This is a genomic window from Lentzea sp. CC55 (assembly GCF_021056325.1).
Taxonomy (GTDB): Bacteria; Actinomycetota; Actinomycetes; order Mycobacteriales; family Pseudonocardiaceae; genus Lentzea; species Lentzea jiangxiensis.
The window spans coordinates 112,163-224,059 of sequence record NZ_JAJCXE010000008.1 but is presented as its reverse complement, the minus strand read 5'-3'; the positions used below and the strand labels follow the sequence as shown (position 1 = coordinate 224,059).

Below are 111,897 nucleotides of genomic sequence, written 5' to 3'. Positions count from 1 at the left end.
CGAGGCCGTTCTGCCCGTGAGCCGCGCGTTGGAGGACTGTCTGCGTGCGGCTGTGGCCCAGGCCGGCGACGGTGTGCTGACCACGACCCACCTCGCGCTGGCGCTGCTGTCGCTCGAATACGGACGGGCCGCCGACCTGTTCCTGGTGCGCGGGGTGGACCCCGGGGCGACGGCCGCCGCCGTGCGGGCCGATGCCGAGCGGCGCCACGCCGAGGTCGAGGAAGCACCCGCGGTCTGGTTGCTGCGCAAGGCGGGAGCCCTGGAGGGGGAGTCCGGTGGCGGGTACGTGCGCTGGCTGACGAAGCTCGTCGCACGGGGCCAGGGGCTCGGCGGACCGGTGCTGACGGTGGTGCGCAACGAAGCCGAACGGCTGGCCGTCGCCGGGAGGCGGGACGTCTCGTCGCGCGACCTCGTGGAGGCGGTGCTGACGGTCGACCACCAGCTGGCCGTCTCCGGGCGGCGGCTGAGGCCGGAGTTCGAGTCGGGTGGCGCGGCGGCGTTGCGCGAGGCGGGAGTGGACCCGGCCGCGTTGCCCTCCGGCGGGGGCGCGGTGGAACGCGCCGTGGAGCGGGCGAAGCTCGTCGCCGCGCGGCGCGGGGACGCGGTCGTGGGCACCGCGCACCTGCTCGCCGCGGTGCGCGACGACCCCGCGGACCCCGTCGCGGCGGTGCTCACCGGTCTCGCCGTTGAGACGTAGGTCGCGTCTCTAGCGACTGGGCGGGCTGCCTGCGGGTATTCTTCGCGGGTAGTCGCTGAACTCAGGCGGGAGAGACCGGGCTTCGAACCCGGCGCCGAAGGAGCAAGTCCCTCCCCGGGAACCTCTCAGGCATCCAGGACCGCCGAGCGAGACGCCTCTGGAAAGTGGATCCCCGCAAGGGAATCCCGCCGACGGTGAAAGCCCGGTCCGCACCGGGTGAACCTCTCAGGCGCCCTTGAAGGGTACGGACAGAGCGGGGAGGGCACCAGGACACGTGTGCCCTCAGCCCCCGGAGGCGTTTGATGACGCAGGACCGCATTCCGCTCGCCGCTCTCGAGCACGGCACCCCGTTCGCCGACCGCCACGTCGGTCCGCGTCCCGCCGAGCTCGCGCGCATCCTCGACGTCATCGGTGTCGGGTCGCTGGAGGAGCTGGCGCAGCGCGCGGTGCCGTCGTCCATCCACGAGCGCGACCTCGTGCTGGACCTGCCCGCCCCGGCCACCGAGACCGAGGCGCTCGCGGAGCTGCGGGAGCTCGCGTCGCGGAACCGGCCGATGACGCAGATGATCGGCCTCGGCTACTACGACACCGTGACGCCGGGCGTGATCCTGCGCAACGTCCTGGAGTCGCCCGCCTGGTACACCGCGTACACGCCGTACCAGCCGGAGATCTCCCAGGGCCGCCTGGAGGCCCTGCTGAACTTCCAGACGATGGTCGGCGACCTGACCGGCCTGCCCGTCGCGAACGCGTCCATGCTGGACGAGTCGACCGCCGCCGCCGAGGCGATGACCCTCGTGCGCCGCGCCGGCCGCTCCAAGTCGAACAAGTTCGTCGTCGACGCCGACACGCTGCCGCAGACGCTGGCCGTGATCGAGACGCGCGCCGAGCCGCTCGACATCGAGATCGTCGTCGCCGACCTGTCGCAGGGCATCGAAGGCCTCGGCCTGGGCGGCGACTTCTTCGGCGTCCTGCTGTCCTACCCCGGCGCGTCCGGTGTGGTGCGCGACCAGAAGGCGCTCATCGAGGAGATCCACGCCGCCGGTGCGCAGGCCGTCGTCGTCGCCGACCTGCTGGCCCTGACGCTGCTGCGCGCGCCCGGTGAGATCGGCGCGGACGTCGTCGTCGGCACCACGCAGCGCTTCGGCGTGCCGATCGGTTTCGGCGGCCCGCACGCCGGCTACATGGCCGTCCGGTCCGGTCTGGAACGCCAGCTGCCCGGCCGTCTCGTCGGCGTCTCCGTCGACGCCGACGGCTCGCTGGCCTACCGCCTCGCGCTGCAGACGCGCGAGCAGCACATCCGCCGTGAGAAGGCCACGTCGAACATCTGCACCGCGCAGGTGCTGCTGGCCGTGATCGCCTCGATGTACGCCGTCTACCACGGTCCCGAGGGTCTGCGCGCCATCGCGACCCGCGTGCACCGCCTGGCCACCGTGCTCGCCACGGGCCTGTGCGAGGCCGGGCTGGACGTCGTGCACGGCGAGTTCTTCGACACCGTCGAGGTCCGCGTTCCCGGTGAGGCCGCCGCCGTCGTGGCGAAGGCCCGCGAGGCCGGCATCAACCTGCGTCTCGTCGACGCCGACGTCGTCGCGATCGCCTGCGACGAGAAGACCACGCGGGCGCACGTCGTCGCGGTGTGGGAGGCCTTCGGCGTCACCGGGTCCGATGTGGACGCGATCGACGCCGACACCGCCGACGGCATCCCGGCCGACCTGCGCCGCACGTCGGACTACCTGACCCACCCGGTCTTCCACTCGCACCGCTCCGAGACGGCGCTGCTGCGCTACCTGCGTGCGTTGTCCGACAAGGACGTCGCCCTGGACCGCAGCATGATCCCGCTCGGCTCCTGCACGATGAAGCTCAACGCCACCGCGGAGATGGAGTCCATCACGTGGCCGGAGTTCTCGACGCTGCACCCGTTCGCCCCGGCCGAGGACGCCGCCGGTCTGCTGAAGATCGTGTCGGACCTGGAGGCCTGGCTCGCCGAGGTCACCGGCTACGACGCCGTGTCGCTGCAGCCGAACGCCGGGTCGCAGGGTGAGTTCGCCGGTCTGCTGGCGATCCGCGCGTACCACCGCGCCAACGGCAACGCCGACCGCGACGTCTGCCTGATCCCGTCGTCCGCCCACGGCACGAACGCCGCGTCCGCCGTCATGGCCGGCATGCGCGTCGTCGTCGTCAAGTGCGACGACAAGGGCAACATCGACATGGGCCACCTGCGTCAGACGGTCGCGGAGCACGCGGACGACCTGGCCGCGATCATGATCACCTACCCGTCGACCCACGGCGTGTACGAGGACACGGTCCGCGAGGTCTGCGGCCTGGTCCACGACGCGGGCGGCCAGGTGTACGTCGACGGCGCGAACCTCAACGCCCTGATCGGCCTGGCCCGCTACGGCAAGTTCGGCTCGGACGTCTCGCACCTGAACCTGCACAAGACGTTCTGCATCCCGCACGGCGGCGGTGGCCCCGGCGTCGGCCCGATCGGCGTGAAGTCCCACCTCGCGCCGTTCCTGCCGAACCACCCGCTGCAGCCGGCGGCGGGACCGGCCACCGGTGTCGGCCCGATCTCGGGCGCCCCGTGGGGCTCCGCGTCGATCCTGCCGATCTCGTGGGCGTACGTGCGCATGATGGGCGGCGACGGCCTGCGCCGCGCGACCCTGACCGCCGTGGCCGCCGCGAACTACGTGGCGCGGCGGCTGGACGAGCACTACCCGGTCCTCTACACCGGCGAGGGCGGCTTCGTCGCCCACGAGTGCATCCTCGACCTGCGCCCGATCACCAAGGCCACCGGCGTGACGGTGGACGACGTCGCCAAGCGCCTCGCCGACTACGGCCTGCACGCCCCGACGATGTCGTTCCCGGTCGCCGGCACGCTGATGGTCGAGCCGACCGAGTCCGAGGACCTGGCCGAGATCGACAGGTTCATCGACGCCATGATCGCCATCAAGCGCGAGATCGACCGCGTCGGCGCCGGCGAGTGGCCGGTGGAGGACAACCCGCTGCGCAACGCCCCGCACACCGCGGCCAGCGTGACCGTCGGCGAGTGGAACCACCCGTACACCCGCGAGGAGGCCGTGTACCCGGCCGGCACCGCGGCTCCGAAGATCTGGCCGCCGGTCCGCCGCATCGACGGCGCGAAGGGCGACCGCAACCTGGTCTGCTCCTGCCCGCCGCTCAAGGCGTACAGCAGCTGATCCCGGGTCGGTGGAAGGGGGCGCACCCGCGGGTGCGCCCCCTTCTTCACGCTCCGACGGGGCAGGCCTCGTCGCCGCAGTTCTCCTGCTCGGTGATGCCGGGCCAGTTCAGGTCGTGCTCGAACGCGAAGTGGAAGCAGTCCGGGTGCATCCGTTCGAACAGCTCGAAGTCTTCCTTCTCCAGCTCGACCGCTTCGCCACATCGCTGACACGTCTGCTCATCTGACACGGCCCGATGGTCTCACCCGCGCCGTGCGAAGAGGATGGCGCCATCGGTGCCGAGCAGCCACTGCGCCTCGACGGTGAACCCGGCGTCCCGCAGCCACTCCGCGACCCGCTCCGGCCGTCGCAAGTGGACGTGCACGCGCATCGGGTGCCCGCCGTAGCCGCTCGTCTTGAGGTTCGTCCGGTCGCCGACGTGGAAACCCAGCTGCAGCAGCCCGCCCGGCCGCAAGGCGTCCCGGAAGTGCCCGAACACCACCGGCACGAGCTCGTCCGGCACGTGGATCAGCGACCACCAGGCGAGGATCCCGCCGACCGTCTCGCCGAGCGGCTCGGTCATCGACCCGACCTCGAACCGCAGCCCGGGGTGGTTCCGCCGCGCCAGCGCGACCATCGCGGGGGAGAGGTCGACCCCGAACGCGTCCACGCCGAGCGCGTTCAGCCGCGCCGTGATCTCGCCGGGCCCGCAGCCGACGTCGGCGACCGGTCCGCTCACCTCCTCCGCGAACAACCGCAACGCCGCTCGCAGGTGGGGCAGGCCGTCCAGCAGGTCGCGTGTCTGCTCCGCGTAGCTGACGGCGACGGTGTCGTAGGAGTCGCGGGTGTCCGCGAGCCAGTCGGTCACGCGGGCAAGCTACTCCTCGAACGGCTCCGCGCGGTGGCGTCCGGACAACGCCAGCGACGAGATCCACACGTCCGGATCACCGTCCCAGTCGAGCGCCTTGATCTGGTCGGCCGACCGCCGCCCGCCGATGGCCCGCAGCAGCTCGAACGACGTCGTCCGCAGCGTCCCGGCCGGTTCGCCGTGGCCGAGCACCCGGTCGCCGTGCTCCAGGGAGATCCGCAACGCCGGCACGTCGTTCTCGCGCAGCCGCCGGTCGAGCTGCTGCAACGGCCTCACCAGCGCCGCCCGCACCTCGACGCCGCCCCGGTCACCGGGGACGCCCAGCGCCGAGCGGAGGTCGTGCTCGTGCGCGACCACCTCGGACACCAGGACCGGGCCCATCGGGGTGTCGAACAGCTCCGCCGCGCGCACGAGGTTCTCGTCCCACTCGGCGAAGGCGTCCTGCAGCGTGTTGTCGCGGCGGTCGCGCACCTGCCGTTCGCCCCACTCACCGGACTCCACGCCGTCGAACCGGCCGTCCGCGAAGTCGCGCAGACCGCCCGCGAGGTGCGCCACCACGTCCTTGACCGACCAGCCGGGGGTCGCCGGCACGGGCGTCAGCGGGTCGGCGCCGGAGACGAGTGCGGTGATCCGAGCCTTGGCCGCGTCGTAGATGGGGGCGTTGGTCATCGTCAGACCTCGTACTCCAGGGTGTAGGTGCCGCTGCCATCCTCCGCCCAGTCGACGACGAGCGCACCTCGCGCGTTCAGGTACCTCCCGGTGCCGTCGACGACCTCCGTCGCTCCCTCCACAGAGGACCGGTAGGCGCCGACGTGCCGCAGCACCAGCGTGCCCTCGGCGGTGACGACCTCCTCGATCGCGGTCGTCCACGCCACGTCGTCGCCGTAGTACATGAGGTACCGGCAGCTGCCGGTACCGCTGACGTCACCCGCGTACGAGAACCGGACGTGCGCCTCGGTGAGCTTGCGGCCCTCGACCTCCCGGTACGGCCGCCCGTCCCAGGTCTTCTCGTCCCAGCTCTTCACTTCGATGGTTCCGGTTGCCTTCATGCGGGTCACTCTGCTGGCAGAACCTGACAGATCGTGTCAGGTTTGACGCGTGAAATCCGGCAGGCTCATCCAGGTCCTCCTGCTCCTCCAGTCGAGGGGCCGGATGACGGCCGACGAACTGGCCCGCGAGCTGGAGGTCTCGCCGCGCACGATCTACCGCGACGTCGAGTCGCTGAGCGCCGCGGGCATCCCCGTCTACGCCGACCGCGGTCCCGCCGGCGGGTACCGGCTCGTCGACGGCTACCGCACCCGGCTGACCGGTCTCACCACCGGCGAGGCGCAGTCGCTGTTCCTCACCGGCCTCCCCGGCCCCGCCGAGGCGCTGGGGCTGAAGGAGTTCGCCGCCGCCGCCCAGCTCAAGCTCCTCGCCGCGCTGCCGACCGAACTGCGTTCCCGCGCCGAGCAGATCCGCCAGCGCTTCCACCTCGACACCCCGGCGTGGTTCCGCGGCGACGAACCCACCGAGCACCTCGCCACGATCGCCGACGCCGTCTGGGAGCAACGCCGCGTGCGGATGACCTACCAGCGGTGGGGCAGCCGGACCGTCGAGCGCGAGGTCGACCCGTACGGGCTCGTGCTGAAGGCCGGCACCTGGTACTTCGTCGGCAGCGGCCGCACCTACCGGGTGTCGCGCGTGCTGGCGCTGCGGCCCACACCGGACACGTTCGAACGGCCCCGCGACTTCGACCTCGCGCGCCACTGGGCCGAGTGGTCGGAGCAGTTCGAGGCCCGCATGTACGGCGAGCGCGTCGCGGTCCGCATGACCCGCGCGGGCCTCGACAAGACCCAGTACCTGCTCAGCGGCTTCCAGGCGCGTCTCATCCGCGACCTCGCGCCGCAACCGGGGCAGGAGTTCGGCTTCCCGACCGAGTCGACCCGTCACGTCGTCGCCGACCTGCTCAAATTCGGTGCCGACGTGGAGGTGCTGGCACCGGACGAGGTCCGGCGCGAACTGGTCGGCACCATCAAGGCGATGCAGGACGTTTACAACGGTGCGAAGCTACGCACATGGTTCCGCTGATCTCGTTGAACAACGGAGTACGGATCCCCCAACTCGGCTTCGGCGTCCACCAGGTGCCGGAGGACCAGGTGGCCGGTGCGGTCACGACGGCCGTCGAGGCCGGCTACCGCAGCATCGACACGGCCGCGGCCTACGGCAACGAGTCCGGCGTCGGCGACGCCATCGCCGGCATCCCCGACATCTTCGTCACGACCAAGCTGTGGAACTCGGACCAGGGCTACGACTCGACGCTGCGCGCGTTCGACGAGAGCACGCGCCGGCTGCGCCGCGACGTGCTCGACCTCTACCTCATCCACTGGCCGACCCCCGAACGCGACCTGTACGCGGACTCGTGGCGCGCGTTGGAGCAGCTCTACGCCGACGGCCGTGTCCGCGCGATCGGCGTGTCCAACTTCCACACGCGGCACCTGCAGCGGCTCTTCGACGAGTTCCCGACCACCCCGGCCGTGAACCAGATCGAGCTGCACCCGTTGCTGCAGCAGGAAGAGATGCGCAAGGTGCACGTCACGCACCGCATCGTCACCGAGGCGTGGTCGCCGCTGGCCCGGGGCGCACTGCTCCGCGAACCCGACATCACCGCTCTCGCCGAGAAGTACGGCAAGACCCCGGCCCAGATCGTGCTGCGCTGGCACGTGCAGCTGGCGAACGTCGTGATCCCGAAGTCCGCCACGCCCTACCGGATCAAGGAGAACATCGACATCTTCGACTTCGAGCTGGCCCAGGACGACATGACGGTCATCGGCGAACTGGACAACGGCACCCGCACCGGGCCCGACCCGGACCGCTTCAACGCCGCGTGAGCGCGGCGCTCGGTCAGGCCTTCGTCGAGAGCACCTGACCGAGCGCCGCCTCGACGCCGTCCACGTCCTCCACCACCGACACCGAGCCGCCGGTCGTCTGCGCGATGTCCGTCAGGGCCGCCTTGTCGACGTCGCCGCCGATCGCGATGAAGCTGATGGCCAGGTCCGTCCCGTGCAGCTGCGACTTGAGGCCTTCCAGGTCGAGCCCGCCGTCCGAGGTGCTGTCGGTGATCACCACGACGCGGTTGACGCGTCCGGCGACGAACCCGTCGTGCGCCGCCTCGTAGCAGGCGGCCAGCGCGGTGTAGAGCTGGGAGCCGTCCGCGGTCTTCATCCCGTCGATCGACCGGCGCAGCGCGTCGCGCTTCTCGCCGACCGGGCCGGTGCCGACCAGTTGCCGGTAGGGCTTCGAGCCGTCGAGGTCGCGCGCGAACGTCCACAGCCCGAACGACCCCGACACCGACCGGTCGACCTGGCCGCGCAGTGCCGCCTTCACCTTGTCCAGGCGGGGTTTCATCGACGTGGAGACGTCCGCGAGGACCGTGACGACCTGCCCGCCGCGGTCCGCCGACGCCCAGGCCGAGGAGATCTGCTGCGTGGTCGTGGCGTCGGCGGGGACGAGGTTCTCCGTGACGGGCGACCAGGCCACGCCGGGAGACGGTGCCGGACGGTCCTGGGTGGACTCGACGCGCAGGCCGCCGCGCGCGAGGATCGCCTGCTGCGCGGGTTCGGTCGTGAAGTCGCGGAACGCCTGCGCCGCACGCTCTTCCGCCTCGCCGACCTCCGTGCCGCCGAGGGCGACGTACGGGAAGTCCGCCACGGGCGCGGGGCCCGCGGGCAGCACGCCGACGAGCGGCTTCGACGGGGCGTCCTTGCCCGTGTTGTGCCGGAACAGGTCCACTTCGGACACCGGCGTGGCGGAGAAGCCCGCCGCGTTGACCGTGGCGCTGTCCCCCAGGCGCGCCAGCGCGTCGCGCGTGGTCGCGGGAACCTCCGGCGGCACGGTGGCCGCGAGCTTCGTGAGAGCGGACTTCGTGGCGTCCGACCCGAGCGACTCCGCCGTCACCGGGCCCTTGCCGCCGGCCAGTGCCGACTGGATCGCGAGGGCGGACGCGGTGTTCGCCGACGGGTCGGGCATCGCGACGCTGAACCGGCCCCAGGGCTGGCCGAACCTCTCCCAGTCGGTCACCTCGGGCAGGTCGGACCACCGGAAGTCCTCGAGCACCGGCGCGGCGGCCTCGGGGGTGGCGAGCAGCACCGGCGACGTCCCGACGGACTTCGGCGCCGAGCCGACGAGCTTCGCGTTCAGCGCCGTCAGCCGGTTCGCCCAGAGCGTCGAGTCGGGCAGCCACGCGTGCGGCCGCTTGCCGAGCTTCGTCTCGTCCCAGGTCGTCGTGAGGCCCTCCAGCACCGCGGAGGAGTCGGCCGAGATCACCTCGATGGCGATGCAGTGGTCGTACACGACGGGCCGCGTCCTGCTGTACTCCTGGGCGACGTCCCGGACGACGCCGGCGACGCTGGGCGTCACGGCGACGCGCAGGACGGAGTCGCCCTCGCTGCAGTTCTGGGCCAGCGCCTGGGAGCGCCGGTCGAGCACCCCGCCCGCCCACGACAGGGCGAGCCAGCTCAGGCCGAGGAGCACCACGAGCACGACGACGAGCACGGGCCACTTGGCGATTCCGCGCTTCACCTTCGCCCGCAGAGCGCGGTGTCGAGACATCGATCCCTCACAACTACTCAGCGGCCCCCGACGACCGCCAATGACGCTAACAGGTGAACTTGGTCAGCGAGGTGAAGTCACTGCAAGTAGCGACTGGCACACGGAGACGAGCCGTTCTCGCAACGGTTTCGCCCGTTCGGCGAACTCCGCCTGCCGCCGCACGTACTCCGCACGGCCGTCCGGTGTCTCGATCCGCACCGGTTCGTACCCCAGCCCGGCCAGGTCGTAGGGCGAGGCCCGCATGTCGAGTTCGCGCACGTCGGCGGCCAGTTCGAAGCAGTCGGCGACCAGGTCCGACGGTGTCGCCGGCTCCAGCTTGTACGCCCACTTGAACAGGTCCATGTTCGCGTGCAGGCAACCGGGCTGCTCGTTGGCGACCTGGTCCTCCCGCGTGGGCTGCAGGGTGTTGCGCGGACGTGCGGGCTCGGTGAAGAACCGGAACGCGTCGAAGTGCCCGCACTGGATCCGGCTGGCCTCGACCACCTGGTCCGTCCCGCCGCTGCCCAGGCGCAACGGCCACGCGTTGTGCCGGACCTCCTCGGGCCGCTGCCGGTAGACCATCGCCCACTCGTGCAGCCCGAAGCACCCGAGCCGCGCGGGCCTGCCGAGCGTCGCCGTGAGCAGCGCCCGCACGAACTCCAGCGTCTTCTCGCGCTGTCCGAGGAAGCTGCCGACGTCGAGCGTCACACCCTCGGCGACCCGCTGGTAGTGCGGGAACTCCAGGTACTCGGCCGCGTCCTCGAGGACGACACCCGGCCCCGGATGCCACCGTTCGAGCCGCACGGGCCTATGGCTGTAATACGTGAAGAGGAAGTCAATGACGGGGTGCTTCTCCTTGCGAAGCTTCCGCTCCTGATGCGGCCCCGTGAACCGGCGCATGCGCGCGACGTGCGAATCGCGCAGTCGGTGCCATTCGGCTCGGGTCAAGACCTCCACGGGCGATTACCGTACGCGCATGGTGCGGAGCAAGGCTTCGACGGTCACCGAGTACCTCGACGAACTGCCCGGCGAGCAGCGTGCCGAGGTCGGTGCTGTGCGCGACGTCGTCCTCGCCCACCTGCCCGACGGCCACGCCGAGGGGATGATCACCTGGTTCGTGCCGCTGGAGGCGAGCGGGCCGACGTTCGACAAGCAGCCGCTGGGCTACGTGGCGCTCGCCGCCCAGAAGCGCCACTTCTCGCTCTACCTGACCGCCGTGGACGGCGAGGGCGAGGAGTCGTTCCGCTCCCGGTACGCGGCCACCGGCAAGGAGCTCGACATGGGCAAGTCGTGGGTGCGCTTCAAGCGCGCCTCGGACCTCGCCCTCGACGTCATCGGCGAGGAGATCGCGAGCCTGCCGGTGGAGGCGTTCCTGGGCCGGTACCGCCGGCACCAGCCGCTCTAGAGCGGCGGCACCAGCCCGGTGAACGTCCGCGCGCCGTTGCAGTGCGGGCACTCCCTGCCGTTGTCCACGGTCCGCGAGGCGCCGCTGATGATCGCCAGCGTCGGGGCCGCGATGTAGCTCGCGCCGCCGCACAGGTGGCAGACCGTGCGCGGTTCGGGGGTGACGGCGAAGAGGTCGTCCGGGTCTTCCTCTTCCTCGAAGTCGTCGTCCTCGGCGAACTCGTCCTCGTCGTCCTCGCTCATGAGCACAACCTAGTGGGTCGGCCCGCGCGTTCCGCCCGGCCCGGGCCCCGTCACGACGCGGCCGGGGCGTTCGCGCGCGTCAGGGACTCGGCCGTCGCCTCTTCGCCGCACGCCGAGCACACCACGCGGGGTTCCAGAACGGCGCCGCACGAGTGCTCCCACACGAGGGGGAGAGGCCCCTCGGTCACGTAGGTGTCGCCCCACTCCTTGAGCATCAGCATCACGTTGTGCAGCGCGCGCCCCGAGTCCGTGAGCAGGTACTCGTGCCGTGGTGGGTGTTCGGAGTACTGGCGCTTCTCCAGCACACCGGCGGCGACCAGCTTCTTCAACCGGACGGTCAGGACGTCGCGGGACGCGCCGGTGTTCGCGGCGATCTGGTCGAACCGGGTGTTGCCGAAGAAGACCTCGCGCAACGCCAGCAGCGACCAGCGCTCGCCCACGACCTCCAGCGCGTTCGCCATCGAGCAGCTCCGTGGTGGCATGTGACCATCGTATCAGTGAGTTGGTAAATCCAACCTACCTGGTTAACGTGAGTTGGAGAAACCAACTCAGGAGGTAGTGATGGATTTCAACGGTACGGCGGTGCTGGTGACCGGCGCGGGTCGAGGGCTCGGCAGGACGTTCGCGCGGGAGTTCGTGAAGCGCGGCGCGAAGGTGTACGCCGGCGTGCGCAGCCCTGCATCCGTCGTGGACGAGGGCGTCGTCCCCGTCCAGCTCGACGTGACCGACGCGGCCCAGGTCGCCGCCGCGGCCGAGGAGCTCGGCGACGTCTCGATCGTGATCAACAACGCCGGCGTGCTGGTCGAGGGGCAGGGCATCGGCGGCATCCAGGCGGAGTTCGACGTCAACGTCCTCGGCATCGTGCGCGTGACCGACGCGTTCGCGCCGGTCCTCAAGGCCAACGGCGGCGGCACGCTGGTCAACGTGCTGAGCATCCTGTCCTTCGTCGGCCGCCCCGACTGGCGCGGCTACGCGGCGTCGAAGGCGGCGGCGTGGTCGCTGACCAAGTCGGCCAGGGAGGCGCTGCGCGAGCAGGGCACCCACGTCGTCGCGGTGCACTCGGCGTTCATCGACACCGACATGGCGGCGGCGCAGACCGGCCCGAAGATCAGCACCGAGGACCTCGTCGCCCAGGTGCTGCGGGCGATCGAGAACGGCGACGACGAGGTGCTCGCCGACGAGCGCACCCGTGCCGTCAAGGCCTCGCTGGCCTCCTGAGCTCCCACACGACGTCCACCCCGACGCGGTTGCCGACCGGCGCCTGGCGCGGCGGTGTGCGGCGGTCGACCTCGGTGAACCCGAGACGCCGCGGCACACCGCCGCTCGCCACGTTGGCCTCGTCGTGCCAGATCTGGACCCTGCGCACGCCGTCCAGCGCGAACGCGAACTCCACCAGTTCCGCGGAGGCGGCGGTGGCGTGACCGTACCCGGTGTGCGCGGGGTGCAGCCAGTAGCCGATCTCGGCGAGATCGGCGGGTTCGCGGCGCATCACCGTCGCCACGCCGACGATCGCGCCGTCGACCGTGATGGCGTGGGGGAACGCCGTTCCGCGTTCCCACTCGACCGCGGCCTCGCGGAGGAACGCGGCGGCGGTCTGCGCGTCGTAGCCGTTGGCCGCCCACGGTGCCCACGGCCGCAGGTGCGCGAGCGACTCCGTGACGGCCCGGACCAGCTCGTCCGCGTCGGCGTCGGTCAACCTCCGGAGCTTCATACCCACTTCGTAGCGCAGGTGGATGACAGCGGTGGACTCGTTCACCGACACCGCGCCCTACACCCAGCGCACGTGAGTCCCGTCCCGCACGGTCCCGACGTACTCCTCCAGCAGGTCCTCCAGAGCCACCACCCCGAGCACGGTCCCGTCAGCGCCCACGGCACGGGCGAGGTGCGACTGCGCCCGGCGAAGGGCCGTCAGGGCCTCGTCCAGCCGGGCGTCGACCGGCACCTCGGGCAACCCGCGCACCCGCGACCGCGGCACCGGCGTGGAAGCCCCCTCCAGGTCCAGCACGTCCTTGACGTGCAGGTAGCCGACCAGGCCGGAGTCGGCGAGCACCGGGAACCGCGAGAACCCGGTGGTCGCCACGGCGGCCTCGATCTCGCCCACGGTGGGGGAGGCGGAGATGGTGGTCAGCCGGTCCAGGGGCACCAGCACGTCCGCCACCGTGCGCTCGGCGGAGGACAGGGTCTGGGTCAGGCGCCGGTGCTCGGAGTCCTCCAGGAGCCCCTCCGACCGGGACTGGCCGATCAGCAACGCCAGCTCGTCCGGCGTGTAGGCAGACTCCAGCTCGTCGACGGGCTCGACACCGAAGCGGCGCAGCACCCAGCGGCCCACGGCGGTGAACAGCGCGAGAGCCGGAGCGATCATCCGCGAGAACCCGTAGTGCACCGGCACGAGCCACACCGCGGCTCGCTCCGGGCCCGCGATCGCGAGGTTCTTCGGCACCATCTCGCCGAGGATCGTGTGCAGCGCGACGACGATGACCAGCGCCACCGCGAACGCCACGCCGTGCACCACGGCCAGAGGCAGGCCTATGGCTCTGAGAGGCGCTTCCAAGACCGAAGCCAGAGCCGGTTCGGCGATCGCGCCCAGCCCCAGCGAGCACAGCGTGATGCCCAGCTGCGCGCCGGCGATGAGCAGCGGAAGCTGCTGCGACGCCTTGATCGCGGTGCGGGCCCGTGCGGAGCCCTTGTCGGCCAAGGCCTCCAGGCGGTCGCGGCGCGCGGTGATCACCGCGAACTCGGCGCCGACGAAGAAGGCGTTGCCCGCCAACAGGAAGATGATGATGAGGAAGTTCACGAGGACGCCACCACCCGCAGGTCCGCCACGCGGTGCTTGTCCATCCGCATGACCGTCACCCTCCAGCCGTCGACGCGGATCTCGTCCCCGACGTCGGGGATCCGCCCCAGCCTCGCCAGCACGAGGCCGGCCAGCGTCTCGTAGTCGCCCTCGGGCATGTGGAAGCCGGTCGCCTCGGCCACCTCGTCGTCGCGCAGGAGGCCGGAGACGAGCCAGCTGTCCTTGCCGAGCGGGCGGACCGGCAGGGCTTCGCCCCGGTCGTGCTCGTCGCGCACGTCGCCGACGATCTCCTCGACCACGTCCTCCAGCGTCACCATGCCGGCCGTGCCGCCGTACTCGTCGACGACGAGCGCCGTCTGCAGGCCGGACGCGCGCAGGCGGTCGAGCAGGGCGTCGCCCTCGAGGGTTTCGGGCACCGAGTAGACGGGGCGGGTCAACGCCGACAGAGGGGTGGACACGCGCAGAGCGGCCGGCACGGCGAACGCCTGCTTCACGTGCACGATGCCGCTGACCTCGTCCAACGAGCCGTTGTGCACCGGGAACCGTGAGAAGCCCGTTTCGCGCGCTTTCATCACGAGGTCGGCCACGGTCGCGTCGGCGCGTAGGGCCTCCACGCGCACACGCGGTGTCATCAGTTCGCCTGCCGTGCGGTCGCCGAAGCGCAGTGAGCGGTCCAGCAGCGCCGCGGTGCTCTCGTCGAGGGTGCCGTGTTCGGCCGACGTGCGGACCAGCGCGCCCAGCTCCTCGGGTGACCTCGCGGACGCCAGCTCCTCGACCGGCTCGACGCCGAAGCGCCTGACCAGCCAGTTCGCCGAGTTGTTCATCCAGTGGATCAGCCAGCGGAAGACCGTGGAGAACCCCGCCTGCAGGCTCACCACGCCGCGGGCGGTCTCGAGCGGCTTCGCGATCGCCAGGTTCTTGGGGACCAGTTCGCCGAACACCATCGACAGCGCCGTGGCGATCGCCAGCGCGAGGGCCAGCGACAGGCCGTCGGCCACCGCGTCGGGCACGCCGACCGCGGTCAGGCCGGGCTCGATCAGGTTCGCGATCGCGGGCTCCGCGATGTAACCGGTGATCAGCGTGGTGAGCGTGATGGCGAGCTGCGCGCCGGAGAGCTGGAACGACAGCGTGCGGTGCGCACGGTCGATGGTGCGCGCCTTGGCGTCACCGACCTCGGCGACGTGGCGTTCGACGGTGCTGCGTTCCAGCGCGGTCAGCGAGAACTCCGCCGCCACCGCGATGAAGGTGCCCGCGGTCAGCGCCACGACGGCGAGCAGACCGAGCACGCTCAGAAGGACTCCGGTCACCTGGACGCTCCGAAGCGACTAGGGACCGGGTTGGTATGCCAGCCGGGGCCAGACCCCATGGGGACGGCTCAACTCCTCAGGACTCAAGTACGTGTACAGCCCGACGAGTCTAATTGTGGGCAGTCGACGCCCGGAGCACCACCTCACCCGCCACGCGCACGGTGCGGGCCTCGTCACCCCCGCCGTCCAGCACGAGACCTGCGGCGATCTCGCCCATCTCCTCCAGGGGCAGGCGCACGGTGGACAAAGCGGGCACGGTGTCGCGCAGGGTCGGGATGTCGTCGAACCCGGCGATCGACATGTCCTCCGGCACGCGCACGCCCCGTTCGCGCAACGCCGCCATCGCTCCCATCGCCATCACGTCGGTGACCGCGAACACGCAGGTCGCGCGCGACTTCGACGCCAGCAGCTCCAGCGCGGCCTCGTAGCCGCCGTCACGGGTGAAGGCGCCGTTGACGACCACCGGCGGCGCGACCCCGGCGTCCGCTAGACCCGCCTTGAAACCCGCCAGGCGGTCGCGGGCCACCACGAGTTCGGAAGGACCACCCAATACGGCGAACTTCTTGTGCCCGAGTCCCGCGAGCGCACGGGCGAGCGCGCGCCCTCCGGCGCGGTTGCCGGGCACGACCGTGTCGGTGCCGAGCTTCGCCTGCGACACGCACGCGACGCGTCCGCCCTGCTCGGTGAACGCGTCGATCTCCGCGGCGAGCCGCGCTTGCGCCGCACGGTCCGTGGTCCGCGATCCGGCCAGGACGACCGCGCGCGCACGGTGCGCCCGCAGCGTCGACAACAGCTCGGCCTCACGCTCCGGACGGCGCCCGGTCGTGCCGAGGACGACGACGAGCCCGGCCTCCTCGGCCACCCTCGTCACCCCCGCCGCGATGCAGGAGAAGTACGGGTCGGTGATGTCGTGGACCACGAGACCGACGAGCGAGCTCGAGTTGCGGGCCAGCGCCTGCGCGGACGCGTTCGGCACGTAGCCGAGCTCCTCCGCGGTGCGCAGGACGCGCTCGCTCAGGTCCCCGCTCACCTGCCTCGTGCTGCCGTTGAGCACGCGAGAAGCGGTCGCCAACGACACACCCGCCTGCCTCGCCACCTCGGCGAGCGTCACCTGTCGGGCGGACACGACCACCTCCGTCAACGCGCATGTGAGCGCTGAGACTAACTCGCGAGGAGGTTGACGACCGCGAAGTACCGCCGTTAGCGTGGCCGGAAAGCGCTTTCCATTGCTGCTGCCAGGAGGTGTGATGGCGGTTCGGACCATCGGAGTGGCGGTCAACGGCGTCACCGGGAGGATGGGGTACCGCCAGCACCTGGTCCGGTCCCTGCTGCCGTTGCGCGAGGAGGGCGTGCGGCTGGCGGACGGGACCGTGCTGAAGGTGGAACCGGTCCTCGTGGGCCGCAACGCCGGCAAGCTCGAGGAGATCTCCCGGCGCCACGACGTCGCGCGGTGGACGACGGACCTCGACAGCGCCCTCGCGGACCCGTCGGTGGAGGTCTACTTCGACTCGCAGATCACGTCGCGGCACGTCGAGTCGATCACCAGGGCGATCGCGGCCGGCAAGCACGTCTACACCGAGAAGCCCGTCTCCGGGACGGTCGGGGAAGCGCTGGAGCTCGCGCGCCTGGCCGACGAGAAGGGCGTCAAGCACGGTGTCGTGGCGGACAAGCTGTACCTGCCGGGCATCCGCAAGCTCAAGCGGCTGGTCGACGGCGGCTTCTTCGGCCGGATCCTGAGCGTGCGCGGCGAGTTCGGCTACTGGGTCTTCGAGGGCGACTGGCAGTCCGCGCAGCGCCCGAGCTGGAACTACCGCGCGGAGGACGGCGGCGGCATCGTCTCGGACATGTTCTGCCACTGGAGCTACCTGCTCCACGACCTGTTCGGCCGGGTCGAGGCCGTCACGGCCAAGGCGGTCACGCACATCCCCGCCCGCTGGGACGAGCGGGGCAACGCCTACGAGGCGACGGCGGACGACTCCGCGTACGGGATCTTCGAGATCGAGAACGGCGTCATCGCGCAGATCAACTCGTCCTGGTGCGTGCGGGTGCGCCGCGACGAGCTCGTCGAGTTCCAAGTGGACGGCACCGAGGGCAGCGCGGTCGCGGGGCTGCGCGAGTGCTTCGTGCAGCCCCGCGCCGTCACGCCGAAGCCGGTGTGGAACCCGGACCTGCCGGTCGCGCACCCGTTCCGCGAGCAGTGGCTGCGGGTGCCGGACAACGAGGACTTCGACAACGGCTTCAAGGTGCAGTGGGCCGAGTTCCTGCGGCACGTGGCCGAGGACGGGCCGTTCCCGCACGACTTCCGCGCCGGGGCGAGAGGTGTCGCGCTCGCGGCCGCGGGACTTCTGTCCTCTTCGGAGGGTCGGCGGGTGGAGGTCGCGCGTGTCTAGCGCGAAGCCGTTCAACCGCACCGTGTTCGCGGCGGCGCACGTCGTCGCGCGGGACGAGCGCACCGTCGACTGGGACGCCACCCTGGCGTTCCGGCACCACCTGTGGTCGCACGGTCTCGGCGTCGCGGAGGCGATGGACACCGCGCAGCGCGGCGCCGGCCTCGACTGGACCGCGGCCGCCGAGCTCATCCGCCGCAGCGCCGCCGAGAAGGCAGGGCGGATCTGCGCGGGTGTGGGCACCGACCACCTGACCGGCGAGGCGGGCCTCGGCGAGGTCCTGGACGCCTACCTGGAACAGCTCGACGTCGTGCAGGAGGCCGGCGCGCAGCCCGTGCTGATGTGCTCGCGCCGGCTCGCGGCGGCCGCGCGGGGACCGGAGGACTACGAGAAGGTCGTCGGCACGGTGCTCGACCGCGTCGGCGAACCCGTGATCCTGCACTGGCTCGGCACCGCGTTCGACCCGGCGCTGCGGGGCTACTGGGGTGCGGCGGACGTCCCGCGGGCGACCCGGAACCTCCTGGAGATCATCCGATCGCGGCCGGACAAGGTCGACGGCGTGAAGGTCTCGCTGCTCGACGCCGGCCACGAGATCGGGCTGCGGCGAGCGCTGCCTCCCGGTGTCCGCTGCTACACCGGCGACGACTTCCACTACCCGGACCTGATCGCGGGTGACGAGCAGGGCCACAGCGACGCGCTGCTCGGCATCTTCGACCCGATCGCGCCGGTCGCCGCCCGCGCCCTGGCGAAGCTGGCCGAGGGCGACACCGGGGGGTTCCACGGCGTCCTGGCACCCACGGTCGCTTTGTCGCGCCACCTCTTCAGCGCGCCGACGTACCACTACAAGACCGGCGTCGTGTTCCTGGCGTGGCTCGCGGGACACCAGGAGCACTTCCGGCTGCTCGGCGGCCTGGAGTCCGCCAGGAGCGCCGAGCACCTCGCCGAGGCGAAACGCCTCGCGGAGATCGCCGGCGTGGTCGAGCCGGACCTCGCGGAGCGGAGGTGGCGGCAGTGGCTCGCCTCTCGCTGAACCAGGCGACGGTCAAACGCGCGACCGTCGCCGAGGCCGTCGAAGGGTGCGCCCGGCACGGCATCGAGTCGATCGGGCTGTGGCGCGAACCGGTGGCGGAGCACGGGCTCGGACGCACCGCGAAACTCGTCGCGGACGCCGGGTTGCGGGTGTCGTCGTTGTGCCGCGGAGGGTTCCTCACGGCCGTCGACAACCGGGCCGCGCTGGACGACAACCGCCGTGCGATCGACGAGGCGGCGGCGCTGCGCACCGGCACCCTCGTCATGGTCGTCGGGGGAGTGGCGGGCGACAAGGACCTCGTCGGCGCACGTCAGCGCGTCGCCGACGCCATCGCGGAGCTCTCGGTGCACGCGGCGCAGGCGGGCGTGGTCCTCGCACTGGAGCCGATGCACCCGGTGTTCTGCGCCGATCGAGGCGTGCTCTCGACGTTGTCGCAAGCGCTCGACATCGCCGAACGGCACCCGTCGGTCGGTGTCGTCGTCGACGCGCTGCACGTCTGGTGGGATCCCGACCTGGACGCGCAGATCGCGCGCGCGGGGCCGCGCATCGCGTCGTACCAGGTGTGCGACTGGCTCACACCCGTGCCCGCCGACGTATTGCTGGGCCGCGGTTATCCGGGTGACGGCGACATCGACCTGCACCGCCTGACCAGTCACGTCGCCGCGACCGGGTACGCGGGCGACGTCGAGGTGGAGATCTTCAACGCCGACATCTGGGCGGCGGACCTCGACGAGGTCGTCGGGGAGGTGGCGCGCCGGTACCACGACGTCGTGGAACCGGCGCTGTAGAACGCCCGCGCGGGGAAGCCGGTCGTCGACGGCGGCGACGACCGACCCCGGCGTGGTGCCCTGTATAGCCGAAATCCGGTGCCCGGTGGTCCGGAACCCGGAGAATTCCGAGAAAGATCAGCCGCCGTTGAAGAACCGGTAGACCTTCTCGCGGTGGCGCGGACGCGTCGTCGTGATCTTGATGACCGCGTCGAACATGGACCGGCCGAGCTCCGCGCGGGCCGCGACGGCCGGGTGCGTGGTGCTGAAGTCCTGGTCGTTGGTGGCCTTGTCGCCCGCGAAGTCACCGGAGGCGAACATCGAGTAGACCAGGATCGCGCGGTTGTCCTCGCTGAACATGATCCCGGCCTCGTTGCGGCCGTCCTCGAACCAGCCGGCCTTCGTCGCGACGCGCAGGCGCTCGTTCGTCGTGAGGTTGAGCCGCACGCCGTCGGTGAAGCTCGCCGTCGCGCGCAGGATGTTGAGCAGGTAGGCCGTCGACGCGGCGGACAGCAGCTGCCCGTCGACCAGCTTCTGCAGCAACGTGTGCGTCTCGCGCGCCGTCGTGGTGCCGAGGAAGAAGCGGTTGGGGTTGGCCACCGGGACGACCTGGGTGTGCACGAAGCCCTTGGACCGCAGGATCTCGTTGAGCTCCAGCGCGGGCACGACCAGGCCGCACAGGCGGACGGCGGTGTTGTCGGAGACGGTGAGCAGGTTCGCGAGGGCGTGGCCGACGGTGACCTCGCTCGGGTACGCGCCGTCGAGCGCGAAGATGCCGTCGGTGTCCTGGATGACGATCGCCGCGGACACCGTGACCGTCTGGTCGAGCCTGATCAGCCCGCGGTCCACCTTGTCCAGCACGGCGACCGCGACCGCGATCTTGTTCACGCTGTAGGCCTCGACGACCTGGTCGGCGTTCTCGTCGACGGCGGCCCTCGTCGTCCCGTCGAGATCGGCGACGGTGATCAGCGACGACCACGTACCCCGCGCCCTGCGGGTCTGCCGCCGGTAGATCTGGGCGATGCGCTTGCGCGACCTGTCGGCGGTCGTCGGGAAGCGTTCGATCTCGGGCTCCGAGTCTTCCTGCGCCTGCGCTGCACCGTGGGAGCCGAGCACGGCCGTCGCGGCCGCGACGGTTCCCAGCCCGAACACGGACCTGCGGTTCAATGTCATGCGAGGTATCAAAACAGGCGGCACTGACGTTTCCCTGACTAGGGTTGCCGATCATGGAACACGTCTTCGTGGTGACCGGCGCCTCCCGGGGCATCGGCGCGGCAACCGCCTCCCTCGCGGCCCAGGCGGGCTACCGCGTGGTCAGGGCGTCGCGCTCGGCCGAAGAATCTGTCGGCGATCGCGGCTGGGACGCGCGATGCGACGTCTCTTCGTGGGATTCCGTGCAGGATCTGATGTCCCGAGTGGAGTCGCGTTGGGGACGAATAGATGTCGTGCACGCCAACGCGGGCGTTTCGGTCGACACGTCGTTCGTCTCTTCGTCGGGTGCCGAGCCTTCCGAATGGACGGACATGGTGGTGACGAACGTCTGCGGACCGGCCTTCACGGCGCGCGCGGCGATGCCCGCCCTGCTGCGTTCGGGCGGTCATCTGGTGCTGACCGGCTCGGCCGCCGGGCGCGGGGTGCGGCCGGGGAACCTGTACTCGGCGACGAAGTGGGCGATCACCGGCCTGGCGCAGGCGATCCGGGCGGAGGCCGTCGGCACCGGCGTGCGCGTGACGGTCGTCCAGCCCGGACTGGTCGACACGGACGCCATCCCGGCGTCGCGTGTGGATGATCCGAAGCTGGAGCCGGAGGACGTGGGCCGGGCGGTGCTGTACGCGGTGTCGCAACCGTCCACTGTGGACGTGAACGAGATCCTGATCAGGCCCACCGGTCAGGCGGCGCACCGCTGAGGGTGCGCGCCCCTCACGCCTCGCCGAGGAACTCGACCAGCAGCCGGTTCACCTCGTCCGGCCGCTCCAGGTACCCGACGTGCCCCGCGTCCGCGACCTCGGCGTACCGGGCGCCCGGGATCGCGGCCGCCACCTCGCGCGACAGCCGCGGCGGCAGCACGACGTCGTCGGCGAACCCGATGACCAGGGAGCGCACGGTGATCGCGCGGTACGCGTCCAGCCTCGTGTCGTATTCGCCGAGGGAGAGCTGGACGCGTTCGCCCGCGGTCAGCGAGGAGCCGGCGAACTCGTACATCTGCAGCCAGTCGCGGGCGATGACCGGGTCGGCCAGCGTCGCCTGCGAGACGTTGCGGACCAGCGACGCCACCGCGTAGAACGCCTGCGGGATCTCGACGCCCTTGTCGTGCAGGTCGCACAGGGTCGACGACCACGCCTGCTGCACCGGTTCGGGACGGCCCGCCGTCGCCATCATCACCGCGCTGCGCACCAGCGACGGGCGGGTCAGCGCCAGCTCCTGGGTGATGCGGGCACCCATCGAGGTGCCGATCACGTGCGCCGGGCCGCCCAGGTGCTCGATCAGGGCGGCGGTGTCGGCGACCATGTCGTCGAGCGTGAAGCCGTCGCCGCACTCCGAGGACGGCCTGATGCCGCGGTTGTCGAAGTACGCGACGCGGTAGCCCGCCTTGACCAGCGCGGGCACCTGGTAGGTGCGCCAGACCCTGCCGGGGCTGCCGGTGCCCATCACGAGCACGACGAGGTCGCCGGAACCCTCGGTCTGGACGTTCAGGTCGATGCCGTTGAGCTGGACGAGCGCCATTCCGGAGATCCTAGTGACGTCAGAACCGGCACAGGGGCCGAATGACGGCGGCGTGTGAGGGATAACGCGCGCACAGGTCGTCCGCGTGGCCGAAGGTCACGATGTCGTCGGTGTACGGCGGCACGACGACGGTGCCCACCAACGACCAGTCGCCGGCCGGGGTGCTGCCCTGCCACACGCCGGCGGGCACCACGACCTGCGGGTTCGACGCGCTCAGCACCGGCTCGGCCACCGACCCGTCCGGGTGCAGCAGCAGCATCCGCAACGGCGAGCCGGCGTGGAAGTGGTAGATCTCCAGGTGCTCCAGCACGTGCATGCCGGAGAAGTCCGGGCGGCGCAGCAGGTACGCGATCGCGGACACCTCGTCGGACCGGTGCGTCTGCGCGAAGTGGCCGCCCTCGACGGGCAGTTCCTGCATGCCGAGGTCGCTGATCAGCTGTTCAGGGGTCACGTCATCTCCGGGAGCGGGGAACCGTGCACGACGACCATGCCCTTGCCGAGCCGCTTCGCCGTGTACATCGCGGTGTCCGCGGCCCCGAGCACGTCGTCGGCGGTGATCGAGGGGTCGTACGAGAACCGTTGCGCCACACCGATGCTGGCGTGCACCCGGTGCACCCGGCCGTGCACCTCGTGCGGGTGTCCCAGCACCGCGAGCAGCCGGTCGCCGATCTCCTCCGCGTCGCCGCCGTCCACCAGCACGCCGAACTCGTCGCCGCCCAGGCGCGCCACGGTGTCTTCGGGCCGTACGTTGTTCTGCAGCCGTGCGGCGACATTGCGCAGGACGACGTCGCCCTCGGCGTGGCCGTTGTTGTCGTTCACGGCCTTGAAGCCGTCCACGTCGATGAACAGCAGGATCAACGGCTTCTCGCGGTCGCGCACCGCGAGAGCGCGCTCCAGCCGTTCGCGGAACAGACTGCGGTTCGCGACGCCGGTCAACGGGTCGTGCGTCGCCTCGTGCCGCAGCTGCTCGCGGGAGACGCGGAGCTGGTCCATCAGGCGGACGTTGTCCATCATCGTGAGCAACTGACGCACGATGACCAGGCATACGACCATGAGCCCGACGTAGATCTCGACGGGGTTGAGGCGCCCGCCCGTGGCCGTGTTCCAGATGACGAACAGGCCGGTGATCGCGAGCGGCAGGTACGGCACGAGCAGGTGCAGCAGGTCGGCCATCCGCACGCGGCCGGGCGTGGGGTCGAGGTCGCGCACCGGTGCCAGCGCGCTCAGCAGGAAGAACGCCGGGCACAGCATGAAGCCGATGTCCACCGACGCCGGGATCGCCGTGATGCCCTTCGAGATGTGGAACGCGAACAGCCACCCCGACGACGACTGCGCGATGCCGGCCAACGCCACGAAGAACATCGGCCACTGGCGCACGGCCTGATGCGTCCACGACATCACCACGATCGCCACGAGCAGCACGAGGTACGCGGCGGGATGCGCGATGACCGTGGCGAACCCGGGGCCCTCGGTCGCCCACGCGCGGGTCAGCGACTCCAGCGCCGACACCCACGTGAGCACGAACAGCGACCCGATGACGATCAGCCCGTCGAGCACGATCACCGTGCGGCTGCGGTAGCTCGGCAGCAGGTCGTCGGCACGGCGCTGCTGGGCCTTGGCGATCACCGCGGCCAGGCACAGGACCGGCACCATCGTGAACCCGAGCGGCGCGATCGTCGAGGACGGCAGCTGCACGCCCAAGATCTGCTGGCCCCAGATCCAGGCGGACAACCCGATGCTCAGGCTGGTCATCGCCGCGGTCATCCACCGGTCGCGCCGGCGCGCGTAGACGACGAGGGCCGCGACGGCGAAGACGAGCTGGACCACCTTGTCTATTGCGATACCGATATCGCGCGGCACGGTGAGGGCGGTGAGGATGGCGACGGCCATGAAGGCGCCGACACATCCCGCGACAACCCAGAACCTCTGCACCCGCTGCTCCTGGTGATCGAAACCCGACCACCGTAGTGACGCCGACGCGGACTTGTCGAACCGTGTCGGTGCAAGTCACCCGCAGGCGCACCGGATATGGTTCGAACTGTTGTTCGTTCCTGCTTCGGGGAGTTGGCTGGCGTGCGGGTGTTCGGGGTCGACCCCGGTCTGACGAGGTGCGGCTTCGGCGTGGTCGACGGCGGCCCGGGCCGAGTCGTGCGCGCGGTGGCCGTCGATGTCCTGCGCACGCCCGTTGACGCTCCTCTGTCCGTGCGCCTGCACGAGCTGTACATCGGCGTCTGCGAATGGCTCGACCGCTACGAACCGCAGGTCGTGGCCATCGAACGGGTCTTCGCGCAGCACAACGTCCGCACCGCGATGGGCGTCGCGCAGGCGTCGGGCGTCGTCGCCCTGGCCGCCGCGCAGCGGGGCCTGCCGGTCGAGTTCCACACGCCGTCCGAGGTGAAGGCGGCGGTCACGGGGTCCGGCCGCGCGGACAAGGCGCAGGTGACGGCGATGGTGACCAAGCTGCTCGGGCTGAAGGTCGCGCCGAAGCCCGCCGACGCGGCGGACGCGCTGGCGCTGGCCATCTGCCACCACTGGCGCGCGCCGATGCGGTCGCGGCTGGAGGAGGCGCAGGCACGGGCGGCGGAGCTGGCACGGGTGCACAAGGCGAAGCTCGCCGAAGCAGCCAAGCGCGCCAACTAGTCTCGAAGCACGTCATGACCGGAGGAACCAGGTGATCTCGTCACTGCGCGGCCAGGTGCAGCACGTCGGCCTCGACCACGCCGTCGTCGAGGTGGGCGGCGTCGGGTTCGCCGTCCAGGCCACCCCCACCACCCTCGCCGGCCTGCGCCGCGGTGAAGAGGCCGCGCTCGCCACCACACTGGTCGTGCGCGAGGACAGCCTGACGCTGTTCGGGTTCGCCGACGCCGAGGCGCGCGAGCTCTTCGGCCTGCTGCAGACGGTGAGCGGCATCGGGCCCCGCATCGCGCTGGCCACCCTCGCGGTCCTGGAGCCGGACAAGCTGCGGCACGCGCTCGCCGAGGGCAACATCACCGTGCTGACGCAGGTGCCGGGCATCGGCAAGAAGGGTGCGGAGCGGCTCATCATCGAGCTGCGCGACAAGGTCGGTCAGCTGCCCACGCCGACGACGCCGGCGCACAGCCAGACGCGTGACCACGTCGTGGAGGCGCTTCTCGGGCTTGGGTTCCCGGCCAAGGCCGCCGAGCAGACGGTCGACAGCGTGCTCGCGGACAACCCCGACCAGTCGACGTCCGCCGTGCTGCGCCGTTCGCTCGCCACGCTGGGGCGCAAGTGATGGAGGACGAGCTCAGCCCGTACGTCGCGCCGGCCGAGCGGGACGTCGAGACCAGCCTGCGGCCCGCCGACCTGCACGAGTTCGTCGGCCAGCAGCGGGTGCGGGAGCAGCTCGAGCTCGTCCTGCACGGGGCCATGCGGCGGGGGACCGCGCCGGACCACGTGCTGCTCAGCGGGCCGCCCGGACTCGGCAAGACCAGCCTCGCGATGATCATCGCGAAGGAGCTCGGCAGCGCCATCCGGATCACCAGCGGGCCCGCGCTCGAACGGGCGGGGGACCTCGCGGCGATGCTGTCGAACCTCATCGAGGGCGACGTGCTGTTCATCGACGAGATCCACCGCATGGCTCGGCCGGCCGAGGAGATGCTGTACCTCGCGATGGAGGACTTCCGGGTCGACGTCGTCGTCGGCAAGGGCCCCGGCGCGACCAGCATCCCGCTCGACATCGCGCCGTTCACGCTGGTCGGGGCCACGACGAGGTCCGGTGCGCTCACGGGACCGCTGCGCGACCGGTTCGGCTTCACCGGGCACATGGAGTTCTACAGCCCCGACGAGCTCGACCTCATCGTGAAGCGCAGCGCCAAGATCCTCGGGGTCGACCTCGACGCCGACGGCGCGCTCGAGATCGCCGGGCGCAGCAGGGGCACCCCCCGCATCGCCAACAGGCTGCTGCGGCGCGTGCGGGACTTCGCCGAGGTCAGGGCCGACGGCAGGGTCACGGAGGAGATCGCGCGGCAGGCCCTCGAGGTCTACGACGTCGACCAGCTCGGCCTCGACCGCCTCGACCGCGCGGTGCTCACCGCCCTGGTCAAGAGCTTCAACGGGGGACCGGTCGGCGTGTCCACGCTCGCGGTCGCCGTCGGTGAGGAGCCGACCACGGTCGAAGAGGTGTGCGAACCGTATTTGGTGCGGGCTGGCATGCTGGCCAGGACACCGCGCGGTCGAGTGGCGACGCCCGCCGCGTGGCACCACCTGGGGCTGGAACCGCCCGCCGGTGATCAACTGTGGTGACCTGGCACAATCGGTGAAAGCACCTGGACATATCGGACGTGCGTCGAGGCATGTCCACTTGATCGGAGAATGATGGGCAACCTTTCGTCTTTGATGTTCCCGTTGCTCCTGGTTCTGCTCGCGGTGCCGCTGTTCCTCAGCGCGCGCAAGCAGAAGAGGGCGATGGCCGAGCAGCAGCAGCTGCAGAGCTCGCTCCAGCCGGGGGACAAGGTCATGACGACTTCGGGTCTCTACGGCACCGTCGCCGACGCGAGCCACGACACCACCATCGACATCGAGATCTCCGAGGGTGTCGTCACGCGGTGGCTGCGCGCCGCCATCCGCGAGAAGGTGGCCGAGACCGACGAGGCCGTGGTCGAGGACAAGGCCGACGAGCCCGAGGCCGAGGTGACCACCGCCCCCGCCGCACAGGTCGCGGAGCCCCTGGACCACAACGTCAAGAAGTAACCGGCGGACTCGTGACACCTGGAGTTGGCAACTGTGAAGACCGCCAACTCCAGGTAGTGACGCGCAGCTCACGCGGCGCGCGTTACGCTGCGCGCTCGGAAACCATCGCTACTAGGAGACGGACGGATCGTGGCACCTCCGGCCGGGCAAATTCGCCCTGCGAAATATCTGGCGAGTTTTGTCCTCATCGTGGTCGCGCTCTACGCCCTGGTGTTCTTCACCGGGAACGGTTCGGCCAAACCCAAGCTCGGAATCGACCTCCAGGGCGGCACGCTCGTCACGCTGACCGCGCGTCAGGAAGACGGGGCCCAGCCCAGCGAGGAAGCGCTCAACCGCGCACGTGACCTCATCGAGGTCCGCGTCAACGGTCTCGGCGTTTCCGGTGCCGAGGTCGTGCGGGACGGCAACAACCTGGTGATCACGGTCCCGGGTGCGGACAGCGAAGGCGCGAAGGGCCTCGGCCAGACCGCTCGCCTCGCGTTCCGCAAGGTCATCGGCCAGCCGGTCCCCGCGGGCGCCGCCCCGAACCCCTCGCAGCCGTCGTCGAGCACCGCGCCGTCCAGCGGTGCGAGCACGCCTCCCGCGACCCCGCCGAGCCAGAGCGCCGGTCAGGCTCCGCCGTCGAGCGGCGCCCCGCAGGGCCGCCCCGCGCCGAACCTGGCCGCGCAGCCGTCCAGCACCCCGCCGAGCAGCGGCGCCGCGCCGTCCAGCAGCGCGAGCACGCCGCCCGCCCCCTCCAACGTCGACCCGAAGGTCGCGAAGGAGATCCAGGAGGCGAAGGCGCTGCGCCAGAGCACGGACCCGCAGGTCCTGCAGCAGGCCGCGCTCCTGCTCGACTGCACGCAGCCCGACCCGCTGCGCGGCAACGACGACCTGGACAAGCCGCTCGTCACCTGTGACGAGAAGGGCGAGTTCAAGTACACCCTGGCCCCGGTCAACCCTCCCAAGGAGGACACCGAGACCAAGGCCGACGACTACTCGAACTACTCCCGCCTCACCGGTGAGGACATCAACAACGCCGCGGCGAACAACAACCCGAACGGCACCGGCTACGTCGTCAACCTCGACTTCAAGTCCGAGGGCGGCAGCAAGTGGGCCAAGTTCACCTCCGCCAACGTGCAGCAGGCCGTCGCGGTCGTGCTCGACGGCGAGGTCATGTCCGCCCCGACCATCCAGTCGGCCATCGAGGGCGGCTCGACCGAGATCAGCGGCAAGTTCACGCTGAAGGAAGCCCAGAACCTCGCGAACACGCTGAAGTACGGCGCGCTGCCGCTGTCCTTCGACTCGTCCGAGGCGCAGACGGTCTCCCCGACGCTCGGCCTGCAGTCGCTCAAGGCGGGCCTGATCGCCGGCGGCATCGGCCTCGCGCTGGTCTTCGTCTACTGCATGTTCTACTACCGCCTCCTGGGCATCCTGACGATCCTGTCGCTCGCCCTGTCCGCCGTGATCATCTACGCGGTGCTGGTCCTGCTCGGCCGCCTCATCGGGTTCACGCTCGACCTCGCCGGCATCGCCGGGTTCATCGTCGCGATCGGTATCACCGCGGACTCGTTCATCGTCTTCTTCGAACGACTGAAAGACGAAGTGCGTGAAGGCCGCACGTTCCGTTCGGCCGTCCCGCGCGCATGGGTTCGTTCCCGCCGCACGATCCTCTCGGCCGACGCGGTCAGCTTCATCGCCGCCGCCGTGCTGTACGTGATCGCGGTCGGCCAGGTGAAGGGCTTCGCGTTCACCCTCGGCATGTCGACGGTCCTCGACCTCGTGGTCGTGTTCCTCGTGACGCACCCGCTGGTCGCGATGGCGTCGAAGTCCAAGTTCCTGTCCAACCCGAGCCTGTCCGGCCTGGGCGGTGCCGCCCGCGAGGGCGCCGCGCACCGCGCCGCCACGACCGGCAAGACCACCGCCGTGAAGGGGGCCTGACATGGGCAGCGTGCTCTCGCGCCTCTACGTCGGCAACGGCGCCTTCGACATCGTCGGCAAGCGCCTCCGCTGGTACATCACGTCCAGCATCATCCTGCTGGTCTGCATCGGCTCGATGGTGTTCAACGGCTTCAACCTGGGCATCGACTTCAAGGGCGGCACGAAGATCTCGATGCCGTCGGTCTCGGCCAGCGGCCAGTCCATCTCGACGGGCGCCGTCGAGGACGCGTTCGCCAAGGCGATCCCGGACAAGAAGCCGACCGCCGTGCAGGCCGTCGGTTCCGGTGCCAGCGCGACGATCCAGATCAAGTCGCCCGCGCTGAACATCCAGGAGGTCGCGGCCCTCAAGACGGGCCTCGCCCAGGACACCCAGCCGCAGGGCGGCCAGTCGGCGATCTCCGACAGCGCCGTCTCCGCGTCCTGGGGCGGTGAGATCAGCGGCAAGGCCCTCTGGGCCCTGTTCTGGTTCTTCGTCGCGGTGACGCTGTTCCTCGCGTTCTACTTCGAGTGGCGCATGGCCGTCGGCGCGCTCGTCGCCGTCTTCCACGACGTCATCATCACCGCGGGCGTGTACTCGCTCATCGGCTTCGAGGTGACGCCCGCGACGGTGATCGGTCTGCTCACGATCCTCGGCTTCTCCCTGTACGACACGGTCGTCGTGTTCGACAAGGTCAAGGAGAACACCCGCGGCCTGCTGGGCCTGACCCGCCGCACCTACGCCGAGGCCGCGAACCTGGCGCTGAACCAGACCCTGATGCGCTCGATCAACACCTCGCTGATCGCGCTCCTCCCGGTCATCGGCCTGCTGGTCGTCGGCGTCGGCATCCTGGGCGTCGGCACGCTGCAGGACCTCGCGCTCGTGCAGCTCGTCGGCATGTTCATCGGCGCCCTGTCCTCGATCTTCATCGCCACCCCGGTGCTGGTGGACCTGAAGATGCGCGACCCGAAGTACATCGCGCAGGCCAAGCGCGTGGCCGCCCGCCGCGCCAAAGCCTCGGGCCCGCAGCCGGCCGAGGGCATCGAGTCGGCCGACGAGGACGCCCTCGCCGCCGACCTGCGCAAGGAAGAGGCGTACGCCGCCGCCGCGTCGGTGCCCCACCGCACCGCCAAGGCGGGCGACGCCCGCCGCCGTCCGACCGGGAAGCGCCAGCGTTGAAATTGGATCGTGCTCTGGGACTGATGCGCGAGGTCCCGGACTTCCCCCGGGCGGGGGTCGTCTTCCGGGACCTCACGCCGGTCCTCGCCGACCCGGACGCCCTGCGCGCCGTGGTCGACGCCCTGCAGGACAAGATCGACGACAGCACCCAGGTGATCGCCGCCATCGAGTCGCGCGGCTTCCTCCTGGGCGCCGCCCTGGGCTACGGCTGGCGCTACGGCGTCGTGCCGCTGCGCAAGCCGGGCAAGCTGCCGGTCGTCGCCGACTCGGTCTCCTACGACCTGGAGTACGGCTCCACGTCGCTGGAACTGCCCGGCGGGGCGATCCAGCCCGGCCAGCGCGTGGTCGTGGTCGACGACGTCCTGGCCACCGGGGGCACCGCGGAGGCCGCCTGCACGCTCGTGGAGCGCGCGGGAGGCATCGTCACGGGTGTCTCGGTGGTGCTGGAGATCGCGGCGCTGGAGGGCCGCTCACGGCTCGCGGGCCGCGACGTCCAGACGCTTGTGACCGTGTAGAGGTTGTGCTTCGGAAGGGCCGGTGACGAGTCGTCGCCGGCCCTTCCGCGTGTCAGCCGCTGACCGGCGTGACGACGAACCGGTGGGCGACCACGACGGTGATCGCCCACAGGAAGTAGAAGATCGGCAAGGCCAGCACGACCAGCCGCCACGCCTTCATGCCACCGTGCCCCACCCTCGTCAGCGCGGCGGACGCGCCCAGCCACGGCACCACGCCTAGGAGCAGCGCGCGCAACGCCTCACCACCGCCGTTGACGACCAGGTTGAGCAGGACGATCGCGGCGTACCAGATGCCCGCGAACGCCAGGCAGTGCCAGAGCGGCCGGTGCGAGTGCATGGCGTCAGCCTTCCAGGCGTGCTCGAGCACGCTGCTCACCCGTCCATCGCCTGGCTCGCGAGCAATCCTTCATCACGCCACCGGCGGAGGGGCCACGAGTGCGGCGCCGATGCTCACGAACACCAGCGTCACGAGCGACGCCGGCGCCGTCACGACCGCGATCTCCCACAGCCTCGGTGCCTTCGCGCGGCGCAGCACCAGCCAGCTCAGGGTGGTCGCCACCACCCAGCCCACCGACGAGCCGATGATCGACCTCGGATCGATGTAGCCCGGGTCGTCGAGGGCGAGGTACGCCATCGTGCCGAGCCACACGAACGTCATGGCGGCGCACCAGAGCAGGGTCCTCACGGGTTCGAGTCTGTCAGGTGCCCCGGCGGTACCGGTCCGGTACGTGACCTTCTTCGCCGGACGTGTGCCGAACGGATTTATTTGGTCCATTCTCTTGCGTGTTCGCTTACTGCTGATTATGTCGCGTATAGAGAGATGTGCACTAACGGCGCCTATAGCGTTTGTCCAGGTTGTTCACTCGAACGTGTGTGCTCTGACGTGCTTTTACGATGCGATCTTGCGGTACGGTCGAACGCATGAGCGAACCGGACTTCCGCCTCCTGGCCACCGACGAACTGCTGAATGCGGTCGTCGGTGATGTGGTGGGAATTCGCGTTCTCGAGAATGCGATGATGCAGAAGATCGCTGAACTGGACCGGCGTGGCGCCGCGTCCGAATTGGGCTGTCGGACTGTGGCGCAGGTGCTGCGCCATGCCGTGCGGTGGGACCTGAGGACCGCGCGGCAGTGGGTGGCCCGCGCCGCCAAGCTGGCTCGGGAGGTCACGCCGTCGGGCTCGGCGCTGGAGCCGGAGTTGCCGGCCACCGCCGCGGCGGTGGCGGAGGGGATGCTCTCCGGTGAGCACATCCCGGCGGTCGCCGAGGTGATGGAGGAGTTGCCGCCCGAGGCCGAGCGGCCCGTGGTCGAGTTCGCGTCGCGGCACGAGCCCGCCGCGGTGCGCGCGTTCGGCAAGGAGCTCGCGTACCGGCTCCACCGGCAGGACGAGGATCCGGGCTCCGCCGAGCAGGTGGCGCCGGTCAACCGGCTGCGCACGCAGTGGAAGGGCGACTGGCTGGAGGTGTCGGCCAAGCTCGACAAGGTCACCGGCGCGAAGTTCGAGGCGATGATCGACCCGCTGGCCAAGCCCCGCCCGGCCACTCCGGAGGAGGGCGTGGACCCGCGTTCGCGCGGCGAGCGGGAAGGCGACGCGTTCGCCGACCTGATCGACCTGGTGCTGCGCGCCGATCTCCTGCCCGAGCACGGCGGCGAGCCGGTCACCCTCACCATGACGATGTCGTACGAGGCCTTGGCGGCGGGGACGGGCTTCGCGACGCTCCACAACCGCGTCCCCGTCCCGGCCACCCTGGTCCGCCGCCTCGCCTGCAACGCGGGCGTGATCCCGGTGGTGCTGGGCGGCCGCTCCGAACCGGTGGACATAGGCCGCAAGGCCAGAACGTTCCCCGCCGCCGTCCGCCGCCTGCTGGTGGCGAGAGACCAGGGCTGCACCTTCCCGGGGTGCGACCGCCCGCCGAAGCACTGCGACGCCCACCCCGTCAGGTTCTGGTCGGAGGGGCGGCGAGACGTCCGTGCACAACGCGGCCCTGCTGTGCCGCCACCACCACACCTTGATCCACCGGAGCGAGGGGGAGGTGGAGTTCCACCGGGGAGTCCCGACCTTCGTCCCGCCGGCCCGGCTCGACCCGGACCGCGGCCCGCGGACGAACACCGCCCACCACGTCGCGGCTCAGCCCGTGCCACCAGGGCTTTCGAGCACCCGTTTTCACCCGAAGGAGCTGGTTCGTGGAGGAGGGCCAATGCCTACCGTCGGACGAATGACTGCGATCACCTCCACCGCCTACAGCCGGGACCTGGGCGACGAGCTGCGCCGCCTGCGCGAGAAGTTCACGTCGCTGACCGGCCACGCCTTCGCCGAACAGCTCGGGTGGGACCCGAGCAAGGTCTCGAACATCGAGAAGGGCAAGGCGCGGGCGAGCGAGATCGACCTCGTGCAGTACCTGATGATGTGCGGCCGGGACAGCGCCCATTTCGAGGCCTTCCGCGAGAGGTACCGCTACGCCTTCGACCCGTACGTGCTGGTCGTGCCGGACAACCTGCGCACGCTCGCGATGGCGGAGGCCCAGGCGCAGAAGATCACCTCTTACGACGTGCTGTCTGTGCCGGGTCTCGTCCAAATCCCCGGCTATGCGCGCGCACTGCTCGAAACGGGCCGCAAGACGCCGATGGACGTGGAGAAGAGCTTTCGGTGGCGGATGGACCGACAGGCGGTCCTGAGGCGACCGAACCCTCCGGAGTGCCGCTTCTACGTGCACGAACTAGCCCTGCAGCTCCAGGTCGGCGATGAACGGATCATGGAGGAGCAGTACCTCCGCATGCTGTTCAACACGCACATCGTCCGAATCGTGCCGATGTCCGCTGGTCCGGGTCCGATCCGGATGTCGCCGAGGATGTTGCTCAGCTTCGAGAAGCTGGTGCCGCTGGCGTACAGCGAGACCGACCTGGCGAGGGTGTTCGCGCATGACGGCGCCGCCATCGCGGACAGCCGGGAGTTCTTCAAGTGGTTGGATTCCCGCGCTTTGGATGAGGGACAATCGAAGAGCTTGCTGACGAGCTACATCAGCAGACTTCGGAGGGACCCGCATGAGCCACCGGCGGATCTGGCGCAAGAGCACCTACAGCGGTCCTGAGGGTGATACCGCGTGCGTCGAGGTGTCGCTTTTGCGCGACGCCTTGGTGCGTGACTCGAAGGCGACCGGGAGTGACGTCCTGGTGTTCTCGGCCCGCGCCTGGAGGGCGTTCGTGAAGGCCGTCGCCTGATCGGCTCAACGGAAGTTCGGCTCGCGTTCACCGTGTGAGCTGCGCCGCTCAGCGAGCCATCGGACGTCTCGTCCGCGTTAACGCGTTATCCTCGGTACTCGCGAGACCCGAGGAGCGTGGGGTTGAGTCAAGACACCGAACCCGCTGCGACGGTTGTTCAACCGTCGGCTACCCGGCGTGTGCGCGCCCGCCTGGCGCGGCGCATCACCGCCCAACGTGCGGCCCCGGTGAAGCAGGTCCTCGAACCTCTCGCCGCCGTGCACCGTGACCTCCATCCCAAGGCCGATCTGGCGCTTCTGCAGCACGCGTACGACGTTGCCGAGGAGAAGCACCGCCCGCAGCGCCGCAAGTCCGGCGACCCGTACATCACCCACCCGCTCGCCGTGGCGACGATCCTCGCCGAGCTGGGCATGGACACCACGACGCTGGTGGCCGCGCTGCTGCACGACACCGTGGAAGACACCGACTACTCACTGGGGCAGCTGAAGGACGACTTCGGCGAGGAGGTCGCCCGCCTCGTCGACGGCGTCACGAAGCTCGACAAGGTCAAGCTGGGGGCGGCGGCCGAGGCCGAGACCATCCGCAAGATGGTCATCGCGATGGCGAAGGACCCGCGCGTCCTCGTCATCAAGCTGGCCGACCGGCTGCACAACATGCGCACCATGCGGTTCCTGCCGCCGGAGAAGCAGGCCCGCAAGGCCCGCGAAACGCTCGAAGTGCTCGCACCGCTCGCCCACAGGCTGGGGATGGCGACGGTCAAGTGGGAGCTGGAGGACCTCGCGTTCGCGATCCTGCAGCCCAAGAAGTACGACGAGATCGTCCGCCTGGTCGCGAAGCGCGCGCCGAGTCGCGACACGTACCTGCGTTCGGTCGTCGACGAGCTGAACGGCCAGCTCGAGAGCGCGCGGATCGTGGCGAAGGTCGAGGGCCGGCCGAAGCACTACTACTCGATCAACCAGAAGATGATCGTCCGCGGACGGGAGTTCGACGACATCCACGACCTCGTGGGCGTCCGGATCCTCGTGGACGAGGTGCGCGACTGCTACGCCGCGATGGGCGTCGTGCACGCCGCCTGGCAGCCGATGCCGGGCCGGTTCAAGGACTACATCGCGCAGCCGCGGTTCGGCGTGTACCAGTCGCTGCACACGACCGTCATCGGTCCCGACGGCAAGCCTCTCGAGGTGCAGATCCGCACCCACGAGATGCACCAGCGGGCCGAGTACGGCATCGCGGCGCACTGGCGCTACAAGGAGACCAAGGGCACGCACAACGGCAAGTCCGTCGAGATCGACGAGATGGCGTGGATGCGCCAGCTCCTCGACTGGCAGCGGGAAGCCGCGGACCCCGGCGAGTTCCTCGAGGGGCTGCGCTGGGACCTCGCCGCGCGCGAGATCTTCGTGTTCACCCCCAAGGGTGACGTCGAGACGCTGCCGACGGGCTCCACGCCGGTCGACTTCGCCTACGCCGTGCACACCGAGGTCGGTCACCGCTGCATCGGCGCCCGCGTCAACGGGCGTCTCGTCGCCCTGGAGCGCAAGCTCGAGAACGGCGAGGTCGTCGAGATCTTCACCTCCAAGGCGGAGGGCGCGGGCCCGTCCCGCGACTGGCTGAGCTTCGTCGCGTCCCCGCGCGCCAAGGCGAAGATCAAGCAGTGGTTCGCCAAGGAGCGCAAGGAAGAGGCGATCGAGCAGGGCAAGGACGCGATCACCAAGGAGGTCCGGCGCGTCGGGCTCCCGATCCAGCGCCTGGTCTCGGTCGACTCGATGCAGGCCCTCGCGAAGGAACTGCACTACCCGGACATGAGCGCGCTGTACGCGGCGGTCGGCGAGGGGCACACCTCGGCCCGCCACGTCGTGCAACGGCTCGTCGCGCAGCTCGGCGGTGTCGACCACGCCGAGGAGGAACTGGCCGATCGCGCCACCCCGTCCACGGTCACCCGGCGCCGCCCCACCGGCGACGCGGGCGTGATCGTCAAGGACGCGGGGGACGTGTGGGTGAAGCTCGCCCGCTGCTGCACCCCGGTGCCGGGCGACGACATCCTCGGCTTCGTGACGCGCGGCGGCGGCGTGTCCGTGCACCGCACCGACTGCACGAACGCGGACGAGCTGCTGAAGTCGCCGGAACGCCTGCTCGACGTCGAATGGGCGCCGTCGGCGTCCAGCGTCTTCCTGGTCGCCATCCAGGTGGAGGCGCTCGACCGGCACCGGCTGCTCTCGGACGTCACGAAGGTGCTGGCCGACGAGCGCGTGAACATCCTGTCGGCGTCGGTGACGACGTCGCGCGACAGGGTGGCCGTCAGCCGGTTCTCGTTCGAGATGGGCGACCCGAAACACCTCGGGCACGTCCTGAAGGCCGTGCGGAGCGTTGAGGGCGTGTACGACGTGTACCGCGTGACGTCGGCGTCGTAGAGCTTCACGGGGAAGGCACAGGAGCCTCCTGCCGGATTCCGGCAGGAGGCTCCTGTGTCGTGTGCCAGGGTTTGCGGATGCTCGACATCACGGTCAGGACGGAAAACTCGGAGCGGCACGTCCGCGTGTCCGCCGAGGAGCTCGCCGGGCTGGTCCGGCGCATCGGCGGGGAGGGCGACCACTTCCTGGTCCTGCAGCGCGTGCCGGACCTGCCCGACGTCTTCGCGCAGGTCTGGCACGAGACCGGCGGCGACTGGGCGGTGGAGCACCGCGACGGCCGCGGGTACTTCGAGGCGACCGCCGACGGGCCGGACGCGGTGGCCTCGGTGCTCATCGGCTGGGCACGGCAGGAGCCCGGCTGGGACGGCAGGCTGACCTGGTCGCCGCTCGACGCCGGTCCCGCGCGGGTGGTGCCGCCGCTCGACCTCGGCGACCACGAGCGCGAGGCGCTGGAGGACCACGTGCGCGGGGTCCTGGCCGCCGGCTACGCGACCCGCGCCGGCCTGGCGGAGGTCGCCGAGGAGTACCTGGCGACCGGGGACCGGCGGCCGGTGTCGCGCCACCAGGCGCGGGAGCTGGCCGACCGGCTGTGGCTCGAGCGGGTGGCGGAGCAGGCGTCGTGGCGGGGGGAGACCGACCCGGAGCGGCTCGCGCGCGCGTTCGAGGCGCTGGACGCCGCCGGGATCACCGCCCGCGAGAACTTCACCTGCTGCCGCACGTGCGGCCAGGCGGAGATCGGTGACGAGGCAGGGCCCGGTGCGCGCGGGTTCGTGTACTTCCACGGCCAGAGCACGCAGGCGGCCGTGGCCGGGCGCGGGCTGACGCTGCACTACGGCGGCTTCGACGACTCGGCCGCGACGACCACGGCCGTGGGGCTCGAGGTCGTGGCCGCGCTCCGGGCGGCGGGGCTCGCGGTCGAGTGGAACCGCGACCCCGGCCGGGCCATCACCGTGACGCCGCTCGACTGGCGCCGCCGCCTGGTCGGGTAGGGAGAAGCGAAAGGGCCCCCGGGAACCGCTCCCGGGGGCCCTTCACTGTGAAGAACTAGTTCGCGACCAGAGCCGACTTGATGTCGACCGGGGTCTTCGGCTTGCCGTCGCCCTGACCCGGCTGCTGCGAGATCGTGCCGGTCTTCGCGACCTCGTCGACCTTCTTCAGCGACTCCTCGTCGACCGTGCCGAAGACCGTGTAGTCCGGCTTCAGGCTGGCCGCGTCGCCGTAGACGATGAAGAACTGCGAACCGTTGGTGTTCGGGCCCGAGTTGGCCATGGCGAGCACGCCGCGGCCGTAGGTGAGCTCGGGGTAGGTCTCGTCCTTGAACGAGTAGCCGGGGCCGCCCATGCCGTTGCCGCCGGGGTCGCCGCACTGCAGGACCTGGATGCCGGTCACCGTGAGGCGGTGGCACGTCGTGTTGTCGAAGTACTTCTGCTTCGCCAGCTCGACGAAGTTGTTCACGGTGCACGGCGCGAGCGAGCGGTCCAGCGTGAGCTTCAGGTCGCCGATCGAGGTGCCGAGCGTGACGCCGACCGTGCCGGTGGCGGGCTGCTCGCCGTTCGCGGGCGGCGTGTTCTCCTTGGCCGCCGGCTCCTGGCCCTTCGTGTACTCGCAGCTCACCTTCTCGGGCAGCGGCGTGGGGCGCTTGGCGACCTGGTGCAGCGCGGTGGGGATGTTCTCCGCCTTGTCCACCGACTCCTGGGTCGGAGTCTCCGACGCGGAGGCGTCACCGTTGCCGAAGACGTCGTTGGTCGCGAGGAACCACACGCCACCTCCAACGAGCGCAACAACGACGACCGTCGACACGACGGCGATGATGCGACGCTTCTTGGCCCGCTCCTGGCGGTAGACCATCTGACGCTCAAGCTTGCGCTTGGCTGCCGCGCGTCGCTGCTCGTTGGTGGGCACGTGCTCCCTCCCCAGGGACTCATGCGAATAGGGCGGTCGGCTCGGCAGTCTAGGGCCTGGGCATATGAGCTTTGTGTGGTGGCTAGGCTGTGGTTGAACAGGGAGGTCATTTTCGTGCTCGTGATCGGGTTCCCCACCGGGGCGCTCCAGGCGAACTGCTTCGTCCTGGCGGCCGGTGAGGGCGAGCCCTGCGTGATCGTCGACCCCGGTCAGGACGCGGTCGAGCCGATCGAGCAGGCCTTGCGCAAGCACCGCCTCGCGCCGGTGGCCGTGCTGCTCACACACGGGCACTTCGACCACGCCTTCTCCGTCGCACCCGTCTGCGACGGCAACGACATCCCCGCGTACATCCACCCGGACGACGTCGAGATGCTCGCCGACCCGCTGAAGGGCATCAGCCGCGAGTCCGCCGCGTTCTTCGGGGGCAACCTCGAGATGCGGGAGCCGTCCGAGGTCCGCACGCTCGACGACGGCGCCGACCTCGACCTCGCCGGGCTGCGCATCACCGTCGACCACACGCCGGGCCATACCGGCGGGTCGGTGATGTTCCGCTCCGGCGCGCAGGAAGGCGGTCGCCTGGTGATCTCGGGTGACACGCTCTTCGCCGGTTCGATCGGACGCACCGACCTGCCGGGTGGCGACCACGCCGCGATGCTGTCGTCTCTGCAGAACAAGGTCATGACCTTGCCCGACGACACTGTGGTGCTGCCCGGCCACGGCCCGACGACGACCATAGGCCGTGAGCGCGTGACGAACCCATACCTGCTGCAACTGCAGGACGCTCCGGCCGCCCCGCACCGAGGACTTTGAGACACGTGTTTTCCGCACCCAAAGGCGTTCCCGACTACATCCCGCCGACGTCCGCTGCCTTCCTGCACGTCCGGTCGACGCTGACCCGCGCCGCCGAGCTCGCGGGCTACGGCTACGTCGAGCTGCCGGTCTTCGAGGACACAGCGCTGTTCTCGCGCGGTGTCGGCGAGTCCACCGACGTCGTGACGAAGGAGATGTACACCTTCCTCGACCGCGGTGAGCGCTCCATCACCCTGCGCCCCGAGGGCACCGCGGGCGTGATGCGGGCCGTCATCGAGCACAGCCTCGACCGCGGCTCGCTGCCGGCGAAGCTCTACTACGCGGGCCAGTTCTTCCGCGCCGAGGCTCCGCAGGCCGGCCGGTACCGGCAGTTCCACCAGGTCGGCATCGAGGCGATCGGCGTCGACGACCCGGCCCTCGACGCCGAGGTCATCGCCGTCGGCGACGCGGGCTTCCGCGCCCTGGGGCTCACCGGCTACCGGCTGGAGCTCACGTCGCTGGGCGACGCGAACTGCCGTCCGGCGTACCGCGAGAAGCTGCAGGCGTTCCTCGCGGAGCTGCCGCTCGACGACGCGACCCGGCAGCGCGCGGAGCTGAACCCGTTGCGCGTGCTCGACGACAAGCGCCCCGAGGTGCGCGAGATGGTCGCCGAGGCGCCGCTGATGGTCGACAACCTGTGCGACGCGTGCCGCGAGCACTACGAGCTCGTCAAGGGCTACTTGACCGAGCTGGGCGTGAAGTTCGTCGAGAACCCGCGCATGGTCCGCGGCCTCGACTACTACACGAAGACGACGTTCGAGTTCGTCCACGACGGCCTCGGCGCCCAGTCGGGCATCGGCGGCGGCGGGCGCTACGACGGCCTGATGGAGCAGCTCGGCGGCCAGTCGCTGTCCGGCGTCGGCTTCGGCCTCGGCGTCGACCGCGCGCTGCTGGCCGCGCAGGCCGAGGGCGTGCTGCCGGAGTTCTCCCGCGTGGACGTGATCGGCGTGCCGCTCGGCGAGGCCGCCCGTGCCCGCCTGGTCGCGGTGGCCGGCTCGTTGCGCGCGGCGGGGATCCGCACGGACCTCGTCTACGGCGGCCGGTCGATGAAGGCGGGCTTCAAGGCGGCGGACAAGTCGGGCGCGAAGCTCGCGCTCGTGCTCGGCGAGCGCGACCTGGAGGCCGGCGTGGTCGGCCTGAAGACCCTGGCGACCGGTGACCAGATCTCCGTGCCGCTGGCGGACGTGGTCTCCGCGGTGCGCGACGGCCTGCGGGCCTCGGCCCTCGTCGCCGCCGTGCCGGGCGGGGCGGAAGGGCTGGCGTCCGACGCGGGTGCCGACGTGGCCGAGGCGGTGCGGGCGAACCCGTGAGCGACGACAAGCTCGTTCTCGACCTGCTCGACAAGACGACGGTCCGCAAGCGTGCGCGCATGGTGGCGATCGGCGGCATCATGGTCGCCCTCGCCTTCGGCGCCGTCGTAGGCCTGATCGGTGGCCGCCTGCCGGGCGTGATCGCCGCGCTGGTCGTGTCGGTGCCCGTGGTCCTGCTGGCGCTGTCCGAGGCCCGCCGCACGGTGTGGTTGCAGGGCACGACCGTCTACGTGCGGGCGTTCGGCACCCGGCAGGTCGACCTGGCCACGGCCGACGGTCTCGACCTCCTGGTGACCGACCTGCGCGGCGCGCGGACCGTCGGGCTGTTCGTGCGCGGCGGCAAGAAGGCGATCAACGTCGCCCTGTCGATGTACGCGGGAACGGGTGGGCGCGAGCTCGGCGTGTACCAGTTGCGCCGGCTGGCCGACGCCGTGGCGGCGCGGGGCGACACTCCCGGGCTGGTGTTCTCGGAGCTGCTCGTGGCCCAGCTGCGGGCGGAGGCTCGGGGGCTCTCCGCTGCCGAGCGGCCGCTGTACCGGCTGGGGTCGCTGGCTCCCGCCGGGCGGATGGCGCAGAAGCTGCACCCGGACGCGGTGTCGAAGTTCGTCACCTCGCTGGACTGAGGTCGTCCTCGGGAACGCCCGTCGCGCAGGTCGCGGCGGGCGTTTCGCCGTCTAGGTGCCCCAGAGGCCCGAGGGCGGGGCGGGGGAGAGGGTCGCCGTCGCGTCCGTGGTGACCGGCGCGCCCCCGATGAACTTCGTCAGTCCCGTCCCGTGCTCCACCCTGCCCGGGAACGGGTCGCCCGCCGTCGCGCGGGTCAGTTGCTGCATCGGCAGGCCGGTGTGCGAGGCCATGATCACGAAGTTGCCGAAGCGGCGGCCGCGGAAGACGCCGGGCTCGGCGAGCACGCAGACATGTTCGAAGACCGCGCGCACGGTCGCGCATTGGGCCCGTGCGAACTGCAGGCCGTTGCCGTCGCCGATGTTCGCGGCGTAGATGCCGTCCGGGGCCAAGGCGTCGGAGGCCTGGCGCACGAACTCCACCGACGTCAGGTGCGCGGGGGTGCGGGCGCCCGCGAAGCAGTCGGTGACGATCAGGTCGAACGAGCCGGGGCGGGCCTTGACCAGCACCGCGCGGGCGTCGCCCGTCGTGATCCTCACCCGCGGCGGTGGCGGGAGCTCGCGGCGGATGAACGCGATGAGACCGGCGTCGATCTCGGCCACCTGCTGAGACGCACGAGGCAGTAGATCGGCCACGTAGCGCGCTAGCGTGAGAGCGCCACCACCGAGGTGGAGCACGCGGGAGGGTGCGGTGAGGTCGACGAGGTGACCCAGCCGGCGGACGTACTCGAACTCCAGGTACGTCGGGTCGTCGAGGTCCACATGCGACTGTGGCGTTCCGTTGACCCGCAACGTCCACGAGTTGCGTCCACCTAGGTCGGGGACCAGTTCGGCGACGCCGGAGTCGATCGACTCGGTGATCGCCTCTGTGCCGGGCCGCTGTCTTCCCACTGCTCTATTGTCCCATCGCGTGTGTCAGCTCTGAGGAGGAACCCAAGTGCAGGTCATCGCAGGCGTTTTGCTCGCTCTCGTGGCGTTGATCCACATCTACATCGTGGTGCTGGAGATGTTCCTCTGGACGACGCCGCGCGGGCGCAAGGCGTTCGGCCTGACGCCGGAGTTCGCCCAGGAGTCGAAGGCCCTCGCGGCGAACCAGGGCCTCTACAACGGCTTCCTCGCCGCCGGCCTCATCTACGCGCTCGTCCGGCAGGACTTCGGCGCGTCGGTGCTCTTCACGGTTTTCGTGATCGTCGCCGGCGTCTACGGCACGTTCACCGCTAGTCGGAAGATCTTCTTCGTGCAGGTGGTGCCGGGCGTGCTGGCGCTGCTCTTCGTGCTCTTGGCGCGCTAGGGCGCTCCCACGGCCCCTTGTCGGCGTCGTAGCCGAAGAGGTCGCCCTCGATGCGGTCCGGCCGTGGCTTCGCGGGCTGCGGGGCAGGCTTCCTGGCCTTGACCGTGGGCTTCTCCGGCTCCGGCTCCGGCTCCGGTTCCGGTTCGGGCGCCGGGGCGACCTCCTGGCGCACGGCGACGAGGGCCGCCAGCGCCGTCGTCACCGGGATCGCCGCCACGAGGCCGATGCTGCCCACGAGCGTGCGGACGATCTCCTGCGCGATCTGCTGCGCGGTCAGGATCTCGCCCATCGACCGCCCGGCCAGCGAGATCGCGAGCAGCAACGGCAGCGCGGCACCCGCGTAGGCCATCACGAGCGTGTTCACGACGGACGACATGTGGTCGCGCCCGATCCGCGAGCCCGCCGCGAAGAGCTCGCGCCACGTCAGCTTGTCGTTGGCGCGCCGCAGCTCCCAGACGGCACTGGTCTGCGTGACCGTCACGTCGTCGAGCACTCCCAGCGCGCCGATCAGCGTTCCGGCGAGCAGCAGGCCGCGGGTGTCGATGCCGGTGCCGAGGATCGTGACGAGGTTCGTGGTGTCCTCGTCGAGACCGGTCAGCTTCGCGGCGGCCGAGAACAGCGCGCCCAGCACGCCGATCAGCGCGAGGCTGACCAGCGTTCCGAGCACGGCGGTGGACGTGCGCGCGGAGATCCCGTGCGTCAGGTACAGCACCATGAACATGATCAGCCCGGCGCCGACCACCGCCACCATCAACGGGTTCTCGCCCGCGAGGATCGACGGCATGATGAACAGCACGAGCACCACGAAGCTGAGCAGCAACGCGCCCAGCGCCGCGAGGCCCTGCCACCTCCCGAGCAGCAGCACGGCCGCGGCGAACAGCAGCGCCAGCACCCAGAGCGACCAGCCGCGCTGGAAGTCGACGATCTGGTACGACTCGGCGGCCTGCGGCTGACTGCCCGCATAGGACAGCACCACCTCGTCGCCGATCCGGAAGCTCGGCGCGCCGGGGCCGTTCACGCTCGGGATCGTGATGCTCTGCCCGTTCGCGGCGCCGTCGGTCATCCGCACGGTGATGGCGACGCACTTCTCGCCGCAGTTCTCGGCGAGGCCCGTGACGACGGCCGCGACCGGCGTCTGGTGCAGCCCGACCTGCGCACCGGTCTTCTGCTCGTGCCCGAACGGGTAGAGCAGCGCCGCGCCGATGACCGTGGCCAGTGCCAGCGGCACCAGCAGCCACATCAGCAACGTGCGCACCCGCTGCGACGCCGGTTCCGCGCTCAGCGCGTGGCTATGCCCGTGACCGTGACCCACGCGTGACATCCTGCCCCATGAGGTGTTCGACCGCAGTGATGGCCGCCGCCAGCCGGTCTTCGGTGAGCTTGAGCCACGGCACGCCGCGCCGCGCCAGCTCCTGTTCGAACAGGCCGGTCATCCACTCCCGCAGGTGTTCGCCGTCACGCCAGCCGTCCTGTTCGAACGGAACGCCGACGTGGTCGGTCAGCAGGTAGAGGTCCGGTTCGGTGCCGGTGGGGATCTCCGGCCGGAACCCGAGGTAGCGCTCGCCCCACACCGTCGCGGCGAACGCGTCGTTGTCCGCGACGACGAGCGGCGCGGTCTCGGCGCGGATGCGGCGTTCCTGTTCGCGCGCAACGTCCTCGAAGTCACCGAGCGTCCACACCAGACCGTCCGGGGTGGCCGCCGGGTCGAACGCCCGCGCGGCGGCCAGCTTGTGCTCGGTGTGCTCGCGGCCGTACTCGGCGATCCACGGAGCCCCGAAGTGCCGGGCGAGCTGCTTCGACAGGGTCGTCGTGCCGGTGCTCTCCGCACCGAGGACCACGACCTTCCAGCCGAGCCCGCGCCGGGTGGCGGGGGCGAGGTGGTGCCAGTTCGCGACCGGGTCGGCGCGCACCGCCGTGCCGGACACGGGGTGCGTGAGGCGGTCGAGGTCGACGAGCACGTGCTGCGCGCCGAGCCGCCGCGCCAGTTCGTCGCCGTACTTCTCGCTGGAGAACACGACGTCGACCGGCGCGGCGGACGGGTCGCCGTCCGCGATCGCGCGCCTGGCCAGCACCGCGCGCGTCAAGGCGACGTGCAGCTCCCAGATCTCGTCGGAGTCGTAGTCCACCGGGTGGTCGTCGAGGTCGCCGACGATCCGCACGCCCGGAGTCGCCGCGTGCGTCTCGGCGAGCCAGCGCACGCGGTGGTCGAGTGGAATCTTCTCGGACGTCGCCGCCAGCACCGTCACGGTCGTCCGACGGCTCCGGGAAGCCGCCGTCTCGATGAGGTGATGGTGCCCGTTGTGCGGTGGGTAGAACTTTCCGAGCACCAGCGCGTGGTCGAATTCCTTCACGCCGGCACCTCATTGCTCTTGAGGTCCTTTGTCCAATTGCGCAACCCGAGCACGCACAGCACCATGAACCCCACGTACAACACCGCTGTCAAATACAGTTCCTTGTACGCGTAGAGCGGCACGTAAATCACGTCCGCGGCGATCCACAGCCACCAGCACTCGACCTTCTTGCGCGCCTGCCCCCAGGTCGCGAGCAGTGACAGCACGGTCGTGATCGCGTCCCAGAACGGCACCGTGGACTCGGTGAACGTGACGAGAACCCAGTGCAGCAGACCGGTTCCGAGGACGCCGGCGACCGCGAGCCAGAGCCACTGGGGCGTCGTGGTGCGGCTGACGTGCAGCGTCGAGTGCTGCTCGCCGCCGCGCACCCACGCCCACCAGCCGTAGACCGCGAGTGCCATGTAGACGATCTGCAGGCCCGAGTCGGCGTACAGACCGCTGCCCCAGAACAGCACGAGGAACGCGACGTTGTTGGCAATGCCGATGGGCCAGTTCCAGGGGTTTTGCCGGGCGACGAGCCATACGCACAGCGCGCCGGTGACAAAGCCTGCTACCTCAACGGGTGACACGTGCACTCCTTGACCGCTGTTCGAACATGTGTTCGAATCGATGCTGTGCGATGGGACGGACAGAAACTCGAGGCAGAGCCGCAGCAGGCACTACCGGGGCTACCGGGACTGGTGCGCAGCGTACGAACTCCTGAGTTCGCGGACGTGGTGTTCCACGAGGTCCGCGCCAAATCCGTGCTCAACGGGGTACCGGGGTCGTCGCTGCCCTTCTCGTGGACGGTCAACCCGTACCGCGGCTGCTCGCACGCCTGCACGTACTGCCTGGCGGGCGACACACCGGTCCTCATGGGCAACGGTCGCACGAAACCGTTGTCCGAGCTGAGGGAGGGCGATGAGATCTACGGCACCGAACTCGTCGGCAACTACCGGCGCTACAAGCTCACGACCGTTCTCGCGCACTGGGAGACGCGCAAGCAGGCGTACCGGCTGACGCTGGAGGACGGCACGACCGTCGTCGCGTCCGGTGACCACCGCTTCCTCACCGACCGCGGCTGGAAGCACGTCACGGGCGACACCGCCGGCACCGGCCGCCGCCCGCACCTCACGACCGGCAACAAGCTGATGGGCACGGGGGCTTTCGTCGAGCAGCCCACCGTGACCGACGACTACCGCCGCGGCTACCTGCGCGGCATGGTGGACGACGAGACCGAGTTCCACATCCCCCTGGCCGACATCGAGGCCATGGAGCGCACGCAGGAGTACCTCGACTACTTCGGCGTGCGGGAAGGGAGGGGATTTCTGCACCAGGTGCGCGAGCTAGCGCACTGGCAGATAGCCCCGAACCCCGACTGGCTCAAGGGATTCCTGGCCGGCGCGTTCGACTACCTCGGGACCTGCTCGCGCAGCATCCTGCGGCTGTCCACGCGCAACGCCACCGTTCTGGAAGCGATCTGCCTGGCTCTCAAGCACTTCGACTTCGACTTCGCGATCGAGGAGCTGCGCCGCCGTCGTGGCGTGCGGGTCGTGCGGCTGCGTGGCGGGCTGAGGGAGAACCTGCGCTTCTTCCACACCGTCGACCCGGCGATCACCCGCAAGCGCGACATCGACGGCGTGGCGATCAAGTCGCAGCAGCCGCTCGGCGTCGTGTCCGTGGAACCGCTGGGGAAGATGACCCTCTACGACATCTCGACCGGCACGGCGGACTTCATCGCGAACGGCGTCGTGTCGCACAACTGCTTCGCCCGCAAGACGCACTCCTACCTCGACCTCGGCACCGGCGAGGACTTCGACAACCAGCTGATCGTCAAGGTCAACGCGGGCGAGGTGCTGTCGCGCCAGCTGCGGTCGCCGAAGTGGAAGCAGGAGCACGTCGCGCTCGGCACCAACACCGATCCGTACCAGCGGGCGGAGGGGCGGTACGCCTTGATGCCAGGGATCATCGAGGCGTTGACCGCCTCCCGCACGCCCTTCTCGATCCTCACGAAGGGCACGCTGCTGGCACGGGACCTGCCGCTGCTGTCCGCCGCGGCCGAGGTCGTGCCGGTCGGGATCGCGGTGTCGCTCGCGCTGATGGACAGGGACCTGCACAAGTCGCTGGAGCCCGGCACACCCACGCCGGCCGCGCGGCTGGAGCTGGTGCGGAAGGTGCGCGACGCGGGCCTGCCGTGCGGTGTCTTCGTGGCACCGGTGCTGCCCGAGCTGACGGATTCCGTGGAGCAGCTGGACTTCCTGCTGGAGCAGATCGCGGCCGCCGGTGCGACGGGCGTGACGGTGCTGCCGCTGCACCTGCGTCCCGGCGCGAAGGAGTGGTTCGCCGCGTGGCTGCGGCGCGAGCACCCGGACCTCGTGGAGACCTACCGGTACCTGTACGGCGTCCGGTCCTATGTGGACAGGCGCTACCGCGACCGCCTCGCGGCGCGGGTGGCCCCGTTGCTCCAGAAGCACGACCTGGCGCCGCGCGGACGGTCCGCCGACGCCGTCACCGGGGTTCCCGGTGACGACGAGGGCGTGTGGCCCGACGGCAGCCTGCCCGTGGGCGTTCCGGCGCCGCGCGTGGACCAGGAGCAGCTCAGCCTGCTGTGATGTCGGCGAGCTCCGGCTCGCTCAGGTGGAGGACCTCGAAGACACCCTCTTCCCCGGGGTGTTCCTCCCACAGTTCGAAGCGCACGACCTCCCACGTGCGCGGGTCGACGCCCACGGCCGCCGAGTGCAGGCCGGGCGACTCGCGGAGCTCGATCCCCGCCACCACGTCGATCGGGTTCGCCTCCGGTGCGAGCCTCGTGATCTTCCGCGTCGCGTACCTCGCCGTGGCCGCGCCACCCCGCAGGAACGCCACCCCCGGCCAGTGCCGCACCTCCGGCCGGCCGAAGTCCGCGAGGATCGCCTGGAAACCACCTCCGCGGTAGAGGAAGTTCGCCATCCCCGCCGAGGTGTTCCAGACGTAGAACGGCGCGTACGTCGTGTCGCGGACCAGGTAAGCCTTGAACCCCAGGCCTTCGAACCGGTCGAGCGCGTGACCGCGGGTGCGGACGCGTTCCCGGACGACGTCCATGTCGTAGTTCGACGGCAACCGGATCTCGTACTGCATTGCGATCATGCTTCTGTTGTACCTACGCCCAGCCGCCCTGGGCCATCGTCTGGAACTTCCACTCGCCGCCCACGCGCGTGAGCAGGTCGCCGTAGCGCACCGTGATCCCGTTGATCGTGCCGTCGGTGATCACGAAGACCAGGTTGTCGTTGATGAAGTGCGGCGTCCTGGTGGACTCCATCTGCACCTCGCCTCCCAGTTGCGCCCCCATCTGCTCGATGAACGTCGCGCGGTCCCACGACGTCGCCGATCCGTCGGTGACCGTGTTGATCGGGAACAGGGCCATGTCGGCCATCGCCTCGACGTCGCCCGCGACCGCGAGCGCGTCCCACTTCTCGAACCACTGCATGACCTCGTCGTACGACATACCGTACATTGTACGGAACTCAGCGCGATCCGACCACCGCATTCGCGTCTTCGCTGGTCACGAGCTTGGCGGTGAGGCCGGCGGCGGTGAAGGCAGCCAGTGCGGCCGGTGCCTGGCGCTCACTGGTCTCGCTCAGCAGGTGCCCGCCGGGGCGCAGCCAGTGCGCCGCCTGGGCGGCGACGCGGTGCAGGACCTCCAGGCCGTCCGCGCCGCCGTCGAGTGCCACGCGCGCCTCGTGGTCGCGTGCCTCGACCGGCATGAACGCGATGTCGTCGGTCGGCACGTACGGGACGTTGGCGACGACGACGTCGATGCGTCCGCGCAGGTGTGTGGGCAGTGCGTCGAACAAATCCCCTTCGAACACGTTCGTGAGGTTCTTGCGCGCGCATGCCACCGCCACGGGGTCGATGTCGGCGGCGTAGACCGTGGCGGTGGGGAGTCGGTGCCGGAGCACCGCGCCGACCGCGCCGGAGCCGCAGCACAGGTCGACCACCACGTCCGGCTCCAGGTCGGTGGCGAGGTCCACGAGCAGTTCGGTGCGGTGGCGGGGCACGAACACGCCCTTGGTGACGACGATCCGCTGCCCGCAGAACACCGCCCAGCCGACGACGTGTTCCAGCGGCAGGCCGGCGACTCGCTGGGCGACCAGCTCTTCCAGGTGGTGCGGGCCGGTGGCGGCTTCTTCGAGGAGGGCGGCCTCGTCCTCGGCGAACACGCAGCCGGCGGCCCTCAGTCGTTCCACGATGCTCATCGGGGCGGACGGTACTCGCGACATTTACAAGCAGTCTTGACTGTTTGTTTGTTCGGCGGAACACTCGGCGGCGTGGAGACGAGGCAGCGCCAGGCCGACCGCAGCCGCGGGACCAAGCGGAAGCTGATGGAGGCGACCGTCGAGTGCCTGGTGGAACGCGGCTGGTCCGGCACGACGACGACCGAGGTGGCCGAGCGGGCCGGGGTGTCGCGCGGCGCGCAGCTGCACCACTTCCGCACGCGCGGGGAGCTGGTGGCCGCGGCGGTGGAGCACGTGGGCGCGGAGAGCGTCGAGGTGCTCAAGCGGCGTGCCGAGATCGCCGAGAAGAGCACGCACGCCGTGGTCGAGCTGATCGCGGACTTCCACGCCAGCGACCTGTTCACCGCCGCCCTGGAGCTGTGGGTGGCCGCGCGGACCGATCCCGAGCTGCGCGAGCAGGTGCTCGAGCTGCAGGCACGGCTGGGGCGCGAGGTGTACGGGCTGGCGCTGGAGCTGCTCGACGTGGACGACAGCCGGCCCGGTGTGAAGGACGCGGTGCAGGCAACCCTTGATCTCGTGCGCGGGCTGGCGCTCGCCAACCAGCTCGCCGACGACGCCAAGCGCCGGGCGCACGTGGTGCGCTACTGGGCGCGGATGCTGGAGGAGCAGCTGTGATCACGGAACTGCTGGCCGACCTCGACGCGGAGTCGCGGGACCTCGACGCGCTCGTCGACGGGGCCGACCGGACCCTGCCGACCCCGGCGGAGGGCTGGACGATCGGCCACCAGATCGGCCATCTCATGTGGACGGACAAGGCGGCCGTGCTCGCGATCACCGATCCCGAGGCGTTCCAGGCGCAGCCGCTGACCGCCGACATCGTGGACCGCACGGCGGCGGAGGCGGCGGCGCTGCCGGACCTGCTGGAGCTGTGGCGCGACAGCAGGAGGTCGTTGCGCGAGCACCTCGCGCGGGCCACGGGGAAGATCGTCTGGTTCGGGCCGCCGATGAGCCCGGCGTCGATGGCCACCGCGCGGATCATGGAGACCTGGGCGCACGGGCAGGACGTCGCCGACGCGCTCGGGGTCGTGCGGGAACCGACGTCGCGGATCAGGCACGTCTGCCACCTCGGTGTGCGGACCATGGGGTTCGCCTTCCTGCTCAACGGGCTGGCGGCGCCGGACGCCGAGGTGCGGGTCGAGCTGACCGGACCCGGCGGCGAGTCGTGGACGTGGGGTCCCGAGGACGCGGAGAACCGGGTCTCGGGGCCGGCGCTCGACTTCGCGTGGCTCGTGACGCAGCGGCGCAACCGCGCGCAGCTCGCGGTCGAGGCCACCGGGCCGGTGGCGCGGGAGTGGCTGCCGATCGCGCAGGCCTTCGCCGGGCCGCCCGGAGGTGGCCGGTGATCCGGATCGGCAACGCCTCCGGTTTCTACGGCGACCGGCTGTCGGCGGTGCGCGAGCAGCTGGAGGGCGGTGACCTCGACGTCCTGACCGGCGACTACCTCGCCGAGCTGACCATGCTGATCCTCGGCCGCGACCGTGTGAAGGACCCCTCGCTCGGCTACGCGAAGACGTTCCTGCGGCAGATGGAGGACTGCCTCGCGCTCGCGCTCGACCGGGGCGTCAAGATCGTGGTCAACGCCGGCGGGCTCAACCCGGAAGGCCTCGCGCGCAAGCTGGACGCCAAGGTCGGGTACGTCACCGGTGACGACCTGAAGGAGCGGTTCCCGGGGGCGCTGACCGCCAACGCCTACCTCGGCGCGTGGGAGATCGCGGAGTGCCTGCGGCAGGGGGCTCAGGTCGTGGTCACCGGGCGGGTCACCGACGCGAGCCTCGTCGTGGGACCCGCGGCGGCGCACTTCGGCTGGGCCCGTGACGACTGGGACCGGCTGGCCGGGGCGACGGTGGCGGGCCACGTGCTGGAGTGCGGCACGCAGGCCACCGGCGGCAACTACTCGTTCTTCACCGAGATCGACGTGACGCGGCCGGGGTTCCCGATCGCGGAGGTCGACGAGGACGGGTCGTCGCTGATCACCAAGCACGACGGCACGGGCGGCGCGGTCACCGTCGACACCGTGACGGCGCAGCTGCTGTACGAGATCGGGGCGCCGGAGTACCTGGGACCGGACGTCACCACGCACTTCGACACGATCCGGCTGGACGCGCACGAGCGCGGGGTCAGGATCAGCGGGGTGCGGGGGTCTGCGCCGCCGGACACGCTGAAGGTCTGCCTGAACACGCTGGGCGGCTTCCGGAACTCGACGACGTTCGTCCTCACCGGGCTGGACGTGGAGGAGAAGGCCTCGCTGGTGAGGCGCCAGCTCACCGACGCCATCGGCGAGGAGGGCGTGACCTGGACGCTGGCGCGCACCGACCGGCGGGACGCGGCGACGGAGGAGCAGGCGAGCGCGTTGCTGCACGTGACGATCAAGACCACGGATCCCCGGCGGGCCAAGGGGTTCAGCCGGGCCGCGATCGAGCTGGCGCTGGCGAGCTATCCCGGGTTCCACGTCACGGCACCGCCCGGCGACGGCACGCCGTTCGGGGTGTACCAGGCCGCGTACGTGCACCGTGACGAGGTCAGCCCGAAGGCGGTGCTGCTGTGAAGCGGCCGCTGGGAACGATCGCCGGTGCGCGCAGCGGGGACAAGGGCGGCGACGCGAACCTCGGTGTGTGGGTGCGGTCGGACGCCGCCTACGACTGGCTGCACGGGTTCCTGACGGTCGGGAGGCTGAAGGAGCTGCTGCCGGAGGCCGGTGAGGTCAGCCGGTACGAGCTGCCGAACCTGCGGGCGCTCAACTTCGTGCTGCACGGCCTGCTCGGCGACGGGGTGGCGAGCAGCACGCGGTTCGACCCGCAGGCCAAGGCGCTGGGCGAGTGGCTGCGCAGCAGGGAAGTGGAGATCCCGGAGGAGCTCCTGTGATCACGAAAGACCTGTACGAGCGCAAAGAGCTCAGGGAGCTCGTCCGCGACTTCACCCGCAGGGAGATCGCGCCGCACCTCGACCGGTGGGAACGCGACGGCGAGGTCCCGCGCGAGCTGCACCGCAAGGCTGCGGAGCTCGACCTGCTCGGCATCGGGTTCGAGCACGGTGACCTCCTCGACACCGTTGCGCTGACCGAGGAAATCATCCAGAACGGCGGTTCGTCCGGCGTGATGGCCGCGCTGTTCACCCTCGGCATCGCGATCCCGCACATCTGGCAGACGAAGAACGACGACCTGGTCGAGCGGTTCGCGAAGCCCGCCATCCGGGGCGAGAAGATCGGCAGCCTCGCCGTCACCGAGCCCGGTGCCGGGTCCGACGTCGCGGCCCTGCGGACGACGGCGGTCCGGGACGGCGACCACTACGTCGTCAACGGCGAGAAGACGTTCATCACCTCGGGCTGCCGCGCGGACTTCGTCACGGTCGCCGTGCGGACCGGCGAGAAGGGCTACCAGGGCATCTCGCTGCTGGTGGTCGAGGACGGGTTCACCCGCCGCAAGCTCGACAAGATGGGCTGGCACTGCAGCGACACCGCCGAGCTGCACTTCGACGACGTGCGCGTGCCGGCGGGGAACCTGGTGGGCGAGGAGAACCAGGGCTTCGTCCTCATCATGCGGCAGTTCCAGGTCGAGCGGATCACGATGGCGGTCCAGGCCTACGCGACGGCGCAGCGGGCGCTGGACCTGACCGTCGCGTGGGTGCGCGGCCGCGAGACGTTCGGCCGGCCGCTGATCACCCGGCAGGTGGTCAGGCACAAGCTCGCCACCATGGCGCAGAAGATCGACCTGGCGCGGACGTACACGCGGGAGGTCGCCGCGCGGATCAACCGCGGGGACGACTGCGTCACCGAGGTGTGCTTCGCGAAGAACGCCGCCGTGCAGGCCTGTTCCGAGGTCGTCGACGAGGCGGTGCAGCTGCACGGCGGCATGGGCTACATGCGGGAGTCCGAAGTGGAGCGCCACTACCGCGACGCCCGCATCCTCGGCATCGGGGGCGGGGCGAGTGAAGTGATGACCGAGCTCGCGGCACGACGATTGGGGTTCGCCTGATGGGCAACAGGGAGGCGCTGCTCGCGAAGATCGCGCAGCTGGACGCCGAGCACGCCAAAGCGCTCGCCGGAGGTGGGCCGAAGTACGTCGAACGGCACCACGGGCGCGGCAAGCTGCTCGCCCGCGAACGGGTCGAGCTGCTGATCGACGAGGACAGCCCGTTCCTGGAACTGTCGTCCCTGGCGGCCTGGGGCACCGACTTCCCCGTGGGCGCCTCGGTCGTCACCGGGATCGGGCGGATCGAGGGCGTCGAGTGCGTGATCGTCGCGAACGACCCGACGGTGCGCGGCGGGTCGTCGAACCCGTACACGCTGCGCAAGTCGTTGCGGGCCAACGACATCGCGTTGCAGAACCGGCTGCCGCTGGTCAGCCTCGTCGAGTCCGGCGGCGCCGACCTGCCGACGCAGAGCGAGATCTTCATCCCGGGCGGCCGGGCGTTCCGCGACCTGACCAGGCTCTCCGCCGCGGGCATCCCGACGATCACCGCCGTGTTCGGCAACGCGACGGCCGGTGGCGCGTACGTGCCGGGCATGTCCGACTACGTGATCATGGTCAAGGACCGCTCGAAGGTGTTCCTGGGCGGTCCACCGCTGGTCAAGATGGCGACCGGTGAGGACGCCGACGACGAGTCGCTGGGCGGCGCGCTGATGCACGGCGCCACCTCCGGCCTCGCGGACTTCGTGGCCGAGGACGAGACCGACGCCATCCGGCTGGCCCGCCGGGTCGTCGCCCGGCTGAACTGGCGCAAGCAGGGGCCTCGGCCGGCGCCCGTCGAGGAGCCGCTGTTCGACGCCGAGAGCATCCTCGACCTCGTCTCCGAGGACCAGCGGGTGCCCTTCGACCCGCGCGACGTCATCGCGCGGCTGGTCGACGGGTCGCGGTTCGACGAGTTCAAACCGTTGTACGGCACCAGCCTCGTCACCGGCTGGGCCCGCGTCCACGGCTACCCCGTCGGCATCCTCGCCAACGCGCGCGGTGTGCTCTTCAGCGAGGAGTCGCAGAAGGCCACGCAGTTCATCCAGCTCGCGAACTCCAGCGACACGCCGCTGATCTTCCTGCAGAACACCACGGGCTACATGGTCGGCGCGCAGTACGAGCAGGGCGGCATCGTCAAGCACGGCTCGATGATGATCAACGCCGTCTCGAACAGCCGGGTGCCGCACCTGACGATCACGATGGGCGCCTCCTACGGCGCCGGCAACTACGGCATGTGCGGCCGCGCGTACGACCCGCGGTTCCTCTTCACCTGGCCCAACGCCAAATCCGCCGTGATGGGGCCCGCGCAGCTCGCGGGCGTGCTGTCGATCGTGGGACGGCAGGCCGCCGCCGCGAAGGGGCAGGAGTACGACGAGGAGCACGACGCCGCCATGCGCAAGATGGTGGAGGCGCAGATCGAGGAGCAGTCGCTCGCGCCGTTCCTGTCCGGCAAGCTCTACGACGACGGCGTGATCGACCCGCGCGACACCAGGACCGTGCTCGCCCTCTGCCTCTCCGCTGTCCACAGCGGACCGATCAAGGGCGCCGACGGCTTCGGCGTCTTCCGGATGTGATCGACGTGATCAAGACCCTCCTGATCGCCAACCGGGGCGAGATCGCCCGCCGGATCATCCGCACCTGCCGGGACGGCGGGATCCGCGCGGTCGCCGTGTTCTCCGATCCCGACGCGGACTCCCCGCACGTCCGGGAGGCCGACCTCGCGGTCCGGCTGCCGGGTGCGTCGCCCGCGGAGACCTACCTGCGCGCCGGCCTGCTCGTCGAGGCGGCCCTGCGAGCGGGCGCGGACGCCGTCCACCCCGGCTACGGCTTCCTGTCCGAGAACGCGGACTTCGCGCGGGAGGTGCAGGCGGCGGGACTGACGTGGGTCGGCCCCGAGCCGGACTCGATCGAGGCGATGGGCTCCAAGGTCGCCGCGAAGAAGCGGATGGCCGCCGCGGGCGTGCCCACGCTGCCCGAGCTGGACCCCGAGACCGTCACCGAGTTCCCGGTGCTGATCAAGGCGTCGGCCGGTGGCGGTGGCCGCGGCATGCGGATCGTCCGCGAGGAGGCCGGGTTCGCCGACGCTCTCGCGAGTGCGCGGCGCGAGGCCGAATCCGCGTTCGGCGACCCGACGGTGTTCTGCGAGCCCTTGCTGGAGCACGCGCGGCACGTCGAGGTGCAGGTCCTCGCGGACAGGCACGGCACGGTGTGGGTGCTCGGGGAACGCGAGTGCTCGATCCAGCGGCGCCACCAGAAGATCGTCGAGGAGTCGCCCAGCCCCGCGGTGACCGCCGAGGTGCGCGAGCGCCTGTTCGCCGCGGCGACGGCGGCGGCCGAGTCGATCGGGTACGTCGGCGCGGGCACCGTCGAGTTCCTGCTGAAGGGCGAGGACTTCCACTTCCTGGAGGTCAACACGCGCCTGCAGGTCGAGCACCCGGTGACGGAACTGGTCCACGGCGTCGACCTCGTCGACTGGCAGCTGCGGATCGCCGAGGGGGCCGCGCTTCCCCCGCAGGCACCGCCACCGCGCGGCCACGCGATCGAGGTCCGCCTGTACGCCGAGGACCCCGCGCACGACTGGCGTCCCGCGAGCGGCACGCTGCACCGGTTCCACGTGCCCGGCGACGTCCGGGTGGACAGCGGCGTCGAGGACGGTTCGGTCGTCTCCGTGCACTACGACCCGATGCTGGCCAAGGTGATCGCGTACGCACCGACGCGCCTTGCCGCCGCACGCAAGCTCGCGGCGGCGCTGGAGAGCGCGCGGATCCACGGCCTGGTCACGAACCGCCGGCTGCTCGTGGACGTCCTGCGCCACGACGCCTTCCTCAGCGGCGACACGCACACCGGATTCCTGACCGAGCACGACTTCACCCCGACCGTGGACCCGCAACCGTTTGCGCTCGCCGCGGCGCTCGCCCAGGCGGCCACGCGCCGGATCGGGACGTTGCCGCTCGGCTGGCGCAACGTGCGGTCGCAGTGGCCGAAGGCGCGGTTCCTGCACGGCGAGGAGCTGGTCGAGGTCGAGTACGACCCGGCGCAGGCCACCGCGGACACCGTGGTGCTCGACCTGGACGGCGTGCGGGTCCCGTTCCACGTGGCCCGCTACGGGGACGTGGTGGAGGTCGACTCGCCGCGCGGGTCGGTGAGCCTCGCGGTCGTGCCGCGCTTCCCCGAGCCGGAGGCGAGGCTCGCGCCGGGCGCGACCGTCGCGCCGATGCCCGGAACCGTGGTCCGGGTGGGCGTCGCGCGGGGCGACGTGGTCGAGGCGGGCGCCGAGTTGCTGGTGCTGGAAGCGATGAAGATGGAACACCGCGTGCTCGCGACCAGCGCGGGCACTGTCACCGAACTGCTCGTGGAGAACGCCCAGCAGGTCAACGCCGGAGACGTCCTGGTCGTAGTGGAGGAACAGTGAGCTTCGTCGAGTCCGAAGAGCGGATCGCGCTGCGCAAGGCGGTCGCCCAGTTCGGTGCGAAGTACGGCCACGAGTACTTCACGGCCAAGGCCAGGGCGGGGGAGAAGACCACCGAGCTGTGGGAGGAGGCCGGCGAGCTCGGCTACCTCGGCGTCGCGGTGCCGGAGGAGTACGGCGGCGGTGGTGGCGGCATCGGCGACCTCGCGGCGGTGTGCGAGGAGCTGGCGGCGGCGGGATGCCCGTTGCTGCTCATGGTGGTCTCGCCGGCGATCTGCGCGACGGTGATCGCGCGGTTCGGCACGGACGAGCAGAAGACCAAGTGGCTGCCCGGTTTCGCGGACGGCACGCTGAAGATGGCGTTCGCGATCACCGAGCCGGACGCCGGGTCCAACGCGCACAAGCTGAAGACGACCGTCCGCCGCGACGGCGACGACTGGGTGCTCAAGGGCACCAAGACCTACATCTCCGGCGTCGACGAGGTCGACGCCGTGCTCGTCGTCGCGATCCAGAAGACCGGACCGGTGCTCGTCGTCGTCCCGACCGACGCCGAGGGCTTCACCCGGCAAGAGATCGACATGGACCTGTTCCTGCCGGAGAAGCAGTTCACGCTGTTCTTCGACGACGTCCGGCTGCCGTCCGACGCCGTCGTCGGCTCGCCCGGCCAGGGACTGCTGCAGGTCTTCGCCGGGCTCAACCCCGAGCGGATCGTGGGCGCGAGCATGGGAACCGGGTCGGCACGGCTCGCCATCGCCAAGGCGGTCGAGTACGCCCGGCAGCGCACCGTCTGGGACACCCCGATCGGCGCGCACCAGGGGCTCGCGCACCCGCTGGCGAAGATCCACGTCGAGGTCGAGCTCGCCCGGCTGATGACGCAGAAGGCCGCCGCGCTCTACGACTCCGGTCACGACAGGGAGGCGGGAGAGGCCGCGAACATGGCCAAGTACGCGGCGGGCGAGGCCGTCGCGGCGGCCGTCGACCAGGCGATCCAGGTCCACGGCGGCAACGGCCTGAGCCGGGAGTTCGGCCTCGCGTCGATGCTCGCGTCGTCCCGCCTTTCCCGCATCGCGCCCGTGTCGCGCGAGATGGTGCTCAACTTCGTCGCGCAAAACTCGCTGAAGCTGCCCCGCTCGTACTGACACACTGCGGGCCATGGGGACTTTCAGGAACGCGGACGGCGCCGTCCTCGCCTACCACGGCGAGGCAGGCGACCCGGTGATCTGCCTGCCGGGCGGGCCGATGCAGGCGTCGTCCTACCTGGGCGGGCTGCCGCTGCGGGACGTGGTCCGGCTCGACCTGCGCGGCACCGGGGAATCGGAGAAGACGGGCCACTACCGCGTCGACCACCAGGTGCACGACGTCGACGCGCTGCGCGGGCACCTCGGCCTCGACCGGATCAGGCTGCTCGGCCACTCGGCGGGCGCCACGCTCGCCGTCCTCTACGCCGTGCGTTTTCCCGAGAGGGTCGAGGAACTGGTGCTCGTCGCGCCCAGCCCGCGCGTCGCCGGCGTCGACGTCACCGACGCCGACCGCAGGGAGGTGGCCCAGGCGCGCAGCGGTGAGCCCTGGTACGCCGAGGCGGTCGAGGGGTTCGAGGAGATCTGGGCGGGCAGGGTGACGCCCGAGGCGTTCGCGAAGATCAGCCCGTTCCTCCACGGGCGCTGGGACGACGCGGCCCGCGCGCTGGACGACCACCCGCGCAACCCCGGAGCCGCGGCGGAGTACTACGCCGACGGCGCGTTCGACACCGCCCGCGTCCGCGAGGAGCTCGCCGGGCTCGACGTGCCGGTGCTCCTGGTCGCCGGTGAGGTCGACGTCTCGCTCCCGCCCCGGCGCGCGCGGGAGTTCGCGGACCTCTTCCCGCGCGCGACGCTCGTCGTGCAGCCCGGGGCCGGTCACTTCCCCTGGGTGGACGACCCCGCGGCGTTCGCGGCGGCGGTCCAGCGCATCCCGTAGAGACCGGGACCGAAGTCGAGAGCGGCGGCGTGCGCGCAACCCCCCTCGTCCACCGGGGCGGGGCGCGTGCCGCCGGACAATTCCGCACCGGCCGGGCCGGAGGCGAATTGTTCGCACGACTCGGGTGGCGACCCGGCCGGGAATTTGATCTCCAGAACGTAGTCGTGGACGCGTTCGGCGAACCGCCGGAAATGCGTGTGCTCCGCGGTCGGGCGCGGATAGATCAATTCGTACTCGATCGCGACGGAGTCACCCGTGGAGATCGGTTCGTCGAACACGAGCTCCGCGACGAGCACGCCGTTCGTGCGTTCCCGCGCGACCCTCCCGACCTGGCAGGAACGCACGGCGGTGAGCGCGGGCTGCGCCGAACCCGTTTCCTGGCACAGGATCCAGCGGTCCACATCGGCCGCCCTCGCCTGCATGACCTGGCGTGAGCGGACGCCCAGCACGCCGCCGCACGGCGCGACCTCGACCCTGTCGTGCTGGGCGGTCAGCACCAGCCCGGACCCGTCCCACGGCGTCCGCGCCGAGGTCTGCCGCCTGCGCGAACGGCCCCGCGGCCGCGGCGGGCCGAGCAGGCGGCTCAACGCGGTCTCCGGCAGTCCCAGCACGTCCTCCAGCTGCGCCAGCGCCCTCAGCGACTCCGGCCGCTCGGGTCTGCGCCTGCCCGACTGCCAGTAGCTCAGCGCCGTCACGCTGATCGGCGCGCCGCGCAGCTTCAGGCGGTGCTGCAGCCGTTCCAGGCTGAGTCCCCGCACCTGGATCGCGACCCTCAGCGCGTCCGCGAACGGACCCGTCACCAACAGGTCGGCGAGCTCCTCGTGCGGTGGGTGAATCGTGAGCATCGGTCCTCCGTTTCACGGAGTCAAGATCGGAAGGCTATCGGCGGCAAAGGGAAGTCGGTACAGCCGATCGGCGGTTTTGCCCGGGTTCGGAACTCGGCAGGTTCAGATCTCGGGACTATTACGCCGCCAATGTCCTCGACCGGGTTCCTGGGCATCCCTGCGACGAACAGGACTTGTGCAATGCGCAAGACAGCGACCCCCCTGGGTTCGGCGGTCGTGATCGCCGCCTTCGCCGCGCCCGCCACCGCCACCGCCGGCGAGATCCGCGTCTCGCCCGGTGAGAACATCGCCGGCAGCTTCATCGTCAAGCTGCGGGACGACGCGGTCACGGCGAGCGCGCAGACCCTCGGATCCCGGTTCGGCGGCCAGGTCGGGCACGTCTACGACGCCGCGTTCCGAGGCTTCTCGATCAGGACGAGCGACGCTCGGGCCCGCAGACTCGCCGCCCACCCGTCGGTCGAGCACGTCGAACGCGACCAGGTCGTGAGCACCCAGGCGACGCGGACGAACCCGCCGTCGTGGGGCCTCGACCGCATCGACCAGCGCACCCTGCCGCTGGACCAGCGCTACACCTGCAACACCACCGGCTCCGGCGTGAACGCCTACATCATCGACACCGGTGTCCGCGTCACCCACCGCGACTTCGGCGGCCGTGCCCGCAACGGCTACGACTTCGTGGACAACGACGCCGTCGCGCAGGACGGCAACGGGCACGGCACGCACGTCGCCGGCACCGTCGCGGGCACGGCGCACGGCGTCGCGAAGGCCGCGACCGTGTACGGCGTCCGCGTGCTGGACAACTCGGGCTCCGGCACCATCGCCGGTGTGGTCGCGGGCGTGAACTGGGTGGCGGCCGCGATCACCTCCAACGCCACCGACGGCGAGGTGACCAACCCCGGCCCGAGCACGACCACGAGGCTCCTGCACCGGGCCCCGACCGGCTGAGCCCCGTGCCGCGCGCGGCCCCGGTTCCCCGCGGACCGGGGCCGTCGTTTCCCCGCACAACCCCGCACCGAAAGGAAGTCCGCCCGTGAGAGCCCTGCTGGCAGTCGCCGCCGTCGCGGCAGCGGTCGTGGTCGCCCCGGCGTCCGCGGCCACGTCGTCCTACGTCGTGGTCCTGCGTGACGGGACCGTGTCGTCGTTCGGCGGGAAGGTCGACCACACGTACTCCCACGTCTTCAACGGGTTCAGCGCTCACCTCACCGCACGCCAGGTGCGTGAGCTCAAAGCGGACCCGAACGTGTCCTCTGTGGAGCGCGACGGGGTCGTGCACGCCAACGGCGTCCAGCTCGACCCGCCCTGGGGCCTGGACCGCGTCGACCAGCGGGCGTTGCCGCTGGACCGGCGCTACGAGTACACGACCACCGGCCGCGGCGTGAACATCTACGTGATCGACACCGGGCTTCGCGTGACACACGCGGACTTCGGCGGCCGTGCGCGCAACGGCTGGGACACCGTCGACAACGACGCGATCGCGCAGGACGACAACGGTCACGGCACGCACGTCGCGGGCATCGCCGCGGGAACCACCCACGGCGTCGCGAAGCAGGCGACGGTGTGGGGCGTGCGCGTGCTCAACGGGTCGGGCTCCGGCACGATCTCCGGTGTCATCGCCGGAGTGGACTGGGTGACGCGCAACGCGGTCAAGCCCGCCGTGGCCAACATGTCGCTGGGAGGCAGCGCTTCCGCCGCGCTGGACACCGCGGTGAAGAAGGCGATCGACTCGGGCATCTCGTTCACGGTCGCCGCGGGCGGCGGCAACACCGATCCTTCCGGCTCGTCGCCGCAACGGGTTTCGCAGGCGATCTGCGTGGGTGCGTTGACGCAGAACGACACCAAGTCGTCCTCGTCGAACTACGGGCCGCTGGTGGACATCTGGGCACCGGGCGTCAGCATCCCGTCGGCGTGGAACACCTCGGACACCGCGACCGCGACGCTGAGCGGCTCGTCCATGGCCGCACCCCACGCGGCCGGTGTCGCGGCGCGTTTCCTGGAACGCGACCGCACCGCCACGCCCGCGCAGGTCGAGCACGCGCTGGTTACCACGGGCACGCCGGGAACGCCACCCGTCACTCGTATCCTCCACTGGCCGCCATCGCTGTGAAAGTGAATTGTTCGGCAATGCAAGGGCGTCTTGATCTCTGGGACACCCTTGGCAGGAACCGGATCTCTCCATAACGTCGAAAGCGCTTCGTTCCCCTGCAAAGAACGGAAAGCGACACCATGACGCGAAAGATCCGGTTCCTGGCCGGTGCCGGCGTGGCGAGCCTCGCCCTGTCGGTTCTGATGGTTCCCAGCGCTTCCGCCGCCGAAGGCGAGGTGTTGTCCCTCGACGCCCCCGAGAAGATCGCCGGCAGCTTCATCGTGAAGCTGAAGGAGGGCAAGGGCAACTCGCACGCCCTCGCCTCCCGCTTCGGCGCGAAGGTGGAGCGCGACTACACGAGCTTCGGCGGCTTCAACGTGAAGCTCACGGAGAAGCAGGCCAAGCGCCTCGCCGCCGACCCGTCCGTCGAGTTCGTCGAGGCCGACCAGGTCGTGCGCACGCAGGCGACGCAGACGAACCCGCCGTCGTGGGGTCTCGACCGCATCGACCAGCGCAACCTGCCGCTCAACAGCTCCTACAGCTACACCTCGACCGGCAGCGGCGTGACGGCGTACGTCATCGACACCGGTGTCCGCGTCAGCCACTCCACGTTCGGCGGCCGCGCCACCAACGGCCGTGACTTCGTGGACAACGACGCCGTCGCGCAGGACGGCAACGGCCACGGCACGCACGTCGCCGGCACCATCGCGGGCTCGCAGTACGGCGTCGCCAAGAACGCGCGCATCGTCGCCGTCCGCGTGCTCGACAACAACGGCTCCGGCACCCTCGCCGGTGTCGCCGCGGGCATCGACTGGGTGGGCAACAACGCCGTCAAGCCGGCCGTCGCCAACCTGTCGCTCGGCGGCGGTGCCAACGCCACCCTCGACACGGCCGTCCGCAACGCCGTCGCCAAGGGCGTGACCTTCGCCGTCGCCGCCGGCAACTCGAACGCCAACGCCTCCGGCTTCTCCCCGGCCCGCGTGACCGAGGCGATCACCGTCGGCTCCACCGACCGCACCGACGCCCGCTCGTCGTTCTCGAACTACGGCTCGGTGCTCGACATCTTCGCCCCCGGCCGGGACATCACCTCGTCGTGGCACACCTCCGACTCGGCCACCAGCACCATCTCCGGCACGTCGATGGCCACCCCGCACGTCGCGGGTGCGGCCGCCCGCTACCTCTCGACGAACCCGTCGGCCTCCCCGGCCGCGGTGGCCTCGTACCTGGTCGCGCAGTCGACGCCGTCGAAGGTGACGAACCCGGGCACCGGTTCGCCGAACCGCCTGCTGTACCTCGCGCCCACCGCGTGAGACCGCTCTGAGTGAAAGGGCCGCGACCCCGGTCGCGGCCCTTTTCCTATCCTGGGTCCATGGTGGAGGGTCTGAAGAGGATCGACTGGTACCGGTTGCGCAGCCACGACGGGTACGGCGACGACCTCCCCCGGCTGCTCAGGCAGGCCCGGACCTCGGTCGAGCCGCACGAGGAACTGGTGCGGCACCTGTGCGGCGACGAGTTCGAGGTGAGCGAGGCGACCGCGGCGGCGTGGCCGTTCCTGCTGGACCTCGTCGCCCACGACAACACCCCCGGCCGCGAGTGGCTGCTGGAGAACGTGTGCGGCGCGATCGCGGTCGCCGGCGGCAGCGGCTCCCACGGCGTCCACCCGAGCTGGCCGCCCGCCTGGGAGGCCTCGAAACCGGCGCTGCTGGCCCTGCTCGACCACAGCACCGTGGCGGTGCGGCGGGGTGCGCTGTTCGTGCTGGGGCAGGGGCGCGGGGACAGCGCGCCGGTGCTGCCCGCCCTGGCGCGGCGGTGGGGCGAGGAGACCGATCCCGCCACGCGGTTGTGCCTGGTGCTCGTCGCGACGGAGTTCGCGGGCCGGGGCGACGAGGCCGCGCTCTCGTGGCTGCGCGAGCGGGAGGTGCCGGACGACGAGCCGCGCGCGCGGATGCTCGTGTCGGCGGCGACCCGGCCGGACGCCGGGGTGGTCCTGCGCGGCCTGACCGGGGACCTCGGGCTGTTCCTCGAGACCGGGCAGTTCGAGATGGGCTACGACGAGGTGCTGGAGCACGTGCTCTGGCTGGTGCGGCCCCACGACTTCGAGGGCATGGACCTCGTGCTGGCGCTGGTGGACGTGCTGCCGTGGCGCACGGAGGCGCTCGACTACCTGAGGAGGCTCTTCGAGCGCGACACCGCGGACGTGGGCCTGGTCGTGCCGTACGTGCCGGTGTGGGCGGCTGATCCGGACGTGCGGCTGCGGGCCTTCGCGGTGTGGCTGGTCGGTGTGGCGCGGGCTCGCCAGTACCGGCGCCTCGTCGAGGAGGCGGTGCACGACCACGCCGTGACCTCGCTGGGCCAGCGCGTCTCGTCCCTGGCCACGTCGGTGCTGATGGACCTGCGGTGAGGCCTGTGCTGCAAGGGCTCGACGACGTCGCGTGGCACTCGGTCGACCACGCCTGGGGCCCCGCGCTCGACACGCCGGGCCACCTGCGGGCGCTGCTGTCCGACGACCCGGAGGTGGTCGCCGGGGCCATCGGCGACCTCGACCGGACGATCCACGAGGAGGGCGGGTTCGTGTGCCCGGCGGCCACGGCGGTGCTGCCGTTCCTCGCCGAGGTCGTGCCGCTGCTGCGGGAGGACCACCGGGCGGCGGTGCTCGACCTGGTCGCGCGGATCGCGGACGACGGCGAGAACGCCGAGCAGGTCCACGACGGGTGGCACGCCGCGTGGGCGGAGGCGGAGCCGGTGCTGGGGAGATCATCCGGGCAGCCGGAAAGCCCTGCGTGACAATCTGCCGGTGGCTCCGGCTAGCCTTGACGGCAAAGCTGACTTCGTCTACAAGGAGCCACCACCGTGTTGCGCACGCACGAGGCCGGGTCACTCCGGGCCGAGCACGCCGGGCAGTCCGTCACCCTCACCGGGTGGGTCGCCCGCCGGCGGGATCACGGCGGTGTCATCTTCATCGACCTTCGCGACGCGTCCGGTGTCGCCCAGGTCGTGTTCCGCGAGGGCGAGATGGCCGAGCGCGCGCACCGGCTGCGCAGCGAGTACGTCATCAAGGTCACCGGCGAGGTGAGCAAGCGCCCCGAGGGCAGCGAGAACCCCGAGCTGCCGACCGGTGCCATCGAGGTCTACGTGAGCGACCTCGAGGTCCTCAACGAGGCCGCGCCGCTGCCGTTCCAGGTGGAGAGCGACGTCGAGCCGGGCGAGGAGGCCCGCCTCAAGCACCGCTACCTCGACCTGCGCCGCTCGACCCCGGCCAGGGCCATCCGCCTGCGCAGCGAGGTCAGCCGCATCGCCCGCGAGGTGCTGCACGCCGAGAAGTTCGTCGAGGTCGAGACGCCGACCCTGACCCGTTCCACGCCCGAGGGCGCGCGCGACTTCCTGGTGCCCGCCCGCCTGCGCCCGGGTTCCTGGTACGCGCTGCCGCAGTCGCCGCAGCTGTTCAAGCAGCTGCTCATGGTCGGCGGCCTGGAGCGCTACTACCAGATCGCGCGCTGCTACCGCGACGAGGACTTCCGCGCCGACCGCCAGCCTGAGTTCACCCAGCTCGACATCGAGATGAGCTTCGTCGAGCAGGACGACGTGATCGGCCTGACCGAGAAGCTCCTCGCCGCGATCTGGAAGGAGACCAAGGGCGTCGAGCTGCCGCTGCCGTTCCGCCGCATCTCCTACGCCGACGCGATGGCGAAGTACGGCTCGGACAAGCCGGACCTGCGCTTCGACCTCGAGCTCACCGACCTGACCGAGTACTTCAAGGACACGACGTTCCGCGTGTTCCAGGCGCCGTACGTCGGTGCCGTCGTCATGCCCGGTGGTGCCTCGCAGCCGCGCCGCACGCTCGACGCGTGGCAGGAGTTCGCCAAGCAGCGCGGCCACAAGGGCCTCGCGTACGTGCTGGTCCAGGAGGACGGCACGCTCGGCGGCCCGGTCGCGAAGAACCTCACCGACGCCGAGCGCGACGGTCTCGCCAAGGCCGTGAACGCCAACCCCGGCGACTGCATCTTCTTCGGCGCGGGCGACCCGAGGGACGCGCGCGCCCTGCTCGGCGCCGCCCGCGTCGAGATCGCGCACCGCGTCGGCCTGGTCGACGAGAACGCGTGGGCCTTCGCGTGGGTCGTCGACTTCCCGATGTTCGAGTCGGTCGACAAGCTCGAGGCCGGTGACGTCGCGGTCGGCGGCAGCAACTGGACGGCGCTGCACCACGCGTTCACCTCGCCGACCCCGGAGTGGATCGACAACTTCGAGTCCGACCCGGGCAACGCGCTGGCCTACGCCTACGACGTCATCCTCAACGGCAACGAGCTCGGCGGTGGCTCCATCCGTATCCACCGCGCGGACGTGCAGCAGCGCGCGTTCAACGTCATGGGCATCGGTGCCGAGGAGGCGCAGGAGAAGTTCGGCTTCCTGCTCGACGCGTTCAAGTACGGCGCCCCGCCCCACGGCGGCATCGCGCTCGGCTGGGACCGCCTCTGCATGCTGCTCGCGGGGGTCGACTCGATCCGCGAGGTCATCGCGTTCCCGAAGTCCGGCGGCGGCTACGACCCGCTGACCGCGGCCCCGGCGCCGATCACCGCGCTGCAGCGCAAGGAAGCCGGCGTCGACGCCAAGCCCGACCAGAAGGCGTAATGCTGCGGCTGAGGGTGGTCTGCCCGGCAGACCAGACCGAGGCCGCCCTGGAGGTCCTCCGCGGCCACGCGGGAGCCACCCACCTGGTGCTCCTGCGTGGCGCGGCGGTCGACCCCGAAGGCGACCTCATCACCGCCGACGTGGCCCGCGAAGCCGTCGACGAGGTCGTCGGCGCGCTGTGCGAGCTGCGGATCGACCGCCACGGCGGTATCACGATCGAGACGATCGACACCTCGCTGTCCGACGCCGCCGACCGCGCGCAGGAGAACGCGCCGGGCGACGGGTCGGACGCGATCGTGTGGGACGAGCTGATCGGGAAGACCGGCGAGGAGTCCAAGCCGAGCGTCACGTTCCAGGCGTTCCTCACCATCTCGTGCCTGCTCGCGGCGGTCGGCATCGCCACGAACTCGACGGTGACGCTGGTCGGCGCGATGGTCGTGGGGCCGGAGTTCGGCCCGCTCGCCGCAATCGCCGTCGGCCTGGTCGCGAAGCGCTGGGACCTGGTGCGCAGGGCTGTCGCGGCCCTCGCGATCGGCTTCCCGGTGGCGATCGTGATCACCTCGGCGCTGACGTGGCTCGGTGCCCGGTTCGACCTGCTGGACCGCGAGACGCTGCTGCACGGGACCGAGTCCGAGTTCATCTACCAGTTCGGGCCGTTCTCGCTGATCGTGGCGCTGCTGGCGGGTGCGGCGGGCATGCTGTCGATGACGTCGGCGAAGTCCGCGGCGCTCGTCGGCGTGTTCATCTCGGTCACCACCGTGCCCGCCGCCGGCTACGCCGCGCTGGCCGCGGTTCTCGGAGTGTGGGACAGGGTCGGGCCCGCCGTCGCCCAGCTGGGCATCAACTTGATCGGTATTGTCGTCGCCGCCGCGCTCGTGCTGTTGATCCGCAAGCGCGGGGCGGCGGAAGGTGTTTCCACACGTCCGCTGTCCAGGGGATGATCACCGAGCAACCTCCGGACGGTCCGAGCCGTTATCAACGAGTGGTGGCAGTCGCGGCCCGGCCCGATTAGCGTCGGTCGGGCTCAGGGGCTGGGGGAGTAGGGTCGGAGGGGATGAGCGTGGAGATCACCGCGGGCTCTCCCGAGACGACCTCACCTGAGATCGCCGAAGCCGTCGGGGCTGCCGAGCGGGTACTGACCAGGCGACTGGGCGCACAGGTGCGCCTCGCGGACCCCGAGGCTCTCGGGGGTACCGGTCGTTCCGTCGTGATCCGCGTGAGAGTCGCCTCCTCGCCGTTCTCCATGCCGCGGACGCTGGTCGTGAAGCAGTACCCGCCCGCGAGCGGCGACCGCGACCCGTGGGCGCACGAGGCCGTCAGCCACCAGCTGCTCACCGCGCTGCCCGCCGAGGAACGGGCGACGCCGGAGCTGTTCGCGCACGACGCCAAGTTCCGTCTCGTCGTGCTGGAAGACCTGGGCCGTGCGCCGCGTCTGTCCGAGAAGCTGCACGCGAAGGACGCGCGCGCTGCCGAACGAGGCCTGCTGTCGTGGGCACACGCCATGGGCCGCCTGCACGCCACCACGGCCGGCCGTGACGCCGACTTCGACGCGTTGATGCGCCGGGCGGGCGCGCAGTGCTGCCAGGACCCGATCGCGGTCGACGTGCACGCGGCGATCGCGGGCTTACCGGCCCTGCTCGAGACCACCCTGGGCGTGGCGACGTCCTCGCAGGCCACCGAGTTCGCCGCCCGGGCCGCGCGGGCGTTCAGCACCTCGCGGCGGCGCGCGTTCAGCCCGTCGACGTCCTGCCCGGACAACCACCTGGTCACCTCGCGCGGCGTCCGGTTCGTCGACTTCGAGGGCGGCTGCGTCCGCGACATCGTGTTCGACGCGGCGGCGCTGCGCGTGCCGTTCCCGTCGTGCTGGTGCGGCTGGGGCCTGCCGCCGGGCATGTCCGAGGCCATGGTCGCCGCCTGGCGGGCCGAGGTCGGGTCGGTGTGGCCCGAGATGGACGACGACGCGGTGCTCTTACCGCGCCTGCTGGAGGCCCAGCTGCTCTGGGTGTGGCTCGCGACGTGGCGGGCACTGTCCAAGCCGATGCCGGTGGCCGACCCGGTCGACAACGCCCCGCCGCGCACCGTCGTGCTGGCCGGCCGGTGGGTCCGCCTGCGGTCCGACGCGTTGGTGCTGGGCGAGAAGACGGTCGCGTCGCACGCCGACGCGGTGATCGGCGCCCTGGCCGACCGCTACGGCCCCGAGGTGCTCGAACTCCCGCTTTACCCAGCATTTCGCTGACCGGTTCCCGCACGGTCATTCCGGCATCACCGGGCGAGCCGATGCTGGTCCGCGTGCTGGTGTTGCTCGGTGACTCCACAGCGGTCGGGATCGGCGACCTCGTCCCCGGCGGCTGGCGCGGCTTCGGCCCCCTGCTCTCCGCGGCGTTCGAGGACGACGGCTACCGCAACCTCGCCGTCTCCGGTGCGCGCGTGGCCGACGTCCGGTACTCCCAACTGCCGGAGGCGTTGCGCTGCGGCCCCACCGCCGCCGTGGTCATCGCGGGCGTCAACGACACGCTGCGGTCCGACTTCTCGGTCCGGCGGATGCACGAGGACCTCGACCACATCTGCGGCTCGCTGACCGCCGCGGGCGCTTCCGTGGTCACCGTGCGGTTCCACGACCAGGGCCGCGTGTTCACGCTGCCGGGCAAGCTGAGGCGGGTGCTCAAGGACCGCATCGACGAGTACAACCGCGTGGTCGACGTCGTCGTGGCGCGGCACGGCGTGCGCTGCGTCGACCTGCACGCGCTGCCCGGCGCCTACGAGCTCGAGACGTGGGCGGTCGACCGCCTGCACCCGTCCGAGCGCGGCCACCGGATGCTGGCGCGGGCGTTCGCGGCCGAGCTGCGGGCGGCAGGGCACCGGGTCGGGGACGTGAGCCCGGAGTGCTCGGGCGGGCGCGAGCTGACGGTGTGGCACCACGCGGCGTGGTTGGTGGTGAAGGGGATCCCGTGGTTGTGGCGCAGGGGCGCCGACCTGGTGCCGTTGCTGTGGGGTGACGGGGAGGGGGCGGAGCCGCCCGTGGCGGTGCCGGTGCCGGGGGACGTGCTGCCTGCCGACACCGGCCTGGCGTAGGGGGCCTCCCGCGGCTCAGCCGGCCGTGCCCAGGTCGTAGAGCGTCTGGCTGCCGACCGTCGTCACCTCGAAGTGGGCCGCGACCCACGAGGCGATCTCGTTGTCGCCGCCACGTCCACCTCCACCTCCGCCCGGGACGAAGTACCGCACCTGCCCCTCGGCGACGAGGACCTTGAACTCGTCGAGCGACGGCGCGGGGTCGCTGCCGTTCCAGCCGCCGATCGCGATCACCGGGCGGCCCGACGCCAGCTGCAGCGCCGCCGCGCTCTGGGCGCCGACCGTGGCCGCCGCCCACCGGGTGCCGGTGGCCTTGAGCAGTTGCACGACCTCCGTGGACGAACCGCCCTCCCGCGGGCCCGGACCGCCGCCCTGCTGCGAGCGCGGGCCGGACAGGGGGATCGAGCCGCTGTGCGTGGTCGCGGCGGTCGCGGCGGCGTAGCCGGAGGTGCCGAGCAGCGCCGCCGCGACCAGCGCACCGGCGAGCCACGTGCGGCTCGCGCCGAACACCAGCGCGAAGACGGCTGCCGCGGACACGGCCAGCAGGACCCAGCGCAGCCACGGCGTCCAGGCCGGTGTGCGGTCCAGCAGGATGAAGCCCCACACGCCGGTCGACGCGACCATCGCGGTCAGGGCCGCGCGCACCGGGAGGTGCGCCCTGCCGCGCCACAGCTCGGTGCCGGCGATCCCGGTGACGGCGGCGATCGCGGGGGCCAGCGCCACGGTGTAGTAGGGGTGCGTGATGCCGCTCATGAACGAGAACACCGCGCCGCTCACGAGCAGCCAGCCGCCCCAGACGACCAGCGCCGCGCGGGTGCGGTCGGTGCGGGGGGCGTGTCGCAGGAACCACAGACCGGCGCCGAGGCCGATCAGCGCCGCGGGCAGCAGCCAGGAGATCTCCGGCCCCATGCTGGCGCCGAACAACCGGCCGATGCCGGTCTCACCGCCGAAGCCGATGTTGCCGCCCGTACCGCCACCACCGGGACCGCCGCCGGCACCGCCGAAGATGCGGCCGAGACCGTTGTAGCCGATCGCCAGCTCCCACAACGAGTCGTTGGTCGAGCCGCCGATGTACGGGCGGCTGTCCGCGGGCCACAGCTCGACCAGCGCGATGAACCACCCGGCCGAGACGACCACCGCGAGACCGGCGCCGAGCAGGTGCAGCAGCCTGCGCGGGAACGACGCCGGTGCCGCGACCAGGTACGCCAGCGCGAGGGCGGGCAGGACCAGGAACGCCTGCAGCATCTTGGTGAGGAACGCGAACCCGATCGCCGACCCGGCTAGCACCAGCCACAGCGGGCTCGCGTTCTCCAGCGCCCGCACCGTGCAGTACGCGGCCGCGACCATCAGCAGCACCAGCAGCGCGTCCGGCAGGTTGAACCGGAACATCAGCGCGGCCACCGGCGTCAGGGCGAACGCCGTCCCGGCGAACAACGCCGCGGCCGGGCCCGAGGTGCGCTTCACCGTCGCGTACAGCAGTCCCACGGCCGCGACGCCTTCGAGCGCCTGCGGGGCGAGCACCGTCCAGCTGGAGAAGCCGAACGCCTTCGCGAAGAGCCCGCTCACCCACAGGAACGCGGGCGGCTTGTCGACGGTGATCGTGCCGCCGGGGTCGAGCGAGCCGAACAGCAACGCCTTCCAGCTCTGCGCGGCGGCCTGCGTCGCCGCGGCGTAGAACTCGTTGCCGTAGCCGGAAGCCGTGAGGTTCCACAGGTACAGCACGGCGGTACCGGCCAGCAGGACCGCCGGCGCCAGGCGTTCTCGTCTCATGCGACGAGGGTCGCGCCCTGTGCTGGGCCGGTCGTGTGCTCCGCCTGTGAACGAGCTGTGCGCAGCGAGACCGTGAACGTGGTGCGGCCCGGCACGCTCTCGACCGCCACGTCCCCGTGGTGCGCGCCGACGACGGCGGCCACGATCGACAGGCCCAGCCCGGTGCTGCCCGCCGCGCGCGACCGCGAGGAGTCCCCGCGTGCGAAGCGTTCGAAGACCTCCAAGCCCTCGGGGACGCCGGGACCGTCGTCGGTCACAGTGAGGTCGATGCGTCCGTTGTGGACGGACAGGCCGGTGGTGACGGTGGTGCCCGGTGGGGTGTGCGTGCGCGCGTTGGACAGCAGGTTGCCGAGAACCTGGTGCAACCGTTGCACGTCGCCGGGGACGACCACGGGTTCCTCCGGCAGCGCGAGCCGCCAGTGGTGGTCCCGGCCCGCGATCCTGGCGTCGCCGACGACGTCCAGCACGAGCCTCGACAGGTCGACGTCCTCGCTCTCCAGCGGCCTGCCCGCGTCGAGCCGCGCGAGCAGCAGCAGGTCCTCGACCAGCGACGTCATCCGCAGCGCCTCGGACTCCACCCGCCCCATCGCGTGGGTCACCGCGGGCGGCAGGTCCTCGCCGGAGCGCCTCGTCAGCTCGGCGTACCCCCGGATCGCGGCGAGCGGCGTGCGCAGCTCGTGCGAGGCGTCGGCGACGAACTGCCGGACCCTGGTCTCGCTGTCGTGCCTGGCTTTCAGCGCCTGGTCCACGTGGCCGAGCATCTTGTTGAGCGCGAGGCCGACCTTGCCGACCTCGGTCGCCGGGTCGGTGTCCTCCTCGGGCACGCGTTCGGCGAGCGCGACCTCCCCCTCGTGCAGCGGCAGCTCGGAGACGCGCGTGGCCGTCTCGGCGACGCGGTCCAGCGGCACCAGAGCGCGTCGGACGACCACCCGGCCCGCCAGCGCCACCACCGCGGCGCCCGCGACGATGAGCCCGGCGAGGATCCAGACCATCTGCCACACGATGTCCGTGACGGCCGACAGCGGCAGGCCCTTGATGCCCATGCGGTCGGTGGTCACGCGGAACTCGCCGGCCTCGCCGAGGTCGACCGTCCGCAGGCCGGACGGAGTGGCCGCCAGCACCGCGATCTCGTCCTCGGTGAGCGCGCGCGGCTCCTCCCACCCCGGCAGCTCGACCGTGCCGCCGATGGAGCCGTCGGGGAAGATCCGCGCGTTGATGCCGGGGGGACCGTACGGCGACCCGGGCGGTGCCGGTCGCAGCGTCGTGACCTCGCGGTCGAGGTTGTTCATCAGGAACGCGTGCAGTGCGAGCACGGCGACGCCGCCGATCACGAGGCTCAGCGCCGTCAGCAGGACGATCTGCCCCGAGACGAGCTGGGCCCGCAGGGTCCTAGGTCGCAGGCTTGAGGACATACCCGGCGCCTCGCATCGTGTGGATCATCGGAGTGCGCCCGGCGTCGATCTTCTTGCGCAGGTACGAGATGTAGAGCTCGACGATGTTGGCCTGACCGCCGAAGTCGTAGCTCCACACGCGGTCGAGGATCTGGGCCTTGCTCAGCACGCGCCTCGGGTTGCGCATCAGGTAGCGCAGCAGGTCGAACTCCGTCGCCGTCAGGTCGATCGCCCTGCCGCCGCGCTCGACCTCGCGCGTCTCCTCGTCGAGCGACAGGTCGCCGACGACCAGCCGGGTACCGGCGTCCGCGGCCGTCACGCCCGTGCGCCGCAGGAGTGCGCGCAACCGCAACACGACCTCCTCCAACGAGAACGGCTTCGTGACGTAGTCGTCGCCTCCTGCCGTGAGACCCGCGATGCGGTCCTCCACCGCGTCCTTCGCCGTCAGGAACAGCACCGGCAGCACGGGGGACTCGGCCCGCATCCGGCGCAGCACCTCGAACCCGTCGAAGTCCGGCAGCATCACGTCGAGCACCACCACGTCCGGGCGGAACTCCCGCGCGGTCCGCACCGCCGACGTGCCGTCGAGAGCCGTGCGCACGTCCCACTTCTCCATCCGCAGGGCCATGGACATCAGTTCGGCCAGAGTGGACTCGTCGTCGACGACGAGCACCCGCACCGGCTGTCCGTCCGGCCTGCGGAGTTCGGTCTTCATCGCGCGCATGGCTCCCATCGTGAACGCCGACCCTGTGTACCAGCTGTGAGCGATCCGCACAGCTCAGCCCTACGGCGCACACAGGTCCGGCACAGGCGACGCGGCCACGGTTGCCGTCATGACCGAACAACAGTCCCCGGAGTGGGGAGCGCCCCGGGAAGGGGCTCGCCCGGCGTGGACCGTGAAGAGGGTGGTGGCGGCAGCGGCCGTCGCGGTGGGCATCGCCGCGGCCGGTGGGGTGGCGATCCACGCGGCCGCCGGCACGAGCCGGCAAAGCGCCGACACGGGGCCCGGCGGCACGGGCGCGGCGCCGCCGGACGGCCTGCGCGGCGGCTTCGGCATCGGGCCGGGCGCGGCGGCGCACGGCGAGTTCCAGATAGGGGTGGTCACCGCGATCAGCGACTCGTCCGTCGAGGTGAAGTCCGGCGACGGCTACACGAGGACGTACGTGGTCGACGCCGACACCGTGGTGGAGGGCGTCGAGAAGGGTGACACCGTCACCGTGATCGCCACCGCGGAGGACGGCCGGTCCGTGGCGTCCAGCGTGGTCGAACCCGGTCAACGGGTCCGGCAGGACGGGCAGCCGCCGCCAACGAGGTGATTTGGGGTCAAGTGTGAGCGGTTATGGTCGGGTGATCAGCCCGACCACAACCGGAGGGAGCGTCGTGCGCACGTTCACCCTGACGGTGATGGGCTCGACGGACCTGCACGGCAACCTGTTCAACTGGGACTACTACCTCGACCGCGAGTTCGACGACTTCGCGCACAACGACGTCGGGCTCGCGAAGATCTCGACGCTGGTGAACGACGTGCGTTCGTCCGTGGGGCGGCATCGGACGTTGCTGCTCGACGCCGGTGACACCATCCAGGGCACTCCGCTCGCGTACTACTACGCGAAGGTCGAGCCCATCACGCGCGGTGCCCACGTCCACCCGATGGCCGCCGCGATGAACGCCATCGGCTACACCGCCGCGGCTTTGGGCAACCACGAGTTCAACTACGGCCTGTCCGTGCTGCGGACCTTCGAGCGCCAGCTGGAGTTCCCGCTGCTGGCGGCCAACGCCGTCGACGTCACCACCGGCCTGCCCGCCTTCCAGCCGTACGTGGTGAAGACCGTGTGGCGCACGGGCGGACCGCCGTTGCGGGTGGGCATCCTCGGTCTGACCAACCCCGGCATCGCCGTCTGGGACCGGGCGCACGTCGACGGCGTGCTGACGTTCCCCGGTCTGGTGGAGCAGGCGCTGCACTGGGTGCCGGAGATCCGGCGCAAGTCCGACCTCGTGGTCGTGGTGGCGCACTCCGGGGCCGACCTGTCGTCGTCGCTCGGCGACCAGGTGCCGTTCCCGGAGAACTGCGCCGAGCTCGTGGCGGAGACCGTGCCGGGCATCGACGCGATCCTCGTCGGCCATGCGCACGTGGAGATCCCGTCGCGGTTCGTGACGAACAAGGTCACCGGACGGCCGGTCCTGCTGACGGAGCCGCTGTTCTCGGGCAAGCGGCTGTCGCTGATGGAGTTCGACCTGCGCCACGACGGGCGCTGGGAACTCCAGGCGTCGCGGTCGTCGGTGCTGTCGTCGGCGACGGTGCAGGAGGACCCGCGGATCGTGCGACTTCTACGGCACGACCACGAGAAGGTCGTGTCGTACGTCAACGCGCGCGTCGGCACGTGTTCGGCGGCGATGTCGGCTTCGCGGGCCCGTTTCGAGGACACGCCCGCGTTGCGGTTCATCAACCACGTGCAGGCGCTGGAGGTCGCGAAGTCCACGTCGCTGCCGGTGATCTCGCTGTGCGCGCCCTTCAACCGCGCGGCGGCCATCCCGGCCGGGGACGTGTCCATCCGGGACGTCGCCGGGCTCTACATCTTCGACAACACGCTGGTCGGCGTGCGGCTGACCGGCGGGCAGCTGCGCGACTTCCTGGAGGAGTCGGCGCGGTACTTCCGGCAGGTGCCTCCCGGCGGCCCGTTCACCGCCGCCTCCGTCTCGGCCGACGTGCCGGACTACAACTTCGACATCGCCTACGGCCTGACCGCACCGCTGACCTACGACATCGACATCGCCCGGCCCGCCGGCTCGCGGATCACCGGCCTCCGCTTCGGTGGCGAGCCCGTCGCGGACTCGGCGGAGTTCGCGGTCGCCGTCAACAACTACCGGCAGGCAGGGGGTGGCGACTTCCCGCACGTCGCCTCGGCCCCCGTGCTGCACAACCAGCAGCAGGAGATCCGCCAGCTGCTGATCGACTGGGTGAAGGCGGTGGGCGTGCTCGACCCGGCCGGCTTCACCGGCACCGACTGGCGCCTGGTGGCGGACGGCCGGCCCGTGGTGGTTTCCACGAACGAGTGAATTCAGTGCCGATGACCTGGGCGTTCTGGTTCAGGTGGTGGCACGTGGTCGTCCGAATGGGATAGTTCAGGCGCGTGCAGTTACCGCAACGCGTCGTCGTCGGCGCCGTCGTCGTGCCGGCGTTGCTCGCGGCGGTGGCGCTCGCGGCGCACCCCGGTGAGGCGTCCGGCCACCTGGTGCTCGCGGTGCGGTCGTCGGAGATCGTGCTCGCCGGCACCGCCGGTTCGCAACGCCAGGAGGTGGTGGACGCCGTGCGCGCGCTGACCGCCGCCCACCGCATCACCGACGTGATGACCCCCGGTGCCCCCGGCCTCCCGGTGGCACCCTCCGAGGCGGCCTCGCTGCTCGGCGTGGTGCTGGACCGGGGCGTCACCGACTTCACCGGCGTCGTCCGCCGGGGCCACCTGACCGCGTCGGCACGCGTCGCGGACCCGGAGCGCGCGGGGGCGCTGAGCGACGCCCTGCGCGCGGCCGCCCCGGACCTGCGCGTCGACGAGGACTTCACGACTACGGGCTAGGAGCAGTGCGTTGTTCGGGTTCTTCTTCCAGATGTTCGGCCTGTGCGCGGGCGCCTTCCTCGCCGGCGTGCTGCTGACCTGGCTGACCATGCGCTCGCGGTCGTCGCCCGCCGCCGTGGTCGACGCGGGCACCCTGTCGATCATGGAGGAGCCGGTCGCCGCGGCACCCGCGATCAAGGCGAACTCGCGCACGATGATGTTCCACACGCCCGAGTCGCCGTACTACAAGCGCATGAAGGGCGACGCGTTCTTCCACTCGCCGGAGGACGCGCGGCGGGCCGGGTACACGATGTGGACGCCGCGGCCTCGGGTGCCGGCCGGGGCCTAGGCGGTGCGGAGCCAGGCGTCGAGGGCGAGGTAGTCGGCGTCGGTCAGGCCGCGCCTCGGGTCCACCCCGTGCGGGAGCGCCTTGCCGTGGTGTGCGGCGATCCAGTCGCGATCCCTGCCGGTGATCTCGTCGTCGGCCCAGGCGAACGGCTTGGTGCCCGCCAGGGCGACCAGGCCGCGGGTCTTCCAGTGCAGGCCCCGGCGCGCGTCCGCCTCCTCGGTGTCCGGGTCGTCGGGCCAGGTCGCCACCGGGAGCGGTGGCAGGCCGAGCAGGGGCGCGATGTGGGTGTTCGCGTCGTCCATCCACGTCGTCGCCCAGATGAGCTCGCACGGGAGGGCTTGCAGCCACGGGCCGTGCAGCGGGTCGAGGCGGGGGAGGCCCGGGGTGCCGGGGACGCCGTCTCCGAAGGGGAGCAGGGGGCCGTCGACGTCGAGGAAGAGGATCGGGCGGGTCATCCGGCGACCGCCCTGCCCGGGAACCGCGTGAACGCGAACCCGGCGCGCACGTCCCGGGTGATCGACAGGTCGGCCATCCCCGAGAGATTAGGGCTCCACCTCGTAGGCTGGGCCACGTGATTGCCGATGTGATCAAGCCCGGCCTGGACGTCCTCTTCTGCGGCATCAACCCGGGCCTCGTGTCGGAGGCGACCGGGCACCACTTCGCCCGGCCGGGAAACCGGTTCTGGCCCGCCCTCCATTTGTCCGGGTTCACGCCGCGGCAGTTCGCGCCCTCCGAGCAGGAGAAGCTGCTCGAACTGGGGCTCGGCATCACGAACGTCGTCGCGCGGCCCAGCGCCAAAGCCGACGAGTTGACAATTGACGAAATGCGCGAGGGCGGGGCTCTGCTCGCCGAAAAGGTCCGGAGGTATTCGCCGAAGGTTCTCGCGGTGCTGGGGGTGACGGTGTACCGGGCGGCCTTCGAGCGGAAGAAGGCGCAGGTGGGCCCGCAGGAGGACACCGTAGGCGGGGTGCGGGTGTGGGTGTTGCCGAATCCGAGCGGTTTGAACGCGCACTACCAGCTGCCCGCGTTGGCGGAGGAGTTCGGGCGTCTCAAGTCGAGCGTCTAGAAGCGGGACAAAAGTTCACATTCATGCCCACTGAAAGTGCGCTGGACGGAGTGGGGCCCGGTCTGGTTGCATCGTGATCTGCGTCCGTTCGAGTGCTTTTCACCCGTAAGTGGAACCCGGTCAGCCGGATTGCGTCAGAGTTTGGCGATGCCGTGCAGAGCTTGGTGAATCTTCAACACCGGTGGGGGCACAGTGGAGGTCAGGATTCTCGGGCCGGTCGAGCCGACGGTGCCGCCGAAACCCGCGCAGATCCTAGCCGTCCTGGCGGTCGAGTGCGGGAAGGTCGTGCCGGTCGAGCGGCTCATCGACCTCATCTGGGGTGAGGAGCCGCCGCCGCAGGCGCGCAAGTCGCTGCAGGTGCACATCTCGAGCCTGCGCCGGGCCGGGCTGCCGGTCGAGCACCGCGCGGCGGGGTACGTGCTCAACGCAGACCCCGGCACCGTCGACCTGCACGCGTTCCGCAGGCTCGTGGCCAGCGCCGGGGACGAGGCGGACCTCAGGGTCAGGGCCGGGCTGCTGGACCAGGCCCTGCAGCTGTGGCGCGGCACGCCGGTGGTGTTCGCGCAGACGCTCGACGTGCAACGGCTCGCGGCCGCCGAGGCGTGGGTCGACGCCGAGCTGGCGCTGGGGCGGCACGCCGGGCTCGTGGACCGGCTCGGGGCGTTCGTCGCCGAGTACCCGCTCGCGGAACGGCTGCGCGGGCAGCTCATGACGGCGCTGGCGCGGGCCGGGCGGCGCGCGGACGCCATGCGGGTGTTCCGGGAGACGCGCAAGGTGCTCGTCGACGAGCTCGGGGTCGAGCCGGGCGAGCAGCTGCAGCAGCTCTACCGCGACGTGCTGGAGGGGGCGCGGGACAGCAGGCGCAACTACCTGCCGCGCGACGCCGGCGACTTCACGGGGCGCGACAGGGAGCTGAGCAGGCTCCTCGACAGCGACGGCGGCGTCTGGTGGATCGAGGGGCCGGCGGGCGTCGGCAAAACCGCACTGGCCGTGCACGCGGCGCACCGGATGGCCGACCGGTACCCGGACGGGCAGCTGTTCGTCGACCTGCACTCGCCGTCCGGGGCGCTGGACGCGTTGCTGCGCGCGATGGACGTGCCGAGCGAGCGCGTCCCCGAGTCCGCGGAGGAACGCGCGGCGCTGTGGCGGGCGACGGTCGGCGGGCGGCGCGTCGTGATCGTGCTGGACGGCGTCACGAGCGTGTCGGAGGTCAGGCCGCTGCTGCCCGGCAGTCCCGGCTGCCTGACGCTGATCACGAGCCGCAGCCGGCTGTGCGGGCTGGAGGGCGTGCGCCGCATCCCGCTCGACGTGCTGGGCGAGGACGAGGCCGTCACGCTGCTGCAGCGGATCCTGGGCGACGACCGCGTCGCCGCCGAACCCGGCCAGGCCAAGGAGGTCGCGCGGCTGTGCGGCTACCTGCCGCTCGCCGTGCGGATCACCGGCGCGCGGCTGGCCGGGCGGGCGCACTGGCCCGTCTCGAAGCTCGTCCGGCGGCTCTCCGACGAGCGCAGCAGGCTCGACGAGCTCGTCGCGGACGACCTCGCCGTGCGGGCCGGGCTGGAGCTCACCTACCGGGCGCTCGACGAGGACGCCCGCCGCGCGTACCGCGTCTTCGGCTTCCTCGGCCTGCCCGAGGTGCCGAGCTTCCTGTGGGCGCACCTGCTCGACGAGGACGTGCTCGACCAGCTCGTCGACGCGCGGCTGCTCGACGTCATCGGCAGCGCCCGGTACCGGATGCACGAGCTGGTGCGGCTGCACGCCCGCGAGCTCGCCGAGGCCGAGGACCCCCGCTCCGAGCGCGAGGACCTCGTCAGGAGAGCGGTGATCGCCGCGCTCTCCACTGTGGACGGACTGACCGAGCAGCTCTTCCTCGCCGTGCCGCGGATGCAGGACTCGCTGGGCGTGCTGACGACGGCGGCGCGCCCGATGGACAAGGACGCCTGGTTCGCGCGTGAGGAACCGCTGCTCACCAGGCTCGTGGAACGCGCGGCGGAGCTCGGGCTCGCGGAGATCGCCTCGCAGCTCGCGGAAGTGCTGGTGTTCGCCTGGTTCGGGCTCAGGAACCGGTACGAGGCCTGGGAGAGGTCGCACACGGCGGCGCTGGAGGCCGTGTGGAGGACCGGGGACCTGAGACTGGAGGCGGTGCTGCGCTGCAGCCTGGGGCAGATGCACTACAAGCGGGACAACCTGGTCGAGGCGCGGTCGTGGTTCGAGACCGCGCAGACGCTGTTCGTGAACCTGGGCGACCGGCACGGCGAGGCCGTCGCGATGAACGGCATCGGCATGGTGTGCCGTGATCTCGGCCAGTACCCGTGCGCCCTCGAAGCACTCGGCAGGGCGCGGGACCTGCTGGAGGCGACGGACCTCGAAGGCGTCGCCCACGCGCACTACGGGATCGGCTCCGTCAAACGGGAACTCGGCGACGACCAGGGGGCGTTCGAGACCCTGCGCCTCGCGGAGGCGGTCTACCGCCGGGCGCGCAGCCGCAGGGGTGAGGCGCTGGCCGCCCGCGGGATAGGGCTCGTGCACCGCGCCCGCGGCGAGCTCGACCTGGCCGAGGACCACGTCCGCCGCGCGCACGAGATGGTCGCGGGCACCGGCGACGAGCTGCTCGCCTGCTACACCGCCCAGGCTTGGGCGAAGGTGTTGCTGCGCAAGGGTCTGCTCGAACCCGCGGAGCGGCTGCTGCGGCAGGCCCTGGACGGCTGCCGCGACGTCGGCGACCGGTTCGGCGAGGCGCTCGTGCGCCGCACGGTGGGGGAGTGGCGGCTCGCGGCCGGTGACCACGCCGGTGCGCGGACCGTGCTGACCGAGCTGCTGCCGGTGTGGAACGACCTCACCCTGCCGCTGTGGCGCGCCCGCACGCTCCGCGACCTCGGAGCGGTCCACGCCCGTCTGGGGGACGTCGCCGGCGCGGACCGCTCCTGGGACGAGGCCGCGAGCCTGTTCACGCGACTGGGCACCAGGGAGAGGGGAGAGGTGCGCCAGTGGCCGGCTCAGTTCGGTCTCGCCGCGCCCCGGCTCAGCCGGTGATCTTCTTGTACTTCCACGGCGCGTAACCGCCGCTCTTCAGCGACGAGATCGACACGGTCTCGTGGTCCATGTCCGTCGCCGTGCTGCCCTCCTCGTAGATCCACGCGGACGTCTTCGCCGAGTTGGCCCACTTCTCGAACAGCTTCACGTGGCCGTTGCGCAGGATCATGTCGCCCGGCTTGAGGTTCGCCCAGGAGATCTTGGTGGCGATCTCGTCCAGGTTGCGCGTGTTGCGGCTCGTCGTGAGCTTCCAGGTCATGGAGACGAAGCCGGAGCAGTCCGTGCGGTACTTCTTGCCCTTGTTGACGTCCCAGGCGTAGGCGGACTGGCTGTACGGGACCTTGCGGTCCCACCAGTCCTTGGCCCGCTTGACGACCTCGGTGCGGCTGATGGAACCGCCGTACCCGGCCGCTGCCTGGACCTGGGAGACGGAGGTCTCCTGCTCGGCAGGACCCTCCGGTGCGGCCTGGGCGACGCCGCTCAGGCCACCGAGCAGTCCGAGCGAGATCGCGGTCGCCGCGACGGCGTGGCGAATGCGCATTGTTGTTGCTCCGATCGACTTGCGCCTGGTGATGACCGGAACTGTCCACTCCGGCGCCAAAGATCGGCCTAAGGCCGCTTTAGGGCTTCCTTTACCGGCTCTGCCTAGCTTTCGCGATGTCTTGCCCAGGGCTTGAGGAGAGAGCACATGTTCGTTCGCACGATCGCAGCGGTGATCGCGATGTTCGCGGCTCTGCTGATGGGCGCGTCCGTCGCGTCCGCGGCTCCGGCCAAGTACACGCACTCCCAGGCGACCGCGCAGCTGCGCGCGGCCGGCATCGCCTGGACGTCGAGCGGCGGGTGCAGCGACCGCAACCGTCCGAACTGCACGTCGTTCGAGCAGATCAACCAGACGACGATCGCGGGCGCCAAGACGTTCAAGAGCGCTTCGGGCTGCGCGCTGACCATCACCGGCGGCACGGAGACCGGCCACGCGTCGGGCACGTACTCGCACTGGAACGGCTACAAGGTGGACTACCGGCTGTCCAGCTGCGTCACGAACTACATCAAGAGCAAGTTCTCGTCCATCGGCGGGAACAAGTGGAAGTCGAACGCGGGCAACATCTACTACCTCGAGTCGAACCACTGGGACGTGACGTACCACAACTGCGGGTGCTGAGAACCTGTTGCCGAGCCGGGGGTGGGGCCGGTAGTAGTTGTCGGGTGACCACACTCGGCGTCGTCTACCGGCCCCAGCTCCCGCCCGAGAACCTGCGTTCCGTCGTCCTCGCGGCCGAGGAGTCCGGTGTGGACTCGTTGTGGCTGTGGGAGGACTGCTTCCTGGAGAGCGGCATCGCCTGCGCCTCCGCCGCGCTGGCCTGGACCTCGAGGCTGAAGGTCGGCGTCGGCCTGCTGCCCGTGCCGCTGCGCAACGTCGCGATCACCGCGATGGAGGCGGCGACGCTCGACCGGTTGTTCCCCGGCCGCGTCACGATCGGCGTCGGCCACGGCGTGCAGGACTGGATGGGGCAGATCGGCGCGCGGGTGGCGTCGCCGCTGACGTTGCTGCGCGAGTACACGGACGCGTTGAAGGCGTTGCTGGCGGGCGAACGGGTCACCGCGGACGGCCGGTACGTGAAGCTGACCGGTGTGGCGCTCGACTGGCCGCCCGCCGCGCCGATGCCCGTCCACGTCGGCGGTCACGGCATGAAGACCCTCGTCCTCGCCGGTGAGATCGGTGACGGCACCATCCTCGACGCCTCGGCCGACCTGGAGCAGGTCCGCGCGATCCGGGCGACGAGGGACCACCCGGTCGTCGTCTACGTGGAGACGGACTCGCGCGACGCCGCGTTCGTCACCGACCTCGTCTCCCAGGTCGCCGCGGCGGGCGCCACCAGCGTGATCTTGCAGCAGTCCGCCACGAGCGAGGACCCCGAAGGGTTCGTCCGTTTCGTGGGATCACTCGATGGTGTGAGGGCATAACGCCTCGGCGGGACGTTCGCGCTCCGCGTCTCGCCGCACGCGCCGGATTGCTTTGTGATCGGCGGGGTATGCCTGAGGGCGTGGCAGAGGTCTCCCTGAACGTCGAAGCTCCTGTTGACGCCGTGTGGTCCGTGCTGGCCGACGGCTGGTCCTACGCGGGCTGGGTCGTGGGCGCGTCGCACATCCGCGACGTCGACGCCGGCTGGCCCCGGCAGGGCACGCGCATCCACCACAGCGTCGGTCCGTGGCCGTTCACCATCGAGGACACCACCGAGGTGGTCCGCTGCGAGCCGAACCAGCTGCTCGAGCTGGACGCGCGGCTGTGGCCGGTGGGCGCGGCGCGGATCACCTTCACGCTGCGGGCGCGCTCCGAGTCGCTCACCGAGGTGCACATGACCGAACGGGCGGTGCGCGGCCCCACCGCGCTCATGCCGAACGCCGTGCAGGACGTGCTGCTCGTCCCCCGGAACAAGGAGACCCTCCAGCGCTTGAACGCGCTGTCCAAGGGACGTCCAGCACCCTTTCACTAGATAACTAGTGAAAGGGTGTACGGTTGCTCCCATGCGAGTGAGGGAGCACCCGCCGGTCGTGGCGGAAAACCTGGGGAAGAGGTACGCGCGGGGCTGGGCGTTGCGCGACTGCGCGCTCGAGATCCCCGCGGGCAGGACGGTGGCGCTCGTCGGGCCGAACGGGGCCGGCAAGAGCACGCTGATGGGCATGATCACCGGACTGCTCCGCCCGACGACGGGCCGGATCTCGGTGTTCGGCGACGCGCCGACCGGGCGCGGGATGCACCCGGCGGTGGCGTTCCTGACGCAGGCCAAGCCGCTGTACCCGCAGTTCACGGTGGCCGAGACGCTGCGGTTCGGCCGCCACGCCAACCCGGGCTGGGACCAGGCGTACGCCGAGGGGCTGGTCGAACGCGCGCAGGTGCCGTTCGCGGCGAAGGCCGGCACGCTCTCGGGCGGCCAGCGCACGCGCGTCGCCCTGGCCCTCGCGCTGGGCAAGCGGCCGCGGTTGCTGGTGCTCGACGAGCCGCTCGCGGACCTCGACCCGCTGGCACGCGAGGCCGTGCTGCGGACGCTGGTCGACGAGTGCCGCGCGCAGGGCATCACCGTGCTGCTGTCGTCGCACGTGCTGGCGGAGCTGGAAGACGTGTGCGACCACCTCGTGCTGCTCGCCGACGGCCGCGTGCGGCTGGCCGGTGACGTCTCGTCGTTGCTGCGCGCGCACGCCGGACAGCCCGGCCTGGACCGGCTGAGCCGGCTCGCGCTCGCCTACATGCGCGCGGAGGTGGCGGCATGACGTGGATCGTGTGGCGCCAGCAGCGCCCGGTGTTCATCACGCTCGTGGCGGGGCTGGCCGTGGCGGTGGCGGCCGTCTTGCTGCTGCGGGCGGCGATGACCGCGGACCTGACCGCGCGCAACCTGCTCGCCTGCACGGTCGAGGGCTTGGAGTCGTGCCGCGGCCGGGCGGCGAGCGAGTTCCAGAGCGCCTGGTTCGACCGGCTGCACCTCGCCCAGGGCACGGTGCTCGCGGCGCCCGCGCTGATCGGCGTGTTCGTCGGGGCGCCGTTGTTCGCGCGGGAGTTCGAGCAGGGCACGCACGCCTTGGCGTTCACCCAGTCCGTCAGCAGGACGCGCTGGATGGCGGCCAAGTTCGTCGTCTCGGCACTGCCCCCGCTGGTCGTGGTGCTCGTCTACCAGCTCGTCGTGCACAGCTGGCTGGACGTGGCCGGGCAACTCGGTCCGTTGGCGACGGGGCCGTTCTACTTCACGACCTTCGACGCCCAGGGCGTCTCGCCGATCGCCTACACGCTCTTCGCCTGCACGCTGGGGATGTTCGCGGGCGCGGCGTCCAAGCGGACGCTCGTGGCGATGACGCTGACGCTCGGCGTGTTCGTCGTGGCGCGGTTCGTGCTCAGCGGCGTTCGCGAGTTCCTGATCACCCCCACCAGGACCGTCTCCGACGACGTGGTGAGCCCCGTGCTCGTTGATCGCGGCCCGCTGGTCGTGCGGAGCGGCTACCTCGACGCCCGGGGCGCGGTGATCGCCGATCCGGCACCGCTGATGAACTGCGCCGGCAAGGCCGACGCGCAGGGCGCCGTCGACACGGCCGCCTGCTACAAGGCCAACGGGCTCGCCCGGGCGTACGTCGACTTCGTCCCCGTCAACCAGGCGACGACGCTGCACCTGCTGGAGGCGGCGGTCTTCGCGGGGTTCGCGGTGCTGTTCGTGCTGGGCTCGGCGTGGGCAGTGCGCAGGCAGGTGTGACCGCTGGTGGACGGGTGGACACCTATGCTGGGCGGCGTGATCGAGTTTCGCATCGATCGGCACTCCGGGGTGTCCACCTATCTCCAGATCGCCGCACAGGTCAAGCAGGCCATGCGGATGGGGCTGCTCGGACCCGGAGACAAGCTGCCGACGGCACGGGAGGTGGTGGAGGCCACCAGGGTCAACCCCAACACCGTGCTGAAGGCGTACCGCGAGCTCGAACACGAGGGCCTCGTCGAAGGCCGCCGCGGCATGGGCACGTTCATCACGGCCTCCCTCGCCACCGACGCCGCCCGCGCCGACGCGCCGCTGCGCCAGGACCTGGAGCGGTGGATGGACCGCGCGGTGGACGAGGGCCTCACGGGCGACGAGGTCGACGCGATCTACACCGACGTTCGGGGCACGCACTACTAGTGTCCTTTGTGGATTAGGAGCCGCGCATGAACGCTCCCGTGCGGGTGGAGGGCGTCGCGAAGCGCTTCGGGCGCACCCGAGCCCTGGACGACTGCTCGTTCACGTTGCCCGAGGGCAGCGTCACCGCCCTGGTCGGCCCGAACGGCGCGGGCAAGAGCACGCTGCTGTCGCTGATCGCGGGCCTGCTGCGGCCTTCCCGCGGCCAGGTGACCGTCTGCGGGACGCCGGTGCGCGGGCGGACGCACCCCGACGTCTCCCTGCTGACGCAGAAACGGCCGTTGTACGAGCAGTTCACCGTGCGCGAGATGATGCGGGCCGGGGCCGCCATGAACGACCGCTGGTCCGCGGAGCGCGCCTTCGAGGTGCTCGACCTGCTGGCCGGTGTGGACGAGGACGCCAGGGTGCGGACCCTGTCGGCCGGGGCGCGCACCCAGGTGGCCCTCGCGCTGGCACTGGGGCGGTTGCCGAAGGTGCTGCTGCTCGACGAGCCGCTGTCCGACCTGGACCCGCTGGCGCGCGACGAGACCCTGCGGATCGTCATGACCGACGTGGCGGAGCGGGGGACGACGGTGCTGCTGTCGTCGCACCTGCTCACCGATCTCGGCGACGTGTGCGACCACCTGCTGTTGCTGGACGAGGGGCGGGTGCAGGTGGCCGGGGAGATCGAGGAGGTCCTGGCGGGGCACCGGGTCCTGGTGGGTCCTGCGGAGCTCGTGCCGGAGACCGGCGGGGTGGTGGTCGACTCCTCCCGGACGGCTCGGCAGACCACGGCCCTGGTCCGGGGTGGGGACGCGGCTTCCGGTTGGGAGGCAACGCATCCGGACCTGGAGGGGTTGGTGATGGGGTACCTGCGGGCGTCCCGGGCCCGCAGGCTCGCCCGTCAGCAGTTACCCCGTTCGGGTGGGTTCGTCCGGATCTTCTAACAGCCGGACGCCGCGGTGCGATGACGCCGGTACCAGTCATCGTGCCAGGGAGTCGCCACGTGTTCGGCAGCAAGCAGAAGAAGATCGTCTCCCTGGAGCAGACCACGGACGGGCTGCGGGCGCAGGTCGACCAGCTCAACGGGTATCTGAGGCAGATCGGCGGCCTCGACCACGTCCAGGTGCGCGGGCAGGTCGACCGGATGCGCGCCGAGCTGGCCGGTCTGCAACAGGCGCACGCTGCGGAGAAGCAGGCGCAGCAGCAGGTCTTGGCGGCCGAACGCCGTGCTCAGGAGGAAGCCCTCGCACTGCGGAAGAAAGGCTTCGAGCAGGGCTTGGCCCGGCTGGAGGAGGAGCTGGCGCAGGCGCAACGAACCCTGGTGCCCTTCACCGACGAGTTGCTGTTCCAGGACGCGGGTGTGTTCCGCTACCACCACCCGCTGGAGAACTCCGAGCAGTACAAGGCGCAGCTCGACCGCGTTCAGGCCTCGATGAAGGAGATGATCCGCAACAAGACCGCGGTCGTGGGCAGCGGCAACTTCACCTTCAACGGGTCGTCGCGCGAGGGCGGCAAGATGGTGGCCGACTGGTGCAAGCTCATGCTGCGTTCCTACAACGCCGAGGCGGAGAACAGCCTCCGGGTGATGAAGGCGGGATCCGTCGACGCGGCCAAGAAGCGCCTGGTTCGTGCGGCGGAGGCGATCGAGAAGCTCGGCAAGATGCTCAGCATCGAGATCGATGACCGCTACGAGGAGCTGCGCATGCTCGAGCTCGAGCTCATGGCCGACTACCTGCAGAAAAAGCAGGAGGAGAAGGAGAACGAACGCGCCGAGCGCGAGCGTTTGCGCGAAGAGGCCAAGGCGCAGGCCGAGTTCCGCCGCGAGCTGGAGAAGCTCGAGAAGGAGCGCAAGCACCTGGAGAACGTCCGCCAGGCGTTGCTGGCCAAGGGGGACCACGCCGCCGCCGAAAAGCTCCAGTCCGAACTGGACGAGGTCGTCGCCGGTATCGACGGCGTGCACCAGCGCGAGGCCAACATCAGGGCCGGCTACGTGTACGTGATCAGCAACCTGGGCGCGTTCGGGCCGAAGATGGTGAAGATCGGCATGACCCGGCGGCTGCACCCCGAAGACCGCGTGCTGGAGCTCGGCGACGCGTCGGTGCCGTTCCGCTACGACACGCACATCCTGCACTACTCGGCCGACGCCGTCTCACTGGAGACGGCGCTGCACCAGGCGTTGTCCGATCGGCGGGTCAACCGCGTGAACATGCGCCGCGAGTTCTTCTACGCCACGCCCGAGGAAGTGCGGGAGCTGCTGAAGAAGCACTCGGGTCAGATGCTCGAGTACGTCCTCGAACCGGAGGCCGCCGAGTACCGGCAGAGCCTGGCTCAGGTGTAGATCGCCCTGTGGGCGCCCTGGACCAAGGCCTTGTACAGCCCGCCCGCCACGCCCCACCGCGCCAGCGCCGCCCGGGCCGCGTTGGCCCCCGCGGCACCGTGCACGCCGCCGCCCGGCCAGGCCGACGACCCGGTCAGGTACAGCCGGTCGAACGGCGTGTCCGCGCGGCCGAGCCCCGGCACCGGCCGGAACACCAGCTGCTGGTGGATGGCCGCGGTGCCGCCGTTGACCGAGCCGATCTCGGCCGGGCCGAGCACCGAGCGGCCGACGATGCGCGAGCGGAAGCCCGGGGCGCGTTCCTCGATCATCAGCTCCAGGCGGTCGGCGCGGCGCTTCAGCCTGTCCTGCGACCAGTTGCCGCCCAGCGGCACGTGCGTGTAGGCCCAGGCGGCCTCGGTGCCGGCGGGGGAGCGGGTCGGGTCGCTCGTCGTCATCTGGCCCACGATCATGAACGGGTTGCGCGGCACCTTGCCGCACGCCAGTTCGTGGGCGGTGGTCGCGAGGCCGTTGACGTCGCCGCCGAGGTGCACGGTGCCCGCCTGCGAGGCTTCCGCGTTGCGCCACGGGATCGGGCCCGACAGCGCCCAGTCCACCTTGATCGTGTCGCCGTCCCACTGGAACCGCGTGAGGTCCTCGGCGAGCTTCGGCGGCAGCGCGTCGGCGCCGATCAGGTCGAGGTAGAGCCGGGGCGCGGGCACGTCGGCCAGGACGGCTCGGCGTGCGCGCACAACGGAACCGTCTTCCAGACGCACACCAACGGCGACACCGCGGGCGTGCAGCACCGAGGTGACGCGGGCGCCCGTTTCGATGCGGCCGCCGAAACGGCGCACGAGGGACGCGGTCAGCTCGCCGGCGCCACCGCGGGGGACCGGGTTGCCGACGTCCTGGGCGAGCATGGCGAGCAGCCACCCGAAGCCCGCGCCGCCGGCCTGGTCCGGGCCCAGGTCGGAGTGCATCGTGTTGCCCGCGAACAACACCCGCGCGCCCTCGCCGGAGAAGAGCTCCTCGCCCAGACGGCGCACGGGCAGCGTCAGCAGCCGTGTCAGGCGCAGCGTGTCGCCCAGGCCCAGCTTGCGCAGCAACGACATCCCGCCGCGCGCGGGCGGGAAGGGGCGCAGCAGGCTGTCCAGCACGCTGTCGCGGATCCGCTGCCACTGCGCGAACGTCGCCTGCCAGGCTTCGGCGTCCGAGTCGGCGAACGAGCCGACGGACTTGGCGGTGACCTCGACGTCGCGGGAGAGGAGCGCGACACGGTCGTCCGGCAGCACGTGGGCGAGCACGGCGGGTGCGTGCTCCCACTGCACGTCGAGGTTCAGCGCGCCGAGGACGGGCGATCCGAGGCCGAGCGGGTAGAACGCGCTGTAGACGTCGTTCGTGAAGCCCGGTGCGGTGATCTCCGCGGACGTCACGGCACCACCGACCGTGTCGCGCTGCTCCAGCACGAGCACGTCCCAGCCCGCGTCCGCCAGCAGGGCCGCGGCGACCAGGCCGTTGGGGCCGGAGCCGATGACGACCGCATCCACCTCGTTCACGCACGCCCTCCCATTGCGTCGACGACCTCGCGCAACACGTCACGCGCGTCGTGCTCAGGCCACCATTCCAGATCTTCGTGTGCCCGTGTGGTCCGCACGAGCGGAGCCTGATCGGCCATCCGGACCCATTCCGGCGTCAACGGTTGCAGCCCGAGACGGGCTGTCGCGCCCGCGAGCTTCTCGACCACGGGGTACGGCACCGGCAACCGGGCGGCGCCGACGCGCTCGGCGATCATCGGCGCGGTCAGCACCGGCTCGGCGGCGAGGTTGAAAGGGCCCAAAGCCTTGCGGCGCACGATCTCCACGATCGCGCGCGCCACGTCGTCGGCGTGCACGAGCTGCAGGCGCAGGTCGTTCCACAGCGGGATCGGCAGGTAGGGCAGCAGCTTCGGCGGGAGCAGCGGGCTGAACAGCCAGCGGCGGATCTGCCGGGCCGCGGACGCCTGCCCGATGCCGCACGGCCGGATCACGCTGCACGGCAGCGGGTAGCGGCTGATCATCTCCTCCAGCCGTACCTTGTGCGCGCTGTAGGTGTTGCCGGCGATGCCCGTCAGCCGCCACGACTCGTCGACCCTCGACCAGCGCCGCGCCGGGCCGTACGCCGCGACCGAGGAGGCGATGACCAGGTGGCCGACGTCCTCCTGCACGCACGCGGCCAGCACGTGTTCGCTGCCGTCGACGTTGGTCTCGCGATTCGTGGGCTTGATCGCCCACGCCAGGTGCACCACGACGTCGGCGCCGCGGAACGCGTCGCGCAACGACGAGAGGGTGCGCACGTCGACACCGGCGTCCTCGAACTCCAGATGGCGGCGAAGCGCCGTGCCGACGTTGCCCGAGCCACCGGTGACGACGATTTTCACCCTGCCGGGATACCCGCGATGTGCCCGATCACGCGTATCTCATTTCGTTCGGCACCGAAGGGCTAGCACACTCCGTAGTCGAACGGTAGACACATGAACCTTACGAGGCTGTGTTCCGTAGCACATAAGGGGCCATTGCGTGAGGCCCCGCTCGATACTGAGCTACCGCTTAGTACGCCCCGATCATCCGACAAGGACCTCTGCATGCCCCTCCGCCGCGTACTGCCCACCGCCGCCCTGGCGCTCGCTGTCCTCGTGGCCGGCTGCGGCGCGAAGGACGAGGCGAAGACCCGGGTCAGGACCGGGCCGGGCGTTACCGACGACACGATCTCGCTCGGCATCCTCACGGACATGACCGGGCCGTTCAAAGCCTCCGCGCTGACCCGCATGAAGGGCTACGACCTCTACCTGAAGCAGGTCAACGACCGCGGTGGCATCTGCGGCCGCAAGATCGAGCTCAAGCAGAAGGACCACGCGTACGACGTGCAGAAGGCGCTCGACGCCTACTTCGACCTCGAACCCCAGGTCCTGGGGCTGCTGGAGCTCGCGGGCACGCCGATGACCGCCGCGATCGAGCCCGACCTCATGCAGACCCGCACGCTGACCGCCCCCGCCTCGTGGGCCGCGTCGCTGCTCGGCAACCCGCACATGATGATCGTCGGCACGACCTACGACCTCGACGTCATCAACGGGCTCGACCACTACAAGCGCCGCGGTGTCATCAAGGAGGGCGACACCGTCGGCCACATCTACGCCCAGGGCAGCTACGGCGACAACGCCGTGGAAGGCAGCCGGTTCGTCGGCACGCAGTGGAACATGAGGATCGCCGAGCAGCCGATCGGCGAGACCACGGCCGACCTCAGCCAGCAGATCGCCGCCCTGAAGGCCGCGGGCGCCAAGGCCGTCATGCTGAGCACCACCCCCGCGCAGACCGCGGCCGCCGTCGGCGTCGCCGCCGCGCTGAAGTGGGAGGTGCCGTTCATGGTGAACGTGGTCGGCTTCGACACCGCGATCCTCGAGTCGCCCGTCGGCCCCGCCGTGGAGAAGCAGGTGTCCGTGGTGACGTCGGTGGCGCCGTTCACCGGCAGCCAGCCCGGCCCGCGCGAGGTGGCGGCGGCGTTCAACCAGTACTACCCCAACGACAAGCCCGCGATCTACGTCGACCACGGCTACACGGTCGCGAAGGTGTTCCTCTCCGTCGTGGAGAAGGCTTGCGAGGAAGGCGACCTCACGCGCGACGGCGTGCTGAAGGCCTTCCAGGACACCAACGGCCTGGAGACCCAGGGCCTGACCGGGCCGCTGCGGTACTCGCTGGTGGGCAGGCCCTCCGCCACGCAGTCCTACATCACCAAGGTCGACTCCAAGGCGCCCGGCGGTCTCACGACCGTGGAGGAGCTGTTCGAGTCGGAGCTCGTGAAGCTCAAGGGCACCCGCGCCAAGTAGACGCCGAACGGGGAACGGCTCCTCCCGCACGCCGGGAGGAGCCGTTCCCCGTTGTCCTACTTGCCGAACCCGGCCTTGCGGAGCGCGTCCGCCATCGACCCGGTCGCCGGCGCCGGCGAGGTGCGCTGACCACCGCCGCGCTGCTGGCCGCCGCGCTGCTGCGGACGGCCACCGCGGTCACGGCCACCGCCGCCACCGCCCTGCTTCGGGGCGGGCTTGCCCGGCTCGTCGGTCAGCCGCAGCGTCAGGCCGATCCGCTTGCGGGCCTCGTCGACCTCCAGCACCTTCACCCGCACCACGTCACCGGACTTCACGACGTCGCGCGGGTCCTTCACGTAGTTGTCGGACAGGGCGGAGATGTGCACGAGACCGTCCTGGTGCACGCCGATGTCGACGAACGCGCCGAACGCGGCCACGTTCGTCACGACGCCCTCCAGCACCATGCCGGGCTTGAGGTCGGCGATCTTCTCGACGCCGTCCGCGAAGGTCGCCGTCTTGAACGCCGGGCGCGGGTCGCGGCCCGGCTTCTCCAGCTCGCGCAGGATGTCCGTGACGGTCGGCAGACCGAACTTCTCGTCCACGAACTGCTCCGGGCGCAGCTTCGTCAGCACCGCGGTGTTGCCGATGAGCTCGGCGCCCGCGGCGCTCTGCATCTTCCGCACGACCGGGTACGCCTCGGGGTGCACCGAGGAGGCGTCGAGGGGCTCGTCGCCGCCGCGGATCTTGAGGAAGCCCGCGCACTGCTCGAACGCCTTCGGGCCGAGCCGCGCCACGTTCTTCAGCGCCGCCCGCGTGCGGAACGGGCCGTTCTGGTCCCGGTGCAGCACGATGTTCTCCGCCAGACCGGCGGTGATGCCGGAGACGCGGGTCAGCAGCGGCACGGACGCGGTGTTGAGGTCGACGCCGACCGCGTTCACGCAGTCCTCGACCACCGCGTCGAGGGACCGCGACAGCTTCGACTCGGCCAGGTCGTGCTGGTACTGGCCGACGCCGATCGACTTCGGGTCGATCTTCACGAGCTCGGCGAGCGGGTCCTGCAGGCGGCGCGCGATCGAGACGGCGCCGCGGATCGACACGTCGAGGTCCGGCAGCTCCGAGGAGGCGTAGGCCGACGCCGAGTAGACCGACGCGCCCGCCTCGGACACCACGATCTTGGTGAGGCCGAGCTCGGGGTGGCGCTTGATCAGGTCGGCGGCGAGCTTGTCGGTCTCGCGGGAGGCCGTGCCGTTGCCGATCGCGATCAGGTCGACGTTGTGCTGCTTGGCCCAGGCCGCGAGCTTCGCGATCGACTCGTCCCAGCGGTTCGCGGGCACGTGCGGCTGGATCACGCCGTGCGCGACGACCTTGCCGGTGGCGTCGACGACGGCGACCTTCACGCCGGTGCGGTAGCCGGGGTCGAGGCCCATCGTGGCGCGCGTGCCGGCCGGGGCGGCCAGCAGCAGGTCGCGCAGGTTCGAGGCGAACACCTTGACGGCCTCGTCCTCGGCGAAGCTCCGCAGACGGCCGCGCAGGTCGATGCCGAGGTGCACGAGGATGCGGGTCCGCCACGCCCAGCGAACGGTGTCGGTGAGCCACTTGTCCGCCGGGCGGCCGCGGTCGTCGATGCCGAAGCGGGCGGCGATGCGCACCTCGAACGACGACGGACCCTCCTGCACGGGCTCCTCCGGCTCCAGGACGAGGTCGAGGACCTCCTCCTTCTCGCCGCGGAACAGCGCGAGGATGCGGTGCGACGGGAGCTTCGCGAACGGCTCGTCGAACTCGAAGTAGTCGGCGAACTTGGCGCCCTCGGTCTCCTTGCCCTCGCGGACCTTGGAGACGACGCGGCCGCGCGTCCACATCTGCTCGCGCAGCTCGCCGATCAGGTCGCCGTCCTCGCCGAACCGCTCGACCAGGATGGCCCGCGCGCCCTGCAGGGCGGCCGTCGCGTCGGCGACCTCCTTGGCGGGGTCGACGAACTTGGCGGCTTGTTCCTGCGGGTGCAGGGTGGGATCACCCAGGAGGGCGTCGGCCAGCGGCTCCAGGCCCGCTTCCTTCGCGATCTGGGCCTTCGTGCGGCGCTTTTGCTTGTACGGCAGGTAGAGGTCCTCGAGCCGCGCCTTCGAGTCGGCGGCGAGGATCTGCGCTTCCAGGGCGTCGTCCAGCTTGCCCTGCTCGCGGATCGAGTTGAGGACGGCCGCCCGGCGCTCCTCCAGTTCGCGCAGGTAGCCGAGGCGTTCCTCGAGCGTGCGCAGCTGGGCGTCGTCGAGACCGCCGGTCGCCTCCTTGCGGTAGCGGGCGACGAACGGGACGGTCGCGCCACCGTCGAGCAGTTCGACAGCAGAGCCGACCTGGCCTGCGGCCACGCCGAGCTCGTCAGCGATCTTCTGGTGGATGAGCGTTGTCACAGCGCGCCATTCTGCCCGCTGCCCGATTCGACGTGGCACGGTGTCCTTCATGACCATCGCCGCGGTCGTCCCATCACTGCTGTCGGGCCTGGAGGTTCCTGGTGCCGACAACACGCTCGGCCTGCCACCGGCCCGGCGTGTCGTCCTGCTGCTCGTCGACGGTCTCGGCCACGAGCTGTTGCGCACGCACGCGGCGCACGCGCCGTTCCTCTCCTCGCTGACCGACCGGTCGATCGACGCCGGGTTCCCGTCGTCCACCGCCACCAGCCTCGCCTCGGTCGGCACCGGGCTGCTCTCGGGCGAGCACGGCATCGTCGGCTACACGTTCTCGGTCGGCGAGGAGGTGCTCAACTCGCTGACCTGGTCCCGCGCCGGGGACCACCGCCACGACCTGCGCAAGGCGCTCGTGCCCGAGGTCGTCCAGCCGCACCCGACCGTGTTCGAGCGCGCCGCGGCGGCCGGGGTGGCGGTGAGCACGGTCGCGCCGCTCGCCCACCGCGGCAGCGGCCTGACGCGGGCCGTGCTGCGCGGGTCGTGGTTCCGCGGCGTGGCCGGGTTCGGCGACCTCGCGCTGGGGGCGGTCGCGGCGGTCGGGCAGGACCGCTCGTTCTGCTACGCCTACCACCCAGACCTGGACACGATCGGGCACTTCTACGGGCCGGGGTCGCCGGAGTGGGTGATGCAGCTGGAGTTCGTCGACGCGCTGGCGTCGCGGATCGCGTCGCGCCTGCCCGCCGGCTCGCTGTTCGTCGTCACGGCGGACCACGGCATGATCACCGCGGGGGAGCGGATCGACTTCGACACGGAACCGCTGCTGTGGCAAGGAGTGCGCGTGATCGCGGGAGAGCCGCGGGTGCGCTACCTGCACACCGAGACCGCCGAGGTGCTGCCGGTGTGGCGGGAGTTCCTCGGTGACAGGGCGGACGTGCTGACGCGCGAGGACGCGGTGCAGGCGGGGTGGTTCGGCCCGGTCGGCCCGCTCGCGGCCGACCGCATCGGGGACGTCGTCGTGGCGATGAAGGGCACCGCGGTGCTGCTGCGGGGCCAGGCGGAGCCGAGCTGGAACGGCCTGAGGGGGTTCCACGGGGCGCGGACCAGGGAGGAGATGGCGATCCCGCTCCTGGTCCACTCAGTACCTTCAGTGTAGACCGAAATAAGCCCTTCGCGCTGGTCAGCTCTAGGATCACCGGACGTGACGATCGAACTTCCAGGACCGGTCGCCTTCGTGCTCGGCGGTGGGGGAAGCCTCGGCGCGGGCCAGGTCGGCATGCTGCGCGCGTTGCGCGAGCACGGGGTGACGCCCGACCTGGTCGTCGGCACGTCGGTCGGGTCGGTCAACGGCTCGTTGCTCGCCCTCGACCCGGACAAGGCCGCGGAACGGCTGGCCGTGCTGTGGGAGGGCATGACGCGGCAGCGGGTGTTCCCCGGCGGGCCGCTCGCGCAGCTGAGGTCGTTGCGCACCAACAAGACCTACCTCTTCCCGAACACCGGCCTGGCGCACGTGCTGGCCGAGGGGCTCGACGGGGTGACGTCGTTCGGCGACCTGGTGCTGCCCTTCGGCGCGGTGTCGGTGGACTGCGTGACCGGTGAGGCCGTGAACATCACCGAGGGCGAACTGGCCCCCGCGATCCTCGCCAGCGCGGCCATTCCGGGCGTCTACCCGCCCGTGCGCATCGGGGAGCGCGTGCTCTACGACGGCGGCGTGCTGGCGAACGTGCCGATCCGGCAGGCCCTCGCGATGGGCGCGAAGTCGTTGGTGGTGCTGGACTGCGCGTTCCCCGGCCACCTGCCGGCCGTGCCGGCGACGCTCGCCGAGACGCTGCTCTTCTGGGCGACGCTGGGGATGCGCAACCAGGCCGTGCTGGAGGTCGAGCTGGCCTCGCGGCAGGCGCCGGTGCTGTACCTGCCGGGCCCGCCCGTGCAGGCCGTGACACCGCTGGACTTCTCGCACACGGCGGAGCTGGTCGAGGCCTCCTACGAGGCCTCGGCCGCGTTCCTCACGTCGCTGGAGATCGCCGGCGCCGGGTTGTACGGCCACCCGTCCCACGGGTAGCGCGCTGCCGCACGGAACCCGGTGGTGGGCGCGGGAAACCGAACCGCCCTCCCCGCCGTCCAAACCGCATGCGCACCACGATGGCCGTCGTCCTGCTCCTGCTGGCCGCGTGCACCGGGCCCGCCGAGCCCGCGATCAGCGGCTTCGTGAAGCTGGGCGCGCTGCGCGGGACACCACCCGAGGCGGCGGAACTGACCGGCGACATCGGCGACGCGACCTACCGGGCGCTGGGGCAGGTCTCCGCCGGGGACGACGAGCGGGCCCGCGAACTGCTGACCCGCCCGCGGGCCGCCGGCACCAGGACCTTCGCGTTCGTCGAGCCCGGCTGCGCGGAGACCGGCGCGGTGCCGGTGCTGACGGGCGACGTGCTCGACGTCCGGCTCACCGGCGGCGCGAACACGGCCTGCGCGCAGGCCGCCTACTTCCTGGTGACCGTCACCGCCGAGGACCCGGACAACCGGCTGCGGTTGCGCGCGTAGCGCGACGAGCGCCGGCTTGAGCCCGGTGCCAACACGAGCCGGGCGGGCGGACACGAACAGGTATGACGAGCGAAGACCCGGACGACCGCGAGTTGTGGTCGCGGGCCGCCGGGGGCGGTGCGCACGCCTTCGGGGTGCTGTTCGACCGGCACGCCCGGGCGGTCTACAACCACTGCTTCCGGTTGACCGCGTCCTGGGCCGAGGCCGAGGACCACCTGCAGGCGACGTTCCTGCTGCCTGGCGCAAGCGGGCGGACGTGCGGCTGGAGCGCGACTCGGCCCTGCCGTGGCTGCTCGCGGTGGCGACGAACGTGGTGCGCAACGGCCAGCGGTCGCTCGGCAGGCGGCTCCGCACCCTGCGGCGCGTCGGCGAGGAGCCGCCGGTGCCCGACCACGCGGACCTGGTGGCGGAGCGGCTGGACGACCAGCGGCGGATGAGGGAGGTGCTCGCCGCCGTGGCGGAGCTGCCGCGCAACGAACGCGAGGCGCTCGCGCTGTGCGTGTGGTCCGGGGTGTCGTACGCGGACGCGGCGGCTGTCCTCGGCATCACCGAGAGCAGCGTGCGGGCGCGGGTCAGCAAGGCCAAGTCGAAGCTCCAGCAGCACCGCGAGCTCGTGCACACCGGGGAGGACCGATGACCAGCATGCTCCCGCCCACCCGCGACCTGCCGCCCGGACGTCAGGCGCGCATCCGGGCCGACCTCGAGCGGGCGGTCCGCGGCCGCCGGTCCCGCAGGCTGCTCGTCCCCGTCCTCGCCGGCACCGCCGCGGTGGCCGCCGTCGTCGCCAGCGTGGCGAGCCTGCGGCCGGGGCCGGAGCCGGTCCCCGCCGTCCAGGTCACCACCTCGCCACCGGTCGAGACCACGCCCGCGGAGGCGGAGCCGGGGGTGCCACCGGACGTGGTCGCGGCGATCGAGGAGGGCTGCGCGCGGGCCGCGGGCGTCGTCGGCAGGGCGAAGCTCTACCAGTTGCGGCGCGAGGAGACCGCGTGGGCGCTGCTCTACGCCGACAACGAGTCGCTGACCTGCGACCTCGGCCAGGCGGGCGTGGAGTACCGCTCGGGGATCAGGCGGGTGAACCCGCGGTGGCTGCCCGGCCACTTCTCCGTCGAGGACGTCGGCGCGAAGGCCGGGGGCGACCGGACCCGGCTGCCGGGCGACGCGGGACGGCCCGGCTACCGCACCGCCGCGGGACGGGTCGGCAGCGGTGTCGCGAAGGTGACGATCTCCGCCGACGACCGCACGATCGAGGCCAGGATCGTCAACGGCACCTACGCCGCCCGCCTGTACTACCCGCCGGACTGGGGTGTCCCGCAGAACGACGCGGGGCCGGTCATCAGGGCGTACGACTCCGGCGGCAAGCTCCTCGGCACCAGTTCGCAGATGGGGGAGTCGTGCTACTTCGAACCCGACAGCGGCACGATCATCCAGGGCGACCTGCGCGGGGGGAGGGACCGGTGCCAGGTGGCGACGCCCTGGAGGTGATTCGTCCGCTGGCCGCTACCAGCCGGTCGGTTCAACCGACATACTGGTTGGTATGACGACTGTGGCGAACTTCGGCGGCACCAGCCACCACGCAGACCTCGGCGGACCCGTGCACTGGGTCGACTTCGGCGGGCCGGCCGACGGCCCGCGGATCGTCCTCGTGCACGGGCTGGGCGGGTCTCACCTCAACTGGGTGCTGCTGGCGCCGTTGCTCGCGCGCAGGGCTCGCGTCATGGCCGTGGACCTGGCCGGGCACGGGCTGACCCACCCCGAGGGCCGCGAGACCACGGTCCAGGCGAACACGGAGCTGCTCGGCCGCTTCCTCGACGAGGTCGCCGGTGAGCCGGTCGTCCTGGTCGGCAACTCGATGGGCGGGATGATCTCGCTCTTCCAGACCGCCGCGCACCCGGAGCGGGTCCGGGGACTGGTGCTGGTCGACCCCGCGCTGCCGATGGTGTTCGGGACGCGGCCGGACCCGACGATGCTCGGCACGTTCTTCCTGTACTCGGTGCCGGGCCTGGGCGAGCGGTTCCTCGCGAGGTCGCGGACCGCCTCCGCGCGCCGCCAGGTGGAGCGCGTCCTCGAACTGTGCTGCGCCGACCCGTCGGCCATCCCCGAGGAGCTCAAGCAGGCGTCGGAGCACCTGATCGGCGAGCGCGCCAAGGTCGACGGCCTCGACAAGGCGTTCCTCGCCGCCGCGCGCAGCACCGTTTTCACGACGTCCAAGCGCGCCGCCTACTTCGCGGCGATGGCGAAGATCCGCGTGCCCGTGTTCCTGATGAGCGGCGACCGCGACCGGCTCGTCAACGTCGTCGCCGCCCGGCACGTGGCGCGCAAGCATCCGCACTGGCGCTACGACGAGTACGAGGGCATCGGTCACGTGCCCCAGATGGAGATCCCCGAGGTCGTGTCCGAACGCGTCCTCGACTGGATGGAGGCCAACCGCCTGACCACCGGCGCCGGCTGACCGGGCTCACGCCTCAGGCCGTCGTCCCCGGCTTCACGCCGTTGTCCACCGCCTCCGCGGCCAGCGCGACCATCTCGTCGAAGCCCGCGCGGATGCCGTCCGCGAGCAGCTGCACGTCCGGCACGCCGTCGAAGTCGGCGTTGATGCCGAACGTGAACCGGTCGAGGTAGGAGAAGATGCCGACGGTGATCCGGATCGTCGAGGCGACCGGCACGTACGGGAACATCTCCACCAGCGGCCGGCCGAGCATGTAGAGCGGGATGCGCGGACCGGGGACGTTCGTGGTGACGGTCTGCAGGATCTGCTGCGGGAACCGCATCGCGGTCCGCGACCCCAGGGCCATCAGCGTCGGCGCGGCGAAGTTCGACAGGTTCGTGATGACGTCGGCGCCGGCGGCCTGGCGCGAGCTCTTCAGGTCGTCCATCTGCGAGCGGATCGACGCGAGGCGTTTTACCGGGTCCGCCTCGCCCACGGGCAGGTTCACCAGCACGGCGCTGACGCGGTTGTTCAGCTCGTTGTGCTGATTGGCCTTGCGCATCGACACGGGCACCATGGTCCGCACGACCATGCCCTCGGTCAGCTCGCCGCGCTTCTCCAGCAGGTCGCGGAAACCGCGCGTGACCGCCGCCAGGACGACGTCGTTGACGGTGCCGCCCGCGACCGCGCGGATCTGCCTGATCTCCGCCAGGTTCGCCCGCGCCCACACCCAGCGGCGGTGTGGCCCGATAGGACCGTTCAGCGACGTCGCCGCGCGCGTCACCAAGCGACGTGCCGTACCGGGAAGAGAACCGAGAACGGACTTGCCGAAGTCCACGATCTCGCTGAGGGACCGGACGTTGCGCGCGATCGCCGGCAACGCCGACAGGTGCTGCACCGGCGTCACCACGGCGTCGCGCACGCCGTCGACGACCAGGTCGAGCGTCGAGGGCTGCGGCCGCGGCGTCCACTCCGCGGGCTCCGGCAGCTCGCCGTCCCGCCGGAAGTCGAGCACGAGCTGCAGCATGTCCGAACCGGACACGCCGTCGATCATGCAGTGGTGGACCTTGGAGATGATCGCCCAGCGGCCGCCCTCGAGACCCTCGACGAGCCACGCCTCCCACAACGGCTTCGAGCCGTCGAGCCTCTGCGCGAAGATCCGGCCCGCGAGGTTGCGCAGCTGGTCCTCGCCGCCCGGCGCCGGCACGGCGGTGTGGCGCACGTGGTAGAGGATGTTGAAGTGGTCGTCGTCGACCCAGACCGGACGCCCGACGTGGAACGGCAGCGCCTTCACCTTCTGCCGGTAGCGCGGCACCTGGTCCATGCGCGCCAGGAAGAGGCGGATCACGTCACCGTAGGACGGCACCGGGCCGTCGAAGACCAGGACGGAACCGACGTGCATCGGCACGTTCTCGTCCTCGATGAAGTAGAAGCCGGCGTCCAGGGAGCTCATGCGATCCACTCGGGGAACAGTAGAGGAGCTTGTGCGTCCCGATCGACGTCCATGCAGGTGAGAGGCACTGCACAGCTGTGAGGTTGCCGACGCGTTACATCCGGGTGGCGAATCGAGACTCGAAAGTGCTGGCTAAAAGATCGATCACGAAACATCATGGACCCACTGGGCGAAGCCGCCCGGGGCGCCGGCTCGGGGTTGTCGACGTGTGGGGAGGCTCCTATGTCCGCTGCTGTTCCGGACGAGGTCTTCGAAGATCCTGCTGCCTCTCGCCTGCACCTCGTCAGAGGCTCGGCGCCCGGTCTCTTCTGGTACCTCACCGAGCCCACCCGCTGCGCCCTGGACGTCAGCGGGTTCGTGGCCACGCGGTCGATGCTCAAGGGCGCTCCCGCGGGGGACGGGCACCCGGTGCTCGTGTTCCCGGGCCTCGGCGCGGCCGACTCGTCCACGGTGATGCTGCGCCGTTTCCTGTCCGGTCTGGGCTACCGGGTGAACCCGTGGGGCCTCGGCCGCAACATCGGGCCGACGCGCAAGGCCGTCGACGGCATGCACGCCCTGGTGAAGAAGGTGTCCGACGAGTTCGGCGGGCCCGTGTCGATCGTGGGCTGGTCGCTGGGCGGGATCTTCGCGCGTGAGATGGCGCGCGACCACCCGCACCGCGTCCGCCAGGTGATCACGCTCGGGTCGCCGTACAACATGAGCGATCCCGTGCAGTCGCGGGCGATGCCCGCGTTCGCGTTGTTCTCACGTCTGCACATCCCGAAGGACGAGTTCCCGCCGCCGGAGGCGACGAGGCCGCCGATCCCGGTGCCCGCCACGTCGATCTACTCGAAGACCGACGGCATCGTGTCGTGGGAGTCGTGCGTCGAGGAACCGGGACCGGGCAGGGAGAACGTGCAGGTGTCGTCCTCGCACCTGGGCTACGGCTTCAACTCGAGCGTGCTGTGGGTCGTCGCGGACCGGCTGGCGCAGGCGGAGGGCACGTGGGCGCCGTTCGCCGCGCCTCCGGGAATGGCGCGGCTCTACCCGCGCGCGGCCTAGAACCCCTGTCGCGCGGGGAAAGCGGGTGGGACTCGGTCCCACCCGCTTCGCGCATGATCGCTTCAGGGGGTCGTGGTCAGTCGTTCACCGCCTCGAGCAGGTTCGTGGCCGCTGCGTGGGCGTTGCCGCCGTGGCCGCCGTGACCGGTGTTGCCGCCGTGGGTGTTGCTGGCGTTGATCGCGTCGCCGGTGTTCCCCGTGGAGGTGTCACCGGAGTGACCGGAGTGCGTGCCGGTGAGGCAGATGGAGTGCACGCACATCACGGTCGCCGAGTTGTGGCCGGTGTCGCCGGAGTCGCCCGAGTCGTCGCTCTCGCCGGAAGTGGCGTTGTTGGTGCTGTTGGCGTCGCCGCCCTCACCGGAAGGCGCGCCGTTGCCGCCCGTCGCGGTGGCCGTGGCGTCGCTGTCCACGCCGCCGTGCGGGGCCTTGGCGTCGTCGTCCGACTCGATCGCGGTGGTGTTCGCCGCCGTTGCGTGGGCGTTGCCGCCGTTACCACCGTTGCCGGTGTTGCCGCCGTGGGTGTTGCTGATGTTGATCGCGTCGCCGGTGCTTCCCGAGGACGTGCTGCCCGAGTCGCCGGAGTGCGTGCCGGTGAGGCAGGCGGAGTGCACGCACATCACGGTCGCCGAGTTGTGGCCGGTGTCGCCGGAGTCACCGGAGTCGTCGCTGTCGCCGGAGGTGGCGTTGTTGGTGCTGGAGGCGTCGCCGCCCTCACCGGAAGGCGCGCCGTTGCCGCCCGTCGCGGTGGCCGTGGCGTCGCTGTCGGCCGCGTCCCCGTGGTGGTGGTGGCCAGGGGCGCTCTTGTCCTCTTCCTCGTCGGCTTCCTCGTCGTCCTCTTCCCAGTTGGCCGAGACCGAGTTGTTCGCCGCGGCGTCGGCGTTGCCACCGTTGCCGCCGTGGCCGGTGTTGCCGCCGTGGGTGTTGCTGGTGTTGATGGCGTCGCCGGTGTTGCCCGTGGACGTGCTGCCCGAGTTGCCCGAGTTGGTCCCGGTCTGGCACTTCGAGTGCACGCACATCACCAGCGCGGAGTTGTGCCCGGTGGAGCCGGAGTCGCCGGACTCACCCGAGTCCCCGCTCGTCGCGTTGTTCGTGGCAGCCGCGTCGCCCCCGTGGCCGGAGTGCGCGCCGTGCCCGCCCACGGCCGATGCCGCGGCCTCGAGACTGAACCACTCCGCGGACATCGGGTGATGTCCTGCGCCGCCGATCTTGAACGGGTGGAAGGCGCTGATGTCGGCACTGGCGGTCGATCCACCCGCCAGCACGAGGCCTGTGGCCACAGCCGCGGCCAGAAGGCCTGATTTGACGTTCTTGCGCATGTTCTTCCTCTCTTGACGACAACCTCTGGGAAGTGGAGGCGTGCCGGTCATCCGGCCGAGGTGTCCCTCCACGACCCGGAGTCGATCGGCGTCCGGGCCGCGGGGTTGACGTTCGAGCCGGGGACAGGACTTCGCCGCCCACCGTCGCGCGGGTGTTCCGCGATCGAGCACCTCCCCACAGCGGAACGACCTCGTTGCGCTGTTTGGAGTAGCCGGGGTGGACGGTGAAAAACATGCGGGACATCTCCTAGCTGAATGGGCGACAAGCCGTCTGCCTGCGCCGATGTCGGCGGCCACCTGACGAGGGAGGCGCACCTCGGACAGGGGACGCGCGAACGGATGACCCGTCACCGCCCGACGCGGCCGGCAGAAGGCGTTGGTGTGTCAGCGGAAGGCGTTGCGCGTGTAGGTGAGGCTGAAGTCGCCCTTGCCCGAGAAGTAGCGGTCGACCACCAGCGCCGGGTCCGTGGCCAGGTAGCCGCGGTGGATCGCGCCGTCGTTCTGGTCGTCCCAGCCCCACGGCGCGTTGGCGGCGTTGTCCTTGCCGTTGTCACCGCGGAACGTGCCGAAAGACGAAAACGTCTCGGAGTTGTTGCGGCGCGCCCACATGCCGTTCGGGTCGAAGGTGTTCACGAGGCGGTAGCCGACGTTCCGGTCGTTGCCGCCCGACGGGACCTCGCCCGTGGCGGCGGGGAAGTAGACCACGCCGTCGCCGCCGGGGAAGTCGGTGCCGTCCCAGCGGTACAGGCCGTGGCCCTTGGCCTCCTGCCACGTGGCGGGACGGCCGCCGACCAGCAGCAACGTGCCGTCGACGGTCTCGGCGCCGCTGCGGAACGGCGAGCCGGCGGGCACGTAGGAGTAGAAGTCGCTGTGCGCCACGGTGATCGCGGCCTCGAGCCTGCCGAACCCGGTGTCCCTGCGGACGACGAGCAGCACGCCCTCCAGGTCGTTCTCGTGCGTCCTCGTGCCGAACGGGTCCGGCTGGTCGTCCCAGTCGCGCGGGTGGAAGAAGCTGTAGACGAGGAACCAGTGCGTGGGCGTCTCGACCACGGAGTAGTAGGAGGCGCCGGTGAGCTTGGCGAGCTGGGTCTGGTTCTCCCAGTTGTCCGAGGTGTTCCAGTTGCCGTCGAAATCCACAGTGGACAGGTAGTCGGCGTCGGCGTCGGAGTCGTCGGTGTCCTGGTGGTGCACCGGCGCCCAGTGCGACGCCAGGTCGTGGTCGGACACGGCGGCGTGGGCGGGCGCGGTGAGGGCCGTGGTGAAGAGTGCGACGGCCAGCAGGGAGGCGCGAATCGTTTTCACGCCGGCGCACGCTAGCTGTAGATGGTGACCGTCAGACGGGGGTTCGAGCGAAAATCAGTCGACTCGTAGGCGACGCGCGCGAGAGGCATCGAGCCGGCCGCCGCCGTCAGCGTCGTCTCGATCTCGTGGCGCTCGTCCTCGGTGAGGTAGGACCAGAAGGAGCTGTGCCAGACCACCGTGTACGTGCCGCGGCCCTCCGGCGGCACGAGGTTCTCCCGCAGCCACCGCCCGGCGGGGGACCGCGCGACCTTCACGCCCACCTTGGCGGCGAGGTCGATGGCGTCGTCGAGGTCCCACCGCAGCGAGTCGTGCTCCGGCGGGATGAACGACTGCAGGATCATGGCGTGCTTCGGGTCGGCCGGGTCGCGCGGCTGCAGGTCGCAGCCGGCCCGGTCGACGATCTCCAGCCGCGGCGGCTGCGGCCCCGTCGCCGCCAGCCGCACCGGCGAGTCCTTGTCGCCCCACTCCCAGCCGAGCCCGAACCAGCGGTAGTGGTCGAGGATCAGGTTCAGCCCCGCGCACGCCCCGAGCTCGAGCAGCCGCACCTTCGGCGCGCCGATCATCGTCAGCCCGCGCAGCAGGAACCCGGCGGTCTTGGGCTGGTGCTGCTGCACCGTCCGGTCGAGCGCGGCCAGGACCTCGCCGGGGTTCTCGACGATCGCGTCCCGCGCCGCCAGCCACGTGAGCAGCGCCGGCGAGTCCGACTCGCCGCTCATCGCGGCGGCCTGCGCGCTGGCGAACCGCCGGCTGAGCTCCGGCGCCTTGCCCGACAGCATCAGCAACCGCACGCCCGCGAGCGCCTGGACCCCGAACAACGGGCTGTGCACGGCGCTGTGCGAGCACAGCAGGTCCGCCACGGGCCCGCCGCGGTCGAGCTCGCTCGCGAGTTCGGAGAGGAGGCGCGCGGACACGGGCGCGGTCGTCCGCAGACGCACCGCGAGAGCGCGGAGCGTCGAAGCCCCCATGGCAGCCGCGGTCACGAGCCCTCCCCTCCTCGGCAGGGGGACTTTACAAGCACACCCCCGCGTTCCCGGCCCTGTGAGACCACGCGTGCCGCCGGTGCCGGTGGGTATCGTGCGGCGGGTGAGCGAGTTCCTGGAGCTGTCCGCGGCCGGTCCGGTCGCCACGTTGACGATCAACCGCCCGGCCAAGCGCAACGCGATGTCGTACGAGATGTGGTCGGCGCTGCCCGGGTTGCTCGCTCGCGTTTCCGCAGATGAGAGCGTTCGAGTGCTGGTGATCCGCGGCGGTGAGCACTTCAGTGCGGGCGCCGACATCTCCGAGTTCTCGTCGTTGCGGCGCGGTGCCGACGGCGCCGCCCGCTACGGCGAGGCGGTGCACGCGGGGGAACGCGCGATCGCCCGGTTGGACAAGCCGACGATCGCGGCGGTGTCCGGGTTCTGCGTCGGCGGCGGGTGTGAGATCGCCCTCGCCTGCGACATCCGGGTGGCCGCCCCCGGCGCCCGGTTCGGCATCACGCCCGCGAAGCTCGGGATCGTCTACAACTTCACGTCGACCAAGGCTCTGGTGGACGTCGTCGGGCCCGCCTGGGCGAAGCAGATCCTGTTCTCCGCCGACCTGGTCGACGCCTCGACGGCGTTGCGGATCGGGCTCGTGAACGAGGTCGCCGAGTCGCTCGACGCCAGGGTCGAGGAGCTGTCCGGGCAGATCGCCGGGCGGGCGCGGGTGTCGGTGCGCGGCGCCAAGAAGATCATCGGCTCGATCGTCGACGGCGGGCACGAGGACGACTCCGTGCGGGCGCTGTACGCGGAGGCCGCCTCCAGTGCCGACTACGCCGAGGGCGTGTCGGCCTTCCTGGAGAAGCGGCCTCCGCGGTTCTGACTTCTAGAAGACCTCGGCGGCGATCGTCGTGTCCGGGCCGTGGCCCGTGTGCACCACGGTGTCGCCGGGCAGCGTCAGCAGCTTCTCCCGGATCGACGCCTCGATCGTCGGCCGGTCCGAGAACGACCGCCCGGTCGCGCCCGGCCCGCCCTGGAACAGCGTGTCGCCGGTGAACACCGCGCCCAGCGAGGGCACGTGGAAGCACACCGCGCCGGGCGAGTGGCCCGGCGTGTGCAGCACGTGGATCTCCTCGCCGGCGACCGTGATCACCTGGCCGTCCTCCAGCGCCTGGTGCGGGAGGACGCCGGTGTGCGTCAGGCTCCACACCACGTGGTCGGCCTGGTGCAACGCCATCGGCGCGTTCGTCGCGTGCGCCAGGTCCGGTGCGACCCGGACGTGGTCGTCGTGCGCGTGCGTCAGGAGGATCGCCACGACGCGGCGCCCGGCCACGACTTCGAGGATGTCGTCAACGGAGTGCGGGGCGTCGATGACGACGCATTCGCTGTCGTCACCGATGACCCACACGTTGTTGTCGACGTCGAAGGTCTCGCCGTCGAGCGAGAACGTGCCGGAGGTGACGGTGTGGTCGACGCGCAGGGTCATCAGAACACCACGACCGATCGCAGCACGTCGCCGTGGTGCATCTTCTCGAAGGCGGCCTCGACGCCGTCCAGCGGGATCTCCTCGGTGACGAACGCGTCGAGGTCGAAGCGGCCCTGCTGGTACAGGTCGACGAGCATCGGGAAGTCGCGGGACGGCAGGCAGTCGCCGTACCAGGACGACTTGAGCGATCCGCCGCGGGAGAAGAAGTCGATCAGCGGCATGTCGAGCTTCATGTCCGGCGTCGGGACGCCCACCAGGACCACGGTGCCGGCGAGGTCGCGGGCGTAGAAGGCCTGCTTCCACGTCTCGGGGCGGCCCACCGCGTCGATCACGACGTCGGCACCGAACGAGTCGGTGAGGTCCTGGATCGCGGTGACGACGTCGTCGACCTCGCGGGCGTTGATGGTGTGCGTGGCGCCGAAACCCTTGGCCCACTCCAGTTTCCGCGGGTCGGTGTCGACGGCGATGATCTTCGCGGCGCCGGCGATGCGGGCGCCAGCGATGGCGCCGTCACCGACACCGCCGCAGCCGATCACGGCCACCGAGTCGCCGCGGCCGACGTTGCCGGTGTTCACCGCGGCGCCGACGCCCGCCATGACGCCGCAACCCAGCAGGCCGACGGCGGCGGCGCGGGCCGACGGGTCGACCTTCGTGCACTGTCCGGAGTGGACGAGGGTCTTCTCCGCGAACGCGCCGATGCCCAGCGCCGGCGAGAGCTTCGTGCCGTCGGTCAGCGTCATCGGCTGCGAGGCGTTGAACGTCGAGAAGCAGTACCACGGCTTGCCGCGCTTGCAGGCGCGGCAGGTGCCGCAGACCGCGCGCCAGTTCAGCACGACGAAGTCGCCCGGCTCCAGGTCGGCGACACCGTCGCCGACGGACTCCACGACACCGGCGGCCTCGTGGCCCAGCAGGAACGGGAACTCGTCGTTGATGCCGCCCTCGCGGTAGTGCAGGTCGGTGTGGCAGACGCCGCACGCCTGGACCTTCACCACGGCCTCGCCGGGGCCGGGGTCGGGCACCAGGATCGAGGTCAGCTCGACGGGAAGACCTTTGCCTCGGGCAACGATGCCCTTGACCTCTTGCGCCACTGCGGTTCCGTCCTCACTTGATCAGTGTCGTGCCTTCGAACTCACCGAGTTCTTCCCGGTAGAACTCAATCCCTACACCGTTGGGGTCGCGGATGTACAGGCTGTCCTCGACGCCGCGGTCAGGCCCCAGGTACTCGACGCCCGCCTCGTCCAGCTTGGCCTTGATCTCGGCGAACCGCTCGGCGGACGTCGACAGCGCGAGGTGCTGGACGGCGCCGATCGTCTCGGAGAACGCCGGGTGGTCGTGACCCGGGAAGTCGAAGAACCCCAGCAGGTTCTTCGACCCGAGGTCGAAGAAGAAGTGGCTGGAGCCGTTGTAGTCGCGGTTCTCGACGAGCTCGACGAGCGGGAAGCCGAGGAACTCCTGGTAGAACTCGATCGTCTCCTCGACGTCCTTGCAGATCAGCGCGATGTGGTGCACCCCGCGAGTGGGGGAGCCGCCTCGCTCGGCGAGCGGCTTGACGTAGCGTTCGCGCAGCTCGTCGCGCTTGGCCCGGATGGCGGCGAGCTCTTCACCCTCTGGCTGTGGCATGCCAGCAGGGTAGTTGAGGATTCAAACTCTTGCAGGCTGAAACCACGTCGCTTCAGCCGCGAATGCCCGGCCCGCGACGTCGTGGGCCGGGTACGCGCGACAGCTCGCTCAGTTTTCCTCGTCGCCGGGCCACTCGCCCGTCAGCTTCTGGAAGCCCTTGGCGCCGCCGCGGTCGATCGCGGCCTTGACCAGGCCGAAGATCGCACCCTGCAGCGCGGCGGCCAGCAGGACCTCGGTCCACGCGCGGTTGCGCATCGTGGCGCTCGGCGCCTCCTTGTCGCCCGCGACGAGCTTCCAGATCTGCCCGAAGATCGCGGTGGCGAGGAAACCTCCCAGCGCGCCGAACAGCATTCCCAGCGGTCGGTACAGCAGCTTCATCGGTTCCTCCTGGAGAACGCCCAGATGGCGACGATCAGCGCGATCAGCGCCGCCGCGAGGGCACCGGGGTGGCGGCGGGCCTTCTCGACCTGCTCCGCCACGGGGGTGGGCAGGGAGTCGACGGCCTGGTTGGTGGCAGCGGTGAGCCGCACGACCGTCTCGTGCGCCTGCTCCTTCACGCGATCGGCTGTCTCCTGCGCCTGCTCCTTCACCCGGCCCGGCACGTCGACCTTGTGCGCCAACGCTTCCACGGTCTCACCGAGCTCGCGCCGAGTCCGTTCGACGTCGCGCTGCAGCTGCTCCTTCGGGTCGGTCATCGGTGCGCACTCTCCTTGATCGTGGCGATGTCCCGCTGGACGTTGTCCATCGCCTGCCGCGGCACCGGCGGCGCGGCCTGCTTGACCTGCCCCTTGCCGACGAGCGCGAAAATGCCCGCGACCAGCAGAAGGGCGGCCGCGACGATCAGCGCGGCCGCCCACGGCGGTACGACGAGTGCCAGCAGCAGGATCAGGCCCGCGACGACGCTGAGCCCACCCCACCACGCGAACACGCCGGCCGCGCCGAACATCCCGGCGCCGACACCGGCGTGCTTGCCCTTGTCCTTCAGCTCCACGACCGCGAGACGGATCTCATCGCGCGCGAGCCTGCTCACCTGCTCGGACAGCTGGCTCACCAGCTGCGCGGTCGACGTGTCGGTGTTCATGCACGTCGGCTACCCAGAGCGAGGTTGAGCCAATCAGTCCGCACGGCCTCTTGCGGCCTCGTGAGGTCCAGGTCAGCCCTGCTGCTGGGCCTGGGCTTCCTTGACCTTGGCGTGGACCTCGGTCATGTCCACGTTGCGCGCCTGCTCGATCAGGTCGTCCAAGGCGTTGCCCGGCAACGCACCCGGCTGCGAGAACAGCACGACGCCCTCGCGCACGATCATCAGCGTCGGGATCGACCGGATGCCGAACGTGGCCGCGAGCTCCTGCTGCGCCTCGGTGTCGACCTTGCCGAACACGATGTCCTCGTTCTTGTTCGACGCCGCCTCGTAAGTGGGCCCGAACGCACGGCACGGCCCGCACCACTCAGCCCAGAAGTCGACCAGGACGATGCCGTCAGCGCCGACCACCTCGTCGAAGTTCTCCGTGGTCAGCTCGACCGTCGCCATGTGGTCCTCCTCGTTTGTCGGGTACCCGGTCCAACGGACGGGACGGCGCTGGAATTCCCGGGCGGGCGGTGGGGTACTCCCGGCTACGGCTCGGGAGGGCCGGGTGGGGTGGGAGAGCCGCGGTCCGCCGCTCCGCTGGGCCGCACTCCGCCCCGCTTCGCGCTCCGCCCCGCCCCGCTGTCGCCTCAGGCTGCTGCCGCGCTCTGCAGCCTCAGGCTGCTGCCTCGCCCTGCCGCCTCGCGCTGCTCCGCCGCCCGGCCCCACCCCACCCCGCCGCGTCGCTCCGCCGCCCTGCCGCTCCGCCCGGCGCTCCGCCGCCCCACCCTGCCGCGCACCTCCGCCGCCCCGCCCCACCCCTCCCACCCCCACTGCCAGGCATCTCCCCCACCCCACCCCGCGTTGCCGATTCGTGTCCTTCGACCGCTTCAACTTTTTGTGGAGACCTTCAACCAGGCGTAAGCGCAGGTAGGCGCGAAGCATCGGAGCCAAACCTTCCGCCCACCTCGCACACCCCTCGGACGTGCGCGTTCAACTTTTTGTGGACGGCTTCAACGCGGCGTTGTACGGTCCCCGCCATGATGCCGCGCCTGCTCGTGACCTCGCTTCTCGTGTTGGGGCTCGCCGCCTGCGGGTCCACGTCCGACCCCGCCTCGCAGACGTCCACCCCGCCGTCCGCGGACCTGTCGTCGGTCCGGAAGGACGACAAGCTCGCCGCCCTGCTGCCGCCGGAGGTCGCCTCGGCCGGCACGTTGAAGGTCGGGTCGAACATCCAGAACCCGCCGAACAACTTCTACGCCGAGGACGGCAAGACGCCGATGGGGTCCGAGGTGGACCTGATCAAGGCGATCGGCGCCAGGCTGGGGCTGAAGGTCGAGCACAGCGACATGGCGTTCAGCTCGCTGATCACCAGCCTCGAGACCGGGCGCGTCGACGTGACGATGGCGGCGATGAACGACACCGCCGAGCGCCAGCAGAAGATCGACTTCGTGGACTACTTCACGTCCGGCATCACGATCATGGTGCAGAAGGGCAACCCGCAGGGGGTCAAGGGGCCCGACGACCTGTGCGGCAAGGGCATCGCGGTGAACCTCGGCAGCTCGCAGGAGCAGTTCGCCAAGGAGCAGAGCGCGAAGTGCGTGGCCGCGGGCAAGCCCGAGGTGCAGCTGAGCGTCACCGACAGCGACACCGGCAACCAGAACCAGCTGCGCACCGGACGGGTCGCCGCGATCCTCAACGACCTGCCGACGGCCGTCTACGTCGCGAAGACCGCGGGTGACGGCGAGTACTTCGAGGTCGTGCCGCTCGCGCCGATCAACGGCGGGCCGTACGGGATCGGTGTCGCCAAGAAGAACGCCAAGCTGTCCGAGGCGATCAAGGCCGCGCTGCAGTCGCTGATCGACGACGGCACCTACGACAAGATCGTCACCACCTGGGACATCAAGCAGGGCGCGATCGCGAAGGCCGCCATCAATGGCAAGTGACACCCGCACCCGCGACGTCGGGGAAGAACTGGTCGTCGTACCGCTGAGCCACCCCTGGCGGTGGATCAGCGGCGCGGTGATCGTGCTGGTCATCGCGGGGCTGGGCTGGGCGATGTCCGAGGCCCAGATCCAGTGGGAGGACGTGCCGGGGTTCTTCACGCACCCCGTGATGCTCGAAGGCCTGCTCAACACCATCGTGCTCGCCGTCGCCGCGCAGGGCGGCGCGATCGTCCTCGGCGTGGTCGTCGCGCTCATGAGGTTGTCGGCGAACCCGGTGGCCCGGTGGTTCGCGGTCGGCTACATCTGGCTGTTCCGCGGCCTGCCGGTGCTGCTGCAGATCCTGATCTGGTTCAACCTGGCGCTGATCTTCAAGAACATCAGCATCCCGATGCTGTTCTCGGTGCCCACCAACGTGGTCATGACCGCGTTCGTCGCCGCGCTGCTCGGCCTGGGGCTCAACGAGAGCGCGTACATGGCGGAGATCGTGCGCGCCGGGCTCAGCAGCGTCGACGAGGGGCAGACGGAGGCGGCGAAGTCGATCGGCATGACGCCGATGACGACGTTGCGCCGAGTCGTCCTGCCGCAGGCGATGCGGGTGATCATCCCGCCTACGGGCAACAACTTCATCAACATGATCAAGGGCACGTCGATGGCGTCGGTGATCGCCTTCACGGAGCTCATCCACGCCGCGAACAACATCTCGTCGCGGAACCTGGAGATCATGGAGACCCTGTTCGCCGCCGCGGCCTGGTACCTCGTGATGGTGTCCCTAGCGTCGATCGGGCAGCACTACCTGGAGCGTGCTTATGGCCCTCGTTGAGGCGATCGGTGTCCGCAAGTCGTTCGGCCACACCGAGGTGCTCAAAGGCATCGACCTGGAGGTCGAGCGCGGCGAGGTCGTGTGCCTGCTCGGGCCGTCGGGCGCGGGCAAGTCGACGTTCCTGCGCTGCGTGAACCACCTGGAGACCATCGACGCCGGGCGGATCTGGGTCGACGGCGTGCCGGTCGGCTTCCGCTCGGCGAACGGCAAGCTCTACGAGCTGCGCGAGCGCGAGGCCGCCCACCAGCGCCGCGACGTCGGGATGGTGTTCCAGCGGTTCAACCTGTTCCCGCACCGCACGGCGCTCGAGAACATCATGGAAGGGCCCGTCCAGGTGCTCGGCAGGGGCAGGGCCGAGGTGCGCGCGGAGGCGTTGGCGCTGCTGGAACGGGTCGGGCTGGCCGAGAAGGCCGGCGCCTACCCCGCGCAGCTGTCGGGCGGTCAGCAGCAACGTGTCGCGATCGCGCGCGCCCTGGCGATGAAGCCCAAGCTGATGCTGTTCGACGAGCCCACGTCCGCGCTGGACCCTGAGCTGGTCGGCGAGGTGCTCGACGTCATGACCTCGCTGGCCCGCGACGGCATGACGATGATCGTGGTCACCCACGAGATCGGCTTCGCCCGCTCCGTCGCCGACCGCGTGGCGTTCCTCGTCGACGGGGCGGTGGTCGAGACCGGCACGCCGGCCGACGTGCTGGACAATCCGCAGCAGCCGCGCACGCAACAGTTCCTCGCAAAGGTGCTCTGAGTTGATCGACGCCTCGTACCTCGCCCAGTTCCGCGAACCGGAGGGGTATCTCGACTTCGCCCGCTTCGGTCCGCCGTCGCTCCCGGTCGTCACGGCCACCGCGCGGTTGATGGAGCAGGCGTCGCTCGCCGGTCCATCCACTGTGGACACCCTGATGCGCGAGGAGCAGCGGGTGAAGGCCGCCGTCGCGCGGCTGTGCCGTTCGGACACCGACCACGTCGCCCTGGTGCCGAACACCTCGACCGGCCTGTTCCAGGCGGCCTTCGGGCTGTCGGGCACGGTCATGTACTCGGCGGCGGAGTTCCCGTCCAACACCTACCCGTGGGTGCGGGCGGGGCTCCCGTCGGTCGTGCTGGACGGCCCGGTGCACCCGGCCGCGGTCGCCACCCACCTCGAGCCGGAGGTGTCCGCGCTGGCGGTGTCCGCCGTGGACTTCCGCAC

The 111,897-nt window shown here is 70.9% G+C and carries 114 protein-coding genes, 3 pseudogenes and 2 riboswitches (2 of these 119 only partly in view); of the genes and pseudogenes, 71 read left to right on the top strand and 46 right to left on the bottom strand.

Going from position 1 to position 111,897, the window contains the following annotated elements:
* Together L6E10_RS06130 and gcvP are read left to right on the top strand one after the other, a co-directional pair.
* On the top strand, positions 1-697 hold the 3' portion of the coding sequence (locus L6E10_RS06130; protein ID WP_236217631.1) for a Clp protease N-terminal domain-containing protein. The gene continues 275 nt to the left of window position 1, outside the view; 697 of the gene's 972 nt are visible here — the last part of the coding sequence; its start codon lies off the left edge, out of view; it ends in the stop codon at positions 695-697.
* Between the two features lie 56 nt (positions 698-753).
* A riboswitch (glycine riboswitch) is annotated at positions 754-849 on the top strand.
* 3 nt (positions 850-852) lie between these two features.
* A riboswitch (glycine riboswitch) is annotated at positions 853-951 on the top strand.
* Between the two features lie 48 nt (positions 952-999).
* Positions 1,000-3,891: an aminomethyl-transferring glycine dehydrogenase gene (gene gcvP, locus L6E10_RS06125; RefSeq protein ID WP_236217629.1), complete on the top strand. Its 2,892-nt coding sequence runs from the start codon at positions 1,000-1,002 to the stop codon at positions 3,889-3,891.
* A 46-nt stretch (positions 3,892-3,937) separates the two neighbouring features.
* Here gcvP and L6E10_RS06120 read toward each other — a convergent pair whose 3' ends face one another.
* The 4 genes from L6E10_RS06120 to L6E10_RS06105 are packed head-to-tail and all read right to left on the bottom strand — an operon-like array spanning position 3,938 to position 5,787.
* A complete protein-coding gene (locus L6E10_RS06120; RefSeq protein ID WP_236217627.1) occupies positions 3,938-4,120 on the bottom strand; it encodes a hypothetical protein in 183 nt (60 codons plus the stop codon).
* A 12-nt stretch (positions 4,121-4,132) separates the two neighbouring features.
* The gene (locus tag L6E10_RS06115; RefSeq protein WP_236217625.1) at positions 4,133-4,738 is read right to left on the bottom strand and encodes a methyltransferase domain-containing protein; all 606 of its coding nucleotides are present in this window, start codon (positions 4,736-4,738) and stop codon (positions 4,133-4,135) included.
* 9 nt (positions 4,739-4,747) lie between these two features.
* Complete coding sequence (locus L6E10_RS06110; RefSeq protein ID WP_236217624.1) at positions 4,748-5,407, bottom strand: maleylpyruvate isomerase family mycothiol-dependent enzyme; 660 nt, start codon at positions 5,405-5,407, stop codon at positions 4,748-4,750.
* A 2-nt stretch (positions 5,408-5,409) separates the two neighbouring features.
* Positions 5,410-5,787, bottom strand: coding sequence for a DUF3224 domain-containing protein (locus tag L6E10_RS06105; RefSeq protein WP_236217623.1), 378 nt, complete (start codon positions 5,785-5,787; stop codon positions 5,410-5,412).
* A gap of 49 nt (positions 5,788-5,836) precedes the next feature.
* Between L6E10_RS06105 and L6E10_RS06100 the strand changes: the two genes are divergently transcribed.
* Together L6E10_RS06100 and L6E10_RS06095 are read left to right on the top strand one after the other, a co-directional pair.
* Complete coding sequence (locus L6E10_RS06100; protein WP_236217621.1) at positions 5,837-6,808, top strand: YafY family protein; 972 nt, start codon at positions 5,837-5,839, stop codon at positions 6,806-6,808.
* On the top strand, positions 6,796-7,608 hold the full coding sequence (locus L6E10_RS06095; protein WP_236217619.1) for an aldo/keto reductase: 813 nt from the start codon (positions 6,796-6,798) through the stop codon (positions 7,606-7,608). Before L6E10_RS06100 ends, L6E10_RS06095 begins: the two co-directional genes overlap by 13 nt.
* Positions 7,609-7,621: 13 nt before the next feature.
* Here L6E10_RS06095 and L6E10_RS06090 read toward each other — a convergent pair whose 3' ends face one another.
* Entirely contained in the window at positions 7,622-9,328 is a 1,707-nt protein-coding gene (locus tag L6E10_RS06090; protein ID WP_236217616.1) for a substrate-binding domain-containing protein, read from the bottom strand.
* A gap of 63 nt (positions 9,329-9,391) precedes the next feature.
* Positions 9,392-10,207 carry a 3-methyladenine DNA glycosylase gene (locus L6E10_RS06085; RefSeq protein WP_236217765.1) on the bottom strand — a complete coding sequence of 272 codons (816 nt, stop codon included), beginning with the start codon at positions 10,205-10,207 and terminating at the stop codon, positions 9,392-9,394.
* A gap of 76 nt (positions 10,208-10,283) precedes the next feature.
* Between L6E10_RS06085 and L6E10_RS06080 the strand changes: the two genes are divergently transcribed.
* Positions 10,284-10,712 (top strand): DUF1801 domain-containing protein, encoded by a 429-nt coding sequence (locus L6E10_RS06080; RefSeq protein ID WP_236217614.1) that lies wholly within the window; start codon positions 10,284-10,286, stop codon positions 10,710-10,712.
* Here L6E10_RS06080 and L6E10_RS06075 read toward each other — a convergent pair.
* Together L6E10_RS06075 and L6E10_RS06070 are read right to left on the bottom strand one after the other, a co-directional pair.
* On the bottom strand, positions 10,709-10,954 hold the full coding sequence (locus L6E10_RS06075) for a hypothetical protein (RefSeq protein WP_236217612.1): 246 nt from the start codon (positions 10,952-10,954) through the stop codon (positions 10,709-10,711). The genes L6E10_RS06080 and L6E10_RS06075 overlap by 4 nt on opposite strands.
* A gap of 50 nt (positions 10,955-11,004) precedes the next feature.
* Entirely contained in the window at positions 11,005-11,436 is a 432-nt protein-coding gene (locus tag L6E10_RS06070; RefSeq protein WP_236217610.1) for a helix-turn-helix domain-containing protein, read from the bottom strand.
* A gap of 79 nt (positions 11,437-11,515) precedes the next feature.
* Here L6E10_RS06070 and L6E10_RS06065 point away from each other — a divergent pair, with 79 nt between their 5' ends.
* Entirely contained in the window at positions 11,516-12,172 is a 657-nt protein-coding gene (locus L6E10_RS06065; protein WP_236217608.1) for an SDR family oxidoreductase, read from the top strand.
* On the opposite strand, the gene L6E10_RS06060 is transcribed toward L6E10_RS06065, so the two are convergent.
* The 4 genes from L6E10_RS06060 to L6E10_RS06045 all read right to left on the bottom strand — a co-directional run bounded on the left by L6E10_RS06060 (position 12,150) and on the right by L6E10_RS06045 (position 16,181).
* Entirely contained in the window at positions 12,150-12,665 is a 516-nt protein-coding gene (locus L6E10_RS06060) for a GNAT family N-acetyltransferase (RefSeq protein ID WP_236217598.1), read from the bottom strand. The two genes, L6E10_RS06065 and L6E10_RS06060, sit on opposite strands and share 23 nt — an antisense overlap.
* Positions 12,666-12,722: 57 nt before the next feature.
* A complete protein-coding gene (locus L6E10_RS06055; RefSeq protein ID WP_236217597.1) occupies positions 12,723-13,748 on the bottom strand; it encodes a hemolysin family protein in 1,026 nt (341 codons plus the stop codon).
* A complete protein-coding gene (locus tag L6E10_RS06050) occupies positions 13,745-15,055 on the bottom strand; it encodes a hemolysin family protein (protein WP_236217596.1) in 1,311 nt (436 codons plus the stop codon). The genes L6E10_RS06055 and L6E10_RS06050 overlap by 4 nt, the downstream gene beginning before the upstream one ends.
* Positions 15,056-15,164: 109 nt before the next feature.
* Positions 15,165-16,181, bottom strand: coding sequence for a LacI family DNA-binding transcriptional regulator (locus L6E10_RS06045; protein ID WP_236217595.1), 1,017 nt, complete (start codon positions 16,179-16,181; stop codon positions 15,165-15,167).
* A 121-nt stretch (positions 16,182-16,302) separates the two neighbouring features.
* Here L6E10_RS06045 and L6E10_RS06040 point away from each other — a divergent pair, with 121 nt between their 5' ends.
* From L6E10_RS06040 to L6E10_RS06030, 3 genes are read left to right on the top strand one after another with little or no spacing between them, the layout of a single operon-like run.
* On the top strand, positions 16,303-17,445 hold the full coding sequence (locus L6E10_RS06040; RefSeq protein ID WP_236217593.1) for a Gfo/Idh/MocA family protein: 1,143 nt from the start codon (positions 16,303-16,305) through the stop codon (positions 17,443-17,445).
* Positions 17,438-18,472: a dihydrodipicolinate synthase family protein gene (locus L6E10_RS06035; protein ID WP_236217591.1), complete on the top strand. Its 1,035-nt coding sequence runs from the start codon at positions 17,438-17,440 to the stop codon at positions 18,470-18,472. The genes L6E10_RS06040 and L6E10_RS06035 overlap by 8 nt, the downstream gene beginning before the upstream one ends.
* A complete protein-coding gene (locus tag L6E10_RS06030; protein ID WP_236217589.1) occupies positions 18,454-19,260 on the top strand; it encodes a sugar phosphate isomerase/epimerase in 807 nt (268 codons plus the stop codon). Before L6E10_RS06035 ends, L6E10_RS06030 begins: the two co-directional genes overlap by 19 nt.
* 117 nt (positions 19,261-19,377) lie before the next feature.
* On the opposite strand, the gene L6E10_RS06025 is transcribed toward L6E10_RS06030, so the two are convergent.
* Entirely contained in the window at positions 19,378-20,412 is a 1,035-nt protein-coding gene (locus tag L6E10_RS06025) for a serine hydrolase (RefSeq protein ID WP_236217587.1), read from the bottom strand.
* A 50-nt stretch (positions 20,413-20,462) separates the two neighbouring features.
* Between L6E10_RS06025 and L6E10_RS06020 the strand changes: the two genes are divergently transcribed.
* Entirely contained in the window at positions 20,463-21,146 is a 684-nt protein-coding gene (locus L6E10_RS06020; protein WP_236217763.1) for an SDR family oxidoreductase, read from the top strand.
* A 13-nt stretch (positions 21,147-21,159) separates the two neighbouring features.
* Here L6E10_RS06020 and L6E10_RS06015 read toward each other — a convergent pair whose 3' ends face one another.
* From L6E10_RS06015 to L6E10_RS06005, 3 genes are read right to left on the bottom strand one after another with little or no spacing between them, the layout of a single operon-like run.
* Positions 21,160-21,963, bottom strand: a complete 804-nt coding sequence (locus L6E10_RS06015) for an alpha/beta fold hydrolase (RefSeq protein WP_236217585.1) — start codon at positions 21,961-21,963, stop codon at positions 21,160-21,162.
* Positions 21,964-21,982: 19 nt separating this feature from the next.
* On the bottom strand, positions 21,983-22,414 hold the full coding sequence (locus L6E10_RS06010) for a cupin domain-containing protein (protein WP_308102672.1): 432 nt from the start codon (positions 22,412-22,414) through the stop codon (positions 21,983-21,985).
* Entirely contained in the window at positions 22,411-23,895 is a 1,485-nt protein-coding gene (locus L6E10_RS06005) for a diguanylate cyclase domain-containing protein (RefSeq protein ID WP_236217583.1), read from the bottom strand. Before L6E10_RS06005 ends, L6E10_RS06010 begins: the two co-directional genes overlap by 4 nt.
* A 141-nt stretch (positions 23,896-24,036) precedes the next feature.
* Between L6E10_RS06005 and ruvC the strand changes: the two genes are divergently transcribed.
* The 7 genes from ruvC (at position 24,037) to L6E10_RS05970 (ending at position 30,264) form a co-directional block, all read left to right on the top strand.
* Positions 24,037-24,603, top strand: coding sequence for a crossover junction endodeoxyribonuclease RuvC (gene ruvC, locus L6E10_RS06000; RefSeq protein ID WP_236217581.1), 567 nt, complete (start codon positions 24,037-24,039; stop codon positions 24,601-24,603).
* 31 nt (positions 24,604-24,634) lie between these two features.
* Positions 24,635-25,216, top strand: coding sequence for a Holliday junction branch migration protein RuvA (gene ruvA, locus L6E10_RS05995; RefSeq protein ID WP_236217580.1), 582 nt, complete (start codon positions 24,635-24,637; stop codon positions 25,214-25,216).
* Positions 25,216-26,226, top strand: coding sequence for a Holliday junction branch migration DNA helicase RuvB (gene ruvB, locus L6E10_RS05990; protein ID WP_236217578.1), 1,011 nt, complete (start codon positions 25,216-25,218; stop codon positions 26,224-26,226). The genes ruvA and ruvB overlap by 1 nt, the downstream gene beginning before the upstream one ends.
* 93 nt (positions 26,227-26,319) lie before the next feature.
* The gene (gene yajC / locus L6E10_RS05985) at positions 26,320-26,673 is read left to right on the top strand and encodes a preprotein translocase subunit YajC (RefSeq protein WP_236217576.1); all 354 of its coding nucleotides are present in this window, start codon (positions 26,320-26,322) and stop codon (positions 26,671-26,673) included.
* 129 nt (positions 26,674-26,802) lie between these two features.
* Positions 26,803-28,593 carry a protein translocase subunit SecD gene (secD, locus tag L6E10_RS05980; protein WP_236217574.1) on the top strand — a complete coding sequence of 597 codons (1,791 nt, stop codon included), beginning with the start codon at positions 26,803-26,805 and terminating at the stop codon, positions 28,591-28,593.
* A gap of 1 nt (position 28,594) precedes the next feature.
* Entirely contained in the window at positions 28,595-29,749 is a 1,155-nt protein-coding gene (gene secF, locus L6E10_RS05975; RefSeq protein ID WP_236217572.1) for a protein translocase subunit SecF, read from the top strand.
* A gap of 23 nt (positions 29,750-29,772) precedes the next feature.
* On the top strand, positions 29,773-30,264 hold the full coding sequence (locus L6E10_RS05970; protein WP_236217570.1) for an adenine phosphoribosyltransferase: 492 nt from the start codon (positions 29,773-29,775) through the stop codon (positions 30,262-30,264).
* A 52-nt stretch (positions 30,265-30,316) separates the two neighbouring features.
* Here L6E10_RS05970 and L6E10_RS05965 read toward each other — a convergent pair whose 3' ends face one another.
* Both L6E10_RS05965 and L6E10_RS05960 read right to left on the bottom strand, forming a co-directional pair.
* Positions 30,317-30,640, bottom strand: coding sequence for a hypothetical protein (locus L6E10_RS05965; protein ID WP_236217568.1), 324 nt, complete (start codon positions 30,638-30,640; stop codon positions 30,317-30,319).
* Between the two features lie 33 nt (positions 30,641-30,673).
* Positions 30,674-30,949 carry a hypothetical protein gene (locus L6E10_RS05960; protein ID WP_236217566.1) on the bottom strand — a complete coding sequence of 92 codons (276 nt, stop codon included), beginning with the start codon at positions 30,947-30,949 and terminating at the stop codon, positions 30,674-30,676.
* Between the two features lie 209 nt (positions 30,950-31,158).
* On the opposite strand from L6E10_RS05960, the pseudogene L6E10_RS41150 reads away from it, so the two are divergent.
* The 5 genes and pseudogenes from L6E10_RS41150 to L6E10_RS05935 form a co-directional block, all read left to right on the top strand.
* Positions 31,159-32,082, top strand: a pseudogene (locus L6E10_RS41150) (DUF222 domain-containing protein); the annotation flags it as partial.
* A 397-nt stretch (positions 32,083-32,479) separates the two neighbouring features.
* Entirely contained in the window at positions 32,480-33,352 is an 873-nt protein-coding gene (locus L6E10_RS05950) for a helix-turn-helix transcriptional regulator (RefSeq protein ID WP_236217562.1), read from the top strand.
* Between the two features lie 31 nt (positions 33,353-33,383).
* Entirely contained in the window at positions 33,384-33,482 is a 99-nt protein-coding gene (locus tag L6E10_RS40695) for a DUF397 domain-containing protein (RefSeq protein WP_308102671.1), read from the top strand.
* A gap of 122 nt (positions 33,483-33,604) precedes the next feature.
* Positions 33,605-35,890 (top strand): bifunctional (p)ppGpp synthetase/guanosine-3',5'-bis(diphosphate) 3'-pyrophosphohydrolase, encoded by a 2,286-nt coding sequence (locus L6E10_RS05940; protein WP_240010107.1) that lies wholly within the window; start codon positions 33,605-33,607, stop codon positions 35,888-35,890.
* Positions 35,891-35,967: 77 nt separating this feature from the next.
* Positions 35,968-36,879, top strand: a complete 912-nt coding sequence (locus L6E10_RS05935) for a hypothetical protein (protein WP_236217555.1) — start codon at positions 35,968-35,970, stop codon at positions 36,877-36,879.
* A gap of 55 nt (positions 36,880-36,934) precedes the next feature.
* On the opposite strand, the gene L6E10_RS05930 is transcribed toward L6E10_RS05935, so the two are convergent.
* A complete protein-coding gene (locus L6E10_RS05930; RefSeq protein ID WP_236217553.1) occupies positions 36,935-37,792 on the bottom strand; it encodes a peptidylprolyl isomerase in 858 nt (285 codons plus the stop codon).
* 114 nt (positions 37,793-37,906) lie between these two features.
* Here L6E10_RS05930 and L6E10_RS05925 point away from each other — a divergent pair, with 114 nt between their 5' ends.
* From L6E10_RS05925 to L6E10_RS05915, 3 genes and pseudogenes are all read left to right on the top strand, one after another.
* A complete protein-coding gene (locus L6E10_RS05925; protein ID WP_236217551.1) occupies positions 37,907-38,602 on the top strand; it encodes an MBL fold metallo-hydrolase in 696 nt (231 codons plus the stop codon).
* Positions 38,603-38,607: 5 nt separating this feature from the next.
* Positions 38,608-39,855: pseudogene (gene hisS / locus L6E10_RS05920) on the top strand (histidine--tRNA ligase); the annotation flags it as partial.
* Between the two features lie 92 nt (positions 39,856-39,947).
* On the top strand, positions 39,948-40,574 hold the full coding sequence (locus tag L6E10_RS05915) for a hypothetical protein (protein WP_236217548.1): 627 nt from the start codon (positions 39,948-39,950) through the stop codon (positions 40,572-40,574).
* A gap of 51 nt (positions 40,575-40,625) precedes the next feature.
* Here L6E10_RS05915 and L6E10_RS05910 read toward each other — a convergent pair whose 3' ends face one another.
* A complete protein-coding gene (locus L6E10_RS05910; RefSeq protein WP_236217546.1) occupies positions 40,626-41,462 on the bottom strand; it encodes a spermidine synthase in 837 nt (278 codons plus the stop codon).
* A gap of 46 nt (positions 41,463-41,508) precedes the next feature.
* Here L6E10_RS05910 and L6E10_RS05905 point away from each other — a divergent pair, with 46 nt between their 5' ends.
* Complete coding sequence (locus L6E10_RS05905) at positions 41,509-41,862, top strand: DUF1304 domain-containing protein (RefSeq protein WP_090101434.1); 354 nt, start codon at positions 41,509-41,511, stop codon at positions 41,860-41,862.
* Here the strand turns inward: L6E10_RS05905 and L6E10_RS05900 are convergent.
* The 3 genes from L6E10_RS05900 to pnuC are packed head-to-tail and all read right to left on the bottom strand — an operon-like array spanning position 41,789 to position 44,782.
* A complete protein-coding gene (locus L6E10_RS05900; RefSeq protein WP_236217544.1) occupies positions 41,789-43,183 on the bottom strand; it encodes a YibE/F family protein in 1,395 nt (464 codons plus the stop codon). The two genes, L6E10_RS05905 and L6E10_RS05900, sit on opposite strands and share 74 nt — an antisense overlap.
* A complete protein-coding gene (locus tag L6E10_RS05895) occupies positions 43,152-44,213 on the bottom strand; it encodes an AAA family ATPase (protein WP_236217541.1) in 1,062 nt (353 codons plus the stop codon). Before L6E10_RS05895 ends, L6E10_RS05900 begins: the two co-directional genes overlap by 32 nt.
* Positions 44,210-44,782 carry a nicotinamide riboside transporter PnuC gene (gene pnuC / locus L6E10_RS05890; protein ID WP_236217539.1) on the bottom strand — a complete coding sequence of 191 codons (573 nt, stop codon included), beginning with the start codon at positions 44,780-44,782 and terminating at the stop codon, positions 44,210-44,212. The genes L6E10_RS05895 and pnuC overlap by 4 nt, the downstream gene beginning before the upstream one ends.
* On the opposite strand from pnuC, the gene L6E10_RS05885 reads away from it, so the two are divergent.
* Positions 44,783-46,804 (top strand): intein-containing Rv2578c family radical SAM protein, encoded by a 2,022-nt coding sequence (locus L6E10_RS05885; RefSeq protein ID WP_308102669.1) that lies wholly within the window; start codon positions 44,783-44,785, stop codon positions 46,802-46,804.
* Here L6E10_RS05885 and L6E10_RS05880 read toward each other — a convergent pair.
* From L6E10_RS05880 to L6E10_RS05870, 3 genes are read right to left on the bottom strand one after another with little or no spacing between them, the layout of a single operon-like run.
* On the bottom strand, positions 46,791-47,318 hold the full coding sequence (locus L6E10_RS05880; RefSeq protein ID WP_236217534.1) for a DUF4865 family protein: 528 nt from the start codon (positions 47,316-47,318) through the stop codon (positions 46,791-46,793). The genes L6E10_RS05885 and L6E10_RS05880 overlap by 14 nt on opposite strands.
* 13 nt (positions 47,319-47,331) lie before the next feature.
* Complete coding sequence (locus tag L6E10_RS05875; RefSeq protein WP_236217533.1) at positions 47,332-47,676, bottom strand: nuclear transport factor 2 family protein; 345 nt, start codon at positions 47,674-47,676, stop codon at positions 47,332-47,334.
* Between the two features lie 19 nt (positions 47,677-47,695).
* Positions 47,696-48,427: a putative protein N(5)-glutamine methyltransferase gene (locus L6E10_RS05870; RefSeq protein WP_236217532.1), complete on the bottom strand. Its 732-nt coding sequence runs from the start codon at positions 48,425-48,427 to the stop codon at positions 47,696-47,698.
* Between the two features lie 126 nt (positions 48,428-48,553).
* Between L6E10_RS05870 and L6E10_RS05865 the strand changes: the two genes are divergently transcribed.
* From L6E10_RS05865 to L6E10_RS05830, 8 genes and pseudogenes are all read left to right on the top strand, one after another.
* The gene (locus L6E10_RS05865; RefSeq protein ID WP_240010154.1) at positions 48,554-49,081 is read left to right on the top strand and encodes a TetR/AcrR family transcriptional regulator; all 528 of its coding nucleotides are present in this window, start codon (positions 48,554-48,556) and stop codon (positions 49,079-49,081) included.
* A complete protein-coding gene (locus L6E10_RS05860) occupies positions 49,078-49,809 on the top strand; it encodes a TIGR03084 family metal-binding protein (protein WP_236217528.1) in 732 nt (243 codons plus the stop codon). The genes L6E10_RS05865 and L6E10_RS05860 overlap by 4 nt, the downstream gene beginning before the upstream one ends.
* Positions 49,806-51,328: pseudogene (locus L6E10_RS05855) on the top strand (acyclic terpene utilization AtuA family protein). The gene L6E10_RS05860 and the pseudogene L6E10_RS05855 overlap by 4 nt, the downstream one beginning before the upstream one ends.
* Entirely contained in the window at positions 51,325-52,437 is a 1,113-nt protein-coding gene (locus tag L6E10_RS05850) for an acyl-CoA dehydrogenase family protein (RefSeq protein WP_236217526.1), read from the top strand. Before L6E10_RS05855 ends, L6E10_RS05850 begins: the two are co-directional and overlap by 4 nt.
* Positions 52,437-53,987, top strand: a complete 1,551-nt coding sequence (locus L6E10_RS05845) for an acyl-CoA carboxylase subunit beta (RefSeq protein WP_236217525.1) — start codon at positions 52,437-52,439, stop codon at positions 53,985-53,987. Before L6E10_RS05850 ends, L6E10_RS05845 begins: the two co-directional genes overlap by 1 nt.
* 5 nt (positions 53,988-53,992) lie before the next feature.
* Positions 53,993-55,825: a biotin carboxylase N-terminal domain-containing protein gene (locus tag L6E10_RS05840; protein WP_236217523.1), complete on the top strand. Its 1,833-nt coding sequence runs from the start codon at positions 53,993-53,995 to the stop codon at positions 55,823-55,825.
* Entirely contained in the window at positions 55,822-56,961 is a 1,140-nt protein-coding gene (locus L6E10_RS05835; RefSeq protein WP_236217521.1) for an acyl-CoA dehydrogenase family protein, read from the top strand. Before L6E10_RS05840 ends, L6E10_RS05835 begins: the two co-directional genes overlap by 4 nt.
* Before the next feature lie 13 nt (positions 56,962-56,974).
* On the top strand, positions 56,975-57,778 hold the full coding sequence (locus L6E10_RS05830) for an alpha/beta fold hydrolase (RefSeq protein ID WP_236217519.1): 804 nt from the start codon (positions 56,975-56,977) through the stop codon (positions 57,776-57,778).
* On the opposite strand, the gene L6E10_RS05825 is transcribed toward L6E10_RS05830, so the two are convergent.
* Positions 57,718-58,623, bottom strand: a complete 906-nt coding sequence (locus tag L6E10_RS05825; RefSeq protein ID WP_236217517.1) for a helix-turn-helix domain-containing protein — start codon at positions 58,621-58,623, stop codon at positions 57,718-57,720. The genes L6E10_RS05830 and L6E10_RS05825 overlap by 61 nt on opposite strands.
* 180 nt (positions 58,624-58,803) lie before the next feature.
* On the opposite strand from L6E10_RS05825, the gene L6E10_RS05820 reads away from it, so the two are divergent.
* From L6E10_RS05820 to L6E10_RS05780, 9 genes are all read left to right on the top strand, one after another.
* On the top strand, positions 58,804-59,568 hold the full coding sequence (locus L6E10_RS05820; protein ID WP_308102668.1) for a S8 family serine peptidase: 765 nt from the start codon (positions 58,804-58,806) through the stop codon (positions 59,566-59,568).
* Positions 59,569-59,653: 85 nt separating this feature from the next.
* Positions 59,654-60,727 carry a S8 family peptidase gene (locus tag L6E10_RS05815; RefSeq protein WP_236217515.1) on the top strand — a complete coding sequence of 358 codons (1,074 nt, stop codon included), beginning with the start codon at positions 59,654-59,656 and terminating at the stop codon, positions 60,725-60,727.
* Between the two features lie 119 nt (positions 60,728-60,846).
* Positions 60,847-62,016, top strand: a complete 1,170-nt coding sequence (locus L6E10_RS05810; RefSeq protein ID WP_236217513.1) for a S8 family peptidase — start codon at positions 60,847-60,849, stop codon at positions 62,014-62,016.
* 59 nt (positions 62,017-62,075) lie between these two features.
* Positions 62,076-63,107: a hypothetical protein gene (locus tag L6E10_RS05805; protein WP_236217511.1), complete on the top strand. Its 1,032-nt coding sequence runs from the start codon at positions 62,076-62,078 to the stop codon at positions 63,105-63,107.
* Positions 63,104-63,490, top strand: coding sequence for a hypothetical protein (locus L6E10_RS05800; protein ID WP_236217509.1), 387 nt, complete (start codon positions 63,104-63,106; stop codon positions 63,488-63,490). The genes L6E10_RS05805 and L6E10_RS05800 overlap by 4 nt, the downstream gene beginning before the upstream one ends.
* 66 nt (positions 63,491-63,556) lie before the next feature.
* Positions 63,557-65,332: an aspartate--tRNA ligase gene (gene aspS / locus L6E10_RS05795; RefSeq protein ID WP_236217507.1), complete on the top strand. Its 1,776-nt coding sequence runs from the start codon at positions 63,557-63,559 to the stop codon at positions 65,330-65,332.
* Entirely contained in the window at positions 65,332-66,273 is a 942-nt protein-coding gene (locus tag L6E10_RS05790) for a DUF389 domain-containing protein (protein WP_236217505.1), read from the top strand. Before aspS ends, L6E10_RS05790 begins: the two co-directional genes overlap by 1 nt.
* A 113-nt stretch (positions 66,274-66,386) precedes the next feature.
* On the top strand, positions 66,387-67,568 hold the full coding sequence (locus L6E10_RS05785) for a hypothetical protein (protein WP_236217503.1): 1,182 nt from the start codon (positions 66,387-66,389) through the stop codon (positions 67,566-67,568).
* Positions 67,569-67,621: 53 nt separating this feature from the next.
* Positions 67,622-68,404 carry an SGNH/GDSL hydrolase family protein gene (locus L6E10_RS05780; protein WP_236217502.1) on the top strand — a complete coding sequence of 261 codons (783 nt, stop codon included), beginning with the start codon at positions 67,622-67,624 and terminating at the stop codon, positions 68,402-68,404.
* A gap of 15 nt (positions 68,405-68,419) precedes the next feature.
* Here L6E10_RS05780 and L6E10_RS05775 read toward each other — a convergent pair whose 3' ends face one another.
* From L6E10_RS05775 to L6E10_RS05765, 3 genes are read right to left on the bottom strand one after another with little or no spacing between them, the layout of a single operon-like run.
* Positions 68,420-70,171, bottom strand: coding sequence for a glycosyltransferase family 39 protein (locus L6E10_RS05775; protein ID WP_236217500.1), 1,752 nt, complete (start codon positions 70,169-70,171; stop codon positions 68,420-68,422).
* The gene (locus L6E10_RS05770) at positions 70,168-71,583 is read right to left on the bottom strand and encodes a cell wall metabolism sensor histidine kinase WalK (protein WP_236217498.1); all 1,416 of its coding nucleotides are present in this window, start codon (positions 71,581-71,583) and stop codon (positions 70,168-70,170) included. Before L6E10_RS05770 ends, L6E10_RS05775 begins: the two co-directional genes overlap by 4 nt.
* Positions 71,561-72,286 carry a response regulator transcription factor gene (locus tag L6E10_RS05765; RefSeq protein ID WP_275676133.1) on the bottom strand — a complete coding sequence of 242 codons (726 nt, stop codon included), beginning with the start codon at positions 72,284-72,286 and terminating at the stop codon, positions 71,561-71,563. The genes L6E10_RS05770 and L6E10_RS05765 overlap by 23 nt, the downstream gene beginning before the upstream one ends.
* Positions 72,287-72,395: 109 nt before the next feature.
* Between L6E10_RS05765 and L6E10_RS05760 the strand changes: the two genes are divergently transcribed.
* From L6E10_RS05760 to L6E10_RS05745, 4 genes are all read left to right on the top strand, one after another.
* Positions 72,396-72,878, top strand: a complete 483-nt coding sequence (locus L6E10_RS05760; RefSeq protein ID WP_236217497.1) for a DUF4249 domain-containing protein — start codon at positions 72,396-72,398, stop codon at positions 72,876-72,878.
* Positions 72,879-72,942: 64 nt separating this feature from the next.
* Positions 72,943-74,619: a bifunctional UDP-sugar hydrolase/5'-nucleotidase gene (locus L6E10_RS05755; protein ID WP_236217495.1), complete on the top strand. Its 1,677-nt coding sequence runs from the start codon at positions 72,943-72,945 to the stop codon at positions 74,617-74,619.
* 74 nt (positions 74,620-74,693) lie between these two features.
* A complete protein-coding gene (locus L6E10_RS05750) occupies positions 74,694-75,137 on the top strand; it encodes a hypothetical protein (protein WP_236217493.1) in 444 nt (147 codons plus the stop codon).
* A 10-nt stretch (positions 75,138-75,147) separates the two neighbouring features.
* The gene (locus L6E10_RS05745; protein ID WP_236217490.1) at positions 75,148-75,465 is read left to right on the top strand and encodes a hypothetical protein; all 318 of its coding nucleotides are present in this window, start codon (positions 75,148-75,150) and stop codon (positions 75,463-75,465) included.
* On the opposite strand, the gene L6E10_RS05740 is transcribed toward L6E10_RS05745, so the two are convergent.
* Positions 75,462-75,920, bottom strand: a complete 459-nt coding sequence (locus tag L6E10_RS05740) for a hypothetical protein (protein WP_236217488.1) — start codon at positions 75,918-75,920, stop codon at positions 75,462-75,464. The genes L6E10_RS05745 and L6E10_RS05740 overlap by 4 nt on opposite strands.
* 116 nt (positions 75,921-76,036) lie before the next feature.
* On the opposite strand from L6E10_RS05740, the gene mug reads away from it, so the two are divergent.
* A complete protein-coding gene (gene mug, locus L6E10_RS05735) occupies positions 76,037-76,531 on the top strand; it encodes a G/U mismatch-specific DNA glycosylase (protein WP_236217486.1) in 495 nt (164 codons plus the stop codon).
* Between the two features lie 192 nt (positions 76,532-76,723).
* Entirely contained in the window at positions 76,724-79,564 is a 2,841-nt protein-coding gene (locus tag L6E10_RS40690; RefSeq protein WP_236217484.1) for an AfsR/SARP family transcriptional regulator, read from the top strand.
* Here the strand turns inward: L6E10_RS40690 and L6E10_RS05725 are convergent.
* Entirely contained in the window at positions 79,554-80,105 is a 552-nt protein-coding gene (locus L6E10_RS05725; RefSeq protein WP_236217481.1) for an NlpC/P60 family protein, read from the bottom strand. The genes L6E10_RS40690 and L6E10_RS05725 overlap by 11 nt on opposite strands.
* A gap of 147 nt (positions 80,106-80,252) precedes the next feature.
* Between L6E10_RS05725 and L6E10_RS05720 the strand changes: the two genes are divergently transcribed.
* From L6E10_RS05720 to L6E10_RS40685, 8 genes are all read left to right on the top strand, one after another.
* Positions 80,253-80,723 (top strand): hypothetical protein, encoded by a 471-nt coding sequence (locus L6E10_RS05720; protein WP_090101509.1) that lies wholly within the window; start codon positions 80,253-80,255, stop codon positions 80,721-80,723.
* 44 nt (positions 80,724-80,767) lie between these two features.
* Positions 80,768-81,526 (top strand): LLM class flavin-dependent oxidoreductase, encoded by a 759-nt coding sequence (locus tag L6E10_RS05715; protein ID WP_236217479.1) that lies wholly within the window; start codon positions 80,768-80,770, stop codon positions 81,524-81,526.
* Between the two features lie 80 nt (positions 81,527-81,606).
* Positions 81,607-82,056: an SRPBCC family protein gene (locus L6E10_RS05710; RefSeq protein ID WP_236217477.1), complete on the top strand. Its 450-nt coding sequence runs from the start codon at positions 81,607-81,609 to the stop codon at positions 82,054-82,056.
* A 31-nt stretch (positions 82,057-82,087) separates the two neighbouring features.
* Positions 82,088-82,831, top strand: a complete 744-nt coding sequence (locus L6E10_RS05705) for an ABC transporter ATP-binding protein (protein ID WP_236217475.1) — start codon at positions 82,088-82,090, stop codon at positions 82,829-82,831.
* Positions 82,828-83,799, top strand: a complete 972-nt coding sequence (locus tag L6E10_RS05700) for an ABC transporter permease subunit (RefSeq protein WP_236217473.1) — start codon at positions 82,828-82,830, stop codon at positions 83,797-83,799. Before L6E10_RS05705 ends, L6E10_RS05700 begins: the two co-directional genes overlap by 4 nt.
* A gap of 36 nt (positions 83,800-83,835) precedes the next feature.
* The gene (locus tag L6E10_RS05695) at positions 83,836-84,213 is read left to right on the top strand and encodes a GntR family transcriptional regulator (RefSeq protein ID WP_236217471.1); all 378 of its coding nucleotides are present in this window, start codon (positions 83,836-83,838) and stop codon (positions 84,211-84,213) included.
* Between the two features lie 26 nt (positions 84,214-84,239).
* Positions 84,240-85,136 carry an ABC transporter ATP-binding protein gene (locus L6E10_RS40190; protein WP_275676126.1) on the top strand — a complete coding sequence of 299 codons (897 nt, stop codon included), beginning with the start codon at positions 84,240-84,242 and terminating at the stop codon, positions 85,134-85,136.
* Positions 85,137-85,195: 59 nt separating this feature from the next.
* On the top strand, positions 85,196-86,530 hold the full coding sequence (locus L6E10_RS40685) for a DUF4041 domain-containing protein (RefSeq protein ID WP_236217756.1): 1,335 nt from the start codon (positions 85,196-85,198) through the stop codon (positions 86,528-86,530).
* Here L6E10_RS40685 and L6E10_RS05680 read toward each other — a convergent pair.
* Complete coding sequence (locus tag L6E10_RS05680; protein ID WP_236217470.1) at positions 86,521-88,062, bottom strand: NAD(P)/FAD-dependent oxidoreductase; 1,542 nt, start codon at positions 88,060-88,062, stop codon at positions 86,521-86,523. The genes L6E10_RS40685 and L6E10_RS05680 overlap by 10 nt on opposite strands.
* Positions 88,059-88,922 (bottom strand): NAD-dependent epimerase/dehydratase family protein, encoded by an 864-nt coding sequence (locus L6E10_RS05675; protein WP_236217468.1) that lies wholly within the window; start codon positions 88,920-88,922, stop codon positions 88,059-88,061. Before L6E10_RS05675 ends, L6E10_RS05680 begins: the two co-directional genes overlap by 4 nt.
* 204 nt (positions 88,923-89,126) lie before the next feature.
* Here L6E10_RS05675 and L6E10_RS05670 point away from each other — a divergent pair, with 204 nt between their 5' ends.
* Positions 89,127-90,365 carry an ABC transporter substrate-binding protein gene (locus tag L6E10_RS05670; protein WP_236217465.1) on the top strand — a complete coding sequence of 413 codons (1,239 nt, stop codon included), beginning with the start codon at positions 89,127-89,129 and terminating at the stop codon, positions 90,363-90,365.
* Positions 90,366-90,421: 56 nt separating this feature from the next.
* Here L6E10_RS05670 and L6E10_RS05665 read toward each other — a convergent pair whose 3' ends face one another.
* Positions 90,422-92,749, bottom strand: coding sequence for a Tex family protein (locus L6E10_RS05665; protein ID WP_236217463.1), 2,328 nt, complete (start codon positions 92,747-92,749; stop codon positions 90,422-90,424).
* A 49-nt stretch (positions 92,750-92,798) separates the two neighbouring features.
* On the opposite strand from L6E10_RS05665, the gene L6E10_RS05660 reads away from it, so the two are divergent.
* The 6 genes from L6E10_RS05660 to L6E10_RS05635 all read left to right on the top strand — a co-directional run bounded on the left by L6E10_RS05660 (position 92,799) and on the right by L6E10_RS05635 (position 97,730).
* The gene (locus L6E10_RS05660; RefSeq protein WP_236217461.1) at positions 92,799-93,896 is read left to right on the top strand and encodes an alkaline phosphatase family protein; all 1,098 of its coding nucleotides are present in this window, start codon (positions 92,799-92,801) and stop codon (positions 93,894-93,896) included.
* Between the two features lie 45 nt (positions 93,897-93,941).
* Complete coding sequence (locus L6E10_RS05655) at positions 93,942-94,802, top strand: patatin-like phospholipase family protein (RefSeq protein WP_236217459.1); 861 nt, start codon at positions 93,942-93,944, stop codon at positions 94,800-94,802.
* A gap of 68 nt (positions 94,803-94,870) precedes the next feature.
* Positions 94,871-95,281, top strand: a complete 411-nt coding sequence (locus tag L6E10_RS05650) for a hypothetical protein (protein ID WP_236217457.1) — start codon at positions 94,871-94,873, stop codon at positions 95,279-95,281.
* Between the two features lie 256 nt (positions 95,282-95,537).
* Complete coding sequence (locus L6E10_RS05645; protein ID WP_308102667.1) at positions 95,538-95,918, top strand: RNA polymerase sigma factor; 381 nt, start codon at positions 95,538-95,540, stop codon at positions 95,916-95,918.
* Positions 95,915-96,763, top strand: coding sequence for a hypothetical protein (locus L6E10_RS05640; protein WP_236217455.1), 849 nt, complete (start codon positions 95,915-95,917; stop codon positions 96,761-96,763). Before L6E10_RS05645 ends, L6E10_RS05640 begins: the two co-directional genes overlap by 4 nt.
* Before the next feature lie 52 nt (positions 96,764-96,815).
* Positions 96,816-97,730 (top strand): alpha/beta fold hydrolase, encoded by a 915-nt coding sequence (locus L6E10_RS05635; protein ID WP_236217453.1) that lies wholly within the window; start codon positions 96,816-96,818, stop codon positions 97,728-97,730.
* 13 nt (positions 97,731-97,743) lie between these two features.
* Here the strand turns inward: L6E10_RS05635 and L6E10_RS05630 are convergent, their stop codons facing one another.
* The gene (locus L6E10_RS05630; protein ID WP_236217754.1) at positions 97,744-99,159 is read right to left on the bottom strand and encodes a wax ester/triacylglycerol synthase family O-acyltransferase; all 1,416 of its coding nucleotides are present in this window, start codon (positions 99,157-99,159) and stop codon (positions 97,744-97,746) included.
* 222 nt (positions 99,160-99,381) lie between these two features.
* Between L6E10_RS05630 and L6E10_RS05625 the strand changes: the two genes are divergently transcribed.
* A complete protein-coding gene (locus tag L6E10_RS05625) occupies positions 99,382-100,200 on the top strand; it encodes a triacylglycerol lipase (RefSeq protein WP_236217451.1) in 819 nt (272 codons plus the stop codon).
* A 76-nt stretch (positions 100,201-100,276) separates the two neighbouring features.
* On the opposite strand, the gene L6E10_RS05620 is transcribed toward L6E10_RS05625, so the two are convergent.
* From L6E10_RS05620 to L6E10_RS05610, 3 genes are all read right to left on the bottom strand, one after another.
* A complete protein-coding gene (locus tag L6E10_RS05620; protein ID WP_236217449.1) occupies positions 100,277-101,515 on the bottom strand; it encodes a hypothetical protein in 1,239 nt (412 codons plus the stop codon).
* 384 nt (positions 101,516-101,899) lie between these two features.
* Positions 101,900-102,817 (bottom strand): hypothetical protein, encoded by a 918-nt coding sequence (locus tag L6E10_RS05615; RefSeq protein ID WP_236217447.1) that lies wholly within the window; start codon positions 102,815-102,817, stop codon positions 101,900-101,902.
* A gap of 11 nt (positions 102,818-102,828) precedes the next feature.
* Complete coding sequence (locus L6E10_RS05610) at positions 102,829-103,797, bottom strand: DUF2332 family protein (RefSeq protein WP_236217445.1); 969 nt, start codon at positions 103,795-103,797, stop codon at positions 102,829-102,831.
* Positions 103,798-103,900: 103 nt separating this feature from the next.
* Between L6E10_RS05610 and L6E10_RS05605 the strand changes: the two genes are divergently transcribed.
* A complete protein-coding gene (locus L6E10_RS05605; RefSeq protein WP_236217443.1) occupies positions 103,901-104,659 on the top strand; it encodes an enoyl-CoA hydratase/isomerase family protein in 759 nt (252 codons plus the stop codon).
* Between the two features lie 3 nt (positions 104,660-104,662).
* On the opposite strand, the gene L6E10_RS05600 is transcribed toward L6E10_RS05605, so the two are convergent.
* The 7 genes from L6E10_RS05600 to trxA all read right to left on the bottom strand — a co-directional run bounded on the left by L6E10_RS05600 (position 104,663) and on the right by trxA (position 108,410).
* Complete coding sequence (locus tag L6E10_RS05600) at positions 104,663-105,262, bottom strand: MBL fold metallo-hydrolase (protein ID WP_236217441.1); 600 nt, start codon at positions 105,260-105,262, stop codon at positions 104,663-104,665.
* On the bottom strand, positions 105,262-106,350 hold the full coding sequence (locus L6E10_RS05595) for an S-(hydroxymethyl)mycothiol dehydrogenase (RefSeq protein ID WP_236217439.1): 1,089 nt from the start codon (positions 106,348-106,350) through the stop codon (positions 105,262-105,264). The genes L6E10_RS05600 and L6E10_RS05595 overlap by 1 nt, the downstream gene beginning before the upstream one ends.
* A gap of 13 nt (positions 106,351-106,363) precedes the next feature.
* On the bottom strand, positions 106,364-106,882 hold the full coding sequence (locus tag L6E10_RS05590; RefSeq protein ID WP_236217437.1) for a VOC family protein: 519 nt from the start codon (positions 106,880-106,882) through the stop codon (positions 106,364-106,366).
* A 108-nt stretch (positions 106,883-106,990) separates the two neighbouring features.
* Positions 106,991-107,260, bottom strand: coding sequence for a DUF4235 domain-containing protein (locus L6E10_RS05585; RefSeq protein ID WP_236217436.1), 270 nt, complete (start codon positions 107,258-107,260; stop codon positions 106,991-106,993).
* Complete coding sequence (locus L6E10_RS05580; protein WP_236217434.1) at positions 107,257-107,577, bottom strand: DUF3618 domain-containing protein; 321 nt, start codon at positions 107,575-107,577, stop codon at positions 107,257-107,259. Before L6E10_RS05580 ends, L6E10_RS05585 begins: the two co-directional genes overlap by 4 nt.
* The gene (locus L6E10_RS05575) at positions 107,574-107,963 is read right to left on the bottom strand and encodes a phage holin family protein (protein WP_236217432.1); all 390 of its coding nucleotides are present in this window, start codon (positions 107,961-107,963) and stop codon (positions 107,574-107,576) included. The genes L6E10_RS05580 and L6E10_RS05575 overlap by 4 nt, the downstream gene beginning before the upstream one ends.
* A gap of 72 nt (positions 107,964-108,035) precedes the next feature.
* Entirely contained in the window at positions 108,036-108,410 is a 375-nt protein-coding gene (gene trxA / locus L6E10_RS05570) for a thioredoxin (RefSeq protein ID WP_090101565.1), read from the bottom strand.
* Positions 108,411-108,985: 575 nt separating this feature from the next.
* Here trxA and L6E10_RS05565 point away from each other — a divergent pair.
* The 4 genes in view from L6E10_RS05565 to L6E10_RS05550 are tightly spaced (at most 1 nt apart) and all read left to right on the top strand, a layout consistent with a single transcriptional unit that may run on beyond the window.
* Positions 108,986-109,891, top strand: coding sequence for an ABC transporter substrate-binding protein (locus L6E10_RS05565; RefSeq protein ID WP_236217430.1), 906 nt, complete (start codon positions 108,986-108,988; stop codon positions 109,889-109,891).
* Entirely contained in the window at positions 109,881-110,711 is an 831-nt protein-coding gene (locus tag L6E10_RS05560) for an amino acid ABC transporter permease (RefSeq protein ID WP_236217428.1), read from the top strand. The genes L6E10_RS05565 and L6E10_RS05560 overlap by 11 nt, the downstream gene beginning before the upstream one ends.
* Positions 110,698-111,456 (top strand): amino acid ABC transporter ATP-binding protein, encoded by a 759-nt coding sequence (locus L6E10_RS05555; protein WP_236217426.1) that lies wholly within the window; start codon positions 110,698-110,700, stop codon positions 111,454-111,456. Before L6E10_RS05560 ends, L6E10_RS05555 begins: the two co-directional genes overlap by 14 nt.
* Before the next feature lies 1 nt (position 111,457).
* Positions 111,458-111,897, top strand: the 5' end (the start) of a protein-coding gene (locus tag L6E10_RS05550) for an aminotransferase class V-fold PLP-dependent enzyme (RefSeq protein ID WP_236217424.1). The gene runs 1,225 nt beyond the window's last position; only the first 440 of its 1,665 coding nucleotides appear in the window; the start codon lies at positions 111,458-111,460; the stop codon falls past the right edge of the window.

Bases quoted from the DNA above. Each gene is read 5' to 3' on its own strand.
- L6E10_RS05805 (WP_236217511.1), top strand. From the start codon at position 62,076: ATGGTGGAGGGTCTGAAGAGGATCGACTGGTACCGGTTGCGCAGCCAC.
- L6E10_RS05790 (WP_236217505.1), top strand. From the start codon at position 65,332: ATGCTGCGGCTGAGGGTGGTCTGCCCGGCAGACCAGACCGAGGCCGCC.
- L6E10_RS05880 (WP_236217534.1), bottom strand. From the start codon at position 47,318: ATGATCGCAATGCAGTACGAGATCCGGTTGCCGTCGAACTACGACATG.
- L6E10_RS05810 (WP_236217513.1), top strand. From the start codon at position 60,847: ATGACGCGAAAGATCCGGTTCCTGGCCGGTGCCGGCGTGGCGAGCCTC.
- L6E10_RS05820 (WP_308102668.1), top strand. From the start codon at position 58,804: ATGCGCAAGACAGCGACCCCCCTGGGTTCGGCGGTCGTGATCGCCGCC.
- L6E10_RS05830 (WP_236217519.1), top strand. From the start codon at position 56,975: ATGGGGACTTTCAGGAACGCGGACGGCGCCGTCCTCGCCTACCACGGC.
- L6E10_RS06080 (WP_236217614.1), top strand. From the start codon at position 10,284: ATGGTGCGGAGCAAGGCTTCGACGGTCACCGAGTACCTCGACGAACTG.
- L6E10_RS05825 (WP_236217517.1), bottom strand. From the start codon at position 58,623: ATGCTCACGATTCACCCACCGCACGAGGAGCTCGCCGACCTGTTGGTG.
- L6E10_RS40190 (WP_275676126.1), top strand. From the start codon at position 84,240: ATGAACGCTCCCGTGCGGGTGGAGGGCGTCGCGAAGCGCTTCGGGCGC.
- trxA (WP_090101565.1), bottom strand. From the start codon at position 108,410: ATGGCGACGGTCGAGCTGACCACGGAGAACTTCGACGAGGTGGTCGGC.
- L6E10_RS05640 (WP_236217455.1), top strand. From the start codon at position 95,915: ATGACCAGCATGCTCCCGCCCACCCGCGACCTGCCGCCCGGACGTCAG.
- L6E10_RS05720 (WP_090101509.1), top strand. From the start codon at position 80,253: ATGTTCGTTCGCACGATCGCAGCGGTGATCGCGATGTTCGCGGCTCTG.
- L6E10_RS05705 (WP_236217475.1), top strand. From the start codon at position 82,088: ATGCGAGTGAGGGAGCACCCGCCGGTCGTGGCGGAAAACCTGGGGAAG.
- L6E10_RS06025 (WP_236217587.1), bottom strand. From the start codon at position 20,412: ATGACATTGAACCGCAGGTCCGTGTTCGGGCTGGGAACCGTCGCGGCC.
- L6E10_RS06060 (WP_236217598.1), bottom strand. From the start codon at position 12,665: ATGAAGCTCCGGAGGTTGACCGACGCCGACGCGGACGAGCTGGTCCGG.
- L6E10_RS05845 (WP_236217525.1), top strand. From the start codon at position 52,437: ATGGGCAACAGGGAGGCGCTGCTCGCGAAGATCGCGCAGCTGGACGCC.
- L6E10_RS05865 (WP_240010154.1), top strand. From the start codon at position 48,554: ATGGAGGCGACCGTCGAGTGCCTGGTGGAACGCGGCTGGTCCGGCACG.
- L6E10_RS05555 (WP_236217426.1), top strand. From the start codon at position 110,698: ATGGCCCTCGTTGAGGCGATCGGTGTCCGCAAGTCGTTCGGCCACACC.
- L6E10_RS05700 (WP_236217473.1), top strand. From the start codon at position 82,828: ATGACGTGGATCGTGTGGCGCCAGCAGCGCCCGGTGTTCATCACGCTC.
- L6E10_RS05785 (WP_236217503.1), top strand. From the start codon at position 66,387: ATGAGCGTGGAGATCACCGCGGGCTCTCCCGAGACGACCTCACCTGAG.
- L6E10_RS06090 (WP_236217616.1), bottom strand. From the start codon at position 9,328: ATGTCTCGACACCGCGCTCTGCGGGCGAAGGTGAAGCGCGGAATCGCC.
- L6E10_RS06110 (WP_236217624.1), bottom strand. From the start codon at position 5,407: ATGACCAACGCCCCCATCTACGACGCGGCCAAGGCTCGGATCACCGCA.
- L6E10_RS06015 (WP_236217585.1), bottom strand. From the start codon at position 21,963: ATGGCGCTCGTCCAGCTCAACGGCATCGACCTGAACGTCCAGACCGAG.
- L6E10_RS06095 (WP_236217619.1), top strand. From the start codon at position 6,796: ATGGTTCCGCTGATCTCGTTGAACAACGGAGTACGGATCCCCCAACTC.
- L6E10_RS05870 (WP_236217532.1), bottom strand. From the start codon at position 48,427: ATGAGCATCGTGGAACGACTGAGGGCCGCCGGCTGCGTGTTCGCCGAG.
- L6E10_RS05775 (WP_236217500.1), bottom strand. From the start codon at position 70,171: ATGAGACGAGAACGCCTGGCGCCGGCGGTCCTGCTGGCCGGTACCGCC.
- L6E10_RS05630 (WP_236217754.1), bottom strand. From the start codon at position 99,159: ATGAGCTCCCTGGACGCCGGCTTCTACTTCATCGAGGACGAGAACGTG.
- L6E10_RS05670 (WP_236217465.1), top strand. From the start codon at position 89,127: ATGCCCCTCCGCCGCGTACTGCCCACCGCCGCCCTGGCGCTCGCTGTC.
- L6E10_RS05590 (WP_236217437.1), bottom strand. From the start codon at position 106,882: ATGCCACAGCCAGAGGGTGAAGAGCTCGCCGCCATCCGGGCCAAGCGC.
- L6E10_RS05900 (WP_236217544.1), bottom strand. From the start codon at position 43,183: ATGTCACGCGTGGGTCACGGTCACGGGCATAGCCACGCGCTGAGCGCG.
- L6E10_RS05565 (WP_236217430.1), top strand. From the start codon at position 108,986: ATGATGCCGCGCCTGCTCGTGACCTCGCTTCTCGTGTTGGGGCTCGCC.
- L6E10_RS05875 (WP_236217533.1), bottom strand. From the start codon at position 47,676: ATGTCGTACGACGAGGTCATGCAGTGGTTCGAGAAGTGGGACGCGCTC.
- L6E10_RS05560 (WP_236217428.1), top strand. From the start codon at position 109,881: ATGGCAAGTGACACCCGCACCCGCGACGTCGGGGAAGAACTGGTCGTC.
- L6E10_RS05620 (WP_236217449.1), bottom strand. From the start codon at position 101,515: ATGCGCAAGAACGTCAAATCAGGCCTTCTGGCCGCGGCTGTGGCCACA.
- L6E10_RS06105 (WP_236217623.1), bottom strand. From the start codon at position 5,787: ATGAAGGCAACCGGAACCATCGAAGTGAAGAGCTGGGACGAGAAGACC.
- L6E10_RS05580 (WP_236217434.1), bottom strand. From the start codon at position 107,577: ATGACCGACCCGAAGGAGCAGCTGCAGCGCGACGTCGAACGGACTCGG.
- L6E10_RS06070 (WP_236217610.1), bottom strand. From the start codon at position 11,436: ATGCCACCACGGAGCTGCTCGATGGCGAACGCGCTGGAGGTCGTGGGC.
- L6E10_RS05635 (WP_236217453.1), top strand. From the start codon at position 96,816: ATGACGACTGTGGCGAACTTCGGCGGCACCAGCCACCACGCAGACCTC.
- L6E10_RS05625 (WP_236217451.1), top strand. From the start codon at position 99,382: ATGTCCGCTGCTGTTCCGGACGAGGTCTTCGAAGATCCTGCTGCCTCT.
- L6E10_RS05740 (WP_236217488.1), bottom strand. From the start codon at position 75,920: ATGACCCGCCCGATCCTCTTCCTCGACGTCGACGGCCCCCTGCTCCCC.
- ruvB (WP_236217578.1), top strand. From the start codon at position 25,216: ATGGAGGACGAGCTCAGCCCGTACGTCGCGCCGGCCGAGCGGGACGTC.
- L6E10_RS05765 (WP_275676133.1), bottom strand. From the start codon at position 72,286: ATGCGCGCGATGAAGACCGAACTCCGCAGGCCGGACGGACAGCCGGTG.
- L6E10_RS05585 (WP_236217436.1), bottom strand. From the start codon at position 107,260: ATGAAGCTGCTGTACCGACCGCTGGGAATGCTGTTCGGCGCGCTGGGA.
- L6E10_RS05600 (WP_236217441.1), bottom strand. From the start codon at position 105,262: ATGACCCTGCGCGTCGACCACACCGTCACCTCCGGCACGTTCTCGCTC.
- L6E10_RS05970 (WP_236217570.1), top strand. From the start codon at position 29,773: ATGCGCGAGGTCCCGGACTTCCCCCGGGCGGGGGTCGTCTTCCGGGAC.
- L6E10_RS05760 (WP_236217497.1), top strand. From the start codon at position 72,396: ATGACCGAACAACAGTCCCCGGAGTGGGGAGCGCCCCGGGAAGGGGCT.
- gcvP (WP_236217629.1), top strand. From the start codon at position 1,000: ATGACGCAGGACCGCATTCCGCTCGCCGCTCTCGAGCACGGCACCCCG.
- L6E10_RS05935 (WP_236217555.1), top strand. From the start codon at position 35,968: ATGCTCGACATCACGGTCAGGACGGAAAACTCGGAGCGGCACGTCCGC.
- L6E10_RS05950 (WP_236217562.1), top strand. From the start codon at position 32,480: ATGACTGCGATCACCTCCACCGCCTACAGCCGGGACCTGGGCGACGAG.
- L6E10_RS05650 (WP_236217457.1), top strand. From the start codon at position 94,871: ATGCGCACCACGATGGCCGTCGTCCTGCTCCTGCTGGCCGCGTGCACC.
- L6E10_RS05575 (WP_236217432.1), bottom strand. From the start codon at position 107,963: ATGAACACCGACACGTCGACCGCGCAGCTGGTGAGCCAGCTGTCCGAG.
- L6E10_RS05660 (WP_236217461.1), top strand. From the start codon at position 92,799: ATGACCATCGCCGCGGTCGTCCCATCACTGCTGTCGGGCCTGGAGGTT.
- yajC (WP_236217576.1), top strand. From the start codon at position 26,320: ATGTTCCCGTTGCTCCTGGTTCTGCTCGCGGTGCCGCTGTTCCTCAGC.
- L6E10_RS05725 (WP_236217481.1), bottom strand. From the start codon at position 80,105: ATGCGCATTCGCCACGCCGTCGCGGCGACCGCGATCTCGCTCGGACTG.
- L6E10_RS06065 (WP_236217608.1), top strand. From the start codon at position 11,516: ATGGATTTCAACGGTACGGCGGTGCTGGTGACCGGCGCGGGTCGAGGG.
- L6E10_RS06040 (WP_236217593.1), top strand. From the start codon at position 16,303: ATGGCGGTTCGGACCATCGGAGTGGCGGTCAACGGCGTCACCGGGAGG.
- L6E10_RS05770 (WP_236217498.1), bottom strand. From the start codon at position 71,583: ATGTCCTCAAGCCTGCGACCTAGGACCCTGCGGGCCCAGCTCGTCTCG.
- L6E10_RS06085 (WP_236217765.1), bottom strand. From the start codon at position 10,207: ATGCGCCGGTTCACGGGGCCGCATCAGGAGCGGAAGCTTCGCAAGGAG.
- L6E10_RS06075 (WP_236217612.1), bottom strand. From the start codon at position 10,954: ATGAGCGAGGACGACGAGGACGAGTTCGCCGAGGACGACGACTTCGAG.
- secF (WP_236217572.1), top strand. From the start codon at position 28,595: ATGGGCAGCGTGCTCTCGCGCCTCTACGTCGGCAACGGCGCCTTCGAC.